The organism is Streptomyces sp. NBC_01451 (assembly GCF_036227485.1).
GTDB lineage: Bacteria > Actinomycetota > Actinomycetes > Streptomycetales > Streptomycetaceae > Streptomyces.
The window spans coordinates 1,664,329-1,779,671 of sequence record NZ_CP109479.1 but is presented as its reverse complement, the minus strand read 5'-3'; the positions used below and the strand labels follow the sequence as shown (position 1 = coordinate 1,779,671).

Sequence of the window (115,343 nt, the reverse complement as noted above, 5' to 3'; positions counted from 1 at the left end):
TCCGTGACCTGGACGGCCGGCGGGGACCAGCTCGTCCCGGGCACCCGCGCGCACTGCGGTATGGCGAGGCCGCGGGACACCGGCGATGCCCGCGGGCAGCCGGGAACAGGTGGCCGGGCGGAACCGGGAGGGGGCGACGGCACGCGCGTCCGGGCGCGCGCCCTCCGGCGGTACGCCCGGGTCGTGGACCGGCGGGCCGGGTGGCGCCGGCGGCCCGGGACCGTGGCCGGCCACCCGGGCACGGCCTGCGCCAGATCGTGAACGCGCCCCTGTCCGCCGGGGCGCCCGCGGCCGGCCGCGCGTGGCTCTCCTCCTGTCCGACGGGCCGTCATGTTCCGCTCTTCCCTTCGCCGTTGTTGAACCGGGCGACGATCTCGTGGGCGAACGCCATGATCGTTCCCTGGGGGCTGATGCCGGTGACGCCCGGCAGGACGCCCGCGTCGCAGACCCGCAGCCCCTCGAAGCCGTACGGCCTGCCGTACGCGTCGCACACTCCGCCGCGGTCGGCCCTGCCCATACGCGTCGACGCCATGCCGTGCACCGACACCAGCTCCCAGTCGCCCGGCCCGACCCGCCGGCAGAACTCCTCGACGTCGGACGGTCCGCCCAGGGCCGGCGCCGAGGACACCGGCGGGGTCACGTCCAGGGCGCCCGCGGCGAACAGCACGCGCGCGGTGACGCGGAACGCCTCGCGCAGCGTGCTGTGGTCGAGCGCCGTCATGCCGTGGCGTACCAGCACACCGCCGCCGGGCAGCGCCCGTACCGCCGCCGTGCCGTGCAGCCTGACCTGGGTGGTGTAGACGCCCAGCCGGTCGTAGTCGGCGAGGAAACGCTCCACCTCCGCGGGGGAGCGGCCGGCCAGCGCCGCGGCGAGCGTTCCGCGCGAGACGTTGGACGGCATCATGAGAATGCCCCGGTCGCTGAACTCCTGGAGCTGCGCGGTGAAGATGGTGCCGCGCTCCGCCGTCACCTCGTGAGGGAAGCGGGCCACCGCGCGCAGATTGACGTGCAGGGCCAACTCCCTTCCCGCACGGCGCTGTTGGATGCCGCTGCGCTGGAGCAGGGCGGGCGAGCCGAGCGGTCCGGCCGCGAGGAAGACCGCGCGGGCCCGGTGGACGGTGCGCACGCCGTCCGGACCGGCCGCGAGGACTCCGCGCACGGTGCGGCCGTCGTGCAGGATGCGCAGGACGCGGGTGTCGGGGAGGATCCGCGCGCCCAGTCCCTCGGCGCGTGGCAGATAGCTGACGGCCATGCTCTGCTTGGCGCCGGACGGGCAGCCGGTCGTGCAGCGGTTGCGGTGCGCACAGCCCCGTACCGCGCGATGGGCGTGCTGCCAGCGCCAGCCCAGCAGATCGGCCCCGGCCGCGAGGAGCCGTGAGTCGCGGTTGTCGTCGGCGCCACCGTGGCCCTGCGCGATCGTCCCGAGGCGGCTGCCCACCGTCTTGAGATGGGGCGCGAGATCCGCCGCACGGTAGCCGGTGATGCCCGAGACCGCCGCCCAGCGGGCGAGGAGCGCGGACGGCGGCTCCCACAACAGCCCGCCGTTGACCAGGGTCGTGCCGCCCACGGCGCGCCCTTCGCCGTACGCGATGGTGGGTGTCCCGAAGACGGGCGTCAGCCCGCCGTTGCGGTACAGGGTGCGCATGTTCTCGGCCGGGCTCGCGGCGGCGAGGCGCGCGGTGTCCGCCCGCGGCCCTTCCTCCAGGACCGTCACCTCGCGTCCCGCCGCCGCGAGTTCGAGCGCGGCCACGCTGCCGCCCGCACCTGAGCCGATGACGAGTACGTCCGTCTCGACGGTGCGCCTTCGCCCGCCGGGGAGTGCCCTCATCGTCGTCCCCCGTCCCCTGTGCGGTCGTCGAGCGCGCCCAGCAGCGCGAGCGCCGTGCTCGACCGCACCACCTCGGCGAAGCCGGGCAGCGCGGCCAGGGCCCGCATGCCCCGGCGTCCCTCCTCGCCCGTCGCACCGCGCAGCGCCCGCCCGCCGGTCGTGAGCCGGTACGCCAGTGGCAGCGCTCCCAGCACGGCGGCGTATCCGACGCGGTGGGTCACCGGCAGTGTCCGCAGGGTGCCCAGCACATGTGCCTCGGCGCCGGCGCGGGCGGCGGGGTCGCGCAGACAGGGGTACTGCCGCAGCCAGTACGAGCGCAGACCGCTGGAGCGCAGGCAGGCGCGCAGCACCTTCGGTGCGGGCCTCATCGCGGGCCCCTGCCCGCGGTCGCCTTCTCCCGGACGAAGTCCGCGAGCAGCCGTGGCGCGCCCCGGTCCAGCACCGCGTCGAGGGCGTCCAGGAAGATCCGCGCCTCCTCCTCGCCGGCCACCAGCGGGGGCGCCACGATCAGCGCGATGCTCTGGTTGGAGCCGAAGAAGGTGAGGATGTCGTGGTCCCGGTAGAGCGCGGCGATCACCGCGCCGGTGAGCAGCTTGGCGTAGACCTGCGGGTCCTTGGCCAGTCTGACCGGGACGAGGTCGCGCACGGCCGAGGGCAGGCTGCGGCCCTGGCGCAGGTACAGGCCGTGCAGCGCGCCCCGGCCGGCCGTGCCGGCGACCGTCCTCGGGTGGCGGGCGGCAAGCCCGGCGAGGCCCGGCGCGAGGATCTCACCGAGCTTGCGGGCGCGCCCGGGGAAGTCCTCCTCGACGGCGATCGCCACCGCTTCCAGGGCTGTGGCCGTCTCCTCGCCGAAGCCGTAGTAGGTGGTGCTGTGCAGTGTGGCGTCGCGCAGATTGTCGTAGGCCCGGCGGAAGACCGGTTCCCGCGCGATGTACCCGGAGATGGAGGACTTGCCGCCGCCGAAGGACTTCGACGTCGTCACCACGTCGGGGACCAGGCCCGGGTGGCGCATGAAGTGGAAGAGTTCGCCGGTCCTGCCCCAGCCCGTGTACACCTCGTCGAAGACCAGCACGATGTCCAGCTCGGTGCACAGACGCCGTACCTCGTGCAGGAACTCGGCGGAGCACTCGCGCAGGCTGGAGGCGCTGAACGGTTCCAGCACCACCGAGTAGACGTCGCTGTGGCCGCGCCCGTCCGTGTGGCGCTCCAGGGCGAGCCGGAAGGACTCGATGTCCCCGTACGCGAAGGAGTCCGTGCCCGGCAGCCGCGGGTACTCGAAGTGGATCTCCGGGGAGGCGGTGAGGCTGCCGGCACCGAGCAGTTTGCCGTGGAAGGCGATGTCGGTGTGCAGCACGGTGCCGCGGCGGCCACCGTGGTACTTGTACGCCAGCTTGACGGCGCCCTCCACGGCCTCGGCGCCCGAGTTGGGGAAGTACGAGATGTTCAGGTCACCCGGGAGCAGCGCGGCGAGGTTGTGGCCGAGCGCGGCGACATAGGGGGACAGGTAGTTCTTGTGGACCTCCATGCGCCGCTCCGCGCGGAAGCGGTCGCGGGCCTTCAGGATGCGGGGGTGGTTGTGGCCGTGGTTCAGGACGCCCACCCCGCCGGTGAAGTCCAGGATGCGTCGCCCGTCCCGCAGGTGTATCCAGGCGCCCTCGGCACTCTCGACGAGGTCACGGCCGAAACCGAAGGTGCCGATGAGGGAGACCTGGCTGCGGCTGACGTATCTGCCGTACAGATCGTGGACCTGGTCGATGCCGAGGCGTTCGGCCTGGTCGAGGGTGAGCAGGTCAGGCACGGGACGTCTCCTTCGTGTGCGGCGCGCCCACCGCGGCGCCGGTGCGCAGCCGGTCGGCGATCAGCCGGCCGGCCCTGCGGCCCTCGCGCACGGCGTAGTTGGTGCCCCGGTCCTCCGGGAAGACCTGCGCCATGCTCGCCAGGTACAGGCCGCTGAGCCGGGTCTGGAGCGGGGGTACGTCCCGGGTGTAGTTCGGGGTGATCACGGGCTGGGCGTACTCGGCACGCCAGACGTGATGGTTCTCGACCCAGCTGCGGTCGAAGCCGGGGAACATCCGGCGCAGGTGCGGGAGGCTGTGTTCGAAGACCTCCTCGTCGCTCATCCGGTACAGCTCGGCGTCGGCCGGGAGGTACTTGGAGAGATAGACGACGTGACGGCCGCCGTAGTGCTCCGGGGTGTCCATGTTGGTGTGCTCGATCACGCCGACGTAGGGGAACGCCGGGTCGTTGACGTTCAGCCAGTAGGTGTCGGAGAGCCTGCGGTTGTTCTCCAGGACCAGGCAGACGTTGGCCAGGTAGCGGATGCCGCGCAGTTGCCGCACGAGTGCCGGGACCGCGGGGTGGCGCGCGGGGGCCCCGGGTCCGGTGGCGTCCGCGGGATCGAGCAGCTGTGCCGCCTGCGCGGGCGCGTTGGTGAGCAGCACGTGCCGTGCCCGCAGGACGGCGCCGTCACCGGTGCGTACGCCGGTGACGCCGGTGTCGTCGGTGAGCACGGCGTCGACGGCGGTGGCGGTGCGGATCCGGACACCGGCCTCGATCAGCCGCTGGTGCAGCGCGTCGATCAGGGTCTCGCTGCCGCCGCGCAGGTAGTACAGGACCTCACTGCCCGACCTGGTGCGACTGCCGCCTCGCAGATGGAGCTTGGTCCACATCCAGGTGGCGCCGACCTGGTCGGCGTACGCGCCGAACTTCCCCTCCAGCAGGGGCCGCCACACGACGTCGTAGACCCGGTGGCCGCCGAGCGAGACCAGCCATTCCCTGGCCGTGAGGTGTTCCAGTGAGCGCCAGTCGTGGACCCGGCCGGCGCGCAGGGCCATGAGACCGAGCCGCAGCCGGTCCGGCAGGGACAGCGGGGCGAAGCGCAGCAGGTCCAGGGGGCGGGAGAGGCGGTAGATGGAGTTGGCGTAGTACATGCCGGTGCGGGTGAGGTGGGGCCGCACCGCGTCGGAGATGCCCAGCCGTTCGCACAGGCCGATGATCTCCTGGTCCGAGTCGAACCAGTGGTGGTAGAAGCGCTCGATGCGCCGGTCGCCGCCGACGTCGAAACTGCCCGCCAGGCCCCCGAGTTCCGGCTCCTTCTCCAGGACCGTCACCCGGTGGCCGAGTTCGGCCAGCTCCAGCGCGGCGGCGAGGCCGGTGAAACCGCCGCCGACGACGACGGCGTCCCCGACGTCCGTGTCCCGGTCCCCTTGCCCGTCCTGTCCGTCCTGCCCGTCCAAGGTGTCCTGTGTGTTCATGAGTGCTCCTCAAGGTGGGCGGCGAAGTCCGCCACGGCCCGGCCGCGGCCCGAGTCGATGCGTTCCATGACGAGATAGGGCGGGCGGCCCTGGACCTGGCGGAAGACGCCCAGCAGGTATTCGCCCAGGACACCGCAGGCCAGGGACTGGATCCCGAACGCGCCCAGCGCGGCGGCCTGCCGGGCGCTGCCGCGGACCACGCCGATGCCGCCGGCCCCCAGCAGCGACGCGACCCCGACGTACGTGGGAATGCGCAACGGCAGGGCGGCGGTGCCCGAGAGGACGCCGGTGCGGGAGAGCGCCAGCATCTTGCGCAGCGTGTACTTGGTGGTGCCCGCGGCACGGGGGTCGCGGGCGTAGGAGATGCTCGTCTCGGGGAAGCCGGCCCAGCTGATCTGACCGCGCAGGAACAGTTCCCTGTCCCCGAGCGAGGTCACGAAGTCGACGACCCTGCGGTCGAGGAGACGGAAGTCGCCCGTGTCGAGCGCGACGGGCTGGTCACTGATCCGGGACAGCAGGCGGTAGTACAGATAGGCCGTGGCCTTCTTCCGGCGGGTCTCGCCGTGCCGGGTGGCGCGGCGCGCGGACACCACCGACCAGCCCTTGAACCACTCCTCCACCATGCCCGCGATGAGTTCGGGCGGGTCCTGGAGGTCCGCGTCCATCAGGACGACGGCATCGCCCCCGGCCTCGGCGAGACCTGCCAGACACGAGGCCTGATGCCCGAAGTTGCGGCTGAAGCGGACCCCGCGTACCTGGGGGGAGTGCGGGCCCGTGGGGGTGTCGGCGATGAGCTTCTGGATGAGCGTCCAGGTCGCGTCGGTGCTTCCGTCGTCGACGTAGACGATCTCGTGCGGCAGGTCGCGCAGGGCGCGGGTGAGACGTTCGTGGGTGCGCCCGAGTACTTGTTCCTCGTTGTAGCAGGGCAGGACGACGCTGATGAGATACGAGCGTGGCGGTATGCCGCTCGGCTGTTGCGTGGCGATGGGAACCCTCCTTGCGGTGCGGCTCGGAGCAGGCCTGCATGCGCTGTACGGGGTCGCGGTCTCGGTCCGGAGTAGTAGGCAATAGTTTGCCAAGGTTGGCACACCTAAGGCAACCCCATGAGGGGGTGAGTCACAGGAGGGACATCCGACAACACCTCGAACCGCCCCGTACGGAACCTGGAGCGGGGGTGGGCGCGTACGGAGACCGGGCCCCGGGATGGCGGGCGCGCGCCGGTTCGTCGGCGAGGAGGTGGGCGTGCGCGTGCCGCGTGTCCGGCTTCGCCGACGAGTGCGACTCGCCGCGGCGGCGTCCTGTCGGCCGAACTCCCCGGGCGCACGCGCACGCGGGCCGGCCGTCAGGCCACGGCGGCGCTCACCGCGCCGCGCCGGGCCCGGCCTCGGTCACGGTTTCGGGGTCTTCCACGTCGGCCTGCGGCTGACGGAGGCGGATGTCGCTCTCGGCGACCTCGTCCGCCCGGTGGAGCGGCCGGGGTGCCGTGCGGGTTTCACCCTGGTGGGCCGGCGGAACTCGGCCGGGCGCACATCACGCGGCGCCCATGGCCGAGTTGCCTCACTTCCGGCCCGCTGGAGCACCGGGTCGTCGGACCACGGGAGCGCCGGGTCACTGACCGCGATCGACCGCTGAGGCCTGTCCGGGGCCGTCCCCCGGGGCGCGGTCAGTGACCTGTCACGACTTCGGCCGCAGGCCTCAGTGTCCGGTCGCCCCGGGCCTGTCCGCCTGCTGCTCGCGGCGGGCGCGGGTGGCGTCCTCCAGGGACTCGGCGAGGATGCGCCAGATCTCGGCGGCCAGATCGATGTTGGACTGCTGACGGGCCTGTTCGCCCAGCTCCTTGAGGCGTTGGATGCCCTCGTCCTCACGGCCTTCCAGGATCATCAGGCGTGCGTCGAGGATGTGGAGCCTGACCTGGTCCCGGTACGTCAGGCGCAGTTCGTCGCCGTGGAGCCGGGCGTGGAGGGTGCGCGCGTCCGCGTAGCGGCCCTGCTCGAAGGCCAGGTGTGTCTGGAGGGTCAGCAGCTCCTGGCGCAGTACGGGCGTGCCCACCAGGGCGAGTGCGCTGGCCGCCGCCTCCAGGCACTCGTGCGCACGGTCGGTCTGCGGAGGGGTGCTCTGCAGGTGCAGGGAGGCCGCGGCCAGCCGCAGCCGTGCCCACAACGTCAGGTCGACGTTGCTGTCCAACTGCTTCATGGCCTGTTCGAGATAGCCGCGCGCGACCTCGTGGTCGCCCTGCCGGAACCGTACGGTGGCGGCCGACCACAGGGCTTCGGCGGCCAGGGGATCGGACCGCCCCGCCACCAGCTGGACCAGTTCGTCGACGTGCGCCCGGGCATCGGGCAGCCGACCCGCCTCCGCCTCCACGGAGACGAGCGTGAGCAGTGAGCCTCCGGTGTCGGTGACGGACAGCTCGGCCTTCTTGGCCAGCTGGTACGCGTTGACGGCGATGTCGAGCGCCCTGGGCACCTCGCCCGTCGACCGCAGCGCGCGGGCGAGTTGGAACCTGGCCCTGCACTGCAGTTCGGGCAGGGCGAGTTCGTCGGCGACCCGCATCAGCTCCTCCAGGCATGCCCGCTCCTCGTCCCGCCGGCCGTGGCGCTGCCAGTAGCGGGAGATCAGCCACAGTGCCTGCCAGCGCATGAAAGGCGCTTCCTCGCGCACCTGCGCGAGCACGGCGATGAGGTTCGCGATCCCCTCGTCACCGTCCGTGGACGTCGCGATGGACAGGGCCTGGGCGAGTGAGCCGCCACTGGGAGGAGTGTCGAAGGCGGACCGGTCCACCCCCAGTACCTGGGCGACGTACGTGACCACGCGCTCGGTGGGCTGGCGGGCGCCAGATTCCAGGCGTGACAAGTACCCGGTCGAGATTTCCTCGCCCGCGAGAGAGGCCTGTGACAGCCCACGCTCCACCCGGAGCTCTTTGAGGCGTCGTCCGAAAGTCGGCTGTTCCAGCATGTGAATCTCACTATCAGTGCATACGACGACAGGTAGCGGCTCGACCTCCCCCGCGGCTCTCGGCGAGCACAAAAACGTACTGATTTACGGCGGATCCTATCGCCCCGTAAATATTTCGGCAAGTAACTTGCCTGCCCGGTTGCCAGACGCTCCGTGAGGGCGTGAACGATCGATGACAGCTAGTTGCCAACTTCTAGGCAAATCGTTGCCAAGGCTCGCCCGTTCCGGATACGTTGATCGTGGCTTCGGGGTCGCTGGGCCCTCGAAGTCCGCACTCACCTGTGCCTTCATTAGGGAAGCCGACATGTACAAGCGTTTCCGCACCGTGTCCGCCGCAACTCTCTCCGTCATCACCTTGGGTGCTTTGACACCCGTTTCGCTGGAGGTCATCGACTGGCCCAAAATAGAGAGCGCTGTCACTCATGCTGCCAGCGCCGATGACGGGATTGACTGGCCCAAGGCAGAGAGCGCTCTCACTTCTGCCAAGGCTGGCAACGACGACATCGACTGGCCGTAACCGCGGTCGCGGGGGTCGTCCGTCGCCACGGGCGGTACGGCCGATGTCCCCGACCCCCTTCCGCTCCGCCCACTTTCCGGCCTCGCCCTCCGCGGCGTCACCGAGCAACGCAACGGCGGGCCGCGCCGTCCCGGGCGTCGGCCGGCGGCGGGGTGCTTCTCCCGGGTGTGACCCGGCGAGGAAGCCGTCGTCCCCCCATCGCGGGGCCGTGTCACTGATCCGCTCCCCGCCCGCGCCGGCAGACAACGCGCCGTGCCCGCTCGTCGGTCACCGGCCGCCGGTCACCGGTCGCCGCGCCGGCCCGTGGGCACGTTCCGGTCGCACCCGCCCTGCCCGCGCGACAGCGGCAAGCGAGGGTTCCGCCCGAACGGCCGCCCGGATCGCGGCGCCCCGACCGCACGTGCCGTAGCACTCACCCGGACGTCCCGCGCGCCGGCCCCGTCGGGTCCGGCGCGCCCGGTGCCGTTCCGCGTCGGGCACCGCTCACCCGGGCCCGGCCCGTCGCCCGCACAACGCAATCGCCGTCTCTGGTGGCGTCCGGGGCGAACCGTCCGGTGCTCTCCGCCACGGCACGCCCTCCGGAGAGCCGCCCGGTCCATCCACCCGGTCCATGTGACCGGTCCGTCCATCCGGTCCACCGGGCCGCACCGCCGGGCGGAGGCCGTCCATGTTCTCCGGCCCCGCCCTGTCATCTTTCCCCGACATCCCGAACAGGAGCGCGCTTTCATGACTCCGAACCTCACCCTCCCCGTCGAACGGACGCTGCGTCTGAGCGACGAGCAGATCGACCGGTTCGCCCGGCTCGGCTATCTGGTCCTGCCGGGATTCCTCCCCGACGAGCTGGCCGCGCGGCTGCGGCGCGAGGCCGACCGCTGGGTCGACGAAGGGCTGCGGGAGAAGTCGATCGCCTCGTGCGTCGACCCCGACACCCACGGACTCCCGCCCGTCATGGAGCTGGAGCTCGCGGCACACGGTGAACTCGTCGGACACGAACCGCTGTTGGACGTGCTCAGCCAGGTCATGGGCCCCGACTTCGTCTTCCACCATCTGCACAGCGACCGGCAGCGGCCCGACGTGCCGGGCAAACCCTGGCACCACGACTACGAGCAGCGCCCGCAGACCGACCGGAACCACGCCATGATCCACACGCTGCACTACCTGGACGGCCTCGGCCCCGACACGTCCGCCCTCGTCGTGCTGCCCGGATCGCACCTCGAAGTGGCCGGCAAGGACGCCCGCGGGCACCTGGGCACCGCCGAACTGCCGGGCGAGGCCGTCATCGACCACCTGCCGCCCGGCTCCACCGTCGTCCTGCACTCCGCCCTGTTCCACGCCCGCCGGCCGGCGCGCGGGGGCCTGAGCGGCAGGGACCGTTACTTCGTCGACGCCTCGTACTGCCAGGTCGGCACCGCGTGGCCGCCGGTGAAGCCGTACTGGCGGCACATGCTGCGCCGGGCCCGGGCCCTCGGCCTCGACCGGGGCCGGCCCGAACTGTTCGCGGAGCGCCACTTCACGGAGTACACCGGCCCCGCGTGAGTCACCGCTGTCACAACCGGAGGAGGAACGCCATGCTGTATGCGGGAATCGCCTGGGGCGCGGGCGGATACGAGATCGAGGTGGTCGGCGCGGACGGTGCGACGGCCGCGCCCCGGGCGCGGTTCGGCGCGGACCGCGTCGCGGACATGGCCGGCCATCTGCGCGGTCTCGGCCCGGAGTTGACCACTGTGGTGGAGAGCACCAACGGGATACTCGACGGTCGGCTCATGGCCGCCGGCCTCACGGTGTTCCGCGCCGACCCCCCACTCCTGCCGCCGAGACCGGGGTTCGGGTCGGTGCCGGCCGCCGAGATCGCCCGGGCCGCCGCCGGCGCCCCGTCCGCCCTGGCGCGTCTGATACGCACTCGCGGCACTCAGACCGGCCGGGAGCCGGAGTTGGCGGCGTGGATCGAGGGCACGGCGTCGGAGGTGGCACGGCTGACCGCCGAGGGACGTCTGCTGAGCCACGGCGGGCGCGACCGCAAGGAGATCGCGCTCACCTTCGACGACGGGCCGCAGCCGGGCAACACCGAACGCGTCCTGGACGTCCTCGAACGCTACGGCGTGCCGGCGACGTTCTTCTGCGTCGGCATGAACGCCCGTGCCCACCCCGACATCCTCACGCGGATGCGGGAACAGGGACACGGGTTCGGCAACCACACCTGGTCGCACCCGTTCCTGCCCGAGCTGACGCGGTCCCAGCTCACCGAGCAGATCGAACGCACCCAGGAGGCCATCGCCGAGGCGGCCGGCGGCCCCGCGCCGACGGTGTTCCGGCCGCCGTACGGGTCGCGCACCCCGGAAGTCCTCGGCTGGCTCGCCGAGTCCGGGCTGACGACCGCGCTGTGGGACGTGGTGCCCGACGACTGGGCGATGCCCGGTGCGGACGCCGTCGCCCGTACCGTGCTCGACCAGGCGCGGCCGGGTTCCGTCGTGCTGCTGCACGACGGTGGCGGTGACCGCTCGCAGACGGTGGAAGCACTGCCCGCCGTGATCGAGGGCCTGCTCGGACGCGGCTACCGTTTCACCCTCGTGGACGAGATGACGGCCCGCGTCGACGAGCCCGCGCGGACCGCGGTTCCCGCCGCGTAACCGGACGCCGGTCACGAGCCGTCCCGGGGTGGGACTCCCGCACCGGTGAGCCCCGCCCCGGGAACGGACGACTCGATGCACCGGCTCGGTGCGGAGCCGCCCGCCCGGGTGCCCGCATCCGGCCCTTCTGCTGCCGAGCCATCGACAGAGCTTCCTGTGAGCGGGTGTCACCGCGCACGGGGAGCTCTTCCGTCTGTCCGGCGTACACGCGTCAGCGGTGCCGGCCCGGCTGTCTCCGGTCGGCCGGAAGGGTCTCGGCAACCCATTGTCAATCTAGGCAACATTGTGCCAAGCTTCTCTTGTTGAAGCCCCCCGGTCCCTTCGTCGGACCGGGGAGGACACACGACTTCGTAGGAGGAGCAGGCATGGGTGCCCCGAAGTTCAGCATCGTCATTCCGTACAAGCAGCGCCTGGACAATGTCAGGCTCGCCCTCGCCGCGCTCGCCGAACAGACGATGGACCGTTCGGAGTTCGAGGTCGTCGTCGGTGCGCTGGAGTACTCCCCGGAGTTCACCGCCGTGTGCGAGGAGTTCTCGGACCGTCTCGACATCATCACGGTGATGTCGGGCGCCGAGTGGAATCTCTGCCATGCGCGGAACCTGGCACTGCGGCAGATCTCCGGGCAGGTCCTCGTCGTTCTCGACGCGGACATGGTGGTGCCCTCCAGGTTCCTGGAGAACCTCTACACCCGCTACTTCCAGCACGGGCAGAAGATCTGCGTGGTCGGCCAGATGATCGGCTACGACGACGTCATCAGGCGTGACGTGGAGAGCGTCGAAGTCCTCCCGTTCAGCGACTACCGGAAGGTCCTCGCGAAGCTGGAGACGGAGGGCAACGTCCAGCTGGACTCCCGCTGGACCCCGGAGTACGCGTCGGCCTTCGCGCGCTTCCCCTGGGTCTACGCCTGCGGCGCCCTCGTCGCCGTACCCGCGGAGATCGTCAAGGAGCACGGCCTCACCTACGAGGAGGGCTTCCGCGGCTGGGGCCCCGAGGACCAGGAATGGGCCCGCCGGGTCTCCCGCACGGGCACGCCCATCGTGCTGGGGGAAGGCGTCTACGGCGTCCACCTCCCGCACCCGCGCAACCAGGTGGACCAGTCCGAGACGGAGATCGTCAACTGGCGGTACTACCTCGCCAAGTGGCCCGTCCTGGACGTGGAGATGGCCATCGCCTACGAGCAGCTCGAAGCGGACCGGCTCTATCCGGACGCCGAGCGCGAGGTGGCCGCCGCCGTTCCCGTCGACGGGCAGCAGCTGGGTGTCGTGCGTGGCACGGTCAACGGCCGCAGTGTCCTCGTGGTCGGCGCCGCCATCGACTCCCGGACGCACGCGCCCGCCCCCTCGATCGGCACGATGTTCGACGACCAGACCCCACGCGAGGTGCTCCCGCTGGCCGGGCTCGCCCTGCCCTACCCCGACCAGAGCATCGACGAGTGCCGCGTCCTGCCGCCCGTCCTCGAACTGAGCACGCGGTTCCGCGACACGATCCTCAAGGAAGCCGAGCGCGTCGCTCTCAAGCTCGTGGATCCGGTGGCCGAAGAGCTGCGCTGAGACCGCGCCGCCGGCCCGGCCCGTCGCGGACCGGGGGAGGACACGAGACCGCCTCCCCCGGTCCACCCGCGCGGGCCCACAGTTGTGAACTCCAACGCACTCGGAAGGTAAGGCGGCATGACCGTGACGCATACGGCGTACGGCGCGGGAGGGCCGACGCCCAGCGGTTTCAGGCTGGCACTCGACCGCAGGTTCATAGCGTTGCTGTGCACCACGGCTGTTCCTGTGACACTGCAGTCCCTCATGTCGTCGTCCAGGACGATTGTCGACGCGCTGTTCGTGTCGCACCTGGGCACCGACGAGATAGCCGCCATCGGCTATGCCACCCGCGTCGTCTTCATCGTCATCATGGCCATGCTGGGAACGGCCGACGGCGGCGCGGTCATAGTCGCGCAGTTCTGGGGCAGTGGCAGTGTGCAGAAGGCCCGCCAGGCCACGGCGTTGACCGTCGTGATCGCCGTCGCGATCGCCACGGTCGTCAGCGCCGTCTGCTTCGTCTGGGCGCGGCAGATAGTGGCGATAGGCACGGAGAACTCCCATGTGATATCGCTGGGTGCCTCCTACATCAGAACCGTGATTCCGATGATCGTTCCCTTCGCGGTGATCTCGGCACTGGCCGCGAGTCTGCGGTGTCTGGGTCAGGCGAAGATGGCCATGAATTTCGCCCTGGTCGGCGTACTTCTCCACGTGGCTCTGGCCTACGGTCTCGTCTTCGGCAACTGGGGAATGCCCGAACTGGGACTGACCGGCGCGGCCTGGGCGACCGTCATCAGCACCTACGCGGAATGCCTCCTGTTCATCGCGTACATGTACGGCAGGCGCCATCCCATGGCCTTCCGGTTCCGCGACCTCCGGGCCGGTGTCGGCAACGGAATTCTGCGGAAGATCTGGCGGGTCGGCGTTCCGGTGTCCCTCGGGTCGGTGTCGTGGGCGTCCGGAATTCTGGTCTACAGCATCGTCGTCGGCCGTGCCGGCACACAGGAGCTGGCGGTCCTGTCGATGATCAATCCGATCGAGGCCACCGCGGTGGCCTTCGCGAACGGTGTGGCCACGGCGGCAGCGGTGCTCATCGGGAACAGCATCGGGGAAGGTGCCACCGAAGAGCGCACCTGGAGCATGAGCAAGGCGCTGCTGATCTGGAACACGGGCGTCGCCGCCGTGTGCGGTCTGCTGCTGCTTCTGACCAGCTTCTGGGTGGGGAAGATCTACGGGGACATCGACGCCGGGACCATCGGCGTCGCACAGGACACCACTGTCGTCCTGGCATTCGTGTTCATTTTCCGGATGACCTGCATGACGCTGCAGAACGGACTTCTGCGGGCCGGGGGAGACACGGTCTACATATTCAGGGCGGACCTGGCCTGCCAGTGGCTGATCGCCATTCCGCTGACATTCCTCACGGCGCTCGTATGGGATCTCCCGTTCCCGATCGTCTTTCTCGCCATCAACAGCGAGGAAATCGTGAAGGCTGTTGTCAGCGGCTACCGCGTATACCGTCGCAAATGGGTTCAGCGGCTCGTCGAGCCCGTGACGGGAATGGCGAAGGGGCCCGCCCCCATTCACTGAGAACGCGACCGAACCTGATCGGAGCGGATATGTCAAGCCTGTTCGAAACGGCCACCAACTGGGCCGGCAACGTCACGTTCGGTGCCGCACGGTGGCACCGGCCGCAGAGCATCGACGAACTGCGACGGCTCGTCGCGAACAGCGAACGCATACGGGCCGTCGGCAGCGGCCATTCCTTCAGCACCGTCGCCGACACCCGAGGTGACCTGGTCCGCCTCGACGGGCTCCCGCACGTGATCGAGCTCGACACCACGGCCTCGGCCGTCACCGTCTCCGCCGGCCTGCGCTACGCGGACGTCATCCTCGGGCTTGAGCGTGCCGGTTTCGCCCTCGCCAACCTGGCCTCGCTGCCGCACATCTCGATCGCGGGCAGCGTGGCCACCGGCACCCACGGCTCGGGCGACACCCAGCGCTGCCTGGCCGCGTCGGTCCGGGCGCTGCAACTCATCGGCCCCGAAGGCGACATGGTCGAACTGAGCCGGGACGCCGACCCGGACCTGTTCCCCGGCTCGGTGGTGGCACTGGGCGCACTCGGCATCGTCACCCGGCTCACCCTCGACATCGAACCGAGCTACGAGATGGCGCAGAGCGTCCGGGTCGCGGTTCCGCTCGACGAGGTGTCGGCACACTTCGACGCGGTGTCGGGCGCGGCCTACAGCGTCAGTGTGTTCACCGACTGGGGCGGGGACGAGGCCCAGGTCTGGCTCAAGCGCAGAACGGACCGGTCCGACAGCGGCTGGAGCGGTGGCCGCCCCGCCGGGCAGCCGATGAACCCCGTACCCGGCATGCCCCCGGAGTTCAGCACCCGGCAACTCGACGTGCCGGGCCCGTGGTGCGAGCGACTGCCGCACTTCCGGCCCGAGCTGACGCCGGGAGCCGGCGAGGAACTCCAGTCCGAGTACTACCTGCCGCGCGCGGCGGCCCCCGCCGCGATCGCCGCGCTGCGGGGCCTCGGGCAGCGCCTCGCGCCGGCCCTGCACATCGCGGAGGTGCGTACGGTCCGCGCGGACGACCTGTGGCTGAGCCCCGCACACGGCAGGGACTCCGTCACCTTCCACTTCACCTGGGTCAAGGACCTGGAGCGCGTCCGGCCGCTGATCGCCGAGGTCGAGGCCGCCCTGCTGCCGCTCGGTGCCCGGCCGCACTGGGGCAAGCTGACCGCCCTCGCCCCGCGGGACATCGCCGCGCTCTACGAACACATCGATGCCTTCGCGCAGTTGGCCCGGAAGCACGACCCGTCCGGCACGTTCCGCAACGACTTCACGGACAACCTCCTCGGCACCGCGTGACGGTCCCTCGGTACGGCTGTGGCCCACGGGAAACATCCCGTGGGCCACAGCCGTACCCCGCCCCGGTGTCACCAGCGGTGGTGCACCAGGTCCCTGATGCGGCGGTCGTAGAGGTCCTCGACCGCCTTCAGGGTGACCTCGGACAGTTCGGGCAGCAGGGCCGCCCCGGAGTTGCCGCGGGCCTGCTCCGGCGTCCGCGCGCCGGGGATCACGGAGGTCACCCCGGGCTGCTGCACGACCCAGCGCAGCGCGGCCTGCGCCGGGGACACGCCGTCGGGCACGAGCGCGGCGAACTCGACGGCCGCGTCGACGCCCACCGCGTAGTCCACGCCGGAGAACGTCTCACCGACGTCGAACGACTCGCCCCGGCGGTTGTACGCGCGGTGGTCGTCGGCGGCGAAGACCGTGTCCTGACGGTAGCGGCCGGACAGCAGCCCCGAGGCCAGCGGGACCCGGGCGACGATGCCCACCCCGGCCGCCCGGGCCGCCGGCAGGACGCGCTCCAGCGGCTTCCGCCGGAAGGCGTTGACGATGATCTGCACGCTGGCCACACCGGGCCGCGCGATGGCGGTCAGCGCCTCCTCGCAGGTCTCCACACTCACCCCGTACGCCGCCACGCGCCCCTCGTCGACGAGCGTGTCCAGGGCGTCGTACACCGCACCGGCGGAGAAGACGGGCGTGGGCGGGCAGTGCAGCTGGACCAGGTCGAGGGTGTCCACTCCCAGGTTGGCGCGTGAACGGTCCGTCCAGGCACGGAAGTTGTCGAGAGTGAACTCGGACGGCCGCTGCGGGGCGCGCCGCCCCATCTTGGTCGCCACGAGGACACCCCCGGCGCGGGCGGGGCCGAGCTGCCTGAGAAAGGAGCCGATGAGCCGTTCGCTGCGGCCGTCACCGTACACATCCGCCGTGTCGAGGAGCGTCACGCCCGACTCCAGGGCCGCGTCGAGGACGGCGAGGGCCTCGTCCTCGTCCACCGAGCCCCAGTCGGCGCCCAGTTGCCAGGTGCCGAGGCCCACCACCGAGACGCTGCGACCCATCCTGCCGATTTCCCGTCGTTCCACGAGGACCACCTTGCGAGAGTCATTGTCGCCGGATTATGTTGCCAACATTCTGGCAATTGAGTTGCCAAATCTCAACAGCTACAGTCAAGTTGTTGACAGCCGTGTTGTGTGATGGGAAACCCGGACAGGAGGCGACGTCGATGGACCTCGCTGGAGCGACCGTTCTGCTCACCGGCGCGACGGGGGGCATCGGGCGCGCACTCGCGTACCGGCTGGCCCGTGCGAACGCCACGCTGGTGGTGACCGGACGGCAGACCGAACAACTGGAGGCACTGGCAGCCGAGTTCGGAGCCCGTCCGCTGGCCGCGGACCTCTCCCGCCCCGGCGACATCGCCCGGCTGGCCGACCGGTGCCAGGACGTCGACGTCCTCGTCGCCAACGCGGCACTGCCGGCCAGCGGCGATCTCCTCGATTACACCCCGGAGCAGATCGAGCGCGCCCTCGCCGTGAACCTGACCGCGCCCGTCCTGCTGTCCCGGCTCCTCGCCCCCCGCATGGTGGAGCGTGGGCGAGGCCACCTGGCTTTCGTCGGCTCGATGTCGGGCAAGGCGGCCACTCCGTACTCCTCGCTCTACACGGCCTCCAAGTTCGGCCTGCGGGGCTTCGCCCACAGTCTGCGCCTGGACCTCCGTGACACCGGCGTCGGCGTCTCCATCGTGCAGCCGGGCTTCGTGCGCGACGCGGGCATGTTCGCCGCCACCGGCGCCGAGGTGCCGAGCGGCGTACGTTCCGTCTCTCCCGCGGAGGTGGCCGACGCCGTCGTACGCGCCGTGCACGGCAACCGCGGCGAGGTCAACGTCGCCCCGCTCGAACTGCGGCTGCGCTGCGCCCTCGCCGTCCAGTTCCCGGACCTCGCGGCCCGCTCGCACCGGCGCGCCGGGGACAACCCGGCCGTCCAGCAGGTGATCGAGGCCCAGCGCGCCCTGCGCTGACCGACCGGTTCTCTCAGGAGAGGAGTGTCGACGTGACCTGGCTGATCACAGGTGGTGCCGGCTACATCGGGGCACACGTCGTGCGGGCGATGCTGGACGCGGGCGAGCGGGCCGTGGTCTACGACGACCTGTCCACCGGGATCGCCGAACGGGTGCCGGACGGCGTGCCGTTGGAGGTGGGTTCGACCCTGGACGGCGAGCGGCTGGCGAAGGTGGTCCGGGAGCACGGCATCGACGGTGTGGTCCATCTGGCGGCGAAGAAGCAGGTCGGTGAGTCCGTCCAGGTGCCGCTGCGCTACTACCGGGAGAACGTCGAGGGCCTGCGCACCGTGCTGTCGGCCGTCACGGACGCCGGGGTGCCCTCGTTCGTCTTCTCGTCCTCGGCGGCCGTGTACGGAATGCCCGACGTGCACCTGGTCACCGAGGAGGCGCCGTGCGCGCCGATGAGCCCGTACGGCGAGACCAAGCTGGTCGGCGAGTGGCTGGTGCGGGCCACCGGCCGGGCGACGGGCCTGTCCACCGCTTCCCTGCGGTACTTCAACGTGGTCGGCGCCGCGAGCCCGGAGCTGGCGGACACGGGGGTGTTCAACCTCGTGCCGATGGTGTTCGAGAAGCTGACCGAGGGCGCCCCGCCCCGGATCTTCGGCGGCGACCACCCGACTCCCGACGGCACCTGCGTGCGCGACTACATCCACGTCGTCGACCTCGCCGAGGCCCATGTGGCCGCCGCGCGACGGCTGCGCCGGGCGCCGGGTGCCGGACTCACCCTCAACATCGGTCGCGGGGAGGGCATTTCGGTGCGCGAGATGATCGGCCGCATCAACGCGGTCACCGGCCACGACATCGCCCCGGCGGTCACCGCCCGCCGCCCCGGCGACCCGGCCCGCGTCGTCGCCTGCGCCGATCGCATCGCCACCGAACTGGGCTGGAAGGCCCGCCACGGCGTGGAGGAGATGATCACGTCGGCCTGGGCGGGCTGGATCCACGGTCATCCGGAGGCGGCACGGGGATAGACCCGGCCGAGGGACGGCGGGGGCGCGACCGGTGTCCGCCTCCGCGGTTCCTGCCTGCCCGTCTCCGGCGGCGGGGCCGTGCACCGGTGCGGGCGGTCGTCCGACGGCTGCGGTCCGTCGCGCACCGCTGTGGCGCCTCGCGGCACCACATACCTTGCCAAGCAGTTGCCGTATGGTTGCCAAAAATGTGACTCGAATGGCAATCTTCTTTCTGGTTCGCCCGGGAGCACCCGCGCGAACGCCTCTCGTCCTTACGTACGCCTGGAGTTAGAACATGGCCCTCCTGTCAGGACAGACTTCCGGACTCGACCGGGAAATACGGTTCGGCGACATCCACTACGCCTTTCACGTGCGGCACGGTCGCGCGGCCTGGGACGACCTGCGAGTGCGGCTCGCCGGCCTCGACGCCGACCGCTTCGTGGTCGTCGCCGACGCGGGCCTCCCGGACCACCTGGTCGCCGCGACGGAGGTGCACCTCTCCTCCGTCGCCCCGACCCACCTGGTGAAGGTGAACGCCGACGAAACCTCGAAGAACATGGCCGCTCTCGACCGCATCGGGGAACAGGCGCTGAAGAGCGGCATCACCCGCCGGTCCGTGGTGGTCGCGCTCGGCGGGGGAGTCGTGGGCAACATGGCCGGCCTGCTGGCGGCACTTCTCTTCCGGGGGGTGCGTCTGGTCCACATGCCCACCACCCTGCTGGCGATGTCCGACTCGGTGCTCTCCCTCAAACAGGCCGTCAACTCCCGCTGTGGCAAGAACCACCTGGGCACGTTCCACGCGCCTGTCCTGGTCTGGAACAACCTGGACTTCCTCGACTCGCTGCCCGCCGAGGAGATCCGGTCCGCCCTGTGCGAAATGATCAAGAACGTGCTCGGCATCGTCCCCGAGCGTTACGACGAGGTGGCCGGTCTGCTGCGACCCGACGGCCACTACACACCCGAGGTCATCACCCGCTTCATCGACCTGTGCGTGGACGCCAAGAGCGCGGTCATGCGCGCGGACCACACCGAGAAGCGCGAGGCACTGGTCCTGGAGTACGGGCACACCACGGGCCACGCGGCCGAGCTGCTCACCGGCGGCCGGCTACGGCACGGCTTCGCCATCGGCATCGGCATGCTCGCCGCGGCGCGCATGTCCCGGGAACTCGGACTGCTCGACCGCTCCGAGGAACTGGCACATCACCGCCTGCTGGAACTGAACGGCGCCCCCACCCGGTTGCCCGAGGAACTGGACGTGCGGTCCGTCCTCGACGTCATCCGCCTCGACAACAAGCGAGGCTACGTCCCCGGCCGCGAAGGCACGTTCGACTTCATCCTCCTGGAGTCCCTGGGCGCGGCGCACTGCCCGGGCGGCCTGCCCATCACTCAGGTCGACCAGGACACCGTACGGCTGGGCATCGAGTCCGTGTGCGCCGACCGGCTCACCCTGGTGGGCACCTGATGGCCGCGGTCCTCCGGGGCGGGCGCCCCACCGGGTCCGGTCCCGCAACGACGGACAGGACCGACGGCGTCCCCTTGCGGCGCGTCGGCCAGGAGGCGGGTGTCGCGTGAACCTCGGACTTGACGGCCGTACCGCGATCATCACAGGCGGCGCCAGCGGCATCGGGGCGGAAACGGCGAGGGTGTTCGCCGCGGAAGGGGTCCGGCTGGCCCTGCTGGACAGGGACGACGAGCAGCTGGAGCTGGTGCGGAAGGAGCTGGCCGAGATCACCGAGGTGGTCGCCGTGCCGGGCGACCTGTCGACCGGCGCCGGAGTGACGAAGGCCGTCACCGCCGCCCTCGACGCTCTCGGCGGCGCCACGGACATCCTCATCAACAACGTCGGCCAGTGCCGGGCCCGGGCCTTCGACGAACTGTCCGACGACGACTGGATCGGCACCTTCGAACTCAACTTCCTGAGCGCGGTGCGCGCCGCACGGATCGTCCTTCCCGGGATGCGGGAGCGTGGCCGCGGAAGCATCGTCACCAACGCCTCCGACCTCGCCCGCCAGCCGGAGGAAGGGCCGGCGGACTACCAGGTGTCCAAGGTCGCGCTGCTCAGTCTCACCAAGAGTCTCGCCCTGTCCGAGGGACCGGCCGTACGCGTCAACGCCGTCGCTCCCGGGCCGGTGTGGACACCGCTGTGGACACGCCCCGGCGGATTCGCCGAGACCCTCGGCGACGTGCACGGCAGGGACGCCAAGGCCGCCGTGGAGCACGAGATGAGCAAGCGTCAGCTGCCCCTGGGGCGGATGGGCACGCCCGACGAGGTCGCCCGGGTCATCGCGTTCCTCGCCTCGGACGCCGCCTCGTTCACCACCGGCTCCGTCTGGGGTGTGGACGGCGGCACGGTCAGGGGTCTGCTGTGACCCTCGCGGCCGGCGACCGGCTGGCCGTGCACGGCGGAACACCGGTACGCGGTACGCGGCCGTGGCCCCGCTGGCCCCGGCCCGCCCGGGGCGCGATCGCCGCGCTGGAGGAGGTGCTGGACTCGGGCCGGTGGTCGATCGCCAGCCCCTACGACGGCAGGCCGACCCGGGAGCAGTTGTTCGCCGCGGACTTCGCCGGCTACCTCGGCTCACGGCACTGCGTACCGACCGCCAGCGGCACGGCCGCCCTGACGACGGCCCTGGAGGCCTGTGGCGTCGGGGCCGGCGACGAGGTGATCGTGCCGGCCCTGTCCTGGGCGGCGTCGGCCTCGACGATCCTGGGCGTCAACGCCGTACCGGTGTTCGCCGACGTCGCCCCGGACACGCTGTGCCTGGACCCGGCCGCCGCCGAGGCCGCCATCACGCCCGCGACCAGGGCCATCGTCGTGGTGCACCTGTACTCGGCCCTCGCCGACCTGGACGCGCTGCGGGCCGTGGCGGACCGGCACGGGCTCGCCCTGATCGAGGACAGCGCCCAGGCGCACGGCGCGACCTACCGGGGCCGCAAGGCCGGCACCTTCGGCGATGTCGGCACCTTCAGCATGCACCACACCAAGGTGCTCAGCAGCGGGGAGGGCGGGGCAGCGGTCACCGACGACGCCCGCCTGGCCCGGCGCATGGAGCACCTGCGTGCCGACGGCCGGTGCCGGACCGCGCGTCCTCCCGCCGTGGGCATGCCCGAACTGGTCGAGACGGGGGAGCTGATGGGCAGCAACCGCTGCCTGTCGGAGTTCCAGTCCGCACTGCTCAGCGCCCAGTTGAAGGAGCTCGACGCGCAGAACGACGTGCGCCGGACCAACGCCGCGCTGCTCGACGCACTCCTCACCGACCAGGGGCTGTGCCCCCAGGTGTCGTCCGCCGGCACCACCCGGCGAACCTACTTCGGCTATGCGGTCCGACTGCCCGAGGACGACTTCCGCCACATCCCCTCGGCCGCGGTCGGGGAGGCACTCACCGCCGAACTCGGCCTGGCCGTACGCCCCGTGTACCGCCCGCTGTACGCGAGCCCGCTCTACGACCCCGCTTCCCGCCGCCGGTTCGACCTGGGACGCGACCATCTGAAACGGGTGGATCCAGGCCGCTACGATCTGCCGGCCAGCAACCGGGCGGCGCGAACCTTTCTCACGTTCCACCACGCGGCACTGCTCGGCGACACCTCGGACGTCCTCGCCATCGCCGAAGCGTTCCGACGCGTGCTGGCGGGGCGCGAGCAGCTCGCCCCCTGACTCCGCCGCGAGCACTCCGCCCCCGCCCCCGCATCGCTCCACTCCGACACCACAGCCCCGTACGGAAAAGGAAGCCCGACGATGACCTTTCGAAGGATCGAGAACCGCGACCTGCTCGCCACGTGCTGGACGTGGTCGGGTGACGCGGCCCCGGCCCGGGGCGACGAGTCCAGCCCCGTGGACATCCACACCCGGCTCAAGACGGTGGAAGCCGCAGGCTGGAAGGGGGTCGGGTTCGTGCACGGCGACCTCGCGAAGATCACCCGCGATATCGGCCTGCGGGAACTGAGGACGCTGCTCGACGACCACGGGATCGAGAAGGTCGAGCTGGAGTTCATCAGCAACTGGTGGGCGGACGGAGAACTCCGCAGGGCGTCCGACGCGGTCAGGGCCGCCCTGTTCGCCGCCGCTCCCATCCTGGGCGTGACCACCATCAAGGTCGGCGCGGAGCTCCAGTCCTTCGGTGCCACGGGCGGTGTGAGCCGCGAACGGTTCGCCGAGTCCTTCGACGCCCTCGCCACGGACGCCGGCCGCCACGGTCTGCGCGTGGCGGTGGAGCCCATGCCGATGTCCAACATCCGTACGATCGCCGAGGGCGCGGATCTGGTGCGCGAAGTCGGCAATCCGCACGGCGGCCTCGTCGTCGACACCTGGCACATCGCCCGGGGCGGCACCTCGTACGCGGACATGGCCGAAGTGCTGCCGATGGAGCACGTCTTCGTCGTCGAACTCGACGACGCCGACGCCGAAGTCGTCGGCTCCCTGTGGGACGACACCATCGATCGGCGACGCAACCCCGGCGACGGTGACCTGGACACCGCCGCGTTCGTCGCCGCGATCCACGACGCGGGCTGGCGGGGGCACTGGGGGGTGGAGATCATCTCCGAGGAGCTGCGGGCCCTGCCCGTGGCGGAAGGGGTGCGCCGCGTCCACGAGGCGACCATGGCCACCCTGGACAAGGCCGAAGGCCTTCCGCGCGTCCCCGTCGGAGCGCGCTGAGCACCGGGGGTTCCCGCCGGCGGGAACCCCCACCGCCGCGCCCGGTGCGTCGGCTCCACCCCGCCACCCCGCCACCCCGCTATGCCGCTGTGTCTCTGTGTCTCTATGCCTCTGCGCCTCTGCGCCTCCGCGTCTCTACGCGGAGGCCCCGAGGATCTCCCGGATGACGTACCGGGCGTTGGCCGAGATGATCGGGTTGGTCGTCCGGTAGTACGGCAGCTGGATGACCGCCATGGACAGCGCCCAGCCCCGGCTGCGGGCCCAGGTGGCGTCGTCCACGTCCACCGCCTCGCGGTACACCTGCCGCGCCGAGGCGGGCAGCAGGTTCCAGGCCGGGATGAGGTCGCTGGCCGGTTCGCCCATGCCCACGGTGCCGAAGTCGATGACCGCAGAGACGCGGTCGCCCCTGAGCAGCAGATTGCTCGGCATGAGGTCGGAGTGCGTCCAGCAGGCCGGGCCCGTCCACAGGGGTGCCGCGAGCGCCTCCTCCCAGGCCGCGGTGATCTCGTCGGCGTCGAAGGGCTCGTCGGTGCGGCGCAGCGCCTGGATCGCCTCCCGCATCTCACGGTCCTCGGCGATCAGCGGTGCGCCCCGGTGCGCGGGCGGACCGGCGGGGAGACCGATCTTGCGGAAGGCGACGGCGAACTCCGCGAGGTCACGGGCCACGAGCTTGCTCCCGGCGAGGTCGCCCTCGACCGGGTTGCGGCCTTCGAGCCACCGGTGCACCGCCCAGGCCATGGGGTATCCCTCGCCCGGGGCACCGGTCGCCACCACCTCCGGGATCGGCAGTGGCAGCAGCGGCGCCAGCCGGGGGAGCAGCCGTGCCTCCCTGACGATGTCCTCGGCGCCGCCGGGACGCAGCGGCAGCCGGACGGTCAGGTCCTCGCCGAGCCGGTAGATCGCGTTGACCGTGCCCCCGGAGGCGAGCCGGGTGACCGGCAGGCCCGCCCACTGGGGGAACTGGGCGCGCAGCAGGCGCCGCACCAGGTCCGCGTCGGTCTCCGCCTCGTCCGCGTGCATCCTGCCCATGTACCCACTCGATCTCTCGGTTCCTGCCGGGATCATCCCATGTCCTGATCATGCGTCAGGGGGAATTGTTCGCGCCGATCGCGTGCGGGACGCCGCCGCCCGGAGCGCCTCGCCGTACCTCGTACCGGCCTTCGGACGTCGCCCCGGGCTGCCGGGGCGACGTCCGTTCGGGCAGCGCGACCCCAGGTGACGGGTGCCGGCCCTCAGTACCGGGTGGCGTACGTCAGGAAGGCGAGCTCCGGTCCCATCTCCTTGACCGCCTCGACGTCGGCCCGCTTGATCGCGGGATAGAGCTGTCCCCGCAGCGGACCCAGTACGTCCATCAGGTAGTCGTCACGGCGCAGTGCCTCCACCGCCTCCTCCAGGGACCGGGGCAGCCCCAGACCGAGGGCGTCCCGCTCCGCGTCGGACAGCCCGTTCGGGTCCTCCGCGAGCTGCGGACCCGGATCGATCCGGTTGGTGATGCCGTCCATGCCCGCGTAGATCACCGCGCCCAGCGCCAGGTACGGGTTGGCCGTGGAGTCGCACGCCTTGAGCTCGATGTTGGTGGACGCCGCCGTACTGCCGCGCAGCCTGCTCGGCACCCGTACGGCCGCTTCCCGGTTGTCCTGGCCGTAACAGGCGTGCGCGCCGGACCACATGCCCGGCTGGAGCCGTTCGTAGCTGTTCACGCTGGCGCAGGTCAGCGCCAGCAGGCCGGGCAGATGCCGGAGCACACCGCCCACGAAGTGGTAGGCCGTCTCGGACAGACCCAGGTCGTCCGCGTCGTCGGCGAACATGTTCACCGGGCCCAGGCCGGGCCGGTCCTTCCACATGGACAGGTGCAGGTGGTTTCCGTTGCCCCGGAAACCGGGACCGGGAGTGGGCGCGAACGTCGCCCACATCCCCCTCGCCGAGGCCAGCCCTCTCGTGATCACCTTCTGCCACACCGACAGGTCGGCCGCCCTCAGCGCCGGACCGTGCCGCAGGGTCATCTCGTGCTGCCCGGCGCCGAACTCCGGGTGGTACAGCTCCACGTCGATGCCCTGTCCCTGCAAGGCCCTGGTCAGCTGGACCACGTAGTCGTTGGCGGCGTCGAACCCGGTGTTGTCGAAGCACAGGCTGTCGTCCAGCACGCTCAGCGAGCCGGGGCCCGGCCGGGCGTCGCACAGCGTGAACTCGGGTTCGAAGGAGGCCACGACGTCCAGGTCACCCGCCGCGGCCAGCGCGGACTTCAGGAAGGTGCGCGGGCAGGCGTCCCAGGACGTGCCGTCGAGCTGGACCAGGTCGCAGAGCATGGCCCCGGACCCCGGGGCGTGCGGAAGCGCGACGAAGGTGCTCGGGTCGGGGACCAGCCGCACCTCGCCGACGGCGTTGAAGCCGGGCACCGGCTGACCGATGTCCATGAGGTTCGCCGCCTGCCGGGACCTGGCCAGCCCGATGCCCGACTCCATCCGGGACTCCAGGAACCGGCGGGTCACCGCCTTGCCCCGGACGATGCCGTTGTGGTCGACCCACAGGAAGCGGATCAGTTCGATGTCGTGCGCGTCGATCATCCGGAGTACCTGGCGGTACCGGTCGTCGGACTCGGGCATCTCACACACCCTCGGGGAACGAGAAGTGCTCGACCGTGTTGGCCGGCAGCGGTTCCCAGCTCGGCGCCGGGGCGAGACCCGGGACCACCTCGGAGGCGATGATCTCCACTCCGGGCAGGCGCAGACGCCGCATCGCGAAGAACACCGGTGTGGCCACCCCGGGCGCACTCCAGTGCACCAGGTACGCGCCCGCGGGATGCACGGCGATGGCGTTGCCGGAGTTCCCGCCGGGCGGCAGCGAGTCCAGCTTGCCCAGTGCCGTCTCCGGATCGAGGCTGTTGGCGCCGTGCGGGACGAGGTGGTCGAAGTACTCCCGCGAGTCGAACTCCGAGGCGGGCAGCCCCAGCCGCTGGTACGCGGTCGGCAGATAGCCGTTGTGCATGAAGTACCAGCCGTCGTCCCTGGTCAACGGATGGGTGAACCGGGGACCGCGCTGGGACTCCAGCGTCGCGTTGCGTACGTGGATGGCGAGGAAGTCGGTCTTGGTCTCCGGCAGCGGGGAATCGTGGAGACTCTCGGCCAGCGGCCGCACATCGGTGTGCGACCGCAGCCCGTGTCCCGGCTCCCGCCAGACCGCGCCCCACCCGTGTACGTGCGCCTTGGTGGGGTTGTCGTGATCGGCCGTCCGGCCACAGCTCATGTCCACCGCCGCCGCGGCGATGTCCGCCACGGCGACTTGCCCGGAGGCGAGGATGAGTCGGCACATGGTGGGTCCTTTCTCTCCTGGCCTCATGCGGCCGATTCCTGGGTCACGCCGATGGTTGTGCCGGGCTGGGGGAGACGGCGGCCGAGCAGGTAGCAGAGGGCGCCGGTGCCCAGCGCCACGCCCAGCCAGTAGCCGTGGGCGAGACCGGCCCGGTCCAGCGCCAGGAACACGGTGCCGCCGGCCAGCGAGCCGATCGCCTCCCCCGCGGTCCAGCTGATCTGACGCAGGTTGAATGCCTCCAGCGTGGACTTGACCGGGAGACCGGCGAACGCCGTGCTCACCATGGGGGTGAACAGCATCTCGGCGCCGGAGAACAGCGCGACCGCCACTGCGGCGCCGGCCACGACCGGCAGTCCGACGCCCAGCACCACCATGGAGGCGCTGAACAGGACGGCCCCGTACACCAGCATCGTGAACGGGTGCCTGCCCTTGGCCAGCAGACCGCCCGTGGCGGCGGTGACCGCCGACTGGAGGAAGACGATGGCCAGGGCGGGCGCACCCAGCAGTGCGGCCCGCACCAGCGCGGAGTCGATGTCCCGGGCCACGAACAGCGCGAACGCGGAGTACAGCTGACCGTAGACGAAGGCGCCGAGGAGGCAGATCGCCACCGTCCGGCGGATCCACGGGTCCGCCCGGACCAGACGCAGCACGGCCCGGCTGACCGGCCACCGGCTGGACGTCGCGGTGGGCTTCAGCCCTTTCGGGATGCCGAACCGCAACGACAGCCCGGCGAGCAGGTAGCACCCGGCGACGCTGCTCAGCAGCAAGCGGGGGTCGGCCGTCGAGTACAGCAGCCCGGCGAGGAAGGGACCCAGCGCCGCCGCCGTGTTCACCGCGATCTGCAGCGCCGAGTACACCTTGTGGCGTCCGACGGCGTCGGGAACCACCTCGGCGACCAGCACCCTGGACAGCAGGAAGTGCACGCTGCCGCCGAATCCGGCCAGCACGATCAGTAGGACCTGGACCGCCCCACTGCGGCTGTAGGGCATCAGTCCGAAGCCCAGCGCGGACAGCACGGTACTGCCCGTCATGACGCCGACGATGGTGAACCTGGGCAGCCAGCGGTTCACCAGGAGCGCGGACACCCCGGCCGACGCGCTGTACAGGAACAGCCCGACGCCGACGATCCAGGTGCCACCCACCTGGGCGGTCAGGAAGACGCCCAGCAGCGGAAGGATCATGTACTGGCCGAGGTTGCCGGCCATGTGGTCGGCGGACAGCCAGGCGGTGAAGGCTCTACGGCTCACGACCGGGCCTCTGCCCCGGTGTCCACCACGATGTGGACCTGCGCGGCCAGCCGGTCGGCCAGCTCCGACGCCTGCCGCGGGGTCTCGGCGCCGACCACGATGTATCCGCCACGGTCGTAGGACTCACGGATCTCACCGACCGTGTCCCCCGGGCCCACGGTCAGACTCGCGCGCAGCACCGACGGGTGCTCCAGCACCGTGTCCCAGCCGAGGACCCGGCTCACCCGGCCCGGCGGCGGTGCGAGGAACCGGACGGCCGCCGCCCGGGAGGGCGTCCGGACACATGAACCGGTGTCCCTGCCGAGCGCGTCGTCGATCACCAGACCGAAGAGCTCAAGTCCGGGGATCGCGTACTCGAGCATGAGGTGGATCCAGTCGCCGCCGTTGCGCACATGGATCTCGCCGAGCACCGGACCGTCCGCGGTGGACCACAGCTCGACGTGGAAGATGCCGAACCGCAGGTCCAGTGCCTTCAGCGCGGTGGTCACGGCCCGCTCGAACCGCGTCTGGAGCTCGGCGGGCAGGTCGGCGGGCAGTACGTGCCCGGCCTCCACGAAGTTCGGCGGTGGCAGCAGCTTCTTCTCGGTCACGGCCAGCACCCGGGGCTCGCCGCGCAGGAACACACCTTCGACGCTGTACTCGGGGCCCTCGACGAACTGCTCGACGACGAACTCCGCGCGGCTCGGCAGTGCGGCGACGGCGGCGGCCAGCTCACCGGGTTCGCCGACCATGCTGACGCCGAGGCTGCCTGAGGCGTCCCGCGGCTTGACGATCCACGGCCCGGTCGTGCCGCTCAGGAACGCCCGGGCTGCGGCGAGGTCCTCGCACAGCCGGAACTCCGGCTGCGGCAGCCCGGCTTCGCGCAGGGCCTGCCGGCAACGGTCCTTCTCGCGGACGGTGCGTACGGCAGCCGGCGGGTTACCGGGTGCGCCCACGGCCCGGGCCACCTCGGCGAGGGCGACCTGCACCTGTTCCCTGACACCGAGGACGACGTCGAACCGCTGTCCCCTGGCCCAGGCCGCAGCCGCCGCCGGGTCCTCGACCTCGGTCCGGTGCAGTGAGCCGGCGAGTGCGGACAGCTCGGGCGTGTCCGGGAACTCGACGGTGACCTGCGTGCCGACCTCGCGGGCGGCGGCCTGCCGGAGCAGCCGGGTGCCGACGTCGCGCCCGAGGTCCATCGGTGCGCTGCCGCCCCAGAACAGCAGAGATCTGGGCGTGTCATTCATGGATCCCCCTGGAAGGGTGCTTCAGGCCGGTTCGGCCAGCCGGAAAACGTCGTCTGTGAGCTGCCCGACGACCTGGTGGTCGGCGAGGATCTCGGCGTGCGAACCACCGATGTGGAACACGCGCAGCGGACTGGTCATCAGGTCGACGGTGGGGACCAGCCGGGTCCCTGCCGGACGCCGGACCACGACCTCCCGGACCGTGGGCAGAGCGGCGATCTTGTCGACCACCGAGTCGTCGATCGCGGTCACCAGGCCTTCGCGGCTGGTGGTGACGTTGTGTACGACCGCCTCGTGGCGCTTGGCGTAGACCTTGCCGCCGTACCGGGCGGCGAACTCGGCGGGCCGCGTGTAGGCCAGGGCGTTGAGCCGGGCCGGGTTGGTACCGCTGAACTCGTCGTGGTGGGCGGTGTTCATGTTCCCGTTCAGCCGGGCGCCCAGCTCCACGAGCGCCGGACCCGCCTCCGTCATGATCACTTCGGCGTGGCCGGGCCCGTGCTCGATGCCCAGCGCGTCCAGCACCCGCAGCACGTAGGCGATCAGTTCACGCACGTGCGGCGCGTCCGGGTCCTGCAGCACGTCCAGGTCGTAGACCGGCCTGCCGGAAGGCAGCAGGTTCTTGTCGTAGCGCCAGACCCCGCACACCGTGTGGTGCCCGTTCGCGCTCACGGTGTCCACGATGTACTCCGTGCCGTCCAGATAGGACTGGACGAGGACATCGGTGTTGCGCTGGTCGTACATCGTGATCCCGGCCAGCACCGCCCGCGCGGCCTCGGCCACCTGCTCCTCGGACCGGCAGACGAACACGTTGTCGGAAGAGGAGGAGCTGCGCGGTTTCACCACCACCGGGTAGCGGCCGTGCCCGCGGGCCCAGCCGGTGATCTCCGCCGGGTCCGGGCTGACGAACTGTGCGGCACAGTGCAGACCGGCCGCCCGCACGGTCTCGATCATGGTGAACTTGTCCCGGCGGGCCGCGGATCTCGCGGTGCCGTTGGTCGCCACCCCCAGCCGTTCGCTGAGCAGGTCCGCCAGCGGAACCCCGGGCTCCTGGCCGGCGATCACCGCGATCGGTTCGTAGGCGCCCAGCCGCTCGACCAGGGCGTCCACCGCGTCCGCGTCGGCGCACACGAAGGTGTCCTGATACACGGACAGGTCCGGCGGCACCATCTTGGGCAGGAACTCTGCCGTGCCCCGCACATGGAGCGCCGAGACCCCGAGCCGGGCGAATTCACCAACGAAGGCACCGGCGTTGGAGTAGCCGTCGACGACGACCACCACCGGTGCGGCGGATGTGGCTTCCATGCGTTCCTCTCCCCAGCCGAATCGTGGAGTGCCCGACCGTACCAACGCGTGGCAACAATTGGCAACATTCAGACGTGATGCCGTGTCGCCGTCCAATCATCAATGGCTCTACCGTGCAGTTATCCATTGTCAACAAGTTGGCAAGTGTGGCAATGTGGCGGCATGTGACCGGGGTGGCAGTGCCCCGGTACCCCCATCGGGCAGGAGGAACTTCGGGTGACTGAGCAATGGGGCCGCATCGTCGTCGACGTCGATCGCGACACGGACATCGACGGACAGGATCTGGTCAGACGTCTGGTGGACGGCACGGTGGCGGTGGTCGTGCTGCGGAATCTGCTGCCGCGGTCCGTGTTCGCGGAGAACCGGGAGCGACTGGCACCGGTCTTCGGCGAAGCGTCGACCACGCAGTACACCAACGGCAGTCTCACCACCATCGGCCCGTACCTGGCCAAGCACCTGCACGAGCCGGACACCTACTTCGCCGAGGCGCGGAAGGCCAACGAGTTCACCGAGTCCATCGGCGTCGATCTCGGCGCGCGGACCCGCCGACGGCTGGCGGAGGTGCTGGGCCTGAAGCGGTTCGACACCGAGGTCGAGGCCGACGGCCGTGGCTACTCGCAGCAGAACGTGCGGATCTACGCGGACGGCATCCGCACGCCGCTCCACAACGACAACATCATGCGCGACGCCACGGGCACCGGACTGGCCCTGGCCGGACTGCGGCACCAGCTCAGCTGCGTTGTGTGCGTCCAGGAGTGCGAGTCCGGCGGCGAACTGCGCATCCACCGCAAGCGGTGGACCGACGCGGACGACAAGTACAAGATCGTCGGCGGTCTCGGCTACGACGAGGCGGTGACGGAGGGCGCCCCGGCGCACGAGTTCAAGCCGCGGGCCGGTGACGTCTACCTGCTCAACCCCACCTACTACCACTCCATCGAGGAGGTCACCGGCTCCGACCGGATCACCATGGGCTTCTTCTTCGGCTTCTACGACGACGAACTCGCCGAAGTGGTCTCGTGGATCTGATGGTCCCGCGCCTGTGACCGGGCCGCCGTACCGCGGACGCCGTGACCCGTGTGCGCGGTACGGCCCGGCGGCGGCTCGGCGAGAAGCGGGACCGGTTCGCCCGAGACATCGGGAATCGCGGACCGAAACTGTCCGCAAGCGGGGCTAACGTGCGGCACATGGAGAACACGGCGAACCAGAACGCGGCGAACCAGAACGCGGCGAAGCGGAACGCGGCGAGGACGACCCCGGCAGCCGCCCCGACGACGAGCCCCGGGCCGGCCTCGGCAACCGCGTCCGCCACCGCTGCCGCGGCCCCCGTCCTCGGCCCGCGTGCCCTCAACCGCGCCACCCTCGCCCGGCAACTGCTTCTCACCCGGTCGCGGATGTCCGCCCAGGACGCCCTCGCGCACCTCCTGGGTCTCCAGGCGCAGAACGTGAAGCCCCCGTACTACGCCCTCGCCGCCCGCCTCGACGGGTTCGCCCCCGAGGAGCTGTCCCGGCTCATGGCGGACCGGGAAGCCGTCCGCATCGTCACCATGCGCTCGACCATCCACACCCACACCGCCGACGACTGCCTCACGCTCCGCCCGCTCGTCCAGCCCGCCCGGGACCGCGAACTCACCTACTTCCGCAAGGGACTTGTGGGCGTCGACCTGGACCGGCTCGCCGCCCTCGCGCGTGACCTCGTCGAGGCCGAACCGCGCACGATGAAGCAGCTGCGCGAGGCGCTCCTCGTCGAGTGGCCGGACGCCGACCCGCAGTCCCTGTCCGTCGCCGCCCGCTGCCGGCTCCCGCTGGTCCAGGTCACCCCGCGCGGCCTGTGGGGCCGCAGTGGCCAGGTCGCCCTCACCACCGCCGAGCACTGGCTCGGCCGACCGGCCAAGGAGCCGTCGCCGCACGGGACGTCGGCGGACGACACCTCGGCCCTGGACACGACAGTGCTCCGCTACCTCGCCGCCTTCGGTCCGGCCTCCGTGAAGGACATGCAGACCTGGGCCGGACTGACCCGGCTGCGCGACGCCTTCGAACGCCTCCGCCCGCGGCTGCTCACCTTCCGGGACGAGCACGGCACCGAGCTCTTCGACCTCCCCGACGCTCCCCGCCCCGACCCCGACACCCCGGCACCGCCGCGCTTCCTGCCCGAGTTCGACAACCTGCTCCTCTCGCACGCCGACCGCACCCGCGTGGTCCCCGCCGACCTCAAGGGCCGTACCTGGACGGGCAATCAGGCGTACTGCGTCCTGCTCGTCGACGGCTTCCTCGCGGGCCTGTGGCGCCTTGAGGACCGCACGCTCACCGTCGAGCCCTTCGGCGAACTCACAAAGGGCGCGCGGGCGGCGGTGGTCGAGGAGGGCGAGCGGATGCTCGCGGCGCTGCACGGGGCGGCGGCGTACGACATCCGGTTCGGCCCCGTCGTCCGGGAACGGGAACGGGAGCGGAAACATGGATAGAGGGCGTTGCGGACCGCTCGTGGCCGGTCCGCAACGCCCCCTGGCATTCACCTGAGGGGTACTCAGGAGACTGTGGTGGCCGGGCCCTTGCCGCCGCAGGGGCCCGTGGTGACTACCTCCGGGTGGTTACGACGCGACCTGCGTCGCCACCAGGCTGGAGAAGGTGGTCAGCCGGGTGTAGACCCCGGGGTAGCCGGCCTCCGCGCAGCCCTCGCCCCAGGAAGTAATACCTGCCAGGACGCCGCCGATCATCAGCGGGCCGCCGCTGTCGCCCTGGCAGGTGTCAACGCCGCCGGAGGTGTATCCGGCGCAGACCATGTCGCTCGCGATGTAGCTGGAGCCGTACGAGCTGGTGCAGCTGGCGTTCGAGACCGTCGGGACGGTCGCCGTGCGCAGCTGGTTGGAGGAGCTCCCGTTGGAGGAGGTGGTGCCCCAGCCGATGATGCGGGCGGTGGTGCCGGCCGCGTACACGCCGGTCTGGGACGAGGTGACGTACGACGCGGTGGTGTACGGCATCGAGGTCGCGAGGGTCAGCACGGCCACGTCGTCGCCGTTGGTGGCGTCGGTGTAGCTCGGGTGGATCCAGATCTTGGTGACCCGGCTGACGGTGCCGTTGGTGCCGTTGCGGTAGGTACGGCCGCCGACGACTCTGACGCTGCTCGTCGTCTCGTCGACCATACAGTGGGCCGCGGTCACGACCTTGGTGGCGGAGACGAGGGTGCCACCGCAGAACTGGTTCTGCGAGGCGTCCGTGATCTGCATGACGTAGGGGTACGTCGCAGCGGTGGTCGTGGTACCGCCCACGATGGGCTGGGGCGCGGCGACTGCACCGGGGGCGGCGATCAGCGCGGTCGCGGCTGCGGCGGCGACGGCCGTCAGGACGGCAGCGGCCTTCTTGGCATGGGCGAGCCCGAACATGGGTTCTCCTCTTGTGGGGATTGCCGGTGGGGGGACGCGCGGGTGTGGGGGGTTTCTGCACGGGGCGGTGGTGCTGCCCCGCGTGCCCGGCGTAGCGGCACATCCACAAGGTAGGAGCCGGATAAGGTCTCTCCCAATGAGGGAACCCCCTAAGGGAATCAGGGCAGGGAAAACCCTCGGTCGTACGGGGTCGACGGCGCGGTACGGTGAGTGCGCAAGGATGGATTGCGCGCAGGCACACGGCCGTACGGCGGGTACGCGGGCGTTACTTGGGGTGGCGTCCCGCCGCCAGCCTGACGATGTCCACCCGAGACCGGATCCCCAGCTTCCGGTACACCCGGGTGAGCGTCGCCTCGACCGTCTTGACGCTGATGAACAGGCGTCCGGCGATCTCGCGGTTGGTCGCGCCCTCCATGACGAGCGCCGCGACCTGACGCTCCATCGCGGCGAGCCCGTCGAGCGCGGCGACCGCCTGCGGCTGCTGGACCAGCGGCTGCGGCGCGGGATTCGGCACGGTGGCCGCGTCCACCCTGCGCAGCCAGGGCAGCGCGCGGGAACGTCTGAACAGGCGTGCCGCCTCGTCGTACGACGTCGGGGCGGGAGTGGGCCCGGGGCCCGGCGGCCCGGTGCGCAGCTCGGCCAGGGCGAGGGCCGCGCGCGCCTCCTCAAGTCCGTAGCCCAGCTTGGCGAGCCTGTCCTGTGCCGATGTCAACTGGCCCAGAGCCTCCTCGCGTTCACCGCGCGCCGCACGCACCAGCGCCTCCGACCGGTCGAGCACCGCCAGCACGCTCTCGCGCCCCAGCCGCAGCGCGTGGGCGCGCGACACGTCGATGACCTCCTGCGCCTCGTCCAGCTCGCCGACGCCGACCAGCGCCTCCGCGAGGTCGCCCTGCCAGCGTCCGCGAGCCGGGTCGTCGACGCCGAGATCGTGCTCCAACTCCCGTGCCCGGCGCAGCGACTGCACCGCACCCGGCGCGTCCCCGGCCACCAACCGGGCGTATCCCAGGGCTGCCTGGGCCCGGGACAGGTACATCAGGTCGCCGTTCTCCTCGGCGTGCTCGACCGACTCCCGGGCCAGCGCCAGCGCCCGGTCCACGTCACCGCCGGACGCCTCCGCCAGCGCGGCGAGCATCCCGGAGGCGACCTCGCCGATACCGGTGTCCCGGGCCAGTCGCAGACTCTCCCGGGCCAGGTCGAGAGCCCGGCCGCAGTGCCCGCAGCGCAGTTCGGTCTCGGCGAGGCAGCGCAGGAAGTGCACCTCGCTCTCGACGGACCCGCGCCGGCGCACCTCGCGCAGCAGCGTGGTGATGGTGGCCCGTGCCTCGGGCAGCTGGTCGCTCATGATCAGCCAGCGGAACCGGGCCGAGCCGATGCCGTTGTGATGGACGGTCACCTGCGGGTCCTGGGGCTCCTTGAGGGCGCGTTTGATCGTGGCGGGTGCGTCCGGGTGGCCCATCAGGGTCTCGGTCTGGGCCTGGAAGGAGAGCGACATCAGCTCCGTGTGCCGGTCGCCGCCCCACGCGGCGAGCTCGGCCGCGCGCGCCGCCTCCTCGCGGCACTCGGCGAAGTTGCCCTCCACGAGGAGCGCCCGCCAGGCCAGTTGGTAGTGGATCAGGGCGAGCAGCTGCGGGTCGTCGCCCGCGTCGGCCAGTGCCTGCGGGAAGACGGCGTCGACCTCCGTCATGGCATGGCCCGCCGTGTCGATCACGATGATCCAGGCCCGCACCCGTTGCTCGGGCACCCCGCTCCGGTCGAGCACCTGGCGGGCGATGTCCCGTGCGAGATCCAGTTCACCGGCGGTGATCGCGTCCTCGGCGGCCCGCAGCCGGTGCGTGTCGGGGTTCGGCACGCTGTCGGCCGGGGTGTACCGGGCGGCGAGCAGTCCGAGCGAGGAGGCCATCGAGGGCGCCCCGCGGTCCCGGGCCAGCGCGGCGGCCTCGGCGAGCCGGGCGGCCACCTCCGGATCCGTGCCCTCGGTGGCCAGGGCGAGGTGCCGGGCCCGCTCGATGGGGTCGGACGCGGCCGTGGACAGCGCGGCGTGCGCGGCCCGGCGTTCCTGGGCGCTCGCCTCCGCGTACAGCGCGGCCGAGACGAGGGGATGCGCGAACCGTACGGCCGGACCCTCGGGCTCGGTCGCCAGCAGCCCGAGGGCCGCGGCCTGGGCGGTCTCGGCCTCGGCGTTCTCCCGGCCGGCCTCGTGCAGCAGGGCCAGGGTGGGGCGGGCGCCGGCGCTGACCACGAGGAGGGTGCGGCGGGCGTCGTCCGACAGCATCTCCAGGCGGCTGAGGACCAGCGCGCGCAGCGAGGTCGGCACCGGGAGCGGCTCGCCCGGGCGCGGGGGAGCGGGGTTCTCGGCCAGGGCCCGGCCCAGTTCCAGGGCGTACAGCGGATTGCCGGCGCTGATGCGGTGGATCTCCCGCACGGTCGAACGCGGGAGGTCGTAGCCCCGGTGGGCAAGGAGCGTCTCCACCTGGGAACGGGTCAGCGGGTTCACCCGGACGGCCAGGGTGTCCGGTGTGGACGCGCGTAGATAGCGGTCGTACTCCTGGCCGTCGGTGCGCCCGGCGAACAGCATCCGGACGGGGTCGTCGCCGAGGCGGCGGGCGGCGAAACCGAGGAGTTCGGTGCTCGCGGTGTCCAGCCACTGGAGGTCGTCGGCTACGACGAGCACGGGGCCCTTGGCGGCCAGCGCGCGCAGCGCGGACAGCACGGCCAGCCGCAGCGCGAGCCCGTCGCGCTGGAGCGTGGACTCGCCACGGCCGGTGAGCGCCGACTCCAGGGCGACACGCTGCGCGACGGGCAACTGACCGGACACCTCGTCCAGGGCGAGACCGAGGAGATCGGCGAGTGCGAGGAAGGGAAGATGGGATTCGGACTCGGTGGCGGAGCAGCGCAACACGGTCCGTGCCGATTCGCCGTATTCCGCGGCCAATGTCCGCAGGACGGTGGACTTTCCTATTCCGGCCGTTCCGTGCAGCAGGATGCTGCCACCGCGCGAAAGCTGCTCGCGCGCCGAGACGAGTGCCTCGTCCCGGCCTATGAGCAGGTCGGAGCGGCATCGGCCAGGCTCCTGGAAGTCCCGTCGCACGGTTACCGCTCCCCTCCTGTGTCCTGTGGGCCCCAATATTAGGCAACAGATCTTTGAATTTCGGACCGGCGGCGAGGTGAGCCAAATAACAGGACGGTTGAGGTATCGGAAAATTCAAGTCACATGTGAATGAATATGACGTATGCGTGTGCGGAGCGTGACGACGGGATCCCCAGGGAGCCACGGCCTCAGGGCAGCAGTCCGGCCCGCCGCGCCGCCACGACCGCCTCCCCGCGCGAGTGGGCGTCCAGCCTGCGCATCGCCGAGCGCAGATAGCCCTTCACGGTCTCCGGGCGCAGCCCCAGCCGCTCCGCGGCGACCGCGTTGGACGCCCCCGAGGCGACACACGCCAGGACGTCCAGCTCACGCGGCGCGAGTGCGGCCTCGCCCTCGGGCCGCCCGGCGGTCAGCAGCCCGCACGCGTCGAGCAGTGCGCCCCGCAGCTCCGGATCGGTGATCCGCGGCGCCAGCGCACGCAACGCCGCGTGCGCCTCCCGCACCTGCTCCCACGCCCCGTCGCGAGGCCCCCCGGTGGCGGCGGGCTCCGGCCGCACCGCAGCCAGCAGTTCCCGCGCCTGGTCCCGTACGACGAGCGCCTGCTCCACGTCCCGGGCCGCATCGACCACCGTGCCGATCGTGCGGTCACCCAGGGACTGGGCGCTGCGCAGGGCGCCGTACAGCACTCCGCGCACCCGGCGCCGTACGACGACCGGGACCGCCACCACGGAGCGCAGGCCCTCGGCGGCGACCGGGATGTCGTACTCGTGGCTGATCACCCGGGAGACGGAGTAGTCGGTCACCGCGCACGGACGGGCCAGGGCCACCGCCCTGCCGCCCAGGCCGTTGCCCGCGGTCACCGCAAGCGCGCGCAACGACTGGGTGGCGGTGCCGCTCAGTTCGCTGATGCGCACGTGCCGGCGCCCCGGTTCCACCAGCCCGCCGAAGGCGACCGGCAGTCCGGTCGCCCGCCGCAGCCGGGCCAGCGCCCGTCGCACCTCAGCCGCCTCGGCCGTGTCTGCTGCCACGTCTTCGCCCCTTCGTCGCGGCCCGCTCGTGGTGTGTTCGCAAGTCGTTGCCCGGTCCTGCGTGGCACTCACCCCCGTTCGGGGGTAGTGAGACCTGCGTCACGGATTACACGATGACAGAGTGCCGCCGGGCAATGGTCCGGGACCGAGGAGGACGACAGATGACGACGGTGACCGAGAGCTTCCGCGAGGCGCGGGACTTCCTGCTGGCCCACCGCGAGGACTACGCCACCGCGTACGAGGGTTTCAGCTGGCCGCGCCCCGAGCGTTTCAACTGGGCCCTCGACTGGTTCGACGTCATCGCGGACGGGAACGACCGCACCGCCCTGCACATCGTCGAGGAGGACGGCTCCGAGGCCAGGGTGTCCTTCGCCGGGATGTCCGCCCGCTCCAACCGGGTCGCCAACTGGCTGCGCGGGCTCGGGATCCGCCCCGAGGACCGTGTCCTCGTCATGCTCGGCAACCAGACCGAGCTGTGGGAGACCGCCCTCGCCGCGATGAAGCTCGGCGCCGTCGTCATCCCCGCCACCCCGCTGCTCGGCCCCGCCGACCTGCGCGACCGGGTGGAGCGCGGCCGGGTCGCCCATGTCCTGGTCCGCGCCGAGGACACCGGCAAGTTCGACGAGGTGCCCGGCCGCTACACCCGGATCGCGGTGGGCGGCGCCCCCGAGGGCTGGCAACCGTACGAGGACGCGTACGACGCCCCCGCGGAGTTCACGCCGGACGGGCCGACCCACTCCGACGACCCCCTGATGCTCTACTTCACCTCGGGCACGACCGCCCGCCCCAAACTCGTCGAGCACACCCACGCGTCGTACCCCATCGGGCACCTGGCGACCATGTACTGGATCGGGCTCAGGCCCGGCGACGTGCATCTCAACATCTCCTCGCCCGGCTGGGCCAAGCACGCCTGGTCCAACCTCTTCGCGCCCTGGAACGCCGAGGCGACCGTCTTCATCCACAACTACACGCGCTTCGACCCGGCCCGGCTGATGGCGGAGATGGACCGCGCGGGCGTCACCTCCTTCTGCGCGCCACCGACCGTCTGGCGCATGCTCATCCAGGCCGACCTGACCCAGCTGCGCACCCCGCCGCGCGAGGTCGTGGCCGCCGGCGAGCCGCTCAACCCCGAGGTCATCGAACAGGTGCGGCGCTTCTGGGGTGTCACGATCCGGGACGGCTTCGGTCAGACGGAGACCGCCGTCCAGGTCTCCAACAGCCCCGGCCAGCCGCTGAAGACGGGCTCCATGGGCCGGCCGAGCCCCGGCTACCGGGTCGTCCTCCTCGACCCGGTCTCGGGCGAACCGGGCGCGACCGAGGGCGAGATCGCGCTCGACCTCTCCACCCGCCCGGTCGGTGTGATGACCGGCTACCACGGTGACGCCGACCTCACTGCGGAGGCGATGGCCGGCGGCTTCTACCGCACCGGGGACATCGGTTCGCGCGACGCGGACGGCTACATCACCTACGTCGGCCGGTCCGACGACGTCTTCAAGGCCTCCGACTACAAGATCTCCCCCTTCGAGCTGGAGAGCGCGCTGCTGGAGCACGAGGCGGTGGCGGAGGCCGCCGTGGTCCCCGCGCCGGACGAACTGCGCCTGGCCGTACCGAAGGCGTACGTCGTGCTCGCGGCGGGCTGGGAGCCGGGACCCGACACCGCGAAGGTGCTGTTCGAGCACAGCCGCGAGGTCCTCGCCCCCTACAAGCGCCTGCGCCGCCTGGAGTTCGCCGACCTGCCCAAGACCGTGTCCGGCAAGATCCGCCGCATCGAACTGCGCGAGGCGACCGCGGCCGGCTCGGCGAACGAGTACCGCGAGGAGGACTTCCGGTGACTTCGATGACTTCCTACGCCCACGGGACCAGCGACACCGCGCTGCTGGGAGACACGATCGGCGCCGACCTGGACCGGGCCGTCGCGAGGTGGCCCGACCGCGAGGCGCTGGTCGACGTGCCCTCGGGCCGACGCTGGACGTACGCCCAATTCGCGGCGGACGTCGACGAGTTGGCGTACGCGCTGATCGCGAGCGGGATCGCCGTGGGCGACCGGGTGGGCATCTGGGCGGTCAACTGCCCCGAGTGGGTGCTGGTCCAGTACGCGACCGCGCGGATCGGCGCGGTCATGGTGAACATCAACCCTGCCTACCGCACCCACGAGGTCGAGTACGTCCTCAAACAGGCCGGGGTCTCGCTGCTCTTCGCCTCCGTCAGCCACAGGGCGAGCGACTACCGGGCGATGGTCGGGGAAGTCCGGGGCAGGTGCCCGGAGTTGCGGGAGGCCGTGTTCATCGGGGACCCGGGCTGGGACGCGCTGCTCACGCGCGGCACCCCGGTGCCGTTCCCGGAGCTGTCCTGCGACGACCCGATCAACATCCAGTACACCTCGGGCACGACCGGCTTCCCCAAGGGGGCCACGCTCTCCCACCACAACATCCTCAACAACGGTTATTTCGTCGGGGAATTGATCGCCTACACCGAGCAGGACCGGATCTGCGTCCCGGTGCCCTTCTACCACTGCTTCGGCATGGTGATGGGCAACCTCGCGGCCACCTCGCACGGCGCGTGCGTCGTGATCCCCGCCCCGTCCTTCGACCCGGCGGCGACCCTGCGGGCGGTGGCCCAGGAGCGCTGCACCTCGCTGTACGGCGTACCGACCATGTTCATCGCGGAGCTGAACCTCCCCGACTTCGCGACGTACGACCTGTCGTCCCTGCGCACCGGCATCATGGCGGGCTCGCCCTGCCCGGTCGAGGTGATGAAACGGGTGGTCGCCGAGATGCACATGGCCGAGGTGTCCATCGCCTACGGCATGACGGAGACCTCCCCGGTGTCGCTCCAGACCCGCCGGGACGACGACCTGGAACACCGCACGGGCACGGTCGGCCGGGTCCTCCCGCACATCGAGGTCAAGGTCGTCGACCCGGCGACCGGAGTGACCCGACCGCGAGGCGGTGCGGGGGAGTTGTGCACCCGCGGCTACAGCGTGATGCTCGGCTACTGGCAGGAGCCCGAGAAGACCGCCGAGTCGGTCGACGCCGGCCGCTGGATGCACACCGGCGACCTCGCGGTGATGCGTGAGGACGGCTACGTCGAGATCGTCGGCCGCATCAAGGACATGATCATCCGGGGTGGCGAGAACATCTACCCGCGCGAGATCGAGGAGTTCCTGTACGGCCATCCGAAGATCGCCGACGTCCAGGTGGTCGGGGTGCCGCACGAGCGCTACGGCGAGGAGGTCCTCGCCTGTGTCATCCCGCACGAGGGCACCGAACCGCTCACCCTCGCCGAACTGCGGGCCTTCTGCGAGGGGCGGTTGGCCCACTACAAGATCCCGAGCCGGCTTCAGGTGCTGGACGCCTTCCCGATGACGGTGTCGGGGAAGGTGCGGAAGGTGGAGCTGCGGGAGCGGTACGCCCAGGAGACGTGACCGTGGCGGGCGCCGGTCAGGGCCTGCGCATACAGACGCGGGGCCAGCGGTCGAGGCCGTGCCCGGCCTCGAGCGCGCGGATCTTCCGCAGCCCCGGGGTGAGTTCGGCCTCGTCGAGGGCGCGAAAGCCCAGCCGGGCGTAGTAGGGCGCGTTCCACGGGACCTCGGTGAACGTCGTCAGGGTGAGGTGGGTCAGGCCTTCCTCCTGGGCGCGGTCGTCGGCGTACGCGAGGAGCGCCCGGCCGATGCGGCGGTGCGCGAAGTCGGGGTGGACGGAGACCTGTTCGATGTGGAGGGCGCCGTCCACCGGTTCGGCGATCAGGTAGGCCAGGGGGCGGTCCTCGCCGGTGGCGGCGGCGACCCAGGCGCGTCCCGCGCGCCGGTACGGCTCCAGCAGGTCCAGGGCGGGCGGCTCGTCGTCCGCGATCTCCGCCATCCCCAGCCGGCGGTAGGGGGAGCCGGCGGCGCGTTCGACGGCGCGCAGGGCGGGGAGTTCGGCGGCGGTCGCCGGGCGGATGCGCATCCGCCGAGTATCCGGCGGGGGCACGCTCGGGGCACCCGGATATCCGGTCGGCGGAAGGCTGTCGGGGCCCGGGGGCCTCAGACCCCGGTGGCGTCCAGGTCGTCGGCCGGGCTGTTGACCGGCTGCGGGGTACCGGTGAGGTCGAGGACGAACAGGGGGACGCCGAGGTTCTCGGCGCCGGCGCGGGCCTCGTCCTCGTACCCGGCGAGGGAGAAGTAGACGCAGTCCGAGGACTCCGTCATGGCCGTCAGCCACAGGCACTCGATGTCCCGCAGGGACGCCGGGCTCACCGTGGGGTCGACCTGTGCCAGGACTCCGCGGGCGGCGAGCCCCACGCCGGACGGGGGCCGCTGGTCCGCGCGGCGGATGTCCTGGTAGCCGAGCCAGCGCAGGTAGAGGGCGGCGGCGGTGACGGCGTCGCGTGCGGTGCGGATGGTGACGGGCTGGAAGGCGCGCCGGGGGCGGGCGGAGGGGCGGGGGGCGCGAAGGGTGCCGGGGAGTTTGGCGGCGCCGGGCGGGGGCTGGGCGTCCTTCGTCCGTGGACCTGCCGGCCGGGTGTCCGGGACCGGCCGTGTCACCGGGATGCGCAGCACCGTGCCGCAGGGGCAGCCCAGTTCGGGGTGCGGCCACTGGTCCCCGCGACCGCAGGCCGTGCAGCACACGGTGACCCACTGCTCGTCCCAGACGCGGTGGGTGACGGCCGTGGCGGTCGCCCGCGGGTCGAGCGACGGTCTGACCGGCGCCCCGCACGCGCACGGATAGGACGGTGCCGAGTACAGATGCTCGCGCAGGCAGGCCGGGCATCGCACAGGCATGCTCTCGGCCATGGCCAACTCCACTACGTGACGTCGGGGTCAGAGCCCCATCGTGCTCCACGGAACCCCCGCTTGTCCGTCTCTTGACTGCCTTCGCGAGCCCACTTAGATTGTTTCCAGATAGCAGAAAACAAATTCCACGATGTGGAAAAAAATATCAAGGTCACGGAAGCTTTCTCTCTCCGCGGGGCGCGACGGGAGCACGAATCCGAGGAGTTGCTCTATGGCTCGTATGACCGCTGCCCGCGCGGCAGTCGAGATCCTCAAGCGGGAGGGCGTCACGCACGCGTTCGGTGTTCCCGGCGCGGCGATCAACCCCTTCTACGCGGCGCTCCGGGCCGCCGGCGGGATCAACCACACGCTCGCCCGCCACGTCGAGGGCGCCTCGCACATGGCCGAGGGCTACACGCGCACCCACCCCGGCAACATCGGTGTCTGCGTGGGCACTTCGGGCCCGGCCGGCACCGACATGATCACGGGGCTGTACTCCGCGACCGGCGACTCGATCCCGATCCTCTGCATCACCGGCCAGGCGCCCACCGCGGTGATCCACAAGGAGGACTTCCAGGCCGTCGACATCGCCTCCATCGCACGGCCGGTCACGAAGATGGCCACCACGGTGCTGGAGGCGGCCCAGGTCCCCGGCGTCCTCCAGCAGGCCTTCCACCTGATGCGGTCGGGCCGCCCCGGGCCGGTACTGGTCGACCTGCCGGTCGACGTCCAGCAGACGGAGATCGAGTTCGACCCGGAGACCTACGCACCGCTGCCCGTCTACAAGCCGGCCGCGACCCGCGCCCAGATCGAGAAGGCGCTCACCCTGCTGAACGCCTCGCACCGGCCGCTGATCGTGGCGGGCGGCGGCATCATCAACGCCGACGCGGCCGAACTCCTCGTCGAATTCGCCGAGTTGACGGGCATCCCGGTCGTCCCCACCCTCATGGGCTGGGGCACGCTGCCGGACGACCACGACCTGAACGCCGGCATGGTCGGCCTCCAGACCTCGCACCGCTACGGCAACGCGACCTTCCTGGAGTCCGACTTCGTCCTCGGCATCGGCAACCGCTGGGCCAACCGCCACACCGGCAGGCTCGACGTCTACACGGCCGGCCGCACCTTCGTCCACGTCGACATCGAGCCCACCCAGATCGGCCGCATCTTCGCCCCCGACTACGGCATCGCCTCCGATGCGAAGGCCGCGCTGGAGCTCTTCATCACGGTGGCGAGGGAGTTGAAGGAAGCGGGCGGCCTCCCGGACCGCTCCGAGTGGGCGGCGGCGACCCAGGAACGCAGGGCCCGCCTCCAGCGGCGTACGCACTTCGACGACATCCCGATCAAGCCGCAGCGCGTGTACGAGGAGATGAACAGGGCCTTCGGCCCCGAGACGCGGTACGTGACGACGATCGGCCTCTCCCAGATCGCCGGCGCCCAGCTGCTGCACGTCCAGCGGCCCCGGCACTGGATCAACTGCGGCCAGGCGGGCCCCCTCGGCTGGACGATCCCGGCCGCCCTGGGCGTCGCCGTCGCCGACCCGGAGGCGTCCGTGGTCGCCCTCTCCGGCGACTACGACTTCCAGTTCATGATCGAGGAGCTGGCCGTGGGCGCCCAGCACCGCATCCCGTACGTCCACGTCCTGGTGAACAACTCCTACCTCGGCCTGATCCGGCAGGCGCAGCGGGCCTTCGACATCGACTTCCAGGTCAACCTGGAGTTCGAGAACCTCAACTCGCCCGAGCTGGGGGCCTACGGCGTCGACCACGTCAAGGTCGCCGAGGGCCTCGGCTGCAAGGCGATCCGCGTGACGGACCCCGCCGAACTGGCCACCGCCTTCGAGCGGGCCAGGAAGCTCGCGGCGCAGCACCGGGTCCCGGTGATCGTCGAAGCGATCCTGGAACGCGTCACGAACATCTCCATGTCGACGACCAACGACATAGGGAACGTGGTGGAGTTCGAGGAGATCGCGACCGAGCCCGGCCATGCGCCGACGTCGGTCAGGACGCTCAGGACCTGACGCCCGGGGCATCCCGCGGGAGCCTGGGGCGCCGAGGGCGATGCGGGCGGTGAGAGAAGGAAAGGAGGGAGGGGGTGCCCGTGGGCACCCCCTCCTTGTTTCCCCCGTTGTTCCCCCGTGCGTTGTTCCCGTTGTTCCCCCGTGCTGACATCAATGTGCCCGAAACCGGGGGTGGTTGCAGCCCCCGGGGCCGAGTTCAGAGCTGGATTTGAGGTTTCCGGGCGGCGCCGACGCCTGGGCGCGACAGGACAGTTGTCGGCGGTGGCGCCGCCCGGAAGATCGAAGCAGGGAACGGGGGCGTCAGACCTCGGCGCCCGACAGGCGTTCCACGCCCCGCAGCAGGGCCGAGTGGTCCAGGCCGCCGTCCCCCTGCGCCCGCAGGGACGCGACGAGTTGGGCGACCACCGCGCCGACGGGCAGCGCGGCGCCGACCGTGCGGGCCGCCTCCGTCACGATGCCCATGTCCTTGTGGTGGAGGTCGACACGGAAACCCGGCGCGAAGTCGCGGTTCAGGAAGTTGTCCCTCTTGCGCGCCAGCACGGTCGAGCCGGCCAGCCCGCCGCCCAGCACCTCGAGCGCCGCCGTCAGGTCCACGCCCGACTTCTCCAGGAAGACCACGGCCTCCGCGCACGCCTCGATGTTCACGGCGACGATCAGCTGGTTCGCGGCCTTCACCGTCTGGCCGGAGCCGTGCGGACCGCACAGCACGACGGTCCTGCCGAGCGCCTCGAAGAGCGGCCTCGCGCTGTCGAAGTCGGCCTGTTCGCCGCCGGCCATGATGGACAGCACGGCCTCGACGGCGCCCGCCTCGCCGCCCGACACGGGCGCGTCCAGCACCCGGACGCCCTTCTCGGCCGCCGCCTTCGCCAGGTCCACCGACGTTTGCGGGGTGATCGACGACATGTCGATGAGCAGGGCGCCGGGCCGCACGTTCGCCAGGATGCCCCCGGGGCCGTACGCGACGGCCTCGACCTGTGGTGACGCGGGCACCATCGTGATCACGACGTCGGCGTCGCACACGGCGTCGGCGATCGAACCGGCCGCGGTGCCGCCGGCGGCGACGAGGCGGTCGAGCTTGTCCTGTTCCAGGGTGAAGCCGGTGACGTCGTAACCCGCCTTGATCAGGTTCTCGGACATGGGGGAGCCCATGATGCCGAGGCCTATCCAGGCGACCTTGGGGAGATCGGTCATGACGGGGCGCCTCTCTGCTGCTGTGGTGCTCGGTGAGGACGGGGCGGGGCGGTGTCAGGGGGCGGGGCGCGCTTCGCGCGGCAGCCAGTCGAACGCCTCGGCGCCGGGCCGGTCGCCCGGCTTGTACTCCAGACCCACCCAGCCCTCGTAACCGGCCTTGCCCAGCCGGTCGAGGTGGTCCGCGAGGGGGAGCGTGCCGGTGCCGGGGGCGCCGCGGCCGGGGTTGTCGGCGATCTGGACGTGGCCCGTCCTCGCGGCGAACCGGTCGATCACCGCGGGGAGGTCCTCGCCGTTCATGGACAGGTGGTAGAGGTCCATCAGGAAGCGGGCGTTGTCGAGGCCGGTCGCCAGGTTGACCCGGTCGACGATCTCCACGGCGGCGGGGGCGCTCACCAGCGGGTACCGGGGTGACTCCGGCCCGTTGAGCGCCTCGACGAGGAGGATCGCCCCGATGCGATGCGCGGCGCGGGCCGCCGGCACCAGGTTCTCCAGGGCCAGCGCGTCCTGCTCCGCCGGGTCCACGCCCTCGATCCGGTTGCCGTACAGCGCGTTGAGCGCGCCGCAGCCGAGCGACTCGGCCAGACCCGCGGCCACCTCGATGTTGGCGCGGAACCGCTCCGACTCCGCCCCGGGCACGGACAGGGCGCCCCGGTCCGGGCCCGGCAGCTGTCCGGCGTAGAAGTTCAGGCCGGTGAGGCGGACGCCCGCGTCCTTGATCGCGGCCCGCAGGGAGTCCAGCTCGGACCGGGCCGGGGTGGGGGAGTCGGGCCACGGCCACCACAGCTCGACCGCGGTGAATCCGGCGGCCCGGGCCGCCGCCGGGCGCTCCAGGAGCGGGAGTTCCGTGAAGAGGATCGACAGGTTGACGGTGAACCGCTGCTCTGGGAATCCCATGGCCGTCGGCGCCTCCCCTTAATTCCGTATGGTGGAAGTAATTTTCTGTCTGATGGAAGACTGCCGTCGGGTCTCAGGGCTTGTCAAGAGGGCTCTCCCAAGTGGCGGGGTGGGAAGAGGGCGGTTACACAGGGTTCAACGTTCATATGAGCGGGGCGCACGTCTCCCGTGCGTCAGTGCACTGAAGTTGTGAGGCAAACATGGCCGTCGAGCCATTCCCCGCCTGCCCGGAGAACCCCGGAACAGGCGAAACCCGTACCGCGACCCGCATACGCACGGACGACCTGGTGCGCACCGTGGTCGTCGCCAGACCCCTGGACGATGTCGTCCAGCTCGTCACTCTCCTGGAGCAGTCGCCCGACGGGCTGCCGACCGCGGCGACGGTCCTGCGGGTCGCGGCGGTGGCGCGCTCCGTCGAGGACGTCTCGCGCCTCGTGGAACTGCTGGGCCCGCCGGCGTACAGCGCCGACCGGATGGACGATGCGATCCGGACGGCCGCCGAGCAGCGGCCGGTCGCCGAGGTCGGTCGCCTGGTCGCCCTTCTGCACGCGGCACCGCACTCCGCCCACGCGGAGGCCCAGGCGGTACGGGCCGCCGCCGGCAGGCCCGTCGAGGACCTCGCGCAGTTGATCGGCCGCATCGGCGACGCACAGGACCGTGACGCGGACCCCGTGGCCGCGCACACCACACCCCGGGCCGAGGCTGCGGCCGTGGCGACGGCGGCTGTGGCGGGCTCCGGCAGGCGGGACGTCCCGTGGCTCCGCCGGGCTGTCGCCGTCCTCGTCCTGCTCTGCGGCGCGGCCCACTTCCCGCTCGACTGGGTCGACGCCCCGAGGAACGGACTGGCCGCCTCGCTCGGCCTCTCCGCGCTGTGCCTGCTGGCCGGCGCGGCGCTGTGGTTCGGCCGGTCGCCGGCCGTGACCGCCGTGGCCGTGGCCGCGTCGGGCGCGTCGGCCGCCGTCCATCTGCTGGGCACGCATGTCGACTCCGAGATGCTCGCCTACGTACGGCAGGCGGGCGGAGCCGTTTCCCCGCTGCCCGCTCTGGCGGCCTGTGTCGCGACGCTCGCCGCGCTGACGGCACTGGCCGTGTCCCTCGCCCGCCGACGGCGTGCCGCCGGTGCGCACGACACCGCCCCCGACCCTGTCCTGAAGATGAACTCCCTTCGTCTGTAGGTCGGTTCAGGAACGGGGTGCCTGCTCTCCGGAGTGGGCGCGCAACCCTGCTGAATGTCGCAGGGGAGTCCGTTAGGGTCGTGTCCGAGCGGCTGGGACACAAGTGGCTGGGACACGGCCTGACGGAAGAATGGGCACAGTGCGACTGCGAGTGGAGTTCACGACCGAGCCCTTCGATCTCGACGAGGCACCCGCGCACGCGCTGGTCGCCCGCGAGGTCATCGAGGCGGCCGAGCTGGACGCGGTGGACGTCGGCCCGTTCGGCAACACCGCCGAGGGTCGCGCCGACACCGTGCTCACCGCCCTGGACGCGCTGCTGCGCAGGACCCTGGAGGCCGGCGCGACCCGGATCTCCCTCCAGGTCAACGTGATCGACGGGGAGGGCGGCCGGTGACCGGCGCCGGGGACGGTCCCGTCGCCGCCTTCGTCGCGGCAGTGAAACCCCTGGTCGACGCCATGGGCGGCGAGATGGTCGCGCCCGGGCAGGCCGGTCCCGACGACGTCGTGCTCGCCTGGGAGGGCGCCGACGTGGTCGCCGTCCGCCTGCCGCAGCTCGCCGACTCGCTCGATCACATCCTGGCCGCCCTGGAGCGTGGACACGGCAAGCCGCTGGCCGAACTGGACCGCAAGGCCAAACAGGAGACCGTACGGATACTTGAGGCGCGCGGCGCCTTCACCGTGCGGCACGGGGTCGAGACCGTGGCGAGCGCCCTCGGGGTCAGCCGTTTCACGGTCTACAACTACATCAACTACGTCAACGAGCAGCGGGCCAAGGCACGTGCGAACGACGAGCAGCCGCAGCGGGACGGCTGACCCGCCGCAGCCGCCGACACGACCGGTGGGACGGCGGCGGCCATGGCCGGGCGGCTGCCGTGGGATCCCGGGCCCACCCGAGCCCCGGTCACGGAACGGGCTCCGGCGCCTGCTCGCCGAGGTAGGCCCGTTCCAGCAGTCCGGGATCCGCCGAGAGCCGCCCGGCGGGCCCGCTCAGCACCGTTTCGCCGTGCACCAGGACCACCGCCCGGTCCGCCACCTCCAGCGCGAGGCGGACATGCTGCTCGACGAGCACGACCGCCGCTCCGGTACCGTCGGCGATCCGCCGGACGATCGGCAGCAGCTCCTCGACGATCACCGGAGCCAGCCCCATGCTGAGCTCGTCGACGAGCAGCACCCGCGGGTCCTGGATCATGGCCCGGCCCAGGGCGAGCATCTGCTGCTCCCCGCCGGAGAGCATGCCCGCCGCGACCTTCAGACGTCTGCCCAGGGCCGGAAAGAAGTCGAGCACGTCGTCCACGGTGCTGCCGTGACGCCGCCGGGCGAGGACCAGGTTGTCCCGTACGGTCAGCTGGGTGAACAGCGACCGGTCGTCGGGGACGAGGACCAGCCCCCTCCGGGCGACCTCACGGGCCTGTCCGCCACGGATCTGCCGGCCGTCGAGAGCGACCGATCCGCCCAGGCGCGGCAGCAGGCCCGCGAGCGTCATCAGCAGGGTGGTCTTCCCGGCTCCGTTGGGCCCGAGCAGCGCGGTTACCTCACCGGGGAGCAGCTTCAGGCCGAAGCCGCGCACCACCGGCCGTCCCCTGGTGTAGCCCGCGTCCACGCCCTCGCACGTCAGAAGTTCCTGCCCGGTCACTTGACGGCCTCCCCGCGCACCTGGCCCGTGTCGACTTGGTTCGTATCGCCTTGGCTCGCATCGGCATGGGTCGCATCGGCATGGGTCGCACCCAGGTAGGCGGTGGCGACCCGCGGATCGGCCTTGATCTCGGCGGGGGTTCCCTCCGCGATCACCTTCCCGATGTCCAGTACGACGATCCGGTCGCACACGTCGAGCACCAACCCCATGTCGTGGTCGATCAACAGCACCGTCACACCATCGGCCCGGACGGCACGCAGACGGTCGCCCAGCCACCGGCTCTCGGTGCTGTCCAGACCGGCCGCCGGCTCGTCCAGGAGCAGCATCCGGGGACGCCCGGCCAGGGCACGCGCGATCGACACCAACTGCCGTCTGCCCTGGGAGAGTTCACGGGCCAGCTGGGACCGGGATCCACTCAGGTGCAGCATCTCGAACAACCGGTTCCGCAGCTCCAGACCCTGCATGGTGCCGACGTGGTCGCCGCCGTGCCGGGCCGCGGCCTCTCCGACCAGCACGTTCTCCTCCACGCTGAGATCCTCGTAGAGCTCGATGCCCTGGAAGGTGCGTCCGAGGCCCGCCCGGCCCCGTTGGTGCGGTTTCAGCGACGAGATCGGCCGCCCGTCGAACTCGACCGTTCCCGTGCTGCGGTGGTATCCGCTGATCGCGTCGAGCAGGGTGGTCTTCCCCGCGCCGTTCGGCCCGATCACGCCGACGATCTCACCCGAGCGCACGTCGAAGGAGACCGAGTCGACCGCCACCACACCGCCGTAGCGCACCCCGATGTCGCGTACCGAGAGCACCACTTCGCCCGGATCGGGGACGCGCGGGCGGTCGGACCGTGCCGCTTCGGTTTCGGTGAGGATCTCGGCGTCCAGAGATTCGGCGGTGTCGGCCGCGTCGAGGGCGGGCCGACGCCTGTTTCGCAGCTTGTGCATCAGTTCGTGCGCCGGGCCGACGATGCCCTCAGGGTTCGTGATCACGGTGAGGATCAGGCCGACGCCCATGATCACGCCGTACCACTCTCCCATGGACAGTGCCCGGTCCAGCAGGACGGGCAGCAGGCCTCCGGCCCCCATCACACCGGCCACGAGGCCCCCCGAAAGGGCCGTGATACCCGCCAGGTACGCGGTGGCGAACAAGCCCAGACCGCCGATCGCGGTGAACATCTGGGCGTCGGCGACGGTCTGCTGATAGCCCAGCAGAGCACCCCCGAGCCCGGCGACGAACGCTCCGATCGCGAAGGCGGTGATCTTCGTACGGGCGACGTCGATCCCCGCCGCGGCGGCCGACCGCTCGTTGGCGCGCACGGCGAGCATCGCCGCCCCGAGCCGGCTGCGGCGCAGCCGTCCGACGCCCAGGGCGACCCCCAGCAGCACCACCAGGCACAGCAACGCGAACGGAATGCGCGGGTAGTCCTCGCCGGCGCCGATGCCCAGGTCGATCCCGAACAGGCGCGGCGCGGGGACCTGCGAGCCGTCCAGGCCGCCGTTGAGTTCGGTGTTGCGGAACCAGAAGGCCTCCAGCGCCACCGCCAGCGCGACCGTCACCACCGCCGCGGGCAGGCCGCGGATCCGCAGGGCGGGAAGCCCGATCACAACACCGATCACCATCGCCGCCACGGCGGCCAGCAGCGGGGCGAACGGGAAGGGGATGTCCCACCCCGCACTCAGCTTGCTGAGGCTGAACGCGCCGACGCCGGCCAGGGTCAGCTGGGCCAGCGAGATCTGGCCGGCGAACCCGGTGACGACCACCAACGACAGTGAGATCACCGCCAGGGTCAGCGAGGTGATGACCGCGGCGCGGATGCTGCCGTGGGTGGTGAGGAGGACGACGACACCCAGGCCGGTGCTCACGACGGCCGGGACCAGGACACGGTCGGGCCGCGGCGCGCGGCCCAACGCCTGCTGGACCAGGGAGCCACGGGTGGGCAGCGGCCGTCCGCGGACCACGAGGTAGGCCAGGATCACGGCCAGCGGCACCAGTTGCGCCGTGCCGGTCTGAGGCAGCCATGACCACTTGCCCTGGAGGAACTGCAGTTCCGACTGCAGCATCCCGATGACCAGGCCGGCTCCCACGGCGGGGACCAGCGCGGTGAAGTTGCCGACCAGGGCCGCGGCGAGGGCCGGCACGATGAACAGGGTGTACGAGATCGGGACCAGGGGCACGATGGGCGCGATCAGAATGCCGGACAGGCCGGCGATGGCCGAGCCCAGCGCCCAGTTCGCCACCGCGATCCGCTCCGGCGACAGCCCGCTGACCAGGGTGCCCTTCTCCGATTCGGCCGCCGCCCTGGCCGTGAGGCCGAACCGGGTCAGCCGGAACACCAGCGCCAGCGCGACCGTCAGTACGACGATGACCCCCGCGAACCACAGCCGGTCGCCGGGGATGCGCGAGCCGCCCCAGTCCACCGGGTCGTTCGGAAGAATGGCCTTGACCGACACCTGGGCGGTGCCCACCCGCGCGGCGATCACGGACTGGATCACCAGCATCACCCCGATCGAGGCGACAGCCTTGGCCACCGGCGGCGCGGCCCGCAGCTGCCGGAAGACGAGCCCGTACAGCACCACCCCGAACACCGCGGCGAGCACCAGCGAGATCAGCATCGCCGGGAAGAGCCCGAGCGGTCCGCCGAGCCCGACCGTGGTCGGCAGGCCCGGCACCGGCACCAGCAGCTCACCCCGGCGCAGGAACGCGTAGGTGTAGGCGCTGTACAGCGCGATCGCCCCGGTGGCGAAGTTGACCACGCCGGAACTGCGGTAGGTCAGCACCAGTGCCAGCGCGAGCGCGCCGAACACCGCCCCACTCCCCAGGCCCAGCAGCAGAAACACGACGTACTGGCTCATCGGCGAGACCGTCCCTTCCGGCTGCTTCGACTACTGCGCGAACAACGGACTGGGATCGATGACCCGCACCTTGTCCAGCTTGCCGCCGGACATCGTGCCGGTGATCACCTGCGCAGAGCAGGCCGCCTTCATCCCCGGTACCGCCGTGGAGTCGCAGGTGAACGTGGAGCCGTGGCCCACCGGCAGCACGACGTCCTTGGCCGAGCTCAGGGCAGCGGCGATGGTCTTCGGCGTGACCTCGCCGGTCAGGCCGTGCAGGGCGCGCACCAGACCGAGCACGCCCTGGTATCCGACAGCCGCGTACCCCTGGGTGGGTGTGTCGGGGCTGTACCGCTTCATCACCTGGCGGTAGAGCTGGGCCTCGATGTGGTCACTGGCCGTGTCGAAGCCGCTGAACACCTGCGCGCCGTCCATGCCCGCGCCCACGGCGTCGATGACCTCGGGGGCCACACACGACTGGACGAGTTCGCGGGGGGTGTCGCCGCCGAGCGTGCCCATCGCCTGGAGCACGGAGGTGCACACGGTCGACTCGCCGATGACGGCGACGGCATCGGGCTTCTTCGCCAGCGCGGCACTCACCTGGGGCGACGCGTCCGGCGTGCCCGCCGCTATCGTCACGATCTGCAGGTCGACGCCGGCCTTGGCGAAGAACGGCTTGCCGATGGCCTCCATACCGCCCACCGCGGCGGGTACGTCGATCACGAACGCGGCGATCTTCTTGTACCCCTTCTCCTTCGAGTACGCGGCCATCGCCGTCATGTTCGCCGGGAAGCCGCCCGTCCAGGAGAAGGCGTTGGTGCTGGTGCCCTCGGCGTTGCTGGCGCCCACGGCGGTCGCCCAGGGAATGCCGGCCTGGGTCACGATCGGCACCATCGAGTCGCCCAGACCGCTGCTCGTCAGCACGACCGCGTCGACCTTCTGTTCGACCATCTGGTTCGCGCAGTCCCGTGCGGTGGCCGGCTCCTCCTTGGTCTTGCAGACCACGAAGGTGATCGGTCTGCCCGCGATCCCGCCGAGGTTGTCATTGGCGTACTTCCGGGCCGCTTCCGCGGCTTCCCGGTTCTCGGGCTGACTGGTGCTGGCGCCGCCCTCATTGGTGATCAGGCCGATCGTCACCGGCTCGCCGGTGGCCTTCTCGCCCGGGAACGCGCTCGCCAGCGCGGCCGGTACCTCCGTGCTGTCCGCGGCGGTGGCCGCGTCATCGCCACCGCCTCCGCATCCTGCCAGCAGGACCGCGCTCGAAATCAGCGCGACCGATACCCGTGACCGGGGCGAGGAGAAGACTGGTCTGACCCGTTCGTTCATGTCTGCTTCCCAAGGTTTCGGCGAGTGCCCGGCACTCGCGGCGATCAGTGGTCGGCGGCACGCCGGGCCGGAGCCGCGGCTGCGCTGCCGTCTGAGAATGTGAAGAGAGAGCCGCAAACGGATGTCGAACGGCACGCGGGCCGGATGCCGGTGCCGAGGCAGGACATGCCGGCCGGCGCGGCGAGGACCGCACGACCGGAGACCGGGGCGACCCCGCTCCCACGGAACAGGTCGTCCGGCCTTCTCGACCGGCGACCGGGTCGTCGGCCATGGGTTCGTCGGCAACGGCTCGGCGGCTACGGGTCGTCGGCCATGGGCCTGCTTGCCTGCCTGTCGGCATGGCACAGCGCCGTCGGTCTTCAGCCTGATGAACTCCTCGTCGGCGAGGCCGCGCTGCGGCAGTACCCCAACGGTGTGCTCGGCGAACCGGGCCGCCGTACAGAACGTGCGGGAGGCGGGGCAGGCCCCAAAGATCTCCGCGGCCTCACCGGCGGGCGCCGCAATGGCCCGGACGCTGCCGGAACGCTCGCAGGTCGCGAATCCTCCCTGCCGACGAACCGGCAGAACTCCGGCCGGGACCGGCCCGGTTGCGGCACCGGGAACTCCAGCCGCCCGCCGTCGGCCGTCCGATGGGTGCCGGCCAATCTCGTGGCCGACGGCCTGTGCCCGGGCCGCTCCCACGGTGGCGGCGGCCCACCCGCCACCCGCGTCCGACCGCGCCGACCGTCGCCCCGCTCGGCGTGCTCGATGCTGCCTGCCTCGGCACCCCACTCCGCGAGCACCGCGCCCGCCGCGGACACGGACGTGAACGACGCGACGTCCGGGGCCCGCACGCCCTCCATCGGTCGGTGCACTCCGACCACCTCCTCGTGGACTTCGTTGAGATCCCGCCGACTCAGGACACGGCCGGCACATGCCGTGCCGCGTCGACGGTTGGGCTCGCGCTCGGGTCGGCTCACTGCGGGAAGGCGCGCGGAGGTCGATCCTCCGGCGGCTGGGGAGAGCGACGACAGCACGTCACTCGACGGTGGTGGCCCGCTCCGGGCACGCCATCACGACGCGACACCGTCACGGGCCGAGGCCTCAGGGCGGTCCTGCCGGGACCTCTCTGTCCCGGAGCGGGGCCGGCCATTGTCGTCGGGCCCGAGGACGCCCGGTGCTGTCGCCGTGCACCGCGTATGCCCGGAGCACGGCCGGCTGTGTGTCCACGGCGATCCTCGTCGGACCTCCGGCTCCCGCGAGGAGCCGCATCGCCGAGCTTCGTCAGCCGGTCATGGCCGCGGCCGGTAACTTCGAGAGGGCGCCCGTTTCTCCCGCGGTGCTCCCGCCGTCGTCGGCTTTGAGGAGCTCGAACAAGGTGCCCTCCCCGATGTCCGGCACGTGGTCTGCCCGGAGCCTTCGCGACAACGCCTGCGTGATCACCGGCCTCTGGCCGCCGCGCGCGCGGGCGGACCTGGGGCCGACGACCGGTAACCGTTCCGCGATCGGCCCACCGATCCGCGCGGTGTCGAGGAGCCCGATCGTTCCGACAGCACTCGAAGCCGAGGCCACGTCGCCACCTGGCAGTGCGCTCATCTCCGCTCCTTCGCGACAAGACGCTGTGACCCCGCAGGCCGCCGATGTCCCACTTTTCACGTACAACCGGCTGCAATGCATAAGAGTATACGTAATTACAGTTCGGCGGAACCCGTCGCGCAGCCCCTGAAGCGGCCTGTACGGGCCCTGATTGCCGGCGTCCGGCCCTCACCCCGCACGCCGCTGTCGCAGGCAGGGCGTGGTAGGCGGCGCCGCCGCAACGGGATAGGTGCGAAAGTGGCACGTCAAAGGGCTACTGGGCGCCGGTTGAACGACCGGGAGCCGTAAGTGGGCAGCGCCGCACACGGGTTCGCGTGCAGGTTCGAGCCCGGAAGGGTGGTCGAGGAGCGCGCTTCGGTCGCTGCCGATGGTGACGTTCCCTGCGTACGGACGGCATCCACACGCGAAATGAGGGGACGGAATCCACTCGCCCGGTCATGGGGAGCCGTAGGCGGCAACGGCCGTGGGCGGGGCGTCCTGCCCGGCCTCGTCGATGACCGGCCTCCTGCGCGGAACAGTCAGGACAACGCGGAACAGCAGGACAACAGAGGCAGCGGTGGAGCGAGTTGGCCGGTTCCGCCGCAGGGGGCGCTGGCAGAGGGCATGCTGGCGAAATGACGGAGCCACAGGCGGCCTCAGGGGGTCCGGAGCCGGGCCCGGTGCCCAACCCGGATGGGGAACAGGCGATTGTCGTAGCCGGTGTCGATGATCACCCGCTCATCCTGGGCGGTCTGCGGTTGTACTTCGCCGAGAACGCCCCGGACATCCGACTGGGCGCCATCGAATCCAGTGTCACAGCGCTGCTCGAACGAACCGACAGCCCCGCCTCCGTGGTGCTGCTCGACCTGCTCCTGCCGGCCGAACCGGATGTCGCGCACAACGTGGCGAGGATCGTCGCGACCGGCGCTCGTGTCGTCATCCTCACCTCGGACTCCCGTCCGGGCGTCGTACGCAGCGCCATCGACGCGGGCGCCCTCGGGCTGGTCCTGAAAGGTGATCCGGAGGAATCCGTCGTCGACGCGGTGCGAGCCGCCCACGCGAACGAGTTCTCGGTTTCCAGCAGACTCGCCCACGCCATGGTGACCGACCCGCGGGCAGGGGTGCGGCTCTCCGAGAGGGAGCGCCAACTCCTTGTGCTGATGGCGCAGGGCAAGCCGCGCAAACTGATCGCGAAGGAGATGGGGCTCGCGGTGGACACCCTGAAGTCCTTCCTCGACCGGGCGGCGAGGAAGTACCGGGAGGTCGGCCATCCGACGGCGGGCCCCGGCCAGTTGGTGGCCTTCGCGTTGCGGGACGGCCATATCGATATCGAGCCCGAAGCCAAGTGAGACCGGGGACCTACCGGTTCAGCGTCGAACGCGGGATGCAGCGTTCGTTCACCGTGCTCGCCGTCCTGCTCGCCGTGCAGTGGGCGGTCATGGTGACGACCTCACCGGAACTCGATGTGCCGCTGATCATCTCCGGCTGGTGGTTCGTCCTCGTACTGCTCGTCGAGGCCGTCCGCGCCTGGCGTTGCCTGCTGGCCGCCTCGGACGCGTGGCTGGTCTGCGGCGCGGTTCTGCTGGTGTACGCGGCGATGGCCCTGTCCCCTCCGGGTGACATCGTGGTGGGGGCCAGAGGCAATCCCGCTCTGGTCGCGGCCGTTCTGGCGGCGGGGTTCCTGACTCCGCCGCGCGCCTGGGCGGTCTGCGCGGGGGTCTTCCTCGCACAGGTGGTCGTCTGCCTGCCGCTGGACGGCCCGTCGCGGGCGCTGGAAAGTCTGTGGCCGGGGATCTCGGGCGCGTTCGCCGCGGGCGTGCTGACCAGGGTGATGCGGTCGGCCGCCGCCCGGGCCGATCACGCGCAGGAGGCGCTGCTCGCGGCACAGGCTCAGGAGGCGCAGGCCGAGGGCCGGCGGTCCGCGCATCGCACGTTCCAGCGGATGCTCCACGACGACGTGGCCACGGCCCTGCGCGCGGTGGCCGGCCGCGGTGTCACCCGGGCCGAAGCACGCCGGACATGCGCGGACGCGGTGGCCGCGATGGCACGGGCGCCGATGGCACCGGTCGCGAGCAGCACCAGGAATCTGGCCGAGGACATCGAAGAACTCCGCACCGTCCTGCCCGTCGAGACCACGCTCCACACCGGCGGCGATGTCCATGTGCCGGCCCCGGTGGCCGCGGCCATGCTCGCCGCCGCGCGAGAGGCGCTGCGCAACGTCGACCGCCACGCCTTCGCCGGCGCTGTCTCCGTACGGCTGAGCGAGGACGGGCACGCGGTCGTCCTGGTCGTTTCGGACGACGGCGTCGGCTTCTCCCCGACACGGTCCCACCGATCGTCCTGGGGACTGAGCCGGTCCGTCATCGACAGGATGGCGGAAGTGGGCGGCACCGCGGATGTGATCAGCACCGAGGGCGCGGGCACCTCCGTGCGACTCGGATGGACCCGCGACGCCGCCCCACCGGTGGCGGCTGCCCGCTTGGACAGAGCCGCCCTGATCGCCCTCGCGGTGGGTGACATCCGCAAGCCTCTCGCCGCGGTCTGTGTGCCCTATCTGCTGAGCATGTACGTGGTCGCGGTGGTCCACAGCGATGGCACGGCGAGCGCGGACCGGCTGACCGTCTGGTTCTCGGTACTGGTACTGATCACCCTGGCCCTGATCGTGCGGGCCGACCGGCCGGTGTCCGGACGGGTCGGCTCAGCGAGTGCCGCGTTCGCTCTGGGCGGTCTGCTGTACGCGCTCTCCGTCATACCGGCGGACAGCCTCGACAACTTCGATTCCTGGCCCGTCGGCGCCCTCACGCCCCTGTTCGTCGTTCTGCTGACGATCCGTTCGGTCCCGGAGGCCGTGGTTCCCCTGGTGCTGGAGGAGATCGCGATTCTGTCGCTGATCGCGACCGGCGGACTGGAGGCCGACTCACCGGCGGCCGTACTGCCTGCCCTGCTGGCTCCGGTGTTCGGTGTCGTCATGGTCTGGATCATCGTGCGAACGGTCGTCGGACTCGGTGCCGTGGTGGCGGAGGCCAACCGCGACCAGGTCGCGATCGCGGTCGCCGAAGCGGGACACGAGGCCCGTACGGCGCTGCACCAGCGGAGGATCGAGGAGATCGGCGCACAGCTGCTGCCCTTCCTGCGGGGGATCGCGGAGGGAAGGGAGCCGGGCTCCTGGCGGGAACTGCGTGAACAGGCCCAGTTGTTGGAGGTGACGGCCCGGGACGAGCTGCATCTCCCCGGTGTGATCGACGCCGAGGTCCGGGACCGCCTCACCGTGGCCCGGCAGGACGGCTGTGTCGTCAGGTTCCAGTCGGACAGCGACGCCGTGTATCCGCCCCTCGTGCTGCGCGATCTGCTCGCCGCCGCGCTCACCGGCTCGGAGCCACCACGTCGGCTGACCCTCAGTCTGTATCCCGGCACGGAACAGGTGGAGGTGAGTCTGGTGACCGTCCCGGGCGATGCCGCCAGGAGCGCCCGGCTTCGCCGGTCCTTCGCGGACTTCGCCCCGGTGGTGGACGACCTGCCGGAAGCGACCTGCGCACATCTGGTGGTGCGTCAAGGAGGCGGTATGTCCCCGATATAGGGGACATGACCACGGACGCGCGCCGCGTCACGCTGGGGGCCTGCCCCAGCGTGAAAGGAACCGTCGTGGGAGCTCTTCTCATCTTTGTGCTCTTCTGTCTGCTGGTCGGAACCGGAGCCTTCTTCCAGAGCCGGCATTTCTTCCGGAGCCTGGAAAGACAGTACGAGATGCGCGGCCGGGTGAACCCGCAGGCAGTTTTCCAGGCCGCCGCGGAGGCGGCCAGGGGAATTCGCTGGACCGTCCGGGAAACGAAGCGTGGACTGGAAACACGACACCCCGTGGGCAGCGTGATCCGCGTGAACCTGGAAACCGAGGAGGGCGGGGAGTGTGTCACCACTCTCTTCCTTCGCGATATCGCGTTCACCTCGCAACTGGGCGGACTGATCAAGACGCCTCGCGCCTTCCGGGCGATTCAGCGGAAACGGAAGCGGATCATCGCCGCCGTCTCGGCAGTACCGGGAGCGGGCGACTGGATCGAAGTAAGTGGCCTGAACTGACCCGAGGGAAAGGAAACACCGTGGCGACCAAAGAGCAGTACGAAGCGGCTCTCAGCAAGGCGGAGAGGGCGGGCATCGGATCCTTGGACACGCAGCAACGGGAACTTGTCCAGAAGCTGTACAAGGAGGCCGGGCCGCGAGGAAACCGTGCGCGCAAAGTCATCGACGGCAAGTAGTGGCCGTCCAGAGGAGAGGCAGGAATGGGAATCTTCGGACGCAGTAGGAACGCCGCGCCGGGCGGTGGCAGGGCGACAGGGGAAATCGGCAGTTTCCTTTCTCCGCACTCTCCGGACGACACCGCTCGAATTGTCCACGCGGGCCTCGCCGATCAGTTGTCGATCGAGTCGGCCGAGGTCACTGGTCCTGGTCTCCTGGAATCGATATACCTGAGCAGGTTCGATTCCAGCGGTGTCACCGTGGTCGCCGGAAACTCCGTCGACACGTACTTCTCCTTCGCCGTCGATCTCACGGCGACATCGGGCGGAACGGAAGGGCGTGCCTATCTCGACCGTCCCGCACGGTCGGTCAAGCGCTGGATGGGCAACACCATCAAGATCAGCTCTGGTGTCCAGATGACCCTGGAGGGCGCCGGCGTCCGGATTGTGCGCTGGGACGTCGGGTTCTGACCGGACGGGAACCGGGCGAGGACCGCACGAGGAAAGCCGTCGCGCGACGAGGGACCGCCGCAGCCCGCCTCCACAGGTGGGCTGCGGTTTCCCGGCGACCTCGTCCAGGTGGTCGCCGCCGGTGCCCGACCTGCCGGGTGCGCGGGTACGGGTGATGCTTGTCGGGGGCAGGAGCATTCGGCGATCTGCCCGGCGGGCCCGGCTCGGCCCGGTCTGCGGTCCGAAGCGCGAACCGCAGGCCTGACGGGGCAGGGTGACGACCGTTGTTACCCGGAATTTTCAACAAAGTGTTGACGCCTCGTCGCCGGAAGGCGTTAGCTGTGCGCAGCCAGCCCGGCGTGCTCCCCGCACGCACCCCAGCGCGCGCCCAGCACGCACAAGGCCACGGAGGTCTGCCGTGACGTCGAGTACGCCCCCTGGCGGCCTCGCCCGGTTCAACGCCCTGGAGGAGTCCGCGGCCCGCACCGCGCTCCACGAGGCCTGCGCCTCGACGGCCTGGGGACGGCAGCTGCTCGCGAAGCGCCCGTACGCCACCGCCGAGGACCTGTACACGGCGAGCGACACGGCGATGGCCGACCTGGCCGACGACGACCTCGCCGAGGCGATGGCCGGGCATCCGCCGATCGGCCGTCCGAAGCCCGGCGACCCGACCTCCGCCCGTGAACAGCGCGGCATGGCCGGTGCCTCCGAGGACCTGAGGGCGGAGATGCTCGAACTGAACCTCGCCTACCAGGAGCGGTTCGGCCATGTCTTCCTGATCTGCGCCACCGGCCGCACCGGCGAGGAGATGCGCGACGCGCTGCGGGAACGGATCGGGAACACGCCGGAGCGGGAACGGGAGATCGTCCGCACCGAACTGGGGAAGATCAACCGCATCCGGCTCGGCAACCTCGTACAGGAAGACCAGTGACCGACATGAGCACCGACGCCACCGAAACCGCCGACCCCGGCGCCTTCGTCGCCTCCGTGTCCACGCACATCCTGGACACCAGCGTCGGCCGCCCCGCCGCGGGCGTCGCCGTCCGGCTTACCGCTCGTAGCGGGCGCGAAGCGGACTGGCGGGCGCTCGGCGGCAGCGCGACCGACGCCGACGGGCGGTGCAAGGACCTGCCGGCGCTGCCGGAGGGCACGACCCATGTGCGGCTCGACTTCGAGGTCGAGCCGTACCTGGAGCAGAAGCAGAAACAGGCCGATGCGCAGCAGGACGCCCCCGCGAACCGGGACAGCGGAGCGGCGGGAGCGTTCTTCCCGGAGGTGGCGATCACGTTCGCCGTCGTGCCGGGCGAGCACTACCACGTACCGCTGCTGCTCAACCCGTTCGGCTACTCCGTATACCGAGGGAGCTAGCAGCATCATGACCGATTCAGCAGGCCAGGCCCGACCCGTGTTTCTCGGGCAGAACCAGTACGGCAAGGCCGAGAACCGCGTCGTGCGCGTCACCCGCGACGGCGCCACCCACCACGTCAAGGATCTCAACGTCTCGGTGTCCCTCTCCGGCGACATGGACGAGGTCCACCTCTCCGGCTCGAACGCGAACGTCCTGCCGACGGACACCACCAAGAACACGGTGTACGCCTTCGCCAAGGAGCACGGCATCGACTCCGCCGAGCAGTTCGGCATCCATCTGGCCCGGCACTTCGTGACGAGCCAGGAGCCGATAAGGAAGGCTCGTATCCGGATCGAGGAGTACTCCTGGGAGCGGATCGAGTCGGCGGGCGGGGGCGGGCACTCCTTCGCGCGGCAGGGGCAGGAGACCCGGCTGGCCCAGATCACGTACGACGGTTCGTCGTGGGAGGTGGTCTCCGGGCTCAAGGACCTGGTCGTGATGAACACGACCGACTCCGAGTTCTGGGGCTACGTCAAGGACAAGTACACGACGCTTCCCGAGGCGTACGACCGCATCCTGGCGACCCAGGTGTCCGCGCGCTGGCGCTTCAACTGGTCCGACGAGGCACGGGAGATGCCCGACTGGGAGGAGTCCTACGCGCAGACCCGCAAGCACCTGTTGTCCGCCTTCGCGGAGACCTACTCGCTCTCCCTCCAGCAGACCCTCTTCCAGATGGGCGCGCGGATCATCGAACAGCGCGACGAGATCGACGAGGTGCGGTTCGCCCTCCCCAACAAGCATCACTTCCTGGTGGATCTGAAGCCGTTCGGGCTGAAGAACGACAATGAGGTCTACCTCGCCGCGGACCGGCCGTACGGCCTGATCGAGGGCACGATCCTGCGGGACGGCGCCGACGCGCGCATCCCCGCCGACCTCACCAACCTCTGAGACCTCTAAGGACGTTCGAACGATGGTTCAGCGCATCGTCATCGAGAACTGCGCGGTCGCGACCGTGGACGCCGCCGACACCGAGTACGCGTCCGGCCATGTGGTGATCGCCGGCAACCGCATCGAGTCGGTCGGCGCGGGCAAAGCCCCCGAGGGGCTGGCGGACGTGGTCCGGCGAGTCGACGCGAGCGGCCACCTCGTCACCCCCGGCCTCGTCAACACGCACCACCACTACTACCAGTGGATCACCCGGGGCCTGGCCACCGACCACAACCTCTTCGACTGGCTGGTGGCGCTGTACCCGACGTGGGCACGCATCGACGAGCCGATGGTCCGCGCGGCGGCGCAGGGCTCGCTCGCCATGATGGCCCGCGGCGGAGTCACCACCGCCATGGACCACCACTACGTCTTCCCGAAGGGCTCCGGCGACCTGTCCGGCGCGATCATCGGGGCGGCCCGCGAGATGGGCGTCCGCTTCACCCTCGCCCGCGGCTCGATGGACCGCAGCGAGAAGGACGGCGGCCTGCCCCCGGACTTCGCCGTCGAGACCCTGGAGGGCGCGCTCGCCGCCACCGAGGCCACCGTCGACGAGCACCACGACCCCTCCTTCGACGCCATGACACAGGTCGCGGTCGCCCCCTGCTCACCGTTCTCCGTCTCGACCGAACTGCTGCGCGAGGGAGCGGAGTTGGCGCGGCGCAAGGGCGTACGCCTGCACACGCACGGCTCGGAGACGGTCGAGGAGGAGCAGTTCTGCAAGGAACTCTTCGGCATGGGCCCGACCGACTACTTCGAGTCCACGGGCTGGCTCGGCGAGGACGTGTGGATGGCGCACTGCGTCCACATGAACGACTCGGACATCGCCGCCTTCGCCCGTACGAAGACGGGCGTGGCCCACTGTCCGTCCTCCAACGCCCGGCTGGCGGCGGGCATCGCACGTGTCCCCGACATGCTGGCGGCCGGCGTCCCGGTCGGCCTCGGCGTCGACGGCACCGCGTCCAACGAGTCCGGCGAACTCCACACCGAACTGCGCAACGCCCTCCTCATCAACCGCCTCGGGGCGCACCGGGAAGCGGCTCTGAACGCCCGTCAGGCGCTGCGCCTCGGGACGTACGGCGGCGCCCAGGTCCTGGGCCGGGCAAGGGAGACGGGGTCGCTGGAGGCGGGCAAGCTCGCCGACCTGGTCCTCTGGAACCTGGACACGCTGGCCCACGCGTCGATCGCCGACCCGGTCACCGCCCTGGTCTTCGGTGCGGCGGCACCGGTCACCGCGTCCTTCGTGAACGGCGAACAGATCGTCGAGAACGGGCGGTTGCTGCACGTCGACGAGGACGAGATCGCCCGCTCGACGCGTGCGGAGGCCCGGCGGCTGGCAGCGATCGCGGCGCGCGGCCGAGAGGCCTGAAACAGGGTTCCGGGCCCGAACAGACCTCCGGCCGAGGGGGACGGCCCTCGGCCGGAGTCCAGCCGGCACGGTCGGCGTGGTGGCCGGTGCCGGTCAGCCGATGTAGTAACTGTCCCCGTACACTTTCCAGTCGAGCGGCGGATCCAGGTTCAGGTTCCCCTGGTCGAGGAAGACCCGCTGGGCGGTGTCCACGCGGCTGGTGTCCTCGTGGGCCGCCTCCTGCCGCATCGCCCACACCCGGGCGTCGAGGAAGGCGTTCAGGTACGTCGTCTCGTCGCCGCCGTCGGCCGGGGTGGCCGCGTTCGCGCGGGCCCGTGTGCGGATGCCGCCGAAGGTGAGACCGTCCGTGCCGGGACCGTGCATGACCATGGCGTCGTAGTAGGCGAACTGGCCCAGCGTGCCGACGCCGTCCTTCTTGGCGAGGGCGACGGCCGGGTCGAAGTAGACGCGGTCACGCTCGTCGTTCTGGGCGTCCCGGAAGGCGGACGTCTTCGCCGCCTTCCGCCAGGCGGCGGGGAAGCCCGGGTCCAGGCCCTCGTGCGAGTCGGTGCCGTCCACCGCGCGCAGGGCGGGCAGATAGGCGGCCAGGGCGTTGTCCGCGTCCCGCTCGGTGTACAGCTCGACGAGGGCCAGCATGTCGCTCGTACCGGAGCAGAAGCCGATGATCCCGCCGGTGTAGCCGCGCCCGTCGCCGATGTCCTCGATGTACGCGTACTGCGCCTGCCAGTCCAGGGACGAGTTCTCCGCGCTGCACACCAGCCGCATCGCGATGTCCTTCTTGGCCGGGTCGTCGAGCCCGTCGGCGGTCGCCTCGGTGGTCGCGCCGGACGCGATCCGCTGGGTGGTCAGGATCGCGGTGGCGCCGAGCGCGGCCAGCAGCGTACGACGGGCGGCGGCTCTTTGCATCATCGGCACGGGGTCTCCAAGAAGGGCGCGGCGGGAAGAGGTTGAGAGTCGCGCGCCAAGTTGGGAATGCCGTGGGGTGACGGTAGGAGGTCGCTGTGAGTACCGGTCAGAGTCCGAAGAGTCGCGGTTGCGACGCCAGTGCGCGGAAGTACTCCTTCGGGTCCGCGACGAGCTTGCGCACCTTGAGATCCATCAGCCCGCCGACCCCCACGAGTTCCGCCGCGACCGTGCCGTCGGCCTTGCGGATCGTCTGCCGGATACGGAAGGTCCTGCCCTCGCCCCAGAGGAACTCGCAGGTCACCTCGACCTCGTCGCCCGCGAGTAGCTCCCGCTGATAGCGGATGGTGGTCTCCAGGGCCACCGGACCCACACCCTTGGACATCAGCTCCGCCTGGCTGATGCCGGCCGCGTGGAGCAGGGCCCAGCGGGCGTGCTCCGCGTAGTTGAGGTACACGCTCTGGTTGAGGTGTCCCTGCACATCGGTCTCGTACCCGCGCACGGTCACCGGGACGGAAAACGGTTCGGCCACGACTTCCCCTTCACGACTGCTCGGCTTCGCCATGAGGACGCAAGCGTACTGAGCGGTTGCTCACAGCCGCCAACTGTCCTTGTGCGTGCGGCCGTTACTTCCGCCGGGGGGACGCCAGCAGATAGCGCGTGCCGGTACGCGGCTCGCTGTGCTCGCCGGCCTGCCAGCCCGCCTTCTCCAGCGTGGCCGCGCAGGCCCGCAGCGCGTCGCCGTCGGACTCACGCACGGCGACGGCCTCCGGCTGCGGAGTCGCCCGCACCCGGTAGCCGCCGGCGCCCTTCCCGTCCGCCGGGAGGTGGCCGGCCGCCTCGAGCGCCAACGCGGCGGCCTGCACCAGATGCGTACGCTCCCAGCCGCACGGACGGTCCGTGGCCCCGTCCCTGTTGGTCATCCGACGCAGTTCCAGCAACCCCTGCCAGGCACTGTGCACCTCACGCGTCCGGGCGGGACCGGCGGCCGGTGCCTCCGCCTCGCCGCCCACCCGTGCGGCGAACGCCCCGGTGCCCCCGGACGCGGGGGCAGCCCCGGCGGCGACAGGTGTGTCCGTGGGCCGCGTCTCCTCCCGTATCCGATGGCCGGCCGGTGTCAGGAAGTGGTCGTGCGGTGGCCGCGGGTGCCGGAAGGCGAGGCCCCGCCCGACCAGCGCGGCGAGCTGGAACTCCGTACCCCGCAGCCGTCCGGTGACGGGGTCGGCGGCGTCGATGACGCGTCGCTGGGCGGCGGTCGGCGGACGTGTCACGGCGCACCCCTCTCCGGCCGTCGGCTCGTACGGTCGATCGGTCGATTCGACCCGTTCCTCGAAGACTACGACCCGGTACTGACATCGCGAGCCCAGCGCTCCAGCTCGGCGAACTCGCGCTCCCCGAGCCCCCTGCGCGGGTCGATCCGCAGCAGCAGCGCCGGTCCGCTGTGATGCTCGGCCACATGGCGGACGTCGAGCTCGGTGATCAGGTCGTCCACCCAGACGAAGGGTCGCCCGTCGGCCCACTCCACGACGCGGCGCGTCTTCCAGTACAGCCCGTCGGGGTCCTCGGCGAACAGGTCGGTGAACTCGATGACCGGCAGGTCGGCCGGCAGTCCGATCGCGGGGCCGATCATCTTGTTCGCCCCGTGCATCCAGGTCGTGGCCCACACCAGGTCGTACGGCAGGGCGAGCAGCCGGGCGCCGTGGCCCGGGTGGAGCCGTATCCGCAGGCCGCGCCGGAGCCGCCGGGAGCCCGGCTTCTGCTTGGCCGACCAGGTCGCGGGGTGCACCCGGTGGGTCACATAGCCCCGGTGGCGCAGGAGCCGGGCGCGGAACGGGTTGAGGGGGCCGTCGACGTCGAGGAGGAGCAGTGGTCGGTCCGTCATGGGGACGGAATACCCATGGCGGACGCCGGTCGACCGCTCCGGCGGGCGCTACTGCCGATAACCGCTCAGGAACCGCCCGATCCTGCTGATCGCCACCTCCAGGTCGTCCGCGTGCGGGAGGGTGAGGATGCGGAAGTGGTCGGGGGAGGGCCAGTTGAAGCCCGTACCCTGCACGACCTGGATCTTCTCCTGGAGGAGCAGGTCCAGGACGAACCGCTCGTCGTCGTGGATCTTGTGCACGGCGGGGTCGAGGCGCGGGAACGCGTACAGCGCGCCCTTCGGCTTGACGCACGAGACGCCGGGGATCTCGTTGAGGCGTTCCCACGCGCGGTCGCGCTGTTCGCGCAACCTGCCGCCGGGAGCGGTGAGTTCGTAGATGGACTGCCGGCCGCCGAGCGCGGCCTGGATGGCGTACTGCGCGGGCGCGTTGGGGCACAGCCGCATCGAGGCGAGCATCGTCAGGCCTTCGAGGTAGCTGCGCGCGTGCTGCTTCGGGCCGGTCACCACCAGCCAGCCCGAGCGGAAACCGGCGACCCGGTACGTCTTCGACAGTCCGCAGAAGGTCAGGACGACCAGGTCGGGGGCGAGTGCGGCGGCGGAGTGGTGCACCTCGTCGTCGTACAGGATCTGGTCGTAGATCTCGTCGGCGAAGACCATCAGGCCGTGGCGCCGGGCCAGATCGAGGATGCCTTCGATGATCTCCTTCGGATAGACCGCGCCGGTGGGGTTGTTGGGGTTGATGATGACCACGGCCTTGGTGCGGTCGGTGATCTTCGCCGCCATGTCGTCCAGGTCCGGGTACCAGTCGGCCTGTTCGTCGCAGAGGTAGTGGACCGCCTTGCCGCCCGCGAGGGTCGTGACCGCCGTCCAGAGGGGGAAGTCCGGGGCGGGGATGAGGACTTCGTCGCCGTCCTCGACCAGTGCCTGGACCGCCATCGAGACCAGTTCCGAGACGCCGTTGCCGAGGAGGACGTCGTCGACGTCGACCTCCAGACCGCGCTCCTGGTAGCGCTGGGCGACGGCCCGGCGGGCGGAGAGGATGCCGCGCGAGTCCGTGTAGCCGTGGGCCTGCGGCAGCATGCGGATCATGTCCTGGAGGATCTCCGGCGGCGCCTCGAAGCCGAAGAGCGCGGGATTGCCGGTGTTCAGGCGCAGGACGCTGTGGCCCGCCTCCTCCAGCGCGTTGGCGTGCTCGATCACCGGCCCGCGGATCTCGTAACAGACCTCGCTGAGCTTGCTCGACTGCCGGAACTCCATGCGCTTACGCCCCTCCGGTTTGTGTGTTGCTTGGTTTTACCAAGTTCCAGCTTGGAAAGTCCAACAACATGTCTAGACTGCGTCGCATGTCACCGCGCCGAAGCTACGACCAGTACTGTTCCACCGCTCGCGCCCTCGACGCCGTCGGCGACCGCTGGACCCTCCTGATCGTCCGGGAGCTGCTGGCCGGTCCGCGCCGCTACACCGACCTGCACACGGATCTGCCGGGCGTCAGCACGGACGTACTGGCCTCGCGGCTGAAGGACATGGAACGCGACGGCCTCGCGACCCGGCGCCGGCTGCCCCCGCCGGGAGCCGCGTCCGTCTACGAACTCACCGGCCGCGGGCGGCGGTTGCTGCCGGTGCTCCAGGCGCTGGGGGAGTGGGGCGCGCCCGAACTGGGCGAGCGCCGGGCCACGGACGCCGTACGGGCGCACTGGTTCGCGCTCCCGTTGCTGCGCGGCCTGGACGCGGTGGGCGACGGGGCGGGCGGGGACGTGCTCGTCGAAGTCCGGCTGGAGGAGGGCGAGTTCCACCTGTACGTCGGCGCGGAGGACGTTCCGGTGTACGGCGCCGGGCCGGCCCCCGAGGAGCCCGACGCCCGTCTGTCGATGGACACCGGCACGTGTGCTGCGGTCGGCCGGGGAGACCTGGGCGTGCTGGACGCCGTACGGAGCGGACGCATCGAGGTGACCGGAGAGGGCACCCTCGCCAAGGCCCTGCGCGAGGCCTGACCCGAGATCGGGGCCTGATGCCCGATCGAGACCCGATACGGGACATGCCCGCCGCGCGACCGTGCGCGGCGGGCATGCTGACGAACCGTCAGGACTGGCTCAGGCCCCCGGCGGAACCTGCCTCGGCCGGCCCGAGCCACGCGTCAGGGCGTAGCCGCCGACGCCCGCCAGGGCGGCCAGCGCACCGCCGATCGCCGTCCAGACCCAGCGGTCGGACCACCAGCCGGAGGACCAGCCGTCGTCGGGCTCGATGCTCGACAGCACCGCGGAGGTCGTCGAACCGTCCGCTGTGTCCTCGGAGTTCTCGGACCTGACCGCGATCCCGGGTACCAGCGGCTCCGCCAGCGAGCCGTCCACGGCCGCCGAACCGCCGATGTCCTTGGAGTCGATCCGTACTTCGGCGCCGACCGGGAGGCCGAGGTCGGAGGTCGCGAGGTTCACCGTCGTCAGCCGGATGTAGTACGTGCCCGGCAGCGGGTCGTTGGCCCACTGCTCCGACCAGGCGCGGACCGTGCGCAGGGTGCACGCCAGTTCCACCGACGCGGTGCCCGAGGCGGCGGTGCGCGTCTGGGCGCCGTACTGGCAGGCCTGGCGGCGCCGCAGACCGTCGTACACGTCGAGCTGCCAGGTCTCGGACGCGTGCGTGTCCGGCAGCTTCACCGTCGCCTTGACGGTGGGGCGTTGACCGGCGTCCGCGGGGAACGACCAGTACAGGTAGTCGCCCGCCGAGCCGCTCGCGGTGGCCTGCTGCCCCTGGTCGATCTCCGTCGCCGTGCGGAACGACGTGCCGGCCGAGGTGGGGGCCGAACTGCCGTCCGAGGGGCTCGCGGAGGGCGAGGCGTCGGCGACGGCCGGGGTCGCGGCCAGCCCGACCATCAGCACGGCCGTGCCCAACGCACGGCTGCCGCGCATCAGTTGACCCTTGGGAACTCGCAGCAATTCCAGCACTCGCATCAGTTGGTCCTCCATACCGAGACCCGCAGGCGCGAGATCCAGCCCCACAGGACACCCGTGAGGAAACCGATCAGGACGAGCGTGCCCAGCAGCCACCAGCCGCGGCCGAGGCCGAAGGAGGCCACGTCGCTCGCCCGGCTCGGGCCGTCGACGACGTCGACGGTCAGTTCGAGCGGCAGACCGGGCGTGGTCTTCACGCCACCGGCCGCCGAGAAGGAGTTGGTGACCTGGAGACACACGGTCTCGGCCACCGACTCGTCATCCTCGTCGTCGGCCTCCGCCTTCGCGTAGCGCAGGCCCGTCGAGACGACGTCGGTACGGCCGGTGCCGTTGCCCTCGCCGCGGACGATCTCACGGCCGTGCACAGTCATCGCCCGCAGCAGCACCCCGTAGTCGGGGTTGACGGCCCGGTCGGCGGACACGCTCACCGAGGCGCGCAGTTCCTTCCCCGGCTCGACGTCGACGCGGTACCAGCGCTGCTGTCCGAACTCCTCACGGTCCGTGTACAGACCGGACTTCACCGCCGGGGCGTCCGTGCACCCGGCCGCGCCCTCGACGGCCACCGGCGTCACCACCGGGTCGGCGGCCCGGACGACCAACTGGTTGACCTTGTCGGCGAGTTCGTCGGTGTGCTCGACCGACGTGTAGGTCCCGCCGGTCGCCTCCGCGATACAGCTCAGCTGCTGGCGCATCTTGGTGTTCGGGACCAGGCCGAGGGTGTCGATGGTGAGGCCGATGCCCTTGGCAGCGATCTCCCGGGCCACCTCGCACGGGTCGAGCGGCGCGCAGGTGTCCTCGCCGTCGCTGATCAGCACGATGCGCTTGGTGCCCTCGCCGCCGTCGAGGTCGTCGGCGGCCTTCAGCAGGGCGGGGCCGATCGGCGTCCAGCCGGTGGGCGTGAGGGTCGCGACCGCCGCCTTGGCCTCGACGCGGTCGAGCGGGCCCACCGGGTAGAGCTGCGCGGTGTCCTTGCAGCCCTCCTTGCGGTCGTCGCCGGGGTAGTTGGCGCCCAGCGTGCGGATGCCGAGCTGGACCTCCTCGGGTGTCGCGTCCAGTACCTCGTTGAACGCCTGCTTCGCCGCGGCCATCCGCGACTGGCCGTCTATGTCCCGGGCCCGCATCGAACCGCTGACGTCGAGAAGGAGGTTGACCTTGGGCGCGAGTGCGGTGATTTCGTCGGCGACGGCTTCGGCCGGGACCGCGATCCCGGCCGCCAGGGCGGTGAGCAGGGCGCAGGCGCCCGCCGCCAGCCGTTGTCTTGTGATCATCGACGGATCCTATTGACCCGGGGTCGTCGGCTTCAAAACGGGACCCGTCAGTCGCCTCCCCGCTTCACCTCCCCCAAGGGGTTGGGCAGTTGGGTCCACAGGTCCCCGGGCGTGTCCGGCGACAGCCGCATCAGGGTCAACGCCTTGGTGGGCAGGGGCTGTTCGAGCAGCGCCAGGAGATCCGGTGTGCGCGGCAGCCCGTGTACCGCTGTCTCCAGCGCCTCCCGCAGCGCCGCCTCCGAACCGGCCGTCGCACCCAGCGCCCCCGCGACCAGCGAGCCGAACAGCTTCCGGCGCAGGGTGGGTTCGTCGTCGGTGACGATCCGTCCGGCCAGGTCCGGCACCGCGATGCCGTGCCGGGCCAGCCGGGCCGGACTGACGCGGATGTCGGCGAGGTCGCGGTAGACCAACCGCAAGGGGTCCCCGGTCGCCGACAGCACGACGAGGAGATTCTGACCGTGTGCCTCCAGGGCGACGCCCAGATCGAGCAGACGCAGACCGATGGTGAGGGCGAGACGCGTGAACCCGGCCAGCCAGGAGGGTGATCGAGGAAACCCCGTGGCGGCGAGGGCCCCGACGGGCACCACGCGTTCACCCGCCCCCGAGTCCGCGTACACGTCCGGTGACTCCCTCAGCACCGCTGCCAGATCGGGGGAGCCGGCGGTGACCGCGCCGAGCGTGCTGGTGATGTGCAGCAGCCCGTCGAGACGCGCGGCCATCGACTCCATGAACGCCGACACCGTCGCCGCCGTCTCGATCGAGTACGGCGAGATGTCCCGTACCGAGGAGGTGAGCCGGGCGCTCAACGCGGTCTTGAGGTGCGGTCCGCCGTCGGGGAGGGCGAGGCTGCGCAGGGACATCAGAGGATGCGCCGACAGACCTGCCCCGCCGGGGAGCCGGATCACATGTGCCGCCTGCCAGGGGTGCACCGGAATCAGCGGACGTCCCCCGTCCCGCAGCCACTCGGGCCACTCGCCCCGCACGGCGCAGCCGTCCGCCGCCACCAGCGCCAGTTTCACGACCGGCCGGTGCTCGGGCCCGTACGCGAGCTGCTCGGCCACGGAAAAACCGGGCCGGGAACGGCAGTTGGGATGGAAGGGATGGCCGTCGACGACTCGCTGCTCCCACTCCCAGCTCGCCGCGGGATCACCTGGGACGCCCTCCTGGCCGGCACGGGACAGGGCCAACGAGGCCACGCTGTGCCCGAGTTCGGCCGCGAAGGCGAGTCCGTGCGGGACGGCCAGGTCCGTCATCAGCCGCGCCGGATCGTCGTAGGACACCGCCCCGAGCCGTACGGCGGTGACCCGGCCGTCGACGGCGTACGGGTCGGCGTACGGGCCCTCCAGCCTGCGGCCGTCCGCCGGCAGCAGAACCGTGCCGCCCTCGCGGCGGCCGGTCCACGGCAGCGGCTCGTGGACGAGCGCCCGCCACAGCCGGGTCAGTACGGCGGCCCGCGCGCCGGGCAGTTCGGCCGCGTACCGCGACACGAGGTCGGGACGTACGGCGGCCAGTTCGTCGGCGACCTCGGCCTCTGCGCTGGAGGGACGGTGCACGGCGGGCTCCTCGGGTGGGGGTACGGGTGCGGGTTTGGGTGCGGGTATGTGCTGGTGAACGGGCATGGACGACGACAGACATACTTGATCGTCAGCGCACCGCGGAAACCGCGGACGCAGGGAAGCACCGTAAGAAACGAGGGAACGCGTGGACCCCACCAGGCCCCCCACCGCCCCCCCGGCCGGACACACGGACGACGGCATCGGAGCGCGCGCCGACGCGTACGCGACCGCGCCCCTGCTGAACTGCCTGCTCCGGGAGGTGGCGCAGCCGGTTCCGGGGCCGGGCGGGCCGCGCGTGTACCGGCTGCCGAGCGGGGAGCGCCTGCTGCGCGTGCGCGGGGGACGGCGGCCCGCCGCGCCCGAGGTGAACACGGGCGACGGCACCTGGCACCCGGTCGGTCACGCCGAACTCGTCAAGCTCGTGGCCGAGGAACTCCAGGCGTACACCGGTCTGTCCAACGCCGAGCTGCCCGCCGAGATGGCCGACAGCCGGGACGCGGTCGCCGCACTGCTCACCGCCCGGGCCCGGACCACCCCGCCCGAGGACCCTTACCGGCGCTCCGAGCAGTCGCTCCTCACCGGTCACCCCTACCACCCGGCGCCCAAGGCGCGCGGCGGCGGCCCGGTCGCGGGCTGGCTGCCGTACGCGCCCGAGGCGTACGCCGCCTTCCCGCTGGTGCTGTTCGGCGTGCGCGAGGACGCGGTCGCCGAGGAGGGCGACGTATCGGCCCTGGACGCCTTCGGCACGGCCCCGCCCGGCTACCGGCTGCTGCCTGCCCACCCCTGGCAGCTCGACCTCGTCGGCCCGGCCCTGGCGGACGCCTTCGCGGACGGCCGGCTGATCCGGCTGGGCACGACCGCGTCCGACACCTGGCCCACGGCGGCGATCCGCACGCTGTACGCGCCCGAGCACGACCTCTTCGTCAAGTTCAGCCTCGACGTCCGCATCACCAACGACGTACGCCGACTGTGGCGCCACGACCTGCTGGCACTGCGCCGCACGGACGCGGCGGTCGTCGCCGCCGCCGAGGGCCGGCCGGTCTGGCTCGGCGACCGGGGCTACCGCACCGCCGACTTCGCCTTCGAGGAGCTGGCGGTCCTGGTCCGCGACGGCCTGCGCGACCATGTCGTACCGGGCGCCACCCCGCTGCTCGCCGCCGCGCTGGTCGAGGGCTTCGACGGCAACCCGCTCGACGGGCTCGCCGACCCGGCCGCCTGGTGGACGGCGTATCTGCGCTGTGCCGTGCCACCGGTCGTCGAACTGTTCGCACGCTCCGGCGTCGTCATCGAGGCCCACCTCCAGAACTGCCTGATCGCCGTCGACGCCCACGGAACCCCCGTACAGGCCCTCTACCGTGACGCGGAGGGCGTGAAGCTGGTGCCGGACGTGACGCGGGCGGCGGGCTGGGAGCGGCTCGTGTACTGCCTGGTCGTCAACCACCTCACGGAGGTCGCTGAGGTGCTGCGGGAACGCCACCCGGGCTTCGACCCCTGGCGGGCGGTACGCCGGGAGCTGTCCCGCCACGACCTCCCCGAGGCCGCCGCACTCCTCGCCTCGCCCACCCTGCCCGGCAAGACCAACCTGCTGCTGCGCTGGACCGGCGCAGACGGCGCGGACGCCCGCTATCGGCCGCTGCGGAATCCGCTGGCGGGGTGAACCACCGGCGGGAAGGGAACCGTTCCGGACCCGATGACGTCATGAGCGGAACATCTAGACTGATGGCCGGTAATGGGAGCCTCGCGGCTGATCACGGCCGCTCGACGGGGACGGGGGCCGGGGCGATGAGTTCCCACAGCCGGGCCGGAGAGGTGGGATGGGGAGTCATGAAACCGCTCGGAGCAGGTGATCCCGCCTCTGTCGGGGAGGGCAGGTACCGGCTGGTCGGACGCCTCGGCCAGGGCGGAATGGGCGTCGTCTACTTCGGCCGGTCGCGGTCGGGCCGGGCGGTGGCCGTCAAGGTCGTACGGCCCGAACTGAGCACGGAACCGGGCTTCCGGCGCAGATTCGCCGACGAGGTGGCCGCGGCCCGCCGCGTCGGCGGTTTCCACACCGCGCCGGTCGTGGACGCCGACCCGGAGGGCGAGCCGGCCTGGCTGGTGACGGCCTACGTACCCGGCCCCACCTTGCGGGACGTGCTCGACCAGGTCGGCCCCCTGCCCGAGGACACGCTCACCGTGCTGGCCGCCGGCCTCGCCGAGGCGCTGGCCGCCATTCATCAGGCCGGGGTCATCCACCGCGACCTGAAACCCGCCAACATCATCGTCGCGGAGGACGGCCCCCGGGTCATCGACTTCGGCATCGCGCGGGCCCTCGACGGCACGGCCCTCACCCAGACCGGCTTCCAGATCGGCACCCTCGGCTTCCTCGCGCCGGAGCAGCTCACCGGCGGCACGCTCACCCCCGCGGTGGACATGTTCGCCCTGGGCGTGGTGCTCAGCCAGGCGGCGGGCCGCGCTCCCTTCGGCGACGGGGCGTCGGCCGCCTGGCCCTACCGCGTCGTCCACGAACAGCCGGATCTCACGGACGTGCCGGACCTGCTGCGCGGACTGGTCGCGGCCTGTCTGGCCAAGGACCCGCTCGACCGTCCCGGCCCGTCGGAGTTCCTCGACCAGCTCACGGTCCGGCATCCGTCGGACACCTGGCTGCCCGCCGAGGCGACCGCGCTCCTGCGGAGACAGAACCCCGCGGCGTACCTCGCGGCAGCGGACCGCCCGTCCGCCGGGCCCACCGACCCGCGTACGACGGTGTCCGTGCCGCCGCCGGTCACCGACGGGCAGGCGCTGGCCGGCGACCGGCGTGCGACGGTGTCCGCGCTGCCGCAGGTAGCCGACGGCCGGACCCGCGCCACGGACCCGCGCGCGACCGTGCCCGCGCCGCCGGTGGCCGACGGGCAGTCGCTGGTCACCGACCCGCGCCCCGCCACGTCCGCCCCGCCGACGCCCGCCGAGGGCCGCACCGAGGCCTCCTACCCCCTGACCGTCCAGTCGCCGCCCGGCCCAGGCTTCGGCCCCCCGCCGGTCCTCCCGCCGGCCCCGGACCCCTCCGGCGACGCCGGGGCACGGAAGAGCCGCCGAGGGGCGGTCGCCGTAGCGGCTCTGCTGGTCGCGGCGGCCGTCGCGGGGCTGCTCGTGTGGCAGCGCTGGACCGGCTCCGGCGAGCCCGGAGCCGACGACGCCGGCGGAACCTCGCCGTCGCCCCGGCGGTCGGCCCCCGCCGCGTTCCCCGACGCCGCGCTGCTGGTCCGGCTGGACACGGAGCCCGGATCGTCGGAATGCCACAGCGTGATCGGCCGCCGCGACTCCACCACGGACAACCCCGAACGGCTGATCGACGGGACCTGCGACGCCCTCCCGCAGTGGTCCCCCGACCACAAGTCGTTCGCGTTCACCCGCAAGACGGCGGAAGGGTCGGCCGTGTGGACGGCGAACGCGGACGGTACCGGCGCCCGCCGGGTCGCCGCCATCTCGGGCGGCCGGGTCTCCTGGTCCCCGGACGGCAGGCGACTGGCAGTCCTGCGCCGCGACGCGGACGACGTGCAGCAGCTGTTCACCGTGAACGTCTCGGACGGCTCCGCGCAGCGACTCACCACCGGCACCGGGAAGGTGGAGGACCCGGCCTGGTCCCCCGACGGCAAACTGATCGCCGTCTGCCTGCAGAAGACGTCGGGCTGGCAGGTCCACGTCGTCGACCCGGCACAGCCCGGCGCCGAACCCCGGCAGGTGACCCACCAGCCCCGGCGGGCGCTGGACGCCGTCTGGTCCCCGGACGGCCGTTACATCGCGTACACCGCCGGAGCGCCCGGCGAGGGCACGGGGGGAGACATCCACATCGCCAGGGCCGACGGCAGTGACGACAAAACCCTGGTGCAGACGGCCGCCCAGGAGATGGACCCGGTCTGGTCACCGGACGGCAAGTGGGTGGCCTTCGTCCGGGGGCCCTTCGACCGCCCGGCGATCTGGGCGGTCCGCGCGGACGGCACGGGTGCCCGCAAGCTCACCACCGGCAGCACACCGGAGGGGCATCCTTCTTGGCGCTGAGGCCGGAGCCGGGACCGGTGCCCGGAAACGCGATCCCGGCTGTCGCACCTGATCACTATGCTCACGGCATGAGAGAGGTCACGGCAACCCGCTACGTCGAGCCCCTGAGATCGGGCGGTTCCGTCCCCGGAGTCGTCGAGGCCGACGACCTCGGCACCTATGTCGTGAAGTTCACCGGCTCCGCGCAGGGCCGCAAGGCGCTGGTCGCCGAGGTGGTCGTCGGGGAACTCGCCCGCGCCCTCGGGCTGCGCTTCCCCGAGCTGGTCCTCGTCCACTTCGACCCGGCCACCGGCGCCCACGAGCCCCACCAGGAGGTCCAGGACCTGCTGCACGCCAGCGCCGGCCTCAACCTGGGCATGGACTACCTGCCGGGCGCCAGGGACTTCACACCGGAGACGGCGGCCTCCTTCGACGTCGATCCGCTGGAGGCGGGCCGGATCGTCTGGCTGGACGCCCTGACCGTCAACGTGGACCGTACGACGCACAGCTCCAACCTGATGGTCTGGCCCACGTTCGGCATCGCGCCGCCGCGCCTGTGGCTGATCGACCACGGCGCGGCCCTCGTCTTCCACCACAGGTGGGATCTGTCGGCCCCCGGGAAGGCGTACGACTTCCGCCGCCACGCCCTCGGCCCCTACGCCCCGGACACCCGCGCCGCCGACGCAGAACTGGCGCCCCGCGTGACGGAGGAACTGCTGCGCGAGGTACTGGCCGAGGTACCGGACGCCTGGCTGGAGACCGAAGCGGGCTTCACGACACCCGACGAGGTCCGGGACGCCTATGTGTCGTACCTCCACGCGCGCGTGCGGGCGTCCGCGTCCTGGCTGCCCACCGATTTCCCCGGCCGCGAGGAACTGGCCGCGGAGGACGCCCGACGCGCGGCGAAGACACAGCGGGACCGGCCGAACTGGCTCAAGCGGGTCCCCGACCTGCACGGCAAACCGGCGGCGGAACAGGATTGGTCGGTGCATCTCGGATGAACCAGGTCGGACCGGTAGTACAGATCGAGTACTGCACCCAGTGCCGTTGGCTGCCCCGCGCGGCCTGGCTGGCACAGGAGCTGCTCACCACCTTCGAGACGGAGCTCGGCGAGCTGTCGCTCAAGCCCGGCACCGGCGGCGTGTTCGTCGTCCGGGTCGACGGCGAGGTGGTCTGGGACCGCAGGGAACAGGGCTTCCCGGAGCCCACGGCCGTGAAGCAGGCCGTACGCGACCGAGTGGCCCCGGAAAAGTCCCTGGGCCACTCGGACAAGCCGGCTTCGTCGGAGATCAGCCCTTGAGCTGCTCGTACGCGGGCAGCGTCAGGAAGTCCGCGTAGTCGTCGTCGAGGGCGACCGTGAGCAGCAGGTCGTGGGCCTGCTGCCAGTGGCCGGCCGCGAAGGCCTCGTCGCCGATCTCGGCGCGGATGTTCGCGAGTTCCTCGGCGGCGATCCTGCGGGCCAGCTCCGGGGTGGCCTTCTCCGTGCTTCCTGCGTGCTCGAACTCGACACCCGCGTTGATCCACTGCCAGATCTGCGAGCGGGAGATCTCGGCGGTGGCCGCGTCCTCCATGAGGTTGAAGATGGCGACCGCGCCGAGCCCGCGCAGCCACGCCTCGATGTAACGGATGCCCACCTGCACGGCGTTGACCAGCCCGTCGTACGTCGGGCTGGCCTTGAGCGAGTCGACGGCGATCAGCTCGGCGGCCTCGACGTGGACGTCCTCGCGGAGGCGGTCCTTCTGGTTCGGCCGGTCGCCGAGGACGGCGTCGAAGGAGGCCATGGCGATCGGGACGAGGTCGGGGTGGGCGACCCAGGAACCGTCGAAACCGTCGCCGGCCTCACGGTCCTTGTCGGCCTTGACCTTCTCGAAGGCGACCTTGTTGACCTCTTCGTCGCGCCGGGACGGGATGAACGCCGCCATGCCGCCGATCGCGTGCGCGCCGCGCTTGTGGCAGGTGCGGACGAGGAGTTCGGTGTAGGCGCGCATGAACGGGGCTGTCATCGTCACGGCGTTGCGGTCCGGGAGGACGAACTTGGCGCCGCCGTCACGGAAGTTCTTGACGATGGAGAAGAGGTAGTCCCAGCGGCCCGCGTTCAACCCCGAAGCGTGGTCGCGGAGTTCGTAGAGGATCTCCTCCATCTCGTACGCGGCCGTGATCGTCTCGATGAGGACGGTCGCCCGGACGGTGCCCTGCGGGATGCCGACGTAGTCCTGGGCGAAGACGAACACGTCGTTCCACAGGCGGGCTTCGAGGTGCGACTCGGTCTTGGGGAGGTAGAAGTACGGGCCCTTGCCGAGGTCGAGGAGGCGCTGCGCGTTGTGGAAGAAGTAGAGGCCGAAGTCGACGAGGGCGCCGGGCACCTGCTGCCCGTCGAGCTGGAGATGACGCTCGTTCAGGTGCCAGCCACGGGGCCGCATGACGACGGTCGCGAGTTCGGCGTCTGCCTTGAGGGCGTACGACTTGCCGCTCGCCGGGTCGGTGAAGTCGATGTTCCGGGTGTAGGCGTCGGCCAGGTTGACCTGACCGAGGACCACGTTCTCCCAGGTCGGCGCGGAGGCGTCCTCGAAGTCCGCCAGCCAGATCTTCGCGCCCGAGTTGAGGGCGTTGATCGTCATCTTGCGGTCGGTCGGCCCGGTGATCTCGACACGCCGGTCGTTCAGAGCCGCGGGGGACGGGGCGACCCGCCAGGAGTCGTCGGCGCGGATCGCGGCCGTCCCGGGGAGGAAGTCGAGGGTCGAGGTGCGGGCGATCTCGGCGCGACGCTCCGCACGGCGCGCGAGGAGTTCGTCACGCCGGGGCGTGAAACGCCGGTGCAACTCGGCCACGAAGGCCAGCGCCGCATCGGTGAGCACCTCCTCCTGCCGGGGCAGGGGCTCGGCGTCGACGATGGCCAGCGGGGACGGCGCTGGTGCGGACATGAGCGGTCACTTCCTTCAGCGGGCTGATACGGGTTGCTGTGAGCTGCTTGGTACGGATGTTTCTGATCAGTGGATGCTAGTTTCCTCATCGTGGAAGTTCAATGATTTGTTGATGTCGAGATTCTTCGCGGCGAGGAGCCCCTACTCCAATCGATCCAGGTCCGCCGCGGTGTCGATGTCGTACGGCTGCGCCACATCGCCGCACTCGACGAGTGTGACCGCGCCGCCGTGGGCCCTGAGATAGTCGCGGGCGCCACGGTCACCGACCGCCGCCGCCGCGACCCCCGCCCAGTGGGCCGCGCCGAACAGCACCGGATGCCCGCGCGCGCCGTCGTACGAGGCCGCCGCGAGGGCCTCCCGGGAGGTGTGCTCCCCGGAGGTGTGTGCGGCGAGGACGCGGGCCATCGCCTCCGGCCCGATGCCCGGCTGGTCGACGAGCGAGACGAGAGCCGCGCGCGCCCCCGAGCCGCGCAGGGACGCCAGCCCGGCCCGCAGTGAGGACCCCATGCCCTCGGCCCACTCCGGGTTGTCCACCAGAACACACCCCGCCAGGTCCGCGCGCTTCCGTACGTCGTCGGCCTGCGCCCCGAGGACGACATGGACCGGGGAGCAGCCCGCCGCGCGCAGGGCGTCGGCCGCGTGTTCGACGAGAAGGCGTCCACGGTGTTCGAGGAGGGCCTTGGGCCGCCCGCCGAGCCGTCGCCCCCCTCCCGCCGCGAGCAACAGCCCTGCCACCCGGTCCGCTTTCTCCGTCATGCCTCCTGCATACCTGACGGGGAGCCGGACCGGCGGTGTTCATGGGCTGAATTTCGGTCCTCGGTGTGGCGCCTGTCGCGTGGGTGGCGTTTACTGTCCCGCGTCCCCGGCGCCCGACGAGCACAACGGGGGCGTGCGGGACGCGCGTGGGGGCCAGTGGGGGAGCTGTGTTGCGGAGCTTGGGGCAGAGGTCGGTGGCCGGCAGCGACGAGGATCCGAGAGTGGCGGAGTTACGGACCGCGGTGTCCCGGCTGCGCCGCGAACTCGCCGCGCATCCGGCCGAGTTCCCCGACCGTGGCATCGCCGAGGACGAACTGGCCTGTCTGGCCGCGATGGCGATTACCGGCAGCCCCGAAATCCCGCGCCTGCGCCGCTCGTTGCTCCTGATCGCCGGCGCGATCGGCTCGGTCAGCGCGCTCGCCCGGGGACTGTCGGACGTGCGCACCGCGGTGGATCTGTTCGGGAAACCGCCGCACCGCTGACCGACGGCCGGGAGTCAGTGGGCGGGGCTGCCCGAACTCGCCAGTGCCACCGCCAACTCGGCCGCCACCTGCTTCAGTACGGGCACGATCTTCTCGGTCGCCTCCTCGGTGACCCGGCCCGCCGGGCCCGAGATCGAGATCGCGGCGGCGGTGGGGGAGTCGGGGACGGAGACCGCGAGACAGCGGACGCCGATCTCCTGCTCGTTGTCGTCGACCGCGTAACCGAGGCGGCGCACGTCCTCCAGGGCGGCCAGGAAGCCGTCCGGGGTCGTGAGCGTCTTCTCGGTCGCGGCCGGCATGCCCGTACGGGCGAGGAGGGAACGCACCTCGTCCGGCGGGATGTCGGCGAGCAGGGCCTTGCCGACACCGGTGGAGTGCGGCAGGACGCGCCGGCCCACCTCCGTGAACATGCGCATCGAGTGCTTGGACGGAACCTGTGCCACGTACACGATCTCGTCGCCGTCCAGGAGCGCCATGTTGGCCGTCTCGCCGGTCTCCTCGACCAGCCGGGCCAGATAGGGGCGGGCCCAGGTGCCGAGCAGGCGGGACGCGGACTCGCCGAGACGGATCAGGCGCGGGCCCAGCGCGTACCGGCGGTTGGGCTGCTGGCGTACGTAACCGCAGGACACGAGGGTGCGCATGAGCCGGTGGATGGTGGGGAGCGGCAGTCCGCTGCTCACGGACAGTTCGCTGAGGCCGACTTCACCGCCCGCGTCCGCCATGCGCTCCAGCAGATCGAAGGCGCGCTCCAGGGACTGGACACCGCCGGCGGCGGCGGGTTTGGCGGCGTCGGTGGAGCTGGCGCTGGGCGTCGGCACGGCGCGTTCCTTTCACTGCTGACAGGCGATGGTGCAGCCTACCGGGCGGTTGCCTGACGTTCTGCTGGCGGACAGCTACGTTCTGTTTTACGGAACCCTAATTCCGTCTTGTGGAAACATCCAGGTTGCCGCCCCGGTTGGCGTCGGGCCGGGCGGGTCGGCAGGGTGGCTCTTGACGGTGTGGGGTGGTCGGTGAAGACTCCTTCAACAGAAAGTTGAATTCCGTTACGTGGAAGTTAACGGCGGGATTCACGGTGCAGAGGCGACAGAGAGGGGTCCGGGTGTCCGCCATCGAACTGGTGTTGCGCTCGACGCGCGTCATCACACCCGAGGGGACACGTGCGGCCACCGTCACGGTCGCCGACGGCAGGATCACGGCCGTACTCCCGTACGAGGCCCACGTACCGCCCGGCCCGCGCCTGGAGGACTTCGGGGACGACGTCCTGCTGCCCGGTCTGGTCGACACCCACGTACACGTCAACGACCCCGGACGCACGGAGTGGGAGGGGTTCTGGACCGCCACGCGCGCCGCCGCGGCCGGCGGTATCACCACGCTCGTCGACATGCCCCTCAACTCCCTCCCGCCGACGACGACGGTCGACCACCTCCGGACGAAGCGGGAGGTGGCCGCAGGCAAGGCGCACATCGACGTCGGATTCTGGGGCGGCGCGCTGCCCGACAACGTCAAGGACCTGCGTCCCCTGCACGACGCCGGTGTCTTCGGCTTCAAGGCGTTCCTGTCGCCGTCCGGCGTGGACGAGTTCCCGCACCTCGACCAGGAGCAACTGGGCCGGTCGATGGCCGAGATCGCGGGCTTCGACGGACTCCTCATCGTGCACGCCGAGGACCCGCACCACCTCGACTCGGCCCCGCAGCGGGGCGGCCCCGAGTACGCCCACTTCCTCGCCTCGCGCCCGCGCGGCGCGGAGGACAGGGCGATCGCCGGCCTGATCGAGCAGGCGAAGCGTCTGCGCGCGCGCGTGCACGTCCTGCACCTGTCGTCGAGCGACGCGCTGCCGCTGATCGCGGCGGCGAAGGCGGAGGGGGTGCGGATCACCGTCGAGACGTGTCCCCACTATCTGACCCTCACCGCCGAGGAAGTCCCGGACGGGGCGAGCGAGTTCAAGTGCTGCCCGCCCATCCGGGAGGCCGCCAACCAGGACCTGCTGTGGCAGGCGCTGGCCGACGGCACGATCGACTGCGTGGTCACCGACCACTCGCCCTCCACCGCCGACCTGAAGACCGCCGACTTCGCCACGGCGTGGGGCGGCATCTCGGGGCTCCAGCTGAGCCTCGCGGCGGTGTGGACCGAGGCGCGGGAAAGAGGCCACTCCCTGGAGGACGTCGTGCGCTGGATGTCCACGCGCACGGCCGCCCTGGTGGGCCTCGGCGCACGCAAGGGCGCCATCGAGGCGGGCCGGGACGCCGACTTCGCCGTACTCGCGCCGGACGAGACCTTCACCGTGGACCCGGCCGCCCTCCAGCATCGCAACCGCGTGACGGCGTACGCGGGCAAGACCCTCAGCGGGGTCGTCAGATCGACGTGGCTGCGCGGCGAACGCATCGTGTCGGAGGGCGAGTTCACCGGGCCGAGGGGACAACTCCTCACCCGCACGCCCTGATACGCCTCCCCCTCCCCGTCCCCCTCTTCCCTTCTCCGATTCCCGGCACCCGCAGCGCCGACTCCGAAAGGCAGAACTGATCACCGTGACCGCGATTCCGAGCTTCACCGGCGACGCGAACCCCTACGGAGGCGGCGACCCGTACGCGGACTACCGCACCGCGGACTTCCCCTTCACCCAGTACGCCGACCTCGCCGACCGCCGCCTCGGGGCCGGGGTGACCGCCGCCAACGACGAGTTCTTCGCCGACCGCGAGAACATGCTCGTGCCCGAGCCCGCGGAGTTCGTGCCCGAGCACTTCGGCCACAAGGGCAAGATCATGGACGGCTGGGAGACACGGCGCCGGCGCGGCGCTTCGGCCGAGCACCCGTGGCCGACGGCCGAGGACCACGACTGGGCGCTGGTGCGGCTCGGCGCGCCGGGCGTCGTACGCGGCATCGTGGTCGACACCGCCCACTTCCGGGGCAACTATCCGCAGGCCGTGTCCGTGGAGGGCGTGTCGGTACCGGGTTCCCCGTCCCCCGAGGAACTGCTGGCGGACGACGTGAAGTGGACGACGCTGGTGCCGCGCACGAAGGTGGGCGGCCACGCGGCGAACGGCTTCGAGGTGTCGCTCGAACAGCGTTTCACGCACCTGAGGGTGAACCAGCATCCCGACGGGGGGATCGCGCGCCTGCGGGTGTACGGCGAGGTCGTCCCGGACCCGGAGTGGCTGGCGGCGCTGGGCACCTTCGACGTGGTCGCCCTGGAGAACGGCGGCCGGGCCGAGGACGCGTCCAACCTGTTCTACTCACCGGCGTCGAACACCATCCAGCCGGGGCGCTCCCGCAAGATGGACGACGGGTGGGAGACGCGCCGCCGCCGCGACCAGGGCAACGACTGGATCCGCTACCGGCTGGTGGCGCGGTCGGAGATCCGGGCCGTCGAGATCGACACGGCGTACCTGAAGGGAAACAGCGCCGGTTGGGCGACGGTGTCGCTCCGGGACGGCGAGAACGGCGAGTGGACGGAGATCCTTCCGCGCACCCGCCTCCAGCCCGACACCAACCACCGGTTCGTCCTGCCGGCCCCGGCGAAGGGCACGCACGCGCGCGTGGACATCTATCCGGACGGCGGGATCTCACGGCTGCGGCTGTTCGGCTCCCTGACCGAGGAGGGGGCGGGGGAACTGACGGCCCGGTATCGGGCGCTCGGGGGCTGAGGCGGCCTCCGCCGCGTACGGCGACGCGGCGGTGGGCGGACACCGGTGTCCAGCACTCCGAGGTCCGCCCGCCGATGAGTCGCGGGCGCCGACGGGGTCCGAGGTGATGGAGGCAGACCCCTCCGAGAGAGCCGGCATCCGCCATGGGCACCCTCACCTCCTTCGTCACCCTCGACGGCGTCTACCAGGCCCCCGGAGGCCTCAAGGAGGACCCGCGGGACGGCTTCGAACAGGGCGGCTGGAGTGTCCCGTACGGGGACGAGGACTTCGGCCGGTTCGTGGAGGAGGTCTTCGGCCGCGTCGACGCGTTCCTCCTGGGCCGCCGTACGTACGACATCTTCGCCTCGTACTGGCCCGAGGTCACCGACCCCGCCGACCCGGTCGCGTCCCGGCTGAACTCCCTGCCGAAGTACGTGGCCTCCGCGAGCCTCCAGGACCCCGAGTGGGCCGGCACGACCGTGCTGGGCGGTGACCTCGGCAAAGAGGTCACCGCTCTCAAGGAGCGCACCGGCCGTGAGGTGCAGGTGCACGGCAGCGGAGCCCTCGCCCAGTCCCTCCTCGCCCTCGGTCTCGTCGACAGGGTGCATCTGCTGACCTTCCCGGTCGTCCTCGGCGCCGGGCGCCGCCTCTTCGCGGAGGGCGCCGTCCCGACCGCCTTCCGGCACGTCGGCGGCCGGACCACCGAGGCGGGCGTCTCCACCCAGACGTACGAGTTCGCGGGCCGCCCGGAGTACGGCACGTACGAGCTTCCGAAGAACGCGTGACCCGGGTGCGGGAGTCTCCCGGCCCGGCCGTCAGCCGCGCACGGATCCGTCGGCACGCTCCCGGCCGGACGGGCCGGGTTCGGGGTGGGCGTCGGTGAGTTCGGGCTCCAGGCCCTCCCGCAACCGGGCACGGCCGCGGCCCGCGTCGCTGCGCCAGGCCTCGAAGGCCCAGGCGGTGAGGGCGACGACGGCGAGGCCCAGCAGCCAGCCGCCCACGACATCGCTGAACCAGTGCACGCCGAGCGCGATCCGGGTGAAGCCGACGCCCAGCACGGACCCGACCGCCGCGCACCAGCACAGCGCCCGCGCAGCGCGCGGCACCATGGGCAACAGGACCAGCAGCAGGACGGCGAACGAGGTGGTCGCGGTCATCGCGTGACCCGAGGGGAAGGAGAATCCCGGGGCGTGCGCGACCGGGTCCACCAGGGACGGTCTGGCCCGCTCGACCACGACTTTGACCAGGAGCCCCACCAACCCGCCGGTCACGGCCGTCACCGCGGACCAGGCGGCGAGGCGCCAGGCCCGGCGGTACAGCAGCCACACCGTCAGCAGCGCGACGACCGTCCGCAGGGTGAACGGGTCCCACACCCGGTCGGACAGGAAACGCAGGGTGTCCGTCCACGCCGGGTGTTCGAGGGCTGCCTCGTGCAACCGCCGTGCCGCGCCCGCGTCGAGACGGCGCAGCGGCTCCCAGTGGCCCTCGACCAGGACGAGCAGCAGGCCGAAGGGGACGGCGGCGACCGCGGCGACCGCGGCCGAACCGAGCAGGCGGACGCCGAATCTGCGGTCGGCCGCCCGGCGACGACGGTCACGGAGGCGCTGGGCCGTGGCGCGGATCACCATGCGGATCAGACTCCCGGGTCGGCTGTGATCGGACCGGGCCGCAGAGCCCGCGCGGCCTCCAGCTGCGCGGCGAACGACAGGCCCAGAAAGAGGGCGATGGAGGTCAGGTAGGCCCAGATGAGCAGCGACATGAAGGCGCTGAGCGGACCGTAGACCGCGTCGAAGGACCCGCTGATCCCCAAATACAGGCTCAGCAGCCAGGTCAGGGCCGTCCACAGCACGAGATACACGGCGGCACCGAAGGCCAGCCAGGTGTAGCCGGGCTGCCGGCGCCGGGGGGAACGGCGGAAGATCACGCTGGCCGAGAGAAGGGCGAGCAGCAGGCCGAAGGGCCAGCGCAGCATCTCGCAGACGGTCCTGGCGTCGCCGTCGAGGTGATACACCGTCACAGCGGCGGCGGCCAGGTCGCCCCCGGCCACCATCATGATGAACCCGAGGCCGAGCGGGATACCCGCGCCGAGGGCCATCGCGAGCCCGCGCAGGTACTTCTGGCGGAAGGGGCGGTCCCGTTCGTTGCCGTAGATCCGGTTGGCGCCGCGTTCGATCTGGCACATCGCGGTGGTGACGTTGACCATGGAGAAGAGCAGGCCGAACCAGAGGGCGATCTGGGCACCGTTGCCCGCACTGCGGCGGCTGCGGTCCAGCGCGTCGTCGACGACGTCGGCGCTGGGCCCCTGTGCGAGCCGGTGGATGGTCAGTTCGGCTAGCCGGCCGATGTTCTCCGTGTGCAGCGCGCTGGACAGCCCTACGAAGGCGATGGCCAGCGGGATCACCGACAGCACCGTCTGAAGGGCGAGCGCACGGGAATGGCTGAAGCCGTCTGCGTAGCGGAACCGGACGAAGGAGTCGCGCAGCAGCGGCCAGCGGCCGTAGCGGCGCAGCGACGCCAGCGCCTCGTCGGCCGAGAGTTCGTCGCCGGTCATGTCGCGGGTCTCGGGGACCTTGGTGGCGGTGCCCATTCACTTCTCCCGGGTGGGCAGCAGGACGGTCAGCGCACCGGGCCTGACCTCGGCGGTGAGACGTCGGCCGTGGGACATCGGGTCCCCGTCGACTTCACGCGACTGCGGCGCGGCGAAGGTGAGTTCGGCCCGCCGGAAGGTGAGGAACTCCACCGGGACGCCCTTGGCGCCGGTGCCCTCGGGGACCAGGTGGTCCACGGTCGTGGGCCGTGAGTTCCGCCCGCGGCCGCGCATCAGGATGCCCAGGGCGCGCATCCAGCCGCCGGGGCCGCGCGGGTCGAGGATCAGCAGGTCGAGCAGTCCGTCGTCGGGCCGGGCCGCCGGGAGGAGGGTGAGACCGCCCTGCACGGTGCCGACGTTGGCGAGGAGCACCATGCGGGCAGTGCGGTGCAGGACGGGCGCGTCGTCGAGCCGGACCGTCAGCCGCATCCGGGGTGTGCGCAGGGTGGCGACGGTGGCGAGGGCGTAGGCGGGCCAGCCCACGGCGGACTTGGCGCGGTCGTCGGTGTGCTCCAGCATCGCGGCGTCGAGACCGGCCCCGGACATCGCCGTGAAGTGGGTGGCGGCGAGGCCGTCGCCCTCGATGCGGCCGAGGTCGAGGCGCTGCGGGCTGCCGGACAGCGCGGCGTCGAGGGCGGCGGAGGGGTTGAGCGGCAGGCCGAGGTTGCGGGCCAGCAGGTTGCCGGTGCCGCAGGGCACCACGACGAGCGGTACCCCGCTGCCGGCCAGGGCGTCCGCGGCAGCCCTGACGGTTCCGTCGCCGCCGCAGACCACGACCAGTGTCGCTCCGTCACGGACCGCGCCGGCCGCCTGGCCGCTGCCGGGATCGTCGGCGGTGGTCTCGATGAACGCCGGTGCGCGGTGGCCGTGCTGTTCGAGGACCCCTAGCAGTCTTTCGAGGGCCGCTTCGTCGGTCACCGTGGGGTTGAAGATCACGGCGGTGCTGCCGGGCTCGCGTTCCTGGACCCCGGCGGTCGCGTCGTCGAGCCCGCTCCGCGGCGGGGGGACGGCGGCCACGGACCTGTCGACGAACAGTGCGCGGCCGACGATCAGCAGGGACAGGGCGCCGTTGGCCAGTCCGCCGATCACGTCCGTGGGATGGTGCATGCCCCGGTAGAGGCGGGCGGCACCGACGACCAGCGGCAGGAGGAACAGCAGCCCGGCCAGCGGCCACCGCCACGGCCTGCGGACCCGGGACAGCACCAGCACCGCGAGTCCGGCGTAGAGCGCGGTGGCCGCGCCCGTGTGGCCGGAGGTGTAGCTGGACGTGGGTGGTGAGTCGTCGAGGCGGTGCACGTCCGGGCGGGTACGGTCCACCGACTCGGTGACAGCCAGGAACACCAGCGACTGGAGCGAGACGGCGACGGCGAGGAAGACGGCCTGACGCCACATCGGCAGCCGGGGCACGAGCAGCAGGGCCACGCAGCTCAACAGCGTGACGGCGACGACCGTGAGGGTGTTGCCCGCCTCCGAGCCGACGTACGACAGGGTGGTGAGCGGGCCCGTACGGATCCGTTCGAAGCCCTCGTTGACGTCGTCCTCGACCGTCAGCGGCCACACGTTCCGGGCGGGACCCGTGAGCAGGAGCCCGAAGCCCACCATCAGGGCGGCCTGGCAGACGGTCAGTGCGCCGATGCGCGCGGCGGTCCTGCCGATACCGCGGGGCAGGACGGGCGAGCGGCCCGGCCGGACCCCTTCGGGCCCCTTCCCGGTCGCTCCTGCGGCTCTTTCCGGTACGGCGGTCGGCATCGGGGCTCCCACAAATCGACGGCTCGCGACGGTCTTCGGCTGGGTGGCGTTCGCACCCGATCCACCGCCGTATGCCCCCGAAGCGGAGGCGCAGACGCTCCGTGATGCGGGAATCGACGACCTCGCGCCCCGCACACGCGCGGAAGGAGCCGGTGGGACACCGGCCGACGACCCGCCGCCGGACACCGCTCCTCGTCGCCCACGGGCAGCCCGGTCGAATGCCCCGGGCAGCGGATAAGAAACAGATAAATTTCCGGCGTGTACGGAGATCAGGCCCGGGCACACGGCGGGACGGAGGTTGATGACAATGGTTCCCCTGATACTGGTCCTGCTGCTCGTCCTGATCCTCTTCGGCGCCGGGTTCGCCCTCAAGGCCCTGTGGTGGATCGCCGTGATCGTCCTGGTGATCTGGCTGGCCGGATTCCTCGCCCGCTCCACCGGAGCAGGCGGGCGGCGTGGCCGCTGGTACCGCTGGTAGGAGGCGTTCACCGGACGCCGTATGCGGGTGGGGGGTGCACTGATCGCCGGTGCGCCCCCCATCGTCATGCCGGGGTCCGGCACCTCTGCCCGCAAGGGCCGGCGGACGGCTGGAACGCCGTGATCAAGGCCGGTCCTGAGTTGCCGTTGCCGGAGGCCGCGTCACGCGCGCGGGACGTCGCCGCGGCGTGTGGCGCTCTGTGGCGCTCTGGCGGTCTGTGGAAGTGACGCGTGCGCGTCGTCGGTGGCCGCTGGAGGCCCGGCCGCGTGCCGGGCCGGACCTCCAGCGGGTGGCGCCGTTCCTGTGGCTGAGCCGTGGGGGACTCGCCCGGGACCGAGCCGTGGGGACTCAGCAGCCGTAGTCGATGAGGTCGAACGAGGCGTAGTGGTCGGAGGTGTAGTAGTCCTCCTGGTACTCCTCACCGGTGATGATGCGCCGCGCGCCGCGCGTCGAGGAACCAGGGGTCTTGACGGTGTACTCGTGGTAGTAGCCGGTGCTCTGGCTGGGCAGGAGCCGCTCGCGGTTCTGGAAGACGCCGCCGTCCTGCGAGTACGGGTAGGGGCCGCCCTTCGCGATCAGGTTGAGCGTGGTGTAGGCCTGCGACGGCAGGTCGTCGTAGCAGATGCTGCCGACCGCCGAGGTGGCGGCGCCCGCAGTGCCGGCGGTGACGCCACCGCCGACCAGGAGAGCGGACAGGACAGCGACCGAGGTGCCGATACGAGTGATCCGTGGGGGGAATCTCATGACGTCATGATGACGCGCGTAGATAGTGGCATGTCAATGACAACTCCGGAGATTTTCCCGGCAAGTCCGATGAGTTTTCGGGAAGTTAACCTGGCGCATGGCGTCTCCATGTCACCCGGGCTTCCGGCTCTCGGCGGCGGCGAACAGCGCGAACGACAGCACGAGCAGGGCCACGCTCGCGTAGATCTCGTAACCGTCGAGAAAGCCGAGTTTCTGCACGAGACCCCACCGCAGATCGGCGAAGGCGTACAGCAGGCCCGCGGCGCCCTGCACCAGGGCGATGAAACCGGCGATCTCCAGTAAATGTCTCATGTCGAGATCCTTGCTCCGCGGGCTCTCCGCTCCCATCGGCCGCAGGGCGAGGCGCCCTCCCCCCAAGTCGCCGGTCGTTGCCGCGAGGGGCGCCGAAAGTCTGCGGCGGTGCGACTTTGGTCGACGATCACGGCTCGGCGGGGGTGGCGCGGGCCGTCACTGCGTAGATTTGTCGACCGTGAGTGGTGACAGACCGGCATCCGTTCCCGAGGCCCCGACGGCGTTCCCGGGGCGGCGGTGGCTCTTCCCGTCGGCCGTGCTCGACGAACTCGATCACGACCCCGGCTCCGATCGTGGTCCCCGTCCCGGTTCCCGCTCCGGGAGAGAGGCGACCGGGTGGTTCGCAAGGTCCGCGCGACCCCGGCGCACCGCGCGCGACTGGGTCGTCGACTTCACCTGCTTCCTGCTGGCCGTCCTCGTCGGAGTGCTGGGCGCCGACGCCCTCGCCGGAGACCCGAACACCCCGCACGCCCTCGCCGCCGTCGACCAGTGGCTCGGCGCCCTCTCCTGCGCCGCCGTATGGCTGCGGCGCCGCTGGCCGCTCGGCCTCGCCGTCGCGATGCTCGCGGTCAGCCTCGTGTCGAGCACCGCGGGCGGTGCCGGCCTGGTCGCCCTCTTCTCCCTCGCCGTGCACCGGCCCTTCCGGTACGTCGGCCTGGTCGGCGGTGCCTCCGTCGCTGTGCTGCCGCTCTTCTACTGGCTGCGCCCCGACCCGGACCTGCCGTACTTCGTCTCGGTGGTCCTCAGCGTCCTGCTGACCGCGACCGCGGTCGGCTGGGGCATGTTCGTGCGGTCCAAGCGGCAGCTCATGGTGAGCCTGCGGGACCGGCTGCGACGGGCCGAGACGGAGGCGGTGCTGCGCGCGGAGCAGGCGCAGCGGCTCGCCCGCGAGGCCATCGCGCGGGAGATGCACGACGTGCTCGCCCATCGGCTCACCCTGCTGAGCGTCCACGCCGGCGCCCTGGAGTTCCGGCCCGACGCACCCCGCGAGGAGGTCGCGCGGGCCGCCGGGGTCATCCGGGAGAGCGCGCACGACGCCCTCCAGGACCTGCGGGAGATCATCGGCGTCCTGCGGGCAGGCGACGCGGAGGAGGCGGGGCGCCCGCAGCCGACGCTGGCCGCGCTCGACACCCTGGTGAGCGAATCCCGCGAGGCCGGCATGAAGATCGTGCTGGACAGCCGCGTGAGGGCGCCGGCCGCCGTCCCCGCCTCCATCGGCCGCACCGCCTACCGGATCGTCCAGGAGGGCCTCACGAACGCGCGCAAGCATGCCCCGGGCGCCGAGGTCACGGTCTCCCTCGCGGGCGCCCCGGGCGACGGCCTGACCGTCTCCGTGCGCAATCCCGCGCCCCCGGGAAGGGTCCCGCACGTCCCCGGTTCCGGACAGGGCCTCATCGGCCTGACCGAGCGCGCGACACTGGCGGGCGGCCGGCTGGAGCACGGCGCGGAGGCGGACGGGGCCGACAGCGGCGGTGGGGGCGCGGGCGGGGCCGGAGGATTCGCCGTCCGGGCCTGGCTGCCGTGGGGTGCCTGACCAACCCCGTCGTCGAACCTCTGGAGAACGTGAGAAGCCGACGAACCTCTCTGGAAGGGTTTCGGCGGAGAGGGCGCTGTCAGGCGCGCACCGTACGCGGCACCACCCGTTGGCCCGCCTCCCCGTACACCCAGGCAGAGGTCTCCTCGATGAACTCGGTCGGGAAGCCGGGCCGGAACCCGGTGGTCTCGTCGAGTCCCGCCACCAGGTCGGCGGGGAGCGTCAGTTCGGCCGCGCCGAGGTTGTCCGTGAGCTGCTCGACCCGGCGCGCGCCGACGATCGGGTGCACGGCGGGGGAGTGCGCCATGGTCCACGCGATGGCCACCTGCGCGGGGGACGCGCCGAGTTCGTCCGCCGCCGACTGCACCGCCCGCGCCACCGTGTGCTCGCGCTCGCCGATCGCGTCCGCGGACAGCCGTACCGACTCGTCGGGGGCGATGCCCCGCGCGCGTGTGTACTTGCCGGACAGGATGCCGTTCTGCAGCGGACTCCAGGCCGCGACCGACATCCCGAACGCCTCGGCCATCGGCAGCAGTTCGCGCTCGATGTCCCGGTTGAGCAGGCTGTACGGCACCTGCAGCGCGGCGAACTGCGACCAGCCCCGCCACTCCGCGAGGGTGTTGGCCCGGGACACCACCCAGGCAGGGGCGTCCGAGATGCCGACGTACAGCACCTTCCCGGAGCGCACGGCGTCGTCGAGGGCGCGCATGGTCTCCTCGACGGGCGTGGCGCGGTCCCAGATGTGCACCCAGTAGATGTCGACGTAGTCCGTGCCGAGGCGGCGCAGGCTCGTTTCCAGGGACAGCGTCAGGTTCTTGCGGTGGTTGCCGGCGGCGTTGGGGTCGGCGCCGTCGCGCGAGATCGTGTACTTCGTGGACAGTACGAGCCGGTCGCGCCGCCCTCTGAGGAGTTCGCCCAGCATCGTCTCGCTCGCACCGCCGCGGTAGTTGATCGCGGTGTCGACGACGTTCCCGCCGGCGTCCTCGTACGCGTCGAGGATCCGCGCGCACTCCCCCTTGGGTGCCCCCACCCCGCCCTGGTCGCCGAAGGTCATGGCCCCCAGGAAGAGCTCGGAGACCCGCAGACCGGTCCGGCCCAGCAGTCGGTAGCGCACGAAAGTCCCCTCGCCTCACGGGTGTTCAGGTCGGCAATGTAGCCCGCGCCACCCGTGTACGTCCGGGCGCCGCACAACCGTGATTACGTAGGGCCATGACCGTGATCAGACTGCTCCTCGTCGACGACGACCCCCTGGTACGGGCGGGCCTGTCCTTGATGTTGGGCGGCGCGGACGACATCGAGATCGTCGGCGAGGCCGCCGACGGCAGCGAGGTCGAGGCGCTCGTCGGCCGCACCCGCCCGGACGTCGTGCTCATGGACATCCGGATGCCGACGATGGACGGCCTCGCCGCCACCGAGCGCCTGCGGGCCCTCCGGGACGCCCCGCAGGTCGTGGTCCTCACCACCTTCCACGCCGACGACCAGGTACTGCGCGCCCTGCGCGCGGGCGCCGCCGGCTTCGTCCTCAAGGACACCCCGCCCGCCGAGATCCTCGCCGCGGTACGCCGTGTCGCGGCCGGGGACCCCGTGCTGTCGCCCGCCGTGACCCGCCAGCTGATGGCCCACGCGGCGGGCGGCACGGCCGACACCCGGCGGGCCGGCGCCCGGGAGCGGATCCGCGCGCTGAACGACCGGGAACGCGAGGTCGCGGTCGCCGTCGGCCGGGGCCGGTCGAACGCCGAGACCGCCGCCGCCCTGTTCATGAGCGTCGCCACCGTCAAGACCCACGTCTCCCGCATCCTCGCCAAGCTCGGCCTCAACAACCGGGTGCAGATCGCCCTGTTGGCGTACGACGCCGGACTCCTGGAGGAAGACGGGCAGAACGGGCCCTAGCGGGCACGGCACACGTTCTCATGACGGCCGGTCAGGTCGTGACGGGTTCAGGACGGACCAGTATCCGGTGTACGCCCGTCTGCGGGCCCGAGGCCCGGTGCACCGTGTACGGCTGCCGCACACGGACACGCGTCACGTCCCCGGCTCGTCGTCGGCCTTCACTGCTGTCACTGCCTGGGCGCTCCACCGGCCCGTCCCGAAGGGCGCACGGCGATGCGCACGCCGCTGGACCGCGCCCCGGCCCTGGCCGGTCCACCCGGCGACCGGCTCCCGGGCGTCCGCTGTCGCCCTGCCCCGCTCTCAGCTCCACCCGCCCTGGATCTCCGCGAGGTGCACGGGCCTGCGCTCCCGTCTGGACAGTTCGCAGGCCTCCGCGACGCGCAGGGCCTGAAGTGCCTCCCGGCCGTCGCACGGGTTGGCGCGTTCGCCGCGCACCACCTCGACGAAGGCCGACAGCTCGTCCTCGTAGGCGGGGCCGAAGCGCTCCAGGAAGCCGGTCCACGGCTTGCTCGCGGCAGGCGGTCCGGCCGGTTCGGTGGACGCGATGGGCGTACGGTCGTCCAGCCCGGCGCAGATCTGGTCCAGTTCCCCGGCCAGCTCCATGCGGACGTCGTAGCCCGCGCCGTTCATGCGCGTCGCCGTCGCCGTGGCGAGCGTGCCGTCGTCCAGGGTGAGGACCGCGGCGGCCGTACCGATGTCGCCGGCTTCGCGGAACATCGAGGGCCCGGCGTCCGACCCGGTCGCGTACACCTCGGTGATCTCGCGCCCCGTCACCCAGCGCAGGATGTCGAAGTCGTGGATCAGGGTGTCCCGGTACAACCCGCCGGACAGCGGCAGATACTCCGGCGGCGGTGGCGTCTGGTCCGACGTCATCATGCGGACGGTGTGCAGTCGGCCGAGTTTCCCGGAGCGCACGGCCTCGCGGGCGCCCGTGTACCCGGTGTCGAAGCGGCGCTGGAAGCCCATCTGGAGGATGGTGCCGGCCGCCTCCACCTCGGCGATCGCGGCCAGAGTGGCGGGAAGATCCAGCGCTATGGGCTTCTCGCAGAACACCGGGAGACCCGAGCGTGCTGCCCGACCGATCAGTTCGGCGTGGGCCGAGGTGGCGGCTGTGATCACCACGGCGTCCACGCCCCAGGTGAAGATCTCGTCGACACCCGGTGCGGCCGTGGCTCCTAAGCGGTGCGCCAGATCCTGTGCCCGCCCGACGTCCGCGTCCGTGACGATGAGGGAGCCCCCCACCTCGCGGTGGCGGCTGAGGGTGTTCGCGTGGAATGTGCCGATACGGCCCGTCCCGATGACTCCGATGCGCATGAGAACCAAACTGGGGTCCGACCAGGCACGCTGTCAATGCGTATGTCCGGACAACCGAACTACACAACTTCCCGTCAACAATCCTCGGAGCTACGCTCGGGCCGTGCCGAAACCAGATGTGGGTCCGACAGCGCCGCTGGAACTCAGTGTGGACCGGAGCAGTCCGGTACCGCTCTACTTCCAGCTGTCCCAGCAGCTCGAAGCCGCGATCGAGCACGGAGCACTCACCCCCGGCAGTCTGCTGGGCAACGAGATAGAGCTGGCCGGGCGACTCGGCCTGTCCCGCCCCACGGTGCGCCAGGCCATCCAGTCCCTCGTGGACAAGGGCCTGCTCGTACGCCGCCGGGGCGTCGGCACGCAGGTCGTGCACAGCCAGGTGAAGCGCCCCCTGGAACTGAGCAGCCTGTACGACGACCTGGAGGCGGCCGGCCAGCGCCCCGCGACCAAAGTCCTCGTCAACACGGTCGTGCCGGCCTCCGCCGAGGTCGCCGCCGCGCTCAACGTGGCCGAGGGCAGCGACGTGCACCGCGTGGAACGGCTGCGGCTGTCGCACGGCGAGCCGATGGCGTACCTCTGCAACTATCTCCCGCCCGGACTGTTCGACCTGGACACCGGCCAACTGGAGGCTACCGGCCTGTACCGGCTGATGCGCGCCGCCGGAATCACCCTGCACAGCGCCCGCCAGTCGATCGGCGCGCGCGGGGCCATGGCCGAGGAGGCGGAACGCCTCACCGAGCGCGAGGGCGCCCCCCTGCTCACGATGCAGCGCACGACGTTCGACGACACGGGCCGCGCGGTCGAGTTCGGCACCCACACGTACCGCCCGACGCGCTATTCGTTCGAATTCCAACTCCTGGTACGCCCCTAGGGGAGGAAAGGGGCGCAGCCTCCTTTCCTCCCCTAGGGGCGCGGGGAACTGCGCGAGCAACCACACTCCACCCGCACCCGGCAACCAACCCGCACCCCCCATCGCTCCCCCGCAACGCACCCGCCTTGCCGGTGAGGCAGAATCACTCCCGATGAGCAGCTACCGCGACCTCGCACTCCCCAGGGCACTGGCCGGCTCCGCCCGAGAGGGCAGCGCCCCCATCGGCTCCCGCCGAGCCCCCGCCCTGCGCACCGTCGGCACGCGTGAGCGCCGTTCGCACCTCACCGCCCCCCGTGTGCCCACCGTCGGCATCGACATCGGCGGCACCAAGGTGATGGCGGGAGTGGTCGACGCCGACGGCAACATCCTGGAGAAGCTCCGTACGGAGACGCCCGACAAGTCCAAGAGCCCCAAGGTCGTCGAGGACACCATCGTCGAACTGGTCCTGGACCTGTCCGACCGGCACGACGTGCACGCGGTCGGCATCGGCGCGGCCGGCTGGGTCGACGCCGACCGCAACCGGATCCTGTTCGCGCCCCACCTGTCGTGGCGCAACGAGCCCCTGAGGGACCGCATCTCGGGCCGTCTCGCCGTCCCCGTCCTGGTCGACAACGACGCCAACGCCGCCGCCTGGGCCGAGTGGCGCTTCGGCGCCGGGCGCGGCGAGGACGACCTCGTCATGATCACGCTCGGCACCGGCATCGGCGGCGCGATCCTGGAGGACGGCCACGTCAAGCGCGGCAAGTTCGGCGTCGCCGGCGAGTTCGGCCATATGCAGGTCGTGCCCGGCGGCCACCGCTGCCCGTGCGGCAACCGCGGCTGCTGGGAGCAGTACAGCTCCGGGAACGCCCTGGTCAGAGAAGCACGCGAACTCGCGGCGGCCGACTCCCCGGTGGCGTACGGGATCATCGAGCACGTCAAGGGCAACATCGCCGACATCACCGGTCCGATGATCACCGAGCTGGCCCGCGAGGGCGACGCCATGTGCATCGAACTGCTCCAGGACATCGGCCAGTGGCTCGGCGTCGGCATCGCCAACCTGGCCGCCGCCCTCGACCCCTCCTGCTTCGTCATCGGCGGCGGTGTCTCGGCCGCCGACGACCTGCTGATCGGCCCCGCCCGCGAGGCCTTCCGCCGTCACCTCACCGGCCGCGGCTACCGCCCCGAGGCCCGCATCGCCCGCGCCCAGCTCGGCCCCGAGGCCGGCATGGTGGGCGCCGCCGACCTCGCCCGGCTGGTCGCCCGCCGGTTCCGGCGCGCCAACCGGCGCCGCGTCGAGCGGTACGAGCGCTACGAGAAGTTCGTCGAGACCCGCCGTACCACCCAGGGGCCGCTGTGACCGCCTCCCTGCCCCGCCAGGCCATGCCGCCGGACGAGCCCCCCGGGCCGCCCGAGGAGCGCGGCCACAGGATCCGCCGCCGCGCCCTGACCCTGCTGATCATCGTGCTGCTCATCGGGGTCCCGGCCGGCTATCTGGTGATCTCCGCCAACCAGAGCCGCGACAGCGGCGAGGACAAGGAACGGAAGTGGGCGGCCCGCGGCCTCACCGAGGCCTGGCCCTCCAAGGTCCAGCGCCACATCTACGAGGTGCCCGTCCCGCGCCAGGCCGACGGCGAGGGAATCCTGTCGACGAAGGTCGCGTACTACGAGACGAACAACTGGCGTACGAGCCGCCTGTACGTCCAGTTCATGACCACGAACGCGGGGCTGGACTACTTCTTCAAGGCCATGGGCGTCCCCCGCACCAGCCTGAAGAAGGACCGGTTCTCCATCAGCGCCCGCGACCAGAAGATCGTCGGCTGGGAGTTCAAGGAGCCGGGCCCGTGGTGGGGCCTCGCCCATCCGCAGAAGAACCCGGCACCCACGCAGCACATCGTCGTGAGGTGGTCGCACCCCAACCACTACATGGTCTACGTCGTCTCGCGCACGACCCCCTGACCGGCCGCGCGACGCGCTCCGGCCCGTTTCCGGGACCGATTGTCAGACCCCGCCCGTACAGTCGAAGACGTCCGACTCGACGGACACGGCACGAGGGCGGGAGGTGACGCACGGATGAGCGACGAGACGTCGGCGACAGCGGTGGCGGACGTGTCCGTGCGCCTCGCGGCCGTCTTCCTCCCCGCCCCCCTCCCGCGCGAGGGCCGCATCGCCTTCTGGGACCCCACGGGGGACACGGGTCTACCGGGCGAAGGCGACGGTCACACGGAACTGACGGTCGTACGACGACACGGCGCCGGCGTCCGCCGCCGGACCACCCCCGCGCTGACCCTGCCCGTCGAGGCGGCGCTGCCGCTGCTCGTGCGGGCCCGCCGCGACCCCGCCGCCCACCCCGCCACGGCCTGCTGGGGCGCCGCCGCGCTGCACGCCCTGCGGCTCACGGCCCGCGGCAGGCTGCTGCCCGGGCTCACCCCCACCGGCCACGACGCCTGGCGCGCGGGCCCGCTGGACCCCGACGACATCGCCCACCTCAGGGCCATCGCCGCCGCCCTGCCGCCCGAGGGCCACGCGGTGCCACTGCCCGGCTCCGGCCCACTGCTGCTGCCCGAGCCGGAGGCCCTGCTGCGCGCCTTCCTGGACGCCGTCGCGGACACCCTGCCACGCACCCCGGCGGCTCCGTACGCGGCGGGGATGCCCTTCGCCGCGCGCCCGGCCCAGCGGCTGCCGGACGCCCACGACTGGGCGGCGGAGGTCGCCGCGGGCATGGACGCGGGCGTGCGGATCTCGCTCCGCCTCGACCTGTCGGCGTACGAACTGTTCGACGACCCCGACCGGGTGCGCACCGCGGGCGCCGCGATCGTCCAGGTGCACAGCCTCGCCGACCCCACCCTGGTGACCGACGCGGCGACCCTGTGGGCGGGCACCGCGGACGCGGCCTTCGGCACCCGCGCCCGCGTGGACGCCGCGCTCGCGGTGCGCCGCGCGGCCCGTGTCTGGCCCCCGCTCGACCGCCTCACCGAGCAGGACACGCCCGACGTCCTGGCACTCTCCGAAGAGGAGCTGTACGACCTGCTCGGGGTGGTCGCGACCAGGCTGGCCGCCGCAGGCGTCGCCGTGCACTGGCCCCGGGACCTCGCCCAGGACCTGACCGCCCAGGCGGTCGTACGCCCGGCGCCCGGCTCGGCCAAGGACGGCACCGGGTTCTTCGAGAGCGAGGAACTCCTCCAGTTCCGCTGGCAGCTGGCGCTCGGCGGGGATCCGCTCACCGAGGCCGAGATGGACCTGCTGGCGGAGGCCCACCGTCCCGTCGTACGCCTCAAGGACCAGTGGGTGCTCGTCGACCCGGCCCTCGTCCGCAAGGCACGCAAGCGCGAACTGGGCCTGCTCGACCCGGTCGACGCGCTCTCCGCCGCACTCACCGGCCGCGTGGACGTCGACGGCGAGAGCGTCGAGGCGGTCCCGGTGGGCGCGCTGGCCGCCCTGCGCGACCGGCTGACGGCCGGCATCACCGCCGTGGACCCGCCCCCGGGACTCCAGGCCCGGCTCCGTGACTACCAGCTCCGGGGACTGGCCTGGCTGGACCTCATGACCTCCCTCGGCCTCGGCGGCTGCCTCGCCGACGACATGGGGCTCGGCAAGACCATCACCGTCATCGCCCTGCATCTGCGGCGGGCCCGCAGCGAACCGACGCTGGTGGTCTGCCCGGCCTCCCTGCTGGGCAACTGGCAGCGCGAGATCAACAAGTTCGCGCCCGGCGTCCCCGTCCGCCGCTACCACGGCCCCGACCGCACCCTGGACGACATGACGGGCGGCTTCGTCCTCACGACGTACGGCACCATGCGCTCGACGGCGCCACGGCTGGCCGAACAGCCGTGGGGGATGGTCGTCGCGGACGAGGCGCAGCACGTCAAGAACCCGTACTCGGCGACGGCGAAGGCACTGCGCACGATCCCGACCCCCGCGCGCGTGGCGCTCACCGGCACCCCCGTGGAGAACAACCTCTCCGAGCTCTGGGCCCTGCTCGACTGGACGACCCCCGGCCTCCTGGGCCCCCTGAAGTCCTTCCGCGCCCGGCACGCGCGCGCGGTGGAGACCGGCGAGGACGAGGAGGCCGTGGCCCGCCTCGCCCGCCTGGTCCGCCCGTTCCTGCTGCGACGCAAGAAGTCCGACCCGGGCATCGTCCCCGAACTGCCGCCGAAGACGGAGACGGACCACCCGGTCCCCCTGACCCGCGAACAGGCCTCGCTGTACGAGGCGGTCGTGCGCGAGTCGCTGCTCGCCATCGAGACCGCGGACGGCATCGCCCGCCGGGGCCTGGTGCTGAAGCTGCTGACCTCCCTCAAGCAGATCTGCGACCACCCCGCGCTGTATCTGAAGGAGGAGACCTCCGGGTATGCCGCAGGGGACCGGCTGGCCGCCCGCTCCGGCAAACTCGCCCTGCTGGACGAGCTGCTCGACACCCTGCTCGCCGAGGACGGCTCGGCACTGGTGTTCACGCAGTACGTGGGAATGGCCCGGCTGATCACGTCCCACCTCGCGGCCCGCGCGGTCCCGGTGGAACTGCTCCACGGCGGCACCCCGGTCCCCGAGAGGGAACGCATGGTGGACCGCTTCCAGAGCGGCGCGACCCCGATCCTGATCCTCTCCCTGAAGGCCGCCGGCACCGGCCTGAACCTCACGCGCGCGGGTCATGTCATCCACTTCGACCGCTGGTGGAACCCCGCGGTCGAGGAACAGGCCACGGACCGCGCCTACCGCATCGGCCAGACCCAGCCCGTCCAGGTGCACCGTCTGATCACCGAGGGCACGGTCGAGGACCGCATCGCGGAGATGCTGGAGTCCAAGCGGGCCCTGGCCGACGCGATCCTGACCTCCGGCGAGTCGTCCTTCACGGAACTGACGGACCGGGCACTGTCCGACCTGGTCTCCCTGCGGGGGGCGGTGTGATGCCGTCGGAGGAGCACCGCGAGCCGGGGGAAGTACACGGCACGATGGGGGAGGAGCCGGCGTCGGACGGGCGCCCCCTGCCGGGCGAGGCCGACCGGGACCGGCCCGCCGACGCCGCGCGCAGGGCGTTGCGGGCGGCGCGGGAGCGCGCCGGTCAGGAGACGGCCGGGACACAGGGCGGGGTCGAGGCCGGAGCGGCTGGGACCCGGCCGGGAGACGCGGCTCGTGCCGCCCTGCGGGGCGCGACGGCACCGTCCGGTGGCCATGCCCCGGCCGCTCGGTCGGAGGCGGCGGCGGACGCGACCGGCCCGGAGGCTCTGGAGGTGCCGGCGGCGCGGACCTACACCGGGGACCGCAAGGCCGGGCGCCCCGGGGACATCGCCCGAGAGGCTCTGCGCGCCGCACGCGGGGAGTCGCGGCGTGACCGTCCGGACGCCGGGACGACGGCAGCCGAGGCCCCGCGTCGGCCCGTCCGGCCCGCGCCCGGGCGGGACCCACGTGATCGGAGTGCCGGAGACCGGAGGCGTGACGTACGGGAACTGCTCGCCGGTTCCTTCGAGTTGCCCACCGACGACTCCCCGTCGGCTCCGGTGAGGGGCCCGGAGACCCAGGACGACGGGCCGAGCACGGATCCGTCGCCACCGGTGACCGTCGGGGACGTCCTGCGTGCCGTCGCCGCCCCGGCCCCGCGAGGCGGCGGCGCGGGTGCCGGGGCTCCGGGGGCGTCCCCGGCCGGGTCGCGGGCCACCCGGAACACCCTGGGCAACCCGAACACCCTGGGCACCTCGAACAGCCGGGACACGGCCAGGATCCGGCAGGCGGCGCCGCCCGCCGAGGGTCCCCCCAACACCTCACGCCTCGTCCCCCCGTCCGCCTCGATGGCCGCCCCGGGCCGTGACGGCGAGCTGCGCCGTACCTTTCCGGCCCTGCCCGCCTCGGCGAACAGGGAGGCGTCGTCCCGGCAGGAGGCCGGCTTCGCGGAGAGCTGGTGGGGGAACGCCTGGGTGGCCGCCCTGGAGGAGGGCGCGCTGGACACCGCCCGGCTGGTGCGGGGGCGCGGGTACGCAGCGAAGGGGCACGTCGATGCCATCACCGTGACACCGGGGCTCGTGCTCGCCTACGTACAGGGCTCCCGGCCGCGCCCGTACCGCGTCCAGGTGCGGCTGCGCACCCTCGGCGACCAGGAATGGGAGCGGTTCCTGGAGGCAGCCGTCGAGCGGCCCGGGCACATCGCCGCGCTGCTCGACAAGGAGATGCCCCAGTCCCTCGCCGACTGCGGGGCGCCACTGCTGCCCGGCCCCGGCGACCTCGACCCCCTGTGCAGCTGCCCGGACTCCGGACACCCCTGCAAGCACGCGGCCGCCCTCTGCTACCAGACCGCCCGACTTCTCGACGCCGACCCCTTCGTCCTGCTCCTCCTGCGGGGCCGGGGCGAGCGGGAGGTGCTCGACGAGCTGTCCCGGCGCAACGCCGCCCGTGCCGCCCGCGCCGCTCAGGACCAGCAGCCGGGGTCCTTCCCCGGTGTCCGGGCCTCGGACGCGCTCGCTCCCCGCACTTTCCCGCCCCTCCCGGCCCCGCTGCCTGCCCGCCCGCATCCCGAACCGCCCCCGGCCTACCCGGCGTCCCCGGGCGGCCCGGACCCCTTCGCGCTGGACCAGTTGGCGACGGACGCCGCCGCCCGCGCCCACACCCTGCTCACCAGCGGCCACGACCCGGTCGGTGAGCTGACCCTGTGGCAGGACGCCGTACGTCTCGCCGCCGCCCGCCCCGGCTCCGGCCTGACCGCCGGCACCCGCGCCCTCTACTCCTCACTGGCCAGAGCAGCCGGCCGTACGTCCGCGGATCTGGCGCGCGCCGTGGCCGCCTGGCGCCAGGGCGGGCTCGACGGGCTCGCGGTCCTCGAAGAGGCCTGGGACCCGCCGGCGGGCCGGTTCGACCGCGCCCGTCCCCTACTCCTCGCCGCCGACCTCCCCGCCTTCAGGCCCCGGCGCAACCACCTCACCCACCCGCGCGGTCACATACAACTGCGCCTGGGCCGGGACGGCCTGTGGTACGCGTACGAGTCCGAACCGGGCCACGACGACTGGTGGCCCCGCGGCACCCCCGACCTGGACCCGGTCGGAGCCCTCACCGGCCTGGGCAACCCGGCGGAGCCCTGACCCGGGGCGGTGCGGTCGTCCGGCGTCGGGCCTCCGGGGAAGGGGAAGGGGGCGCGCGGCGAAGACGTAAGGCCGGATCTGCTGCCCCGCTCGGACGCTCTCGGGCCGGCAGGGCCCTCGTACGCCCGATTCGCGATGCCGCCCAGAGTGCCGGTGGCCGGGTACCGACCGTCCCAGGAGCAGAGGCGCCCGTTCCTGGCTCTGCCATGACGACGTCACGCGATCCCCGCGCGGTGTCGGCCGAACCGTTCGCCTACCGGGGGCCCGGTTCCGTGCCGGCCACGTAGACGGTGTTGGTCGAGGTGCCGCCTTGCAGCGGATTGTCGAAGTCGACGACATGGGCCGCCGACCGCGGGAAGACCTCTGCGAGCACGGAGGCGAACTGCTCGTCCGGCGGGTCGTTCGACCACAGGGCGAAGATCCCGCCCGGGTGGAGGTGCCGGGCGAGAGCGCGGAGCCCCGCGGGCCGGTAGAGGGCCGCGTGACGCGGGTGCAGCACATGGCGGGGCGAATGGTCGACATCCAGCAGGACGGCGTGGAAGCGGCGGCCCGGCTCGCTCGGGTCCAGCCCGCCCGGGTCGGCCGCCATCGCGAAGAAGTCGCCTTGGACCAGGCGGCAGCGGGCGTCCGAGGTCAGCCGGTCGCCGAGCGGTACGAGACCCCGCTGATGCCAGTCGATCACCTCGGCGAGCGTGTCGATCACGGCCAGGGAGCGCACCCGGGGGTCGTCCAGCACGGCCTGGGCGGTGTAACCGAGTCCGAGTCCGCCGACGGCGACGTCCAGTTCGGTGCCGGTCAGTTCCGCCAGTCCGAGTTCCGCGAGCGCGATCTCGCCGGCTGTGAAGAGGCTGGACATCAGGAACTCGTCGCCGAGCTTCACCTCGTACACATCGGCGCCCGACACCGGGTCGCGCCGGCGCCGCAGGCTGATGTCGCCCATCGGTGTGGGGCGCCAGTCGATCTCCTGGAAGCGCGCGCTCATACGTTTACCTTTCTGACGCACCGTCGGTGCTCGAAGCCAGTGCCTGGAACGCGGCTCGGCGCGGGTGAGGACGCAGCCGCGAACCCCTCCCGCTTGCCCTGCTGGTAGGGCAGGGCAAGCGGGAGGGGGAGGGGACTGTCGGTCAGGCGTCGATGATGACGGGGATGATGAGGGGCCTGCGGCGATGGGTACGGAAGGCCCAGTTCGCCACGGCACGGGCGATGAGCTGTTCCAGCTGCCGTGCGTCGCCGACACCCTCCTGGGCCGCGGTCGCCAGTGTCTTCTCGATGACGGGGATGACCGGTTCGAAGGTGCTGTCGTCGTGGACGAACCCGCGGGCCAGGAAGTCGGGAGTCTCGGCCAGGGCACCCGTGTCGGCGTCGACGATCGCCACCACGGTGACCACGCCTTCCTCCGCGAGGGTGACACGGTCCTTCAGGGACGCCTCGGTGGCGCCGCCGACCTCCATGCCGTCCACGTAGACGTTGCCCGCGGGCACCTTGCCGGTGATCGACGCACGCCCGTCCACGAGGTCGACGACCACGCCGTCCTCGGCGATGACCACCCGCTCGGGATCGACCCCCGTACGGATGGCCAGGTCGGCGTTGGCCCGCAGATGGCGCCATTCGCCGTGCACGGGCATGACGTTGCGGGGCTTGACGATGTTGTAGCAGTACACGAGCTCACCGGCGCTGGCGTGCCCGGAGACGTGCACCTTGGCGTTGCCCTTGTGGACGACGTGCGCGCCCCACCGGGTCAGCCCGTTGATCACCCGGTAGATCGCGTTCTCGTTGCCGGGGATCAGGGAACTGGCGAGCAGGACGGTGTCGCCCTTGCCGATGCGGATCACATGGTCGCGGTTGGCCATCCGGGACAGGGCCGCCATCGGCTCGCCCTGGGACCCGGTGCACACCAGGGCGATCTTGTGGTCCGCCAGCTTCTCCATCTCCTTGGTGCTCACCACCAGGCCGCTGGGAACCTTCAGATACCCCAGGTCGCGGGCGATGCCCATGTTGCGGACCATGGAACGGCCCACGAAGGCGACCTTGCGGCCGTGCTGGTGCGCGGCGTCCAGGACCTGCTGGATGCGGTGCACATGGCTGGCGAAACTGGAGACGATCACCCGGCGCGGGGCGGTACGCATCACCTGCTCGATCGCCGGGTTCAGCTCGCGCTCGGAGGTGGTGAAGCCGGGGACCTCGGCGTTGGTGGAGTCGGTGAGGAAGAGATCGACGCCCTCCTCGCCGAGACGGGCGAAGGCGCGCAGGTCGGTGATGCGGTCGTCCAGCGGGAACTGGTCCATCTTGAAGTCGCCGGTGTGCAGCACCATCCCGGCCCCGGTGCGGATCGCGACCGCGAGACTGTCCGGGATGGAGTGGTTGACCGCCACGAACTCGCAGTTGAAGGGGCCGAAACCGCGCCGGTCGCCCTCACGTACCCGCACCGTGCGTGGCCGGATTCCATGCTCCTTGAGCTTGGCCTCCAGGAACGCCAGGGTCAGCTTCGAGCCCACGACAGGGATGTCGGAGCGCTCGCGCAGCAGGTACGGCACGGCACCGATGTGGTCCTCGTGGCCGTGGGTGAGCACCACGGCCACGATGTCGTCCAGGCGGTCACGGATCGAGGTGAAGTCCGGCAGGATCACGTCCACGCCGGGCTGGGTCTCTTCGGGGAACAGCACGCCGCAGTCGACGATGAGCAGCTTGCCGGCATACTCGAAGACGGTCATGTTGCGGCCGATCTCGCCCAGACCGCCCAGGGCGACGACCCTCAGCCCTCCTTCAGGCAGGGGCGGGGCGGCTTTAAGTTCGGGATGCGGATGGCTCATATTCCGACGTTACCGGAGAGCCCGCACGAGGAGATCCACTGGCTGCCCGACGAGCCGGGTCCAAACGTCGCCCGAGAGGCCTTTCACCCGATCCGGCCCACATCCTCACAACCCCCGGCACAGGGGCCGCCGTGAGATGTGGGAGCGTAAGTCGAGTGAGCGACGCACAGACCAGCACCCTTCAGTACCGCTTTGACGGGCCGGAAGACGCACCTGTCCTGATCCTGGGTTCCTCACTGGGTACGACCTGGCACAGGTAGGCGAAGCCGTCTTCTGGTGTCCAGCCAGTCCAATGCGGACATGTATGTCCAGTTCTGGCCCGTTGGGTGGGAGGGCGTATATGGGGTTGGTGACTCGCCGGTGACACGAAGACGCTCCGCCGGTGATCCGGCTGGGTCTCTTCATATGACTGGTCAAGAGGGGCTGCAGCATCCTTCGTGGGCTCCGTTGTACTCGGACTCGCCGCTGTCGAGTGCCCGAAGCAGAGACGTGGTGACGCTCCGCGTGCTGCAGCCGATGCGGAGCACGCGGCGCGCGGGCTCTGCAGACGCGAGGCCCATGAGTGTCGGCGTACACGTGAACGCGGCCCTGGCAAGAATTCCGTGAAGCTGGGATGTGCCAACCTGCGCTGGTTACGCTCCGTCACATGTGGCGGCGTCGGAGCAAGATCATGAGGACCACGCGGTGGCGGAGCAACGGGACTGCCGCGCTGCCGGCCATGATCCGTTTCTTGGAGTTTCAGATCGGTGATGCGGCCCTCGTTAACGCCGGAATTGAACGGGGTGGTGATGCCCTGCACGACCGCGGCTTGGTCTTCCCGGATGGTGCTGGCCAGGCCAGGCCGGCGAGGGCCGGGGCCCGTGGTCGCGCCTCGGGTGCGGAAGTTCAGGCGGCCCGGGTGGCGGACGCGGCCTCCCAGCGGTCCAGACGTTCGTAGGGGATGCGAACGAGGCGGGCGCGGTTCTGGACGCAGTTCATGGCGCCCTCCAGTGTCGCAGGCAGTCGGCCTTCCGCCTCTTTGAGGACGAGGTCGGTGAGCGCTTTGGGTCCGCTGTCCCTCGGCAGCTGGTCGGCGCGGCGATGGACGTCGGCGGCGAGCGCGCACGCGTGGTCGGTCAGCTGGAGGACGATCTGTTCGTAGTTCAGGTCGTGAGCGTGTCGGGGCCGGTCCATGCGAGAACGGCGCTGCCGAGCGCAACCACGGCTCTTCCGTTTGCGTATCCCTGCTCGGATACCGTCTGCCTCATGGCTTCCCGCAATCACCCACCGCTTCCCGAGTCGGTCCGTCACGGTCTGCGCGCAATCGTCTTTGACACGAACTCCTTTCCCCGCGGTGGGCTTGACTTGGGCCTTCTGCGGGAGTGGGCGCAGCGAGCCGTGGATGATGGGTTCGAAGTCTGGGTGCCGGAGCCGGTGCTGTGGGAACTTGCAGAACACGCCGCCACATCATGGGAAGAGTGGCGGACGAGTACGAACCGAGCCAGAAAATCGATGCAAGCGGCCGGGTTGAAGATTCCCTCCGACGATCCGTACTCCTCGCGTCTGGAGGTGATGGCCGCCGTGGACGCATCTGTTCGAAGCCTTGCTCCGTCCGTGCGGATCATCGCCCTCGATGGTGATCTGGCAGTAGAGGCAATCCGTGACCAAGTGCAGATACGCCCGCCCGCCGACAAGAAGAGTGAGGTCAAAACGGGTGCCGCTGACAGCGCGTGGATCAGGCAGGTGCTGCGGGCCGCCGATAACGACATCGACTCCTTCGTGATCGTGGGTGCGGACGCAGATGTCTACGACGCCTTCAGGGGCTGGGGCTTCCCGAAGCCGCACATGGTGCCTTTGTACGCGCTTCAGGGAACGCTGTTCGTCCTGGAGACTCCGAGCGATGAAATCAAGGACGCTTTGGTGCGGTTCCTTCAGGGCGTGGTGGGCCAGCCGCTGGAGGCGGGGCACACTCCGGATGAGGACCTGACTCTGGGCCAGGTCGGAGTTCTGACCGAGCTTGTCGACGAGTGGGAAGACGACCAGATTCGTGACGTGGAACTTGGCCGCATCAGAGCCGTCGTGGGTGTGAACGAGGTGAAGATCAGCCGGAGAGGGCTGGCCACCGCGCAGGTGTTCCTCTTGCTCGAAGCCGAGTACAGCGGCTGGCGGATCGGCGAAGACGGAACCCTGGTTGCCCACTCATCGAACATCCCGCAGATCCTTGTGCGGGACGTTCTCAGCTTCACCCTCGATGGCGGCGCGGTCACCCGTGCTCGGTCCGAGACTGGTCTGGCCATCGCACATCGAGCCGGCAATCACGCTTACAGCGACCCGTCGGATGCACTCTTCGAGCTCATCGACACCCTCAGGCTGATCCCGGGCGCTGAGGGAGATGAGGAAGATCTGGAACTGATGGTCGGCGATAGGGGCTCCATCACGTACTCCAATGGCTTCGAACTCGCTCTGGAAGTGGAGGACGGCGGTGGAGATCCTCATTGGACAGCCACATTCACCCTGTCGAAGAAAGAGTGGTCGGCCACCCTGGAAGTGCGCTGCGAGTGGGACTCCCTCCGTGTCCCGTACGAGGATCCCGACATGTTTCCCGCGTATGTGCTCACGTCCGACGAGGCGTATGACCGGAACATCCCAGCCGAATGGGCACCGGCCGCCTGGGTCATCAACCACATGTGGCCCCTCGAACTCATGTGACCGTACGGGCGCTCGCAGCCACGCGCGCCGCCCTCGGACTCGACTGGGCTGTGTGAAAGCAGGATCGGAGCGGGGCGTCGTCCAGGGCGTCAACTTCAGCGTCTTCGCGTAGCCCCGTTGCCGAAGCACCGCTCCGTCCCCGCGGTTGCACACGTGCTCGTAGCGGCCCGGCCTCCTGTCCTGGTGTCGGACCCTCACACAGGCAATCGCGCCTGACGACTGATCGTGAGCAGCGCCATCAACTGGCGCGGTGCTTCTGGTCGCCGCGTACCAGCCCGCGTCGGCGGGCGCTGAAGGTCGAGCGCATCAAGGTGCACCGCGGTGCAAGGGCGGACGAACCGAAGTAATCGGTCGCCCGTAAGATCAGCCGCGTGTCACCATGCCGCCATGAGCAACGATGCAGACGAGCCCGAAGAGGGTTCCGAGTCGGAGCCTGTCGACCCCTTCGGCCTGGCTCGCGCGTTCCAGCCGCTGACGGACTACTACCGCAGCGTCTTCGCTGATCTGCTCCAGCCGGTGATCCAGACGTATCAGCCGATGAGCCACATCGGCGAGATGATCAGCAAGCAACTGGTCGAAGCGGCAGGCGTGAACGCCATGCTCCGCGAAACCTTTGAACCGCTGCATGAGCACTTCCGCGAGTACTGGCGCGACGTCTTCGAGGGGTTCGGCTCCCTGAAGGAGCGCATCTACCCACCGAACCTCCACGACGCTACGCCGTCAGTCGAAGAGTTCGAGCAGCTCCTGCTTGAAGAGGGCATTCCTCTGATGTGGGTGCCTGGCCCGAAGGTAGTGCGCGCCCTCCTAGACGCCCCCAACGCCGTTGAGCGCCGCCGCATCATTGGCCGACGGTGGAAGGGGATCATTAACCACTGCGAGACTGTGATCGAGGACGTTGACCATCCGGAACTACTGGAGTACCGGGGTTTCGCCATCGACTGCGTGGCAGCGCTGCGCGACGGACACAACAACCCGGCCCAGGCACTCGCCGCCAACCTGCTCGACAGCCTGATGCAGGCACACTTCTCCCAGTCCGAACGGGCAAAGCTCACATCCCATAGATTGGGCAAGTTCGACTTGAACGACCACGGCATCCGAGTTGCCCTGACGTTCGCTCCGGTCTGGTACGCGCACGCCGAGTACTGGCCGAAGAACGGCGACCCGATCCCGCGCGTGTTTGGCAGGCACCCGAGCGCGCATGGTGTGTCGCGCTCGCAGTACTCGCGAATCAACGCGGTTTACGGGCTGATGCTCGTCACGTCGGTGCTCAAGTTCTTCGACGTCGAGTTGGAGCGATAGGTCTGGCACCTTGCTGGGCAACCTGGAGGCGAACCTGCTGACGACGAAAGCCCCGTCTACCCGCTGCAGGGCGCGGCGCGCAATGAGAGCGTGGCCCGGATCCACCGCGAGATCGAGCAGCAGCGGGCCGCCGGCACGGCGGCCAATCGCCACCCGGCCTCCGCGCACCGCCAGCGCCGTATACGGCATGGGGGGACGGGAGTGCGGCCAGCTCATCGAGGCGACGCAGACGTATTGCCGTGCCCATCGCACCAAGCGGCGCTGCCTCAAGGACGCCTGCACCGCCATCGCCCGCAGCGATCTGGCGCATGGCCGCTGGCACCTATGACCGCGCTCTACGTGCCACAAGGGCAGCGAATCGTCGAGGACTTCACCCTCGCTCTGCCGCTTCGCGGCTGGGAATGGGGCAGCGACTGGGGATACGACACGGGGACGTGTTCGTTCTTCGCGAGGCTGTACCGCAACGAGGCCGATTGGTCCGGCTCACCGGCCGTATGGTTTTCGGGCACTGATCCCGACCTAGGCAACGTGGTCGCGCTCACGGATGCCGTGCAGAAAGCGACCGGGGCGTCCCGGCAGGCCGTCGTGGCAGCTCTGGCAGCGGATCGGAAGACACCCTGAGAATGCGCCGTGATCACCCAGGACTGGGAACCGGCCGGGTGCGACCGTCCCTGCCCGTGCGGCACTGCGGACTGTGGCCACGGCGCACCGTGCCCGAACGATGAGTGCAGCGGTCACGACGTCCATACGATGCGTAATCCTCGCACCGAGGCGAACGTGACAGCATGGCGGACCATTTCGACTGCTGCGAGGGCTGCTTCGGCAGCTTCCTGGACATCTCATTGCCGGAACGCCCCTAGGGCGAGATGAACGACGACGGCCCCGTGACCGTGTACACCGGGGTGTCCCACTACGAGCTCGGTGTCTACCCGTAACCGCGTGCATTCGTGGCGGACGGTTGCAGTGAGTCGGGGCCGGCGGGTGCCCGCGACCGAGCTGAACGGCGTGCCGGCTGTGCCCGGACGTCGCGGTGCGCAGTCGGCACCACCCGCTGGAACAACTCCCATAGCCCGTCCGGCACCAGACGCCCCACCATCGCCGTCACGGCCGCCAGCCTAGTGATCAAGCCAGTTGAGACGACCTCTTAGTATCGCGTGCCACCGAAGTCTGATCGGCAAACACCCAGGTCACGCGCATGGCAGTGCCGCGCCAGACTGTGCTCACCCGAGGGGCCTGCGGTGGCGCGTGCTTGGAAGCCGTTGTTCTCTCGATCCTGGGCACGGCGGGCAGAAGCGTAGCGGCTGGCGGCTCCGTACTAGTTGATGTGTGGGACGCCGTGCCCGACGAGCTGAATTGACCCACCAGGCCCTGCCGACAGCACGGGGTGGGCCTTGGGAAACGCCCCCGCGCAGCAGGAGCACCCTCGTACCATCCCCCTCAGGGATCGCGGACGCTGTCCCGTCGACCTACCAGGAGGCGGCGTCTTGGATTATCGGCAACTGTTCTCCGACGACGAAGTGCGGCAGGAGTTCCTCGATCGCTTCGACGAGATCGCCGCAGGCACGGCCGCACTCGGCGGATTCGAGAGCATGGACGCCGGGCTTACGGTCGACAGGGCCGCCGAGGCCGTGGAGCGCATGGCCGAGGGGGATTGGGTGCCCGGTGACTCGGGCCTGGAAGCGATCGTCCAGCGCTTCACCCGGCCAGTGCACCTGGTGCAGCGGTCCACGTTCCGGCTGCCACCGGACGGTCGGCCCACCAGCGCGTACGTGACGGCGCGCCTGGAACGCGCGCGTCGGCCGCTGGAGCAGGCGATCCCGAGTGTCGGCCGTATCGAACTGCGCAACCACGCCCTGCAGTGGGCGGGTACAGGCTGGATGGTGGGTCCCCGACTCGCCGTGACGAACCGCCACGTCGCTGAAGTGTTTGCCAGGGAGGCTAGAGGTGGTTCAGGCACGGGGTTCGCCTTCAATCAGTCCTGGACGGGCAAACCCGTGCGGGCGGACCTGGACTGGTACCAGGAGTACCAGCAGCCGGAGGAGTCCCGGTTCCGGGTCACCGAGATCGTCTGGATCGAACCGGACGGTAGCCACGATGTGGCCCTGCTGCGGATCGACGCGACCGGTGAGGACGGCGGCAAGCCACCGTCGCCTATAGAGCTCGACACCTCCGGGGCTCGCACGGGCAACTGGGTCGCGGTGATCGGGTATCCGGCGCGTGATTCCCGCGCCGACGCTGGTGACCAGCAGCGGATTTTCGACGGTGTCTACGACTGCAAGCGGCTGGCCGGTGGAAAGCTCACTGCGGTGCAGGGCAAGGATGTCGTTCACCACGACGCCACGACCCTGGGCGGCAACTCCGGCTCAGCTGTGATCGATCTGGACTCTGGCAAGGCGGTCGCCCTGCACTTCGCCGGTGTGGCCGGTCAGCGGAATGTGGCCGTGCAGGCCGCTGCCGTGGCCCGGATCGTCCACGCGCATGGCCGCTGAGCACGCGGTCCCGCCGGGCGAGGAGCCTGGCCTGGACACGGCGTACACGGCCGGGCTGGAAAGCATCACCCGGGCGACCGCCGGTCTGGTCGATCCGGCGGATCTCATCAGGGTCCTGCGTGACATGACGGCCAGGGTCGCACGTGTGGAGACCGGCGGCCTGCCCGTGGGGACAGGCGTGCTGGTGGCGCCTGACGTCCTGCTGACCGCCGGTCATGTGCTGGGGACGGCCCTGGAACCGGGGAAGCTGCCGGACGGGCTGGAGGCGCGGTTCGACTTCGTCACGCCTGACGGCACCGGCGGAGCCGCACCCCACGAGCGGGGAAAACGGGTGCGGCTGACGGAGCTGCTCGCATGCAGTCCCCCCACCGCCGCCGAACGGAACGGCTCCCCACTGTCCTGGGAGGCGCCGCCGGATCATTTGGACTACGCCCTCCTGCGGGTCGGTAGCGGACCCGTGCCGTCCCGCCTCGCAGCCCTGTCCGCTGGTCCCGGCCCCCGTGGGCACTACCTGCTGGAGCCGGACACCTACGACTTCCACCAAGCGAATCTGCTGTTCGTGGTCCACCACCCGCTCGGCGAGCCGACGCGTGTCTCGTACACGACCGCCCCGGCGGTGATCAACGACGAGGCCACGCGGATCCGCTACCAGCACGTGAACACCACGCCCGGGTCGTCCGGCGGCCCCGTCGTCGATTCCCGGGGCCGGCTCGTCGGCATTCACCACTACGCCGCAGGGGCAGTCAACCAGGGCGTCCCGGCATCCGCGATCGCCCGGTCCGTGGCGGGCGGCCCGCACGCCTGGATACTGGATTCGCGTCCGCCCATACGCTCTCGGCCGAGCGGTGCCGCACCTGTCGTCATGCTGAGCTGGGTGCCCCAGGACCGGTCCTGGGCCGACCTCGTCCACGATGTCCTGGCCGCCTCGGGACACCAGGTGTTGATGGGTCCATCCGCCGACCGGCCGGGACATCGCACGGTACAGGAGCACGTGGACGGCGGCGGGAAGGTCCTCGCCCTCGTCACTCCCGCCTATCTTGCGGACCCCGGGATGACGGACGAGCGTGATCACATCGTCCACGACTTCGACCATGCGAGCGCCCGCAGCCGTCTGGTTCCCGTATTGGTCGAGGGCGAGGCATCGGGAAGCCTCGCCCTGTTGTCACCCGTGGACCTGCGTGAGATGCCCGTCTCCTCCGGCACCGGGCCCCAGAACCGTGACCGTGTGCGCGAGGCCGCCAAGCGGCTTACCTCCGCCCTCGGCGCCTCTCCATCCACTCCGGGCGGGCAACCAGCCCCCACCTCCCAGGAGTCCACCCTCGGCTTCCGGCCCGGCGACCCGTTGCCCAGGTTGCGGCTCCTCAGCGATCGTGCACGGCACTCGGCGGGCATCGTCTCGGGGACCGTGTTCTCCAGCGGCGAGGAAAGCCAGTTCGCGGAGGGCCTCTATGTCACCCGCGACTTGGAGGAGGAACTGCTGGAGCGGCTGGACACTGACGCACTCACCCCCCTCGTGGTGGTTGGGGAAGCCGGCTGCGGAAAGACCAGCATCCTATGGAGCCTGGCCCGGCGCCGCTGCGGGACGGCCACGGGGGAGGTGTTCTTCCTCAAGGCGACCTGGCTGGTCAACAGCCCGTCGGGGAGTGCCAGGGTCGACCCTGGAATCCTTGTCGAGGCGATCCGACAGGCCCGCGCCGACGGCCGGACCGTGACGATCCTGATCGACACCGTCGATGTGCTGGTCAACAACGAGGACGACTGGGAGCGGCTGGTCACCGTCGTGCACGCGGCGGGGGACGCAGGCGCCGCCATCGCCATGACATCCAGGGTGGCCGAAGCAGCCGAGCTGCCCCCGGAATGGCAGCGGCTAGCGCTGCGCGACTACGCCATCAACACCACGGTCGGCCCGCACACCACCAGCGAGTTCGAACGCGCCGTACTGGCTCACAGCAGGTTCTTCACGAACGACCCTCAGTTGCGGGAAGACTTGATCAGCAGAATGCTGACGATCATGGCCCGGGACATCTCCCTGCACCCGCTGTGCTTGCGCCCGTTGACTCTGCGCATGCTGTTCGAGATCTACACACCGGGTCAGGTCCCCGACGTGGTCGACACCACCGGCCTGTATGAGACGTACTGGGACCACCGGGTGACCCGCGACCGCCGTTCCTGGGACCTCGGCAGCGACCGGCCTGACCAGGGCCGCGACCTTGGTGGTACAGCCGTGGCGCTCGCTTTGGAGATGCTGCGAACTGGCCGCCCCGAGGCATGGGTCGACCGGGTCCGGCTGCCCGCGGGGCTCACCGCCGCACGGCTGAAGGAGGAGGCCGGTCTGCTGGAGAAGCGCGGGGTCGGGCACTTCACGAACGGCGTCTTCCAGTTCTTTCACCAGACCTTTTTCGAGTACGCAGCGAGCTACGCCCTGGTCCACCGTCGGGGTGCCGCCGGGCTCGGCGCACTCGTTGAAAGACTCCAAGAAGCCGACGGTGAAGATTACTTCTTGCTCGCGGTGCTGGAGCAGACGTGGCTGTGCGCGGACCGGACGCAGGACGCCGCGGACGCCGCGGCGGCGACGCTGGCCAAGTTGCTGAAGACCATCTCCGACGACCTCGACAAGGAGCGCACCACGGTCCGGTACGGGCTGCGCCGCGCGGTGCTGTCGGTCTGCGCCCAGAGTTCCCTGCCGACCGAGGAGATGCTGACCGACCTGCTGCACATCCTTGGCTCTCCGAGGCTGGCGCTGCTGGCCCTGCGGCAGTTCCTGGACCTGCTGCCCGCTCCGGGACGCGGGTACGAGTCCCGGGACGCCGATTGCCTCAAGGCCGCCGCGGCTCGCGCGGACAACGCCTGGCTCGCTGTCCTGGAGGTGCTCGACCGGCTGTTGCCCCGCGAACCCGGGGAGGTCGTCGGTGCCGTCCGGACGGCAGGGCTCCTGGAGCGTGCGACCGACAGCGGCCACGAGCTGTCCACGCAGGTCGAGTTTGCCCGCTTCCTCGTCCGGCTCCTGCCAGCGCGGCCCGCGGACGCCTTCCCACTCGTCCGTTCCCTGGTGGGGGCCGCTCTGGCAGCCGACAACCACCAATACGCGGCGGACGTCCTGTCGAGAATGGCCGCGTCTAGCACCGCGCACGGAGAGCCGCGCCAGTGGGCGGACTGGGCGGACGAGCTGCTCGGCGACACTCGCGTGGCCTCCTCCGCACTGATTAAGGCGCATACCTCCGTCCAGTTGCCGTATCTGCGCACGCTCACGTTTACCGAGCTGGTCGACCAACTCGCCGAACTGATCCCCCGGTTGTCGGCCGTCCCCGGCCCGACGACGGCCGACCGGTCGTTGTTCGGTGGCCTTCTCACTGCCGCCGCGGACGTGTGTCCGCCCGAAGCGGATCCGGGGCCTCTGGTCGGCCTCCTCGTCCAGGTCACTAGCGGGGGACAGGTCGCCGACCTGTCCCGCGGATCCCTTGTTTGTCTCTTGGACTCCGACAGCCCCGTCGGCCGGGCTGTTCGCGACCTGGCCGTTGACTGGCTCGTCCAGGGCATGCCAATCGCTAACCGCTACGACCAGGAACTGGTGCATATCCGTGCCAAGGTCGTCCGGACGGCCTTGGAGCAGCTGGACCTGCCGGCGTACCGAGTCGCCGACGTGGCCG

Annotated in this window: 96 protein-coding genes (1 of these 96 running past the window's edge); 51 read left to right on the top strand and 45 right to left on the bottom strand. The window is 71.2% G+C overall.

What is annotated here, in order from left to right:
- Nucleotides 1-328: 328 nt before the first annotated feature.
- The 6 genes from OG595_RS07665 to OG595_RS07640 form a co-directional block, all read right to left on the bottom strand.
- Nucleotides 329-1,828: a GMC family oxidoreductase gene (locus OG595_RS07665; protein ID WP_329269284.1), complete on the bottom strand. Its 1,500-nt coding sequence runs from the start codon at nt 1,826-1,828 to the stop codon at nt 329-331.
- Nucleotides 1,825-2,196 carry a hypothetical protein gene (locus OG595_RS07660; protein ID WP_329269283.1) on the bottom strand — a complete coding sequence of 124 codons (372 nt, stop codon included), beginning with the start codon at nt 2,194-2,196 and terminating at the stop codon, nt 1,825-1,827. Before OG595_RS07660 ends, OG595_RS07665 begins: the two co-directional genes overlap by 4 nt.
- Nucleotides 2,193-3,626, bottom strand: coding sequence for an aspartate aminotransferase family protein (locus OG595_RS07655; RefSeq protein WP_329269282.1), 1,434 nt, complete (start codon nt 3,624-3,626; stop codon nt 2,193-2,195). Before OG595_RS07655 ends, OG595_RS07660 begins: the two co-directional genes overlap by 4 nt.
- A complete protein-coding gene (locus OG595_RS07650; RefSeq protein WP_329269280.1) occupies nt 3,619-5,082 on the bottom strand; it encodes an NAD(P)/FAD-dependent oxidoreductase in 1,464 nt (487 codons plus the stop codon). The genes OG595_RS07655 and OG595_RS07650 overlap by 8 nt, the downstream gene beginning before the upstream one ends.
- Nucleotides 5,079-6,161 carry a glycosyltransferase family 2 protein gene (locus OG595_RS07645; RefSeq protein ID WP_329269278.1) on the bottom strand — a complete coding sequence of 361 codons (1,083 nt, stop codon included), beginning with the start codon at nt 6,159-6,161 and terminating at the stop codon, nt 5,079-5,081. Before OG595_RS07645 ends, OG595_RS07650 begins: the two co-directional genes overlap by 4 nt.
- Nucleotides 6,162-6,777: 616 nt before the next feature.
- On the bottom strand, nt 6,778-8,037 hold the full coding sequence (locus tag OG595_RS07640; protein WP_329269277.1) for a helix-turn-helix domain-containing protein: 1,260 nt from the start codon (nt 8,035-8,037) through the stop codon (nt 6,778-6,780).
- 304 nt (nt 8,038-8,341) lie between these two features.
- Here OG595_RS07640 and OG595_RS07635 point away from each other — a divergent pair, with 304 nt between their 5' ends.
- The 6 genes from OG595_RS07635 to OG595_RS07610 all read left to right on the top strand — a co-directional run bounded on the left by OG595_RS07635 (nt 8,342) and on the right by OG595_RS07610 (nt 15,586).
- Nucleotides 8,342-8,554 (top strand): hypothetical protein, encoded by a 213-nt coding sequence (locus OG595_RS07635; protein ID WP_329269275.1) that lies wholly within the window; start codon nt 8,342-8,344, stop codon nt 8,552-8,554.
- A gap of 726 nt (nt 8,555-9,280) precedes the next feature.
- Complete coding sequence (locus tag OG595_RS07630; protein ID WP_329269273.1) at nt 9,281-10,090, top strand: phytanoyl-CoA dioxygenase family protein; 810 nt, start codon at nt 9,281-9,283, stop codon at nt 10,088-10,090.
- A 32-nt stretch (nt 10,091-10,122) separates the two neighbouring features.
- Nucleotides 10,123-11,181 (top strand): polysaccharide deacetylase family protein, encoded by a 1,059-nt coding sequence (locus OG595_RS07625; RefSeq protein WP_329269271.1) that lies wholly within the window; start codon nt 10,123-10,125, stop codon nt 11,179-11,181.
- 365 nt (nt 11,182-11,546) lie between these two features.
- A complete protein-coding gene (locus OG595_RS07620; RefSeq protein WP_329269270.1) occupies nt 11,547-12,731 on the top strand; it encodes a glycosyltransferase in 1,185 nt (394 codons plus the stop codon).
- A gap of 117 nt (nt 12,732-12,848) precedes the next feature.
- On the top strand, nt 12,849-14,297 hold the full coding sequence (locus tag OG595_RS07615; RefSeq protein ID WP_329269267.1) for an MATE family efflux transporter: 1,449 nt from the start codon (nt 12,849-12,851) through the stop codon (nt 14,295-14,297).
- 29 nt (nt 14,298-14,326) lie between these two features.
- Nucleotides 14,327-15,586, top strand: coding sequence for a D-arabinono-1,4-lactone oxidase (locus OG595_RS07610; protein WP_329269265.1), 1,260 nt, complete (start codon nt 14,327-14,329; stop codon nt 15,584-15,586).
- 68 nt (nt 15,587-15,654) lie between these two features.
- Here the strand turns inward: OG595_RS07610 and OG595_RS07605 are convergent, their stop codons facing one another.
- Nucleotides 15,655-16,647: an aldo/keto reductase gene (locus OG595_RS07605; protein ID WP_329269262.1), complete on the bottom strand. Its 993-nt coding sequence runs from the start codon at nt 16,645-16,647 to the stop codon at nt 15,655-15,657.
- A 140-nt stretch (nt 16,648-16,787) separates the two neighbouring features.
- Between OG595_RS07605 and OG595_RS07600 the strand changes: the two genes are divergently transcribed.
- The 6 genes from OG595_RS07600 to OG595_RS07575 all read left to right on the top strand — a co-directional run bounded on the left by OG595_RS07600 (nt 16,788) and on the right by OG595_RS07575 (nt 23,225).
- Nucleotides 16,788-17,579, top strand: a complete 792-nt coding sequence (locus OG595_RS07600; RefSeq protein ID WP_329269260.1) for an SDR family NAD(P)-dependent oxidoreductase — start codon at nt 16,788-16,790, stop codon at nt 17,577-17,579.
- Nucleotides 17,580-17,611: 32 nt separating this feature from the next.
- Nucleotides 17,612-18,592: a UDP-glucose 4-epimerase GalE gene (gene galE / locus OG595_RS07595; RefSeq protein ID WP_329269258.1), complete on the top strand. Its 981-nt coding sequence runs from the start codon at nt 17,612-17,614 to the stop codon at nt 18,590-18,592.
- A gap of 274 nt (nt 18,593-18,866) precedes the next feature.
- Nucleotides 18,867-20,033, top strand: coding sequence for a 2-deoxy-scyllo-inosose synthase (locus OG595_RS07590; RefSeq protein ID WP_329269256.1), 1,167 nt, complete (start codon nt 18,867-18,869; stop codon nt 20,031-20,033).
- 106 nt (nt 20,034-20,139) lie between these two features.
- Nucleotides 20,140-20,940, top strand: a complete 801-nt coding sequence (locus OG595_RS07585) for an SDR family NAD(P)-dependent oxidoreductase (protein ID WP_329269253.1) — start codon at nt 20,140-20,142, stop codon at nt 20,938-20,940.
- On the top strand, nt 20,937-22,226 hold the full coding sequence (locus tag OG595_RS07580; protein ID WP_329269251.1) for a DegT/DnrJ/EryC1/StrS family aminotransferase: 1,290 nt from the start codon (nt 20,937-20,939) through the stop codon (nt 22,224-22,226). Before OG595_RS07585 ends, OG595_RS07580 begins: the two co-directional genes overlap by 4 nt.
- 81 nt (nt 22,227-22,307) lie before the next feature.
- Nucleotides 22,308-23,225 (top strand): sugar phosphate isomerase/epimerase family protein, encoded by a 918-nt coding sequence (locus OG595_RS07575; protein ID WP_329269249.1) that lies wholly within the window; start codon nt 22,308-22,310, stop codon nt 23,223-23,225.
- A 135-nt stretch (nt 23,226-23,360) separates the two neighbouring features.
- Here OG595_RS07575 and OG595_RS07570 read toward each other — a convergent pair whose 3' ends face one another.
- From OG595_RS07570 to OG595_RS07545, 6 genes are all read right to left on the bottom strand, one after another.
- Complete coding sequence (locus OG595_RS07570; protein ID WP_329282720.1) at nt 23,361-24,245, bottom strand: aminoglycoside phosphotransferase family protein; 885 nt, start codon at nt 24,243-24,245, stop codon at nt 23,361-23,363.
- A gap of 212 nt (nt 24,246-24,457) precedes the next feature.
- Nucleotides 24,458-25,828, bottom strand: a complete 1,371-nt coding sequence (locus OG595_RS07565; RefSeq protein ID WP_329269246.1) for a glutamine synthetase family protein — start codon at nt 25,826-25,828, stop codon at nt 24,458-24,460.
- A 1-nt stretch (nt 25,829) separates the two neighbouring features.
- Nucleotides 25,830-26,534 (bottom strand): class II glutamine amidotransferase, encoded by a 705-nt coding sequence (locus OG595_RS07560; protein ID WP_329269244.1) that lies wholly within the window; start codon nt 26,532-26,534, stop codon nt 25,830-25,832.
- Between the two features lie 23 nt (nt 26,535-26,557).
- Nucleotides 26,558-27,781 (bottom strand): MFS transporter, encoded by a 1,224-nt coding sequence (locus tag OG595_RS07555; protein ID WP_329269242.1) that lies wholly within the window; start codon nt 27,779-27,781, stop codon nt 26,558-26,560.
- Nucleotides 27,778-29,007 carry an ATP-grasp domain-containing protein gene (locus OG595_RS07550; protein ID WP_329269240.1) on the bottom strand — a complete coding sequence of 410 codons (1,230 nt, stop codon included), beginning with the start codon at nt 29,005-29,007 and terminating at the stop codon, nt 27,778-27,780. The genes OG595_RS07555 and OG595_RS07550 overlap by 4 nt, the downstream gene beginning before the upstream one ends.
- Before the next feature lie 21 nt (nt 29,008-29,028).
- Nucleotides 29,029-30,306: an ATP-grasp domain-containing protein gene (locus OG595_RS07545; protein ID WP_329269238.1), complete on the bottom strand. Its 1,278-nt coding sequence runs from the start codon at nt 30,304-30,306 to the stop codon at nt 29,029-29,031.
- Between the two features lie 216 nt (nt 30,307-30,522).
- Here OG595_RS07545 and OG595_RS07540 point away from each other — a divergent pair, with 216 nt between their 5' ends.
- Nucleotides 30,523-31,332 carry a 2OG-Fe(II)-dependent halogenase WelO5 family protein gene (locus OG595_RS07540; RefSeq protein WP_329269236.1) on the top strand — a complete coding sequence of 270 codons (810 nt, stop codon included), beginning with the start codon at nt 30,523-30,525 and terminating at the stop codon, nt 31,330-31,332.
- Between the two features lie 158 nt (nt 31,333-31,490).
- Nucleotides 31,491-32,765, top strand: a complete 1,275-nt coding sequence (locus tag OG595_RS07535) for a winged helix DNA-binding domain-containing protein (protein WP_329269234.1) — start codon at nt 31,491-31,493, stop codon at nt 32,763-32,765.
- 126 nt (nt 32,766-32,891) lie between these two features.
- Here the strand turns inward: OG595_RS07535 and OG595_RS07530 are convergent, their stop codons facing one another.
- The 3 genes from OG595_RS07530 to OG595_RS07520 form a co-directional block, all read right to left on the bottom strand.
- Nucleotides 32,892-33,683 carry a S1 family serine peptidase gene (locus tag OG595_RS07530; protein ID WP_329269232.1) on the bottom strand — a complete coding sequence of 264 codons (792 nt, stop codon included), beginning with the start codon at nt 33,681-33,683 and terminating at the stop codon, nt 32,892-32,894.
- 265 nt (nt 33,684-33,948) lie between these two features.
- Nucleotides 33,949-36,771 (bottom strand): helix-turn-helix transcriptional regulator, encoded by a 2,823-nt coding sequence (locus OG595_RS07525; RefSeq protein WP_329269229.1) that lies wholly within the window; start codon nt 36,769-36,771, stop codon nt 33,949-33,951.
- Between the two features lie 188 nt (nt 36,772-36,959).
- On the bottom strand, nt 36,960-37,796 hold the full coding sequence (locus OG595_RS07520; protein WP_329269227.1) for a response regulator transcription factor: 837 nt from the start codon (nt 37,794-37,796) through the stop codon (nt 36,960-36,962).
- A gap of 161 nt (nt 37,797-37,957) precedes the next feature.
- Between OG595_RS07520 and OG595_RS07515 the strand changes: the two genes are divergently transcribed.
- Nucleotides 37,958-39,628 (top strand): AMP-binding protein, encoded by a 1,671-nt coding sequence (locus OG595_RS07515; protein ID WP_329269224.1) that lies wholly within the window; start codon nt 37,958-37,960, stop codon nt 39,626-39,628.
- 5 nt (nt 39,629-39,633) lie between these two features.
- Nucleotides 39,634-41,220 (top strand): AMP-binding protein, encoded by a 1,587-nt coding sequence (locus OG595_RS07510; protein ID WP_329282719.1) that lies wholly within the window; start codon nt 39,634-39,636, stop codon nt 41,218-41,220.
- A gap of 16 nt (nt 41,221-41,236) precedes the next feature.
- Here OG595_RS07510 and OG595_RS07505 read toward each other — a convergent pair whose 3' ends face one another.
- Together OG595_RS07505 and OG595_RS07500 are read right to left on the bottom strand one after the other, a co-directional pair.
- Nucleotides 41,237-41,743, bottom strand: a complete 507-nt coding sequence (locus OG595_RS07505; RefSeq protein ID WP_329269223.1) for a GNAT family N-acetyltransferase — start codon at nt 41,741-41,743, stop codon at nt 41,237-41,239.
- Nucleotides 41,744-41,820: 77 nt separating this feature from the next.
- The gene (locus OG595_RS07500) at nt 41,821-42,570 is read right to left on the bottom strand and encodes a hypothetical protein (RefSeq protein ID WP_329269221.1); all 750 of its coding nucleotides are present in this window, start codon (nt 42,568-42,570) and stop codon (nt 41,821-41,823) included.
- A gap of 211 nt (nt 42,571-42,781) precedes the next feature.
- On the opposite strand from OG595_RS07500, the gene gcl reads away from it, so the two are divergent.
- The gene (gene gcl / locus OG595_RS07495) at nt 42,782-44,566 is read left to right on the top strand and encodes a glyoxylate carboligase (protein WP_329269218.1); all 1,785 of its coding nucleotides are present in this window, start codon (nt 42,782-42,784) and stop codon (nt 44,564-44,566) included.
- A gap of 300 nt (nt 44,567-44,866) precedes the next feature.
- Here the strand turns inward: gcl and OG595_RS07490 are convergent, their stop codons facing one another.
- Entirely contained in the window at nt 44,867-45,757 is an 891-nt protein-coding gene (locus OG595_RS07490; protein WP_329269216.1) for a 2-hydroxy-3-oxopropionate reductase, read from the bottom strand.
- 54 nt (nt 45,758-45,811) lie between these two features.
- On the bottom strand, nt 45,812-46,651 hold the full coding sequence (locus OG595_RS07485; protein ID WP_329269213.1) for a TIM barrel protein: 840 nt from the start codon (nt 46,649-46,651) through the stop codon (nt 45,812-45,814).
- A 200-nt stretch (nt 46,652-46,851) separates the two neighbouring features.
- Here OG595_RS07485 and OG595_RS07480 point away from each other — a divergent pair, with 200 nt between their 5' ends.
- The 3 genes from OG595_RS07480 to OG595_RS07470 all read left to right on the top strand — a co-directional run bounded on the left by OG595_RS07480 (nt 46,852) and on the right by OG595_RS07470 (nt 48,639).
- Nucleotides 46,852-47,826 (top strand): hypothetical protein, encoded by a 975-nt coding sequence (locus OG595_RS07480; RefSeq protein WP_329269211.1) that lies wholly within the window; start codon nt 46,852-46,854, stop codon nt 47,824-47,826.
- A 139-nt stretch (nt 47,827-47,965) separates the two neighbouring features.
- Nucleotides 47,966-48,220: a hypothetical protein gene (locus tag OG595_RS07475; RefSeq protein WP_329269208.1), complete on the top strand. Its 255-nt coding sequence runs from the start codon at nt 47,966-47,968 to the stop codon at nt 48,218-48,220.
- Nucleotides 48,217-48,639 carry a helix-turn-helix domain-containing protein gene (locus tag OG595_RS07470; RefSeq protein WP_329269207.1) on the top strand — a complete coding sequence of 141 codons (423 nt, stop codon included), beginning with the start codon at nt 48,217-48,219 and terminating at the stop codon, nt 48,637-48,639. Before OG595_RS07475 ends, OG595_RS07470 begins: the two co-directional genes overlap by 4 nt.
- 88 nt (nt 48,640-48,727) lie before the next feature.
- On the opposite strand, the gene OG595_RS07465 is transcribed toward OG595_RS07470, so the two are convergent.
- The 4 genes from OG595_RS07465 to OG595_RS07450 all read right to left on the bottom strand — a co-directional run bounded on the left by OG595_RS07465 (nt 48,728) and on the right by OG595_RS07450 (nt 55,182).
- Complete coding sequence (locus OG595_RS07465) at nt 48,728-49,459, bottom strand: ABC transporter ATP-binding protein (RefSeq protein WP_329269204.1); 732 nt, start codon at nt 49,457-49,459, stop codon at nt 48,728-48,730.
- On the bottom strand, nt 49,456-52,302 hold the full coding sequence (locus OG595_RS07460; protein ID WP_329269202.1) for a branched-chain amino acid ABC transporter permease/ATP-binding protein: 2,847 nt from the start codon (nt 52,300-52,302) through the stop codon (nt 49,456-49,458). The genes OG595_RS07465 and OG595_RS07460 overlap by 4 nt, the downstream gene beginning before the upstream one ends.
- Before the next feature lie 30 nt (nt 52,303-52,332).
- Nucleotides 52,333-53,607, bottom strand: coding sequence for an ABC transporter substrate-binding protein (locus tag OG595_RS07455; protein WP_329269201.1), 1,275 nt, complete (start codon nt 53,605-53,607; stop codon nt 52,333-52,335).
- Between the two features lie 1,263 nt (nt 53,608-54,870).
- Nucleotides 54,871-55,182, bottom strand: a complete 312-nt coding sequence (locus OG595_RS07450) for a hypothetical protein (protein ID WP_329269200.1) — start codon at nt 55,180-55,182, stop codon at nt 54,871-54,873.
- 614 nt (nt 55,183-55,796) lie between these two features.
- On the opposite strand from OG595_RS07450, the gene OG595_RS07445 reads away from it, so the two are divergent.
- From OG595_RS07445 to OG595_RS07405, 9 genes are all read left to right on the top strand, one after another.
- Nucleotides 55,797-56,510 carry a response regulator transcription factor gene (locus OG595_RS07445; protein WP_329269199.1) on the top strand — a complete coding sequence of 238 codons (714 nt, stop codon included), beginning with the start codon at nt 55,797-55,799 and terminating at the stop codon, nt 56,508-56,510.
- Between the two features lie 35 nt (nt 56,511-56,545).
- Entirely contained in the window at nt 56,546-58,738 is a 2,193-nt protein-coding gene (locus tag OG595_RS07440; protein WP_329269197.1) for an ATP-binding protein, read from the top strand.
- A gap of 5 nt (nt 58,739-58,743) precedes the next feature.
- Nucleotides 58,744-59,235, top strand: a complete 492-nt coding sequence (locus tag OG595_RS07435) for a hypothetical protein (protein ID WP_329269195.1) — start codon at nt 58,744-58,746, stop codon at nt 59,233-59,235.
- A gap of 20 nt (nt 59,236-59,255) precedes the next feature.
- The gene (locus OG595_RS07430) at nt 59,256-59,411 is read left to right on the top strand and encodes a hypothetical protein (RefSeq protein ID WP_329269192.1); all 156 of its coding nucleotides are present in this window, start codon (nt 59,256-59,258) and stop codon (nt 59,409-59,411) included.
- 24 nt (nt 59,412-59,435) lie between these two features.
- Complete coding sequence (locus tag OG595_RS07425) at nt 59,436-59,861, top strand: hypothetical protein (RefSeq protein WP_329269189.1); 426 nt, start codon at nt 59,436-59,438, stop codon at nt 59,859-59,861.
- A 397-nt stretch (nt 59,862-60,258) separates the two neighbouring features.
- Complete coding sequence (gene uraD / locus OG595_RS07420) at nt 60,259-60,771, top strand: 2-oxo-4-hydroxy-4-carboxy-5-ureidoimidazoline decarboxylase (RefSeq protein WP_329269186.1); 513 nt, start codon at nt 60,259-60,261, stop codon at nt 60,769-60,771.
- A 5-nt stretch (nt 60,772-60,776) separates the two neighbouring features.
- Complete coding sequence (gene uraH, locus OG595_RS07415) at nt 60,777-61,208, top strand: hydroxyisourate hydrolase (RefSeq protein ID WP_329282716.1); 432 nt, start codon at nt 60,777-60,779, stop codon at nt 61,206-61,208.
- Nucleotides 61,209-61,215: 7 nt separating this feature from the next.
- Nucleotides 61,216-62,136: a factor-independent urate hydroxylase gene (gene pucL / locus OG595_RS07410; RefSeq protein ID WP_329269184.1), complete on the top strand. Its 921-nt coding sequence runs from the start codon at nt 61,216-61,218 to the stop codon at nt 62,134-62,136.
- Between the two features lie 22 nt (nt 62,137-62,158).
- Entirely contained in the window at nt 62,159-63,541 is a 1,383-nt protein-coding gene (locus tag OG595_RS07405; RefSeq protein ID WP_329269183.1) for an 8-oxoguanine deaminase, read from the top strand.
- A gap of 93 nt (nt 63,542-63,634) precedes the next feature.
- On the opposite strand, the gene OG595_RS07400 is transcribed toward OG595_RS07405, so the two are convergent.
- From OG595_RS07400 to OG595_RS07380, 5 genes are all read right to left on the bottom strand, one after another.
- Complete coding sequence (locus tag OG595_RS07400; RefSeq protein WP_329282714.1) at nt 63,635-64,447, bottom strand: chitosanase; 813 nt, start codon at nt 64,445-64,447, stop codon at nt 63,635-63,637.
- 106 nt (nt 64,448-64,553) lie between these two features.
- Nucleotides 64,554-64,976, bottom strand: coding sequence for an acyl-CoA thioesterase (locus OG595_RS07395; RefSeq protein WP_329269180.1), 423 nt, complete (start codon nt 64,974-64,976; stop codon nt 64,554-64,556).
- A 94-nt stretch (nt 64,977-65,070) separates the two neighbouring features.
- Entirely contained in the window at nt 65,071-65,715 is a 645-nt protein-coding gene (locus OG595_RS07390) for a hypothetical protein (RefSeq protein WP_329269178.1), read from the bottom strand.
- Nucleotides 65,716-65,780: 65 nt separating this feature from the next.
- Nucleotides 65,781-66,326 (bottom strand): HAD domain-containing protein, encoded by a 546-nt coding sequence (locus tag OG595_RS07385; protein WP_329269176.1) that lies wholly within the window; start codon nt 66,324-66,326, stop codon nt 65,781-65,783.
- Between the two features lie 48 nt (nt 66,327-66,374).
- Nucleotides 66,375-67,583 (bottom strand): pyridoxal phosphate-dependent aminotransferase, encoded by a 1,209-nt coding sequence (locus OG595_RS07380; protein ID WP_329269173.1) that lies wholly within the window; start codon nt 67,581-67,583, stop codon nt 66,375-66,377.
- An 86-nt stretch (nt 67,584-67,669) separates the two neighbouring features.
- Here OG595_RS07380 and OG595_RS07375 point away from each other — a divergent pair, with 86 nt between their 5' ends.
- Nucleotides 67,670-68,317, top strand: a complete 648-nt coding sequence (locus OG595_RS07375) for a winged helix-turn-helix transcriptional regulator (protein WP_329269170.1) — start codon at nt 67,670-67,672, stop codon at nt 68,315-68,317.
- Between the two features lie 99 nt (nt 68,318-68,416).
- Here the strand turns inward: OG595_RS07375 and OG595_RS07370 are convergent, their stop codons facing one another.
- Genes OG595_RS07370 through OG595_RS07360 form a run of 3 tightly spaced genes read right to left on the bottom strand, consistent with a single transcriptional unit; the run spans nt 68,417 to nt 72,092 of the window.
- Nucleotides 68,417-69,229, bottom strand: coding sequence for a hypothetical protein (locus OG595_RS07370; protein WP_329282712.1), 813 nt, complete (start codon nt 69,227-69,229; stop codon nt 68,417-68,419).
- A gap of 41 nt (nt 69,230-69,270) precedes the next feature.
- Entirely contained in the window at nt 69,271-70,539 is a 1,269-nt protein-coding gene (locus OG595_RS07365; protein ID WP_329269168.1) for a VWA domain-containing protein, read from the bottom strand.
- Nucleotides 70,540-70,586: 47 nt separating this feature from the next.
- Nucleotides 70,587-72,092: an IucA/IucC family protein gene (locus tag OG595_RS07360; RefSeq protein ID WP_329269165.1), complete on the bottom strand. Its 1,506-nt coding sequence runs from the start codon at nt 72,090-72,092 to the stop codon at nt 70,587-70,589.
- A gap of 148 nt (nt 72,093-72,240) precedes the next feature.
- Here OG595_RS07360 and OG595_RS07355 point away from each other — a divergent pair, with 148 nt between their 5' ends.
- From OG595_RS07355 to OG595_RS07340, 4 genes are all read left to right on the top strand, one after another.
- Complete coding sequence (locus OG595_RS07355; RefSeq protein WP_329269162.1) at nt 72,241-73,752, top strand: IucA/IucC family protein; 1,512 nt, start codon at nt 72,241-72,243, stop codon at nt 73,750-73,752.
- Nucleotides 73,753-73,919: 167 nt separating this feature from the next.
- On the top strand, nt 73,920-76,133 hold the full coding sequence (locus OG595_RS07350) for a protein kinase domain-containing protein (protein WP_329269160.1): 2,214 nt from the start codon (nt 73,920-73,922) through the stop codon (nt 76,131-76,133).
- A gap of 68 nt (nt 76,134-76,201) precedes the next feature.
- Nucleotides 76,202-77,113: a HipA family kinase gene (locus OG595_RS07345; protein ID WP_329269158.1), complete on the top strand. Its 912-nt coding sequence runs from the start codon at nt 76,202-76,204 to the stop codon at nt 77,111-77,113.
- Nucleotides 77,110-77,412: a SelT/SelW/SelH family protein gene (locus tag OG595_RS07340; protein WP_329269156.1), complete on the top strand. Its 303-nt coding sequence runs from the start codon at nt 77,110-77,112 to the stop codon at nt 77,410-77,412. Before OG595_RS07345 ends, OG595_RS07340 begins: the two co-directional genes overlap by 4 nt.
- Here OG595_RS07340 and aceB read toward each other — a convergent pair.
- Complete coding sequence (gene aceB / locus OG595_RS07335; RefSeq protein ID WP_329269154.1) at nt 77,402-79,033, bottom strand: malate synthase A; 1,632 nt, start codon at nt 79,031-79,033, stop codon at nt 77,402-77,404. The two genes, OG595_RS07340 and aceB, sit on opposite strands and share 11 nt — an antisense overlap.
- Nucleotides 79,034-79,174: 141 nt before the next feature.
- A complete protein-coding gene (locus tag OG595_RS07330; RefSeq protein ID WP_329269151.1) occupies nt 79,175-79,789 on the bottom strand; it encodes a nucleotidyltransferase family protein in 615 nt (204 codons plus the stop codon).
- Between the two features lie 167 nt (nt 79,790-79,956).
- Here OG595_RS07330 and OG595_RS07325 point away from each other — a divergent pair, with 167 nt between their 5' ends.
- Nucleotides 79,957-80,271: a DUF5955 family protein gene (locus OG595_RS07325; protein ID WP_329269148.1), complete on the top strand. Its 315-nt coding sequence runs from the start codon at nt 79,957-79,959 to the stop codon at nt 80,269-80,271.
- A 14-nt stretch (nt 80,272-80,285) separates the two neighbouring features.
- Here OG595_RS07325 and OG595_RS07320 read toward each other — a convergent pair whose 3' ends face one another.
- On the bottom strand, nt 80,286-81,089 hold the full coding sequence (locus tag OG595_RS07320) for an IclR family transcriptional regulator (protein ID WP_329269146.1): 804 nt from the start codon (nt 81,087-81,089) through the stop codon (nt 80,286-80,288).
- A gap of 281 nt (nt 81,090-81,370) precedes the next feature.
- Here OG595_RS07320 and allB point away from each other — a divergent pair, with 281 nt between their 5' ends.
- The 3 genes from allB to OG595_RS07305 all read left to right on the top strand — a co-directional run bounded on the left by allB (nt 81,371) and on the right by OG595_RS07305 (nt 84,676).
- Entirely contained in the window at nt 81,371-82,711 is a 1,341-nt protein-coding gene (gene allB / locus OG595_RS07315; RefSeq protein ID WP_329269144.1) for an allantoinase AllB, read from the top strand.
- A gap of 85 nt (nt 82,712-82,796) precedes the next feature.
- On the top strand, nt 82,797-83,912 hold the full coding sequence (gene alc / locus OG595_RS07310) for an allantoicase (protein WP_329269142.1): 1,116 nt from the start codon (nt 82,797-82,799) through the stop codon (nt 83,910-83,912).
- 143 nt (nt 83,913-84,055) lie between these two features.
- Nucleotides 84,056-84,676 carry a dihydrofolate reductase family protein gene (locus OG595_RS07305; protein WP_329269140.1) on the top strand — a complete coding sequence of 207 codons (621 nt, stop codon included), beginning with the start codon at nt 84,056-84,058 and terminating at the stop codon, nt 84,674-84,676.
- A gap of 30 nt (nt 84,677-84,706) precedes the next feature.
- On the opposite strand, the gene OG595_RS07300 is transcribed toward OG595_RS07305, so the two are convergent.
- From OG595_RS07300 to OG595_RS07290, 3 genes are read right to left on the bottom strand one after another with little or no spacing between them, the layout of a single operon-like run.
- Complete coding sequence (locus OG595_RS07300; protein ID WP_329269138.1) at nt 84,707-85,519, bottom strand: phosphatase PAP2 family protein; 813 nt, start codon at nt 85,517-85,519, stop codon at nt 84,707-84,709.
- 5 nt (nt 85,520-85,524) lie between these two features.
- Nucleotides 85,525-86,478 carry a YihY/virulence factor BrkB family protein gene (locus OG595_RS07295; RefSeq protein WP_329269136.1) on the bottom strand — a complete coding sequence of 318 codons (954 nt, stop codon included), beginning with the start codon at nt 86,476-86,478 and terminating at the stop codon, nt 85,525-85,527.
- On the bottom strand, nt 86,479-88,227 hold the full coding sequence (locus OG595_RS07290) for a diacylglycerol kinase family protein (RefSeq protein WP_329269133.1): 1,749 nt from the start codon (nt 88,225-88,227) through the stop codon (nt 86,479-86,481). It abuts the gene before it with no gap.
- A 301-nt stretch (nt 88,228-88,528) separates the two neighbouring features.
- On the opposite strand from OG595_RS07290, the gene OG595_RS07285 reads away from it, so the two are divergent.
- Nucleotides 88,529-88,705, top strand: a complete 177-nt coding sequence (locus tag OG595_RS07285) for a hydrophobic protein (RefSeq protein ID WP_329269130.1) — start codon at nt 88,529-88,531, stop codon at nt 88,703-88,705.
- Nucleotides 88,706-89,053: 348 nt separating this feature from the next.
- On the opposite strand, the gene OG595_RS07280 is transcribed toward OG595_RS07285, so the two are convergent.
- Nucleotides 89,054-89,449, bottom strand: coding sequence for a ribonuclease domain-containing protein (locus OG595_RS07280; RefSeq protein ID WP_329269128.1), 396 nt, complete (start codon nt 89,447-89,449; stop codon nt 89,054-89,056).
- Nucleotides 89,450-89,560: 111 nt separating this feature from the next.
- Complete coding sequence (locus OG595_RS07275) at nt 89,561-89,761, bottom strand: hypothetical protein (RefSeq protein WP_329269126.1); 201 nt, start codon at nt 89,759-89,761, stop codon at nt 89,561-89,563.
- A 178-nt stretch (nt 89,762-89,939) separates the two neighbouring features.
- Here OG595_RS07275 and OG595_RS07270 point away from each other — a divergent pair, with 178 nt between their 5' ends.
- A complete protein-coding gene (locus OG595_RS07270) occupies nt 89,940-91,295 on the top strand; it encodes a sensor histidine kinase (protein ID WP_329269124.1) in 1,356 nt (451 codons plus the stop codon).
- Nucleotides 91,296-91,374: 79 nt separating this feature from the next.
- On the opposite strand, the gene OG595_RS07265 is transcribed toward OG595_RS07270, so the two are convergent.
- The gene (locus tag OG595_RS07265; protein WP_329269123.1) at nt 91,375-92,409 is read right to left on the bottom strand and encodes an aldo/keto reductase; all 1,035 of its coding nucleotides are present in this window, start codon (nt 92,407-92,409) and stop codon (nt 91,375-91,377) included.
- 95 nt (nt 92,410-92,504) lie between these two features.
- Between OG595_RS07265 and OG595_RS07260 the strand changes: the two genes are divergently transcribed.
- A complete protein-coding gene (locus OG595_RS07260) occupies nt 92,505-93,185 on the top strand; it encodes a response regulator transcription factor (RefSeq protein ID WP_329269121.1) in 681 nt (226 codons plus the stop codon).
- 300 nt (nt 93,186-93,485) lie between these two features.
- Here OG595_RS07260 and OG595_RS07255 read toward each other — a convergent pair whose 3' ends face one another.
- Entirely contained in the window at nt 93,486-94,499 is a 1,014-nt protein-coding gene (locus OG595_RS07255; protein WP_329269119.1) for a Gfo/Idh/MocA family protein, read from the bottom strand.
- Nucleotides 94,500-94,617: 118 nt separating this feature from the next.
- Between OG595_RS07255 and OG595_RS07250 the strand changes: the two genes are divergently transcribed.
- The 5 genes from OG595_RS07250 to OG595_RS07230 all read left to right on the top strand — a co-directional run bounded on the left by OG595_RS07250 (nt 94,618) and on the right by OG595_RS07230 (nt 102,410).
- A complete protein-coding gene (locus tag OG595_RS07250) occupies nt 94,618-95,367 on the top strand; it encodes a GntR family transcriptional regulator (RefSeq protein WP_329282711.1) in 750 nt (249 codons plus the stop codon).
- A gap of 151 nt (nt 95,368-95,518) precedes the next feature.
- Nucleotides 95,519-96,706: an ROK family glucokinase gene (locus OG595_RS07245; RefSeq protein ID WP_329269116.1), complete on the top strand. Its 1,188-nt coding sequence runs from the start codon at nt 95,519-95,521 to the stop codon at nt 96,704-96,706.
- A complete protein-coding gene (locus OG595_RS07240; protein WP_329269114.1) occupies nt 96,703-97,305 on the top strand; it encodes a sugar kinase in 603 nt (200 codons plus the stop codon). Before OG595_RS07245 ends, OG595_RS07240 begins: the two co-directional genes overlap by 4 nt.
- 114 nt (nt 97,306-97,419) lie before the next feature.
- Complete coding sequence (locus tag OG595_RS07235; RefSeq protein ID WP_329269111.1) at nt 97,420-100,251, top strand: DEAD/DEAH box helicase; 2,832 nt, start codon at nt 97,420-97,422, stop codon at nt 100,249-100,251.
- On the top strand, nt 100,251-102,410 hold the full coding sequence (locus tag OG595_RS07230) for an SWIM zinc finger family protein (protein ID WP_443072979.1): 2,160 nt from the start codon (nt 100,251-100,253) through the stop codon (nt 102,408-102,410). Before OG595_RS07235 ends, OG595_RS07230 begins: the two co-directional genes overlap by 1 nt.
- A 253-nt stretch (nt 102,411-102,663) precedes the next feature.
- Here the strand turns inward: OG595_RS07230 and OG595_RS07225 are convergent, their stop codons facing one another.
- From OG595_RS07225 to OG595_RS07215, 3 genes are all read right to left on the bottom strand, one after another.
- The gene (locus OG595_RS07225) at nt 102,664-103,392 is read right to left on the bottom strand and encodes a spermidine synthase (RefSeq protein WP_329269109.1); all 729 of its coding nucleotides are present in this window, start codon (nt 103,390-103,392) and stop codon (nt 102,664-102,666) included.
- A gap of 142 nt (nt 103,393-103,534) precedes the next feature.
- Nucleotides 103,535-105,220 (bottom strand): ribonuclease J, encoded by a 1,686-nt coding sequence (locus OG595_RS07220; protein WP_329269108.1) that lies wholly within the window; start codon nt 105,218-105,220, stop codon nt 103,535-103,537.
- Nucleotides 105,221-106,105: 885 nt separating this feature from the next.
- Entirely contained in the window at nt 106,106-106,393 is a 288-nt protein-coding gene (locus OG595_RS07215; RefSeq protein WP_329269106.1) for a hypothetical protein, read from the bottom strand.
- A gap of 72 nt (nt 106,394-106,465) precedes the next feature.
- Here OG595_RS07215 and OG595_RS07210 point away from each other — a divergent pair, with 72 nt between their 5' ends.
- The 5 genes from OG595_RS07210 to OG595_RS07190 all read left to right on the top strand — a co-directional run.
- On the top strand, nt 106,466-107,908 hold the full coding sequence (locus OG595_RS07210; RefSeq protein WP_329269105.1) for a hypothetical protein: 1,443 nt from the start codon (nt 106,466-106,468) through the stop codon (nt 107,906-107,908).
- Nucleotides 107,909-108,295: 387 nt separating this feature from the next.
- Entirely contained in the window at nt 108,296-109,207 is a 912-nt protein-coding gene (locus OG595_RS07205) for a hypothetical protein (protein ID WP_329269103.1), read from the top strand.
- A 324-nt stretch (nt 109,208-109,531) separates the two neighbouring features.
- On the top strand, nt 109,532-109,828 hold the full coding sequence (locus OG595_RS07200; protein WP_329269101.1) for a hypothetical protein: 297 nt from the start codon (nt 109,532-109,534) through the stop codon (nt 109,826-109,828).
- Nucleotides 109,829-110,724: 896 nt separating this feature from the next.
- The gene (locus OG595_RS07195; protein WP_329269099.1) at nt 110,725-111,696 is read left to right on the top strand and encodes a trypsin-like serine peptidase; all 972 of its coding nucleotides are present in this window, start codon (nt 110,725-110,727) and stop codon (nt 111,694-111,696) included.
- Nucleotides 111,686-115,343 carry the 5' portion of a trypsin-like peptidase domain-containing protein gene (locus OG595_RS07190; RefSeq protein WP_329269097.1) on the top strand. It continues 1,190 nt past the right edge of the window, so 3,658 of the gene's 4,848 nt are visible here — the first part of the coding sequence; it begins with the start codon at nt 111,686-111,688; its stop codon lies beyond the right edge, outside the window. Before OG595_RS07195 ends, OG595_RS07190 begins: the two co-directional genes overlap by 11 nt.

Coding starts and splice junctions, on each gene's coding strand:
- OG595_RS07665 (WP_329269284.1), bottom strand. CDS start 1,828: ATGAGGGCACTCCCCGGCGGGCGAAGGCGCACCGTCGAGACGGACGTA.
- OG595_RS07660 (WP_329269283.1), bottom strand. CDS start 2,196: ATGAGGCCCGCACCGAAGGTGCTGCGCGCCTGCCTGCGCTCCAGCGGT.
- OG595_RS07650 (WP_329269280.1), bottom strand. CDS start 5,082: ATGAACACACAGGACACCTTGGACGGGCAGGACGGACAGGACGGGCAA.
- OG595_RS07640 (WP_329269277.1), bottom strand. CDS start 8,037: ATGCTGGAACAGCCGACTTTCGGACGACGCCTCAAAGAGCTCCGGGTG.
- OG595_RS07635 (WP_329269275.1), top strand. CDS start 8,342: ATGTACAAGCGTTTCCGCACCGTGTCCGCCGCAACTCTCTCCGTCATC.
- OG595_RS07630 (WP_329269273.1), top strand. CDS start 9,281: ATGACTCCGAACCTCACCCTCCCCGTCGAACGGACGCTGCGTCTGAGC.
- OG595_RS07625 (WP_329269271.1), top strand. CDS start 10,123: ATGCTGTATGCGGGAATCGCCTGGGGCGCGGGCGGATACGAGATCGAG.
- OG595_RS07620 (WP_329269270.1), top strand. CDS start 11,547: ATGGGTGCCCCGAAGTTCAGCATCGTCATTCCGTACAAGCAGCGCCTG.
- OG595_RS07615 (WP_329269267.1), top strand. CDS start 12,849: ATGACCGTGACGCATACGGCGTACGGCGCGGGAGGGCCGACGCCCAGC.
- OG595_RS07610 (WP_329269265.1), top strand. CDS start 14,327: ATGTCAAGCCTGTTCGAAACGGCCACCAACTGGGCCGGCAACGTCACG.
- OG595_RS07600 (WP_329269260.1), top strand. CDS start 16,788: ATGGACCTCGCTGGAGCGACCGTTCTGCTCACCGGCGCGACGGGGGGC.
- OG595_RS07590 (WP_329269256.1), top strand. CDS start 18,867: ATGGCCCTCCTGTCAGGACAGACTTCCGGACTCGACCGGGAAATACGG.
- OG595_RS07575 (WP_329269249.1), top strand. CDS start 22,308: ATGACCTTTCGAAGGATCGAGAACCGCGACCTGCTCGCCACGTGCTGG.
- OG595_RS07570 (WP_329282720.1), bottom strand. CDS start 24,245: ATGCACGCGGACGAGGCGGAGACCGACGCGGACCTGGTGCGGCGCCTG.
- OG595_RS07565 (WP_329269246.1), bottom strand. CDS start 25,828: ATGCCCGAGTCCGACGACCGGTACCGCCAGGTACTCCGGATGATCGAC.
- OG595_RS07560 (WP_329269244.1), bottom strand. CDS start 26,534: ATGTGCCGACTCATCCTCGCCTCCGGGCAAGTCGCCGTGGCGGACATC.
- OG595_RS07550 (WP_329269240.1), bottom strand. CDS start 29,007: ATGAATGACACGCCCAGATCTCTGCTGTTCTGGGGCGGCAGCGCACCG.
- OG595_RS07545 (WP_329269238.1), bottom strand. CDS start 30,306: ATGGAAGCCACATCCGCCGCACCGGTGGTGGTCGTCGTCGACGGCTAC.
- OG595_RS07535 (WP_329269234.1), top strand. CDS start 31,491: ATGGAGAACACGGCGAACCAGAACGCGGCGAACCAGAACGCGGCGAAG.
- OG595_RS07530 (WP_329269232.1), bottom strand. CDS start 33,683: ATGTTCGGGCTCGCCCATGCCAAGAAGGCCGCTGCCGTCCTGACGGCC.
- OG595_RS07515 (WP_329269224.1), top strand. CDS start 37,958: ATGACGACGGTGACCGAGAGCTTCCGCGAGGCGCGGGACTTCCTGCTG.
- OG595_RS07510 (WP_329282719.1), top strand. CDS start 39,634: ATGACTTCCTACGCCCACGGGACCAGCGACACCGCGCTGCTGGGAGAC.
- OG595_RS07505 (WP_329269223.1), bottom strand. CDS start 41,743: ATGCGCATCCGCCCGGCGACCGCCGCCGAACTCCCCGCCCTGCGCGCC.
- OG595_RS07500 (WP_329269221.1), bottom strand. CDS start 42,570: ATGGCCGAGAGCATGCCTGTGCGATGCCCGGCCTGCCTGCGCGAGCAT.
- gcl (WP_329269218.1), top strand. CDS start 42,782: ATGGCTCGTATGACCGCTGCCCGCGCGGCAGTCGAGATCCTCAAGCGG.
- OG595_RS07490 (WP_329269216.1), bottom strand. CDS start 45,757: ATGACCGATCTCCCCAAGGTCGCCTGGATAGGCCTCGGCATCATGGGC.
- OG595_RS07485 (WP_329269213.1), bottom strand. CDS start 46,651: ATGGGATTCCCAGAGCAGCGGTTCACCGTCAACCTGTCGATCCTCTTC.
- OG595_RS07480 (WP_329269211.1), top strand. CDS start 46,852: ATGGCCGTCGAGCCATTCCCCGCCTGCCCGGAGAACCCCGGAACAGGC.
- OG595_RS07460 (WP_329269202.1), bottom strand. CDS start 52,302: ATGAGCCAGTACGTCGTGTTTCTGCTGCTGGGCCTGGGGAGTGGGGCG.
- OG595_RS07455 (WP_329269201.1), bottom strand. CDS start 53,607: ATGAACGAACGGGTCAGACCAGTCTTCTCCTCGCCCCGGTCACGGGTA.
- OG595_RS07450 (WP_329269200.1), bottom strand. CDS start 55,182: ATGAGCGCACTGCCAGGTGGCGACGTGGCCTCGGCTTCGAGTGCTGTC.
- OG595_RS07445 (WP_329269199.1), top strand. CDS start 55,797: ATGACGGAGCCACAGGCGGCCTCAGGGGGTCCGGAGCCGGGCCCGGTG.
- OG595_RS07440 (WP_329269197.1), top strand. CDS start 56,546: ATGCAGCGTTCGTTCACCGTGCTCGCCGTCCTGCTCGCCGTGCAGTGG.
- OG595_RS07435 (WP_329269195.1), top strand. CDS start 58,744: ATGACCACGGACGCGCGCCGCGTCACGCTGGGGGCCTGCCCCAGCGTG.
- OG595_RS07425 (WP_329269189.1), top strand. CDS start 59,436: ATGGGAATCTTCGGACGCAGTAGGAACGCCGCGCCGGGCGGTGGCAGG.
- uraH (WP_329282716.1), top strand. CDS start 60,777: ATGAGCACCGACGCCACCGAAACCGCCGACCCCGGCGCCTTCGTCGCC.
- pucL (WP_329269184.1), top strand. CDS start 61,216: ATGACCGATTCAGCAGGCCAGGCCCGACCCGTGTTTCTCGGGCAGAAC.
- OG595_RS07405 (WP_329269183.1), top strand. CDS start 62,159: ATGGTTCAGCGCATCGTCATCGAGAACTGCGCGGTCGCGACCGTGGAC.
- OG595_RS07400 (WP_329282714.1), bottom strand. CDS start 64,447: ATGCAAAGAGCCGCCGCCCGTCGTACGCTGCTGGCCGCGCTCGGCGCC.
- OG595_RS07385 (WP_329269176.1), bottom strand. CDS start 66,326: ATGACGGACCGACCACTGCTCCTCCTCGACGTCGACGGCCCCCTCAAC.
- OG595_RS07380 (WP_329269173.1), bottom strand. CDS start 67,583: ATGGAGTTCCGGCAGTCGAGCAAGCTCAGCGAGGTCTGTTACGAGATC.
- OG595_RS07375 (WP_329269170.1), top strand. CDS start 67,670: ATGTCACCGCGCCGAAGCTACGACCAGTACTGTTCCACCGCTCGCGCC.
- OG595_RS07370 (WP_329282712.1), bottom strand. CDS start 69,229: ATGCGCGGCAGCCGTGCGTTGGGCACGGCCGTGCTGATGGTCGGGCTG.
- OG595_RS07365 (WP_329269168.1), bottom strand. CDS start 70,539: ATGATCACAAGACAACGGCTGGCGGCGGGCGCCTGCGCCCTGCTCACC.
- OG595_RS07350 (WP_329269160.1), top strand. CDS start 73,920: ATGAAACCGCTCGGAGCAGGTGATCCCGCCTCTGTCGGGGAGGGCAGG.
- OG595_RS07345 (WP_329269158.1), top strand. CDS start 76,202: ATGAGAGAGGTCACGGCAACCCGCTACGTCGAGCCCCTGAGATCGGGC.
- OG595_RS07340 (WP_329269156.1), top strand. CDS start 77,110: ATGAACCAGGTCGGACCGGTAGTACAGATCGAGTACTGCACCCAGTGC.
- aceB (WP_329269154.1), bottom strand. CDS start 79,033: ATGTCCGCACCAGCGCCGTCCCCGCTGGCCATCGTCGACGCCGAGCCC.
- OG595_RS07330 (WP_329269151.1), bottom strand. CDS start 79,789: ATGACGGAGAAAGCGGACCGGGTGGCAGGGCTGTTGCTCGCGGCGGGA.
- OG595_RS07305 (WP_329269140.1), top strand. CDS start 84,056: ATGGGCACCCTCACCTCCTTCGTCACCCTCGACGGCGTCTACCAGGCC.
- OG595_RS07300 (WP_329269138.1), bottom strand. CDS start 85,519: ATGGTGATCCGCGCCACGGCCCAGCGCCTCCGTGACCGTCGTCGCCGG.
- OG595_RS07295 (WP_329269136.1), bottom strand. CDS start 86,478: ATGGGCACCGCCACCAAGGTCCCCGAGACCCGCGACATGACCGGCGAC.
- OG595_RS07290 (WP_329269133.1), bottom strand. CDS start 88,227: ATGCCGACCGCCGTACCGGAAAGAGCCGCAGGAGCGACCGGGAAGGGG.
- OG595_RS07285 (WP_329269130.1), top strand. CDS start 88,529: ATGACAATGGTTCCCCTGATACTGGTCCTGCTGCTCGTCCTGATCCTC.
- OG595_RS07280 (WP_329269128.1), bottom strand. CDS start 89,449: ATGAGATTCCCCCCACGGATCACTCGTATCGGCACCTCGGTCGCTGTC.
- OG595_RS07275 (WP_329269126.1), bottom strand. CDS start 89,761: ATGAGACATTTACTGGAGATCGCCGGTTTCATCGCCCTGGTGCAGGGC.
- OG595_RS07260 (WP_329269121.1), top strand. CDS start 92,505: ATGACCGTGATCAGACTGCTCCTCGTCGACGACGACCCCCTGGTACGG.
- OG595_RS07255 (WP_329269119.1), bottom strand. CDS start 94,499: ATGCGCATCGGAGTCATCGGGACGGGCCGTATCGGCACATTCCACGCG.
- OG595_RS07245 (WP_329269116.1), top strand. CDS start 95,519: ATGAGCAGCTACCGCGACCTCGCACTCCCCAGGGCACTGGCCGGCTCC.
- OG595_RS07235 (WP_329269111.1), top strand. CDS start 97,420: ATGAGCGACGAGACGTCGGCGACAGCGGTGGCGGACGTGTCCGTGCGC.
- OG595_RS07230 (WP_443072979.1), top strand. CDS start 100,251: ATGCCGTCGGAGGAGCACCGCGAGCCGGGGGAAGTACACGGCACGATG.
- OG595_RS07225 (WP_329269109.1), bottom strand. CDS start 103,392: ATGAGCGCGCGCTTCCAGGAGATCGACTGGCGCCCCACACCGATGGGC.
- OG595_RS07220 (WP_329269108.1), bottom strand. CDS start 105,220: ATGAGCCATCCGCATCCCGAACTTAAAGCCGCCCCGCCCCTGCCTGAA.
- OG595_RS07215 (WP_329269106.1), bottom strand. CDS start 106,393: ATGGACCGGCCCCGACACGCTCACGACCTGAACTACGAACAGATCGTC.
- OG595_RS07210 (WP_329269105.1), top strand. CDS start 106,466: ATGGCTTCCCGCAATCACCCACCGCTTCCCGAGTCGGTCCGTCACGGT.
- OG595_RS07205 (WP_329269103.1), top strand. CDS start 108,296: ATGAGCAACGATGCAGACGAGCCCGAAGAGGGTTCCGAGTCGGAGCCT.
- OG595_RS07200 (WP_329269101.1), top strand. CDS start 109,532: ATGACCGCGCTCTACGTGCCACAAGGGCAGCGAATCGTCGAGGACTTC.